This is a genomic window from Micromonospora sp. DT231 (assembly GCF_049847025.1).
Classification (GTDB): domain Bacteria; phylum Actinomycetota; class Actinomycetes; order Mycobacteriales; family Micromonosporaceae; genus Micromonospora.
The window spans coordinates 638,026-727,741 of record NZ_JBNCNO010000002.1 but is presented as its reverse complement, the minus strand read 5'-3'; the positions used below and the strand labels follow the sequence as shown (position 1 = coordinate 727,741).

Annotated in this window: 86 protein-coding genes, 1 tRNA gene and 1 pseudogene; 34 read left to right on the top strand and 54 right to left on the bottom strand. The window is 71.5% G+C overall.

The genetic code is table 11. The features are described from left to right. Positions 1-333: 333 nt before the first annotated feature. The 5 genes and pseudogenes from ACPXBU_RS08255 to ACPXBU_RS08235 all read right to left on the bottom strand — a co-directional run. Positions 334-411: pseudogene (locus tag ACPXBU_RS08255) on the bottom strand (RNA 2',3'-cyclic phosphodiesterase); the annotation flags it as partial. A 7-nt stretch (positions 412-418) separates the two neighbouring features. After that, positions 419-928, bottom strand: coding sequence for a hypothetical protein (locus tag ACPXBU_RS08250; RefSeq protein ID WP_393365829.1), 510 nt, complete (start codon positions 926-928; stop codon positions 419-421). Positions 929-1,023: 95 nt separating this feature from the next. Next, on the bottom strand, positions 1,024-2,307 hold the full coding sequence (locus ACPXBU_RS08245) for an MFS transporter (protein WP_393365827.1): 1,284 nt from the start codon (positions 2,305-2,307) through the stop codon (positions 1,024-1,026). A gap of 71 nt (positions 2,308-2,378) precedes the next feature. After that, positions 2,379-2,828 carry a MarR family winged helix-turn-helix transcriptional regulator gene (locus tag ACPXBU_RS08240; RefSeq protein ID WP_357251878.1) on the bottom strand — a complete coding sequence of 150 codons (450 nt, stop codon included), beginning with the start codon at positions 2,826-2,828 and terminating at the stop codon, positions 2,379-2,381. A 115-nt stretch (positions 2,829-2,943) separates the two neighbouring features. Then, positions 2,944-4,422 carry an NCS2 family permease gene (locus ACPXBU_RS08235; protein ID WP_393367061.1) on the bottom strand — a complete coding sequence of 493 codons (1,479 nt, stop codon included), beginning with the start codon at positions 4,420-4,422 and terminating at the stop codon, positions 2,944-2,946. 88 nt (positions 4,423-4,510) lie between these two features. On the opposite strand from ACPXBU_RS08235, the gene ACPXBU_RS08230 reads away from it, so the two are divergent. Next, the gene (locus tag ACPXBU_RS08230) at positions 4,511-4,756 is read left to right on the top strand and encodes a DUF2530 domain-containing protein (RefSeq protein ID WP_425757518.1); all 246 of its coding nucleotides are present in this window, start codon (positions 4,511-4,513) and stop codon (positions 4,754-4,756) included. Between the two features lie 37 nt (positions 4,757-4,793). Here the strand turns inward: ACPXBU_RS08230 and ACPXBU_RS08225 are convergent, their stop codons facing one another. Continuing rightward, the gene (locus ACPXBU_RS08225) at positions 4,794-5,723 is read right to left on the bottom strand and encodes a DUF3027 domain-containing protein (RefSeq protein ID WP_393365824.1); all 930 of its coding nucleotides are present in this window, start codon (positions 5,721-5,723) and stop codon (positions 4,794-4,796) included. On the opposite strand from ACPXBU_RS08225, the gene ACPXBU_RS08220 reads away from it, so the two are divergent. Both ACPXBU_RS08220 and ACPXBU_RS08215 read left to right on the top strand, forming a co-directional pair. Continuing rightward, the gene (locus ACPXBU_RS08220) at positions 5,722-7,338 is read left to right on the top strand and encodes an MFS transporter (protein WP_425757515.1); all 1,617 of its coding nucleotides are present in this window, start codon (positions 5,722-5,724) and stop codon (positions 7,336-7,338) included. The genes ACPXBU_RS08225 and ACPXBU_RS08220 overlap by 2 nt on opposite strands. Continuing rightward, complete coding sequence (locus ACPXBU_RS08215; RefSeq protein ID WP_393365820.1) at positions 7,335-8,000, top strand: futalosine hydrolase; 666 nt, start codon at positions 7,335-7,337, stop codon at positions 7,998-8,000. The genes ACPXBU_RS08220 and ACPXBU_RS08215 overlap by 4 nt, the downstream gene beginning before the upstream one ends. Here ACPXBU_RS08215 and ACPXBU_RS08210 read toward each other — a convergent pair. Beyond that, on the bottom strand, positions 7,987-8,853 hold the full coding sequence (locus tag ACPXBU_RS08210; RefSeq protein ID WP_425757513.1) for a helix-turn-helix domain-containing protein: 867 nt from the start codon (positions 8,851-8,853) through the stop codon (positions 7,987-7,989). The genes ACPXBU_RS08215 and ACPXBU_RS08210 overlap by 14 nt on opposite strands. Positions 8,854-9,297: 444 nt before the next feature. Between ACPXBU_RS08210 and ACPXBU_RS08205 the strand changes: the two genes are divergently transcribed. After that, positions 9,298-10,146 carry a 1,4-dihydroxy-6-naphthoate synthase gene (locus ACPXBU_RS08205; protein WP_393365816.1) on the top strand — a complete coding sequence of 283 codons (849 nt, stop codon included), beginning with the start codon at positions 9,298-9,300 and terminating at the stop codon, positions 10,144-10,146. On the opposite strand, the gene ACPXBU_RS08200 is transcribed toward ACPXBU_RS08205, so the two are convergent. Then, positions 10,107-10,493 (bottom strand): cold-shock protein, encoded by a 387-nt coding sequence (locus ACPXBU_RS08200; protein ID WP_074316242.1) that lies wholly within the window; start codon positions 10,491-10,493, stop codon positions 10,107-10,109. The two genes, ACPXBU_RS08205 and ACPXBU_RS08200, sit on opposite strands and share 40 nt — an antisense overlap. 27 nt (positions 10,494-10,520) lie before the next feature. Beyond that, positions 10,521-11,144, bottom strand: coding sequence for an HAD family hydrolase (locus ACPXBU_RS08195; RefSeq protein WP_393365815.1), 624 nt, complete (start codon positions 11,142-11,144; stop codon positions 10,521-10,523). 84 nt (positions 11,145-11,228) lie between these two features. Here ACPXBU_RS08195 and ACPXBU_RS08190 point away from each other — a divergent pair, with 84 nt between their 5' ends. After that, positions 11,229-13,715, top strand: a complete 2,487-nt coding sequence (locus ACPXBU_RS08190) for a helicase-associated domain-containing protein (protein WP_425757510.1) — start codon at positions 11,229-11,231, stop codon at positions 13,713-13,715. A gap of 27 nt (positions 13,716-13,742) precedes the next feature. On the opposite strand, the gene ACPXBU_RS08185 is transcribed toward ACPXBU_RS08190, so the two are convergent. After that, positions 13,743-13,979 (bottom strand): hypothetical protein, encoded by a 237-nt coding sequence (locus ACPXBU_RS08185; RefSeq protein WP_393365811.1) that lies wholly within the window; start codon positions 13,977-13,979, stop codon positions 13,743-13,745. Positions 13,980-14,076: 97 nt separating this feature from the next. After that, on the bottom strand, positions 14,077-14,964 hold the full coding sequence (locus ACPXBU_RS08180; RefSeq protein WP_425757508.1) for a L,D-transpeptidase family protein: 888 nt from the start codon (positions 14,962-14,964) through the stop codon (positions 14,077-14,079). 172 nt (positions 14,965-15,136) lie between these two features. Here ACPXBU_RS08180 and ACPXBU_RS08175 point away from each other — a divergent pair, with 172 nt between their 5' ends. Further along, the gene (locus tag ACPXBU_RS08175; RefSeq protein WP_393365807.1) at positions 15,137-16,816 is read left to right on the top strand and encodes a DNA repair helicase XPB; all 1,680 of its coding nucleotides are present in this window, start codon (positions 15,137-15,139) and stop codon (positions 16,814-16,816) included. Positions 16,817-17,086: 270 nt separating this feature from the next. On the opposite strand, the gene ACPXBU_RS08170 is transcribed toward ACPXBU_RS08175, so the two are convergent. After that, positions 17,087-17,314: a winged helix-turn-helix domain-containing protein gene (locus tag ACPXBU_RS08170; RefSeq protein WP_425757505.1), complete on the bottom strand. Its 228-nt coding sequence runs from the start codon at positions 17,312-17,314 to the stop codon at positions 17,087-17,089. Between the two features lie 455 nt (positions 17,315-17,769). On the opposite strand from ACPXBU_RS08170, the gene ACPXBU_RS08165 reads away from it, so the two are divergent. Beyond that, positions 17,770-18,021: a hypothetical protein gene (locus ACPXBU_RS08165; RefSeq protein ID WP_425757504.1), complete on the top strand. Its 252-nt coding sequence runs from the start codon at positions 17,770-17,772 to the stop codon at positions 18,019-18,021. An 85-nt stretch (positions 18,022-18,106) separates the two neighbouring features. Here ACPXBU_RS08165 and ACPXBU_RS08160 read toward each other — a convergent pair whose 3' ends face one another. Next, positions 18,107-18,679, bottom strand: coding sequence for a TetR/AcrR family transcriptional regulator (locus tag ACPXBU_RS08160; protein WP_425757502.1), 573 nt, complete (start codon positions 18,677-18,679; stop codon positions 18,107-18,109). A gap of 88 nt (positions 18,680-18,767) precedes the next feature. Here ACPXBU_RS08160 and ACPXBU_RS08155 point away from each other — a divergent pair, with 88 nt between their 5' ends. Then, entirely contained in the window at positions 18,768-19,139 is a 372-nt protein-coding gene (locus ACPXBU_RS08155) for a DUF4267 domain-containing protein (RefSeq protein WP_425757500.1), read from the top strand. Positions 19,140-19,329: 190 nt separating this feature from the next. On the opposite strand, the gene ACPXBU_RS08150 is transcribed toward ACPXBU_RS08155, so the two are convergent. Both ACPXBU_RS08150 and ACPXBU_RS08145 read right to left on the bottom strand, forming a co-directional pair. Then, on the bottom strand, positions 19,330-20,052 hold the full coding sequence (locus ACPXBU_RS08150; RefSeq protein WP_425757498.1) for a hypothetical protein: 723 nt from the start codon (positions 20,050-20,052) through the stop codon (positions 19,330-19,332). A 199-nt stretch (positions 20,053-20,251) separates the two neighbouring features. Then, positions 20,252-21,004: a TIGR03089 family protein gene (locus tag ACPXBU_RS08145; RefSeq protein WP_425757496.1), complete on the bottom strand. Its 753-nt coding sequence runs from the start codon at positions 21,002-21,004 to the stop codon at positions 20,252-20,254. 138 nt (positions 21,005-21,142) lie between these two features. On the opposite strand from ACPXBU_RS08145, the gene ACPXBU_RS08140 reads away from it, so the two are divergent. The 3 genes from ACPXBU_RS08140 (at position 21,143) to ACPXBU_RS08130 (ending at position 25,391) form a co-directional block, all read left to right on the top strand. Further along, positions 21,143-22,297, top strand: coding sequence for a hypothetical protein (locus ACPXBU_RS08140; RefSeq protein WP_425757494.1), 1,155 nt, complete (start codon positions 21,143-21,145; stop codon positions 22,295-22,297). Between the two features lie 54 nt (positions 22,298-22,351). Next, the gene (locus ACPXBU_RS08135; RefSeq protein ID WP_425757492.1) at positions 22,352-24,658 is read left to right on the top strand and encodes an esterase-like activity of phytase family protein; all 2,307 of its coding nucleotides are present in this window, start codon (positions 22,352-22,354) and stop codon (positions 24,656-24,658) included. Positions 24,659-24,743: 85 nt separating this feature from the next. Continuing rightward, the gene (locus ACPXBU_RS08130) at positions 24,744-25,391 is read left to right on the top strand and encodes a TMEM175 family protein (protein WP_393365788.1); all 648 of its coding nucleotides are present in this window, start codon (positions 24,744-24,746) and stop codon (positions 25,389-25,391) included. Positions 25,392-25,469: 78 nt separating this feature from the next. Here ACPXBU_RS08130 and ACPXBU_RS08125 read toward each other — a convergent pair whose 3' ends face one another. The 3 genes from ACPXBU_RS08125 to ligD (ACPXBU_RS08115) all read right to left on the bottom strand — a co-directional run bounded on the left by ACPXBU_RS08125 (position 25,470) and on the right by ligD (ACPXBU_RS08115) (position 28,477). Beyond that, a complete protein-coding gene (locus tag ACPXBU_RS08125) occupies positions 25,470-26,519 on the bottom strand; it encodes a hypothetical protein (protein ID WP_425757490.1) in 1,050 nt (349 codons plus the stop codon). 100 nt (positions 26,520-26,619) lie between these two features. Further along, on the bottom strand, positions 26,620-27,546 hold the full coding sequence (gene ligD, locus ACPXBU_RS08120; protein WP_425757488.1) for a non-homologous end-joining DNA ligase: 927 nt from the start codon (positions 27,544-27,546) through the stop codon (positions 26,620-26,622). Continuing rightward, positions 27,536-28,477, bottom strand: a complete 942-nt coding sequence (ligD, locus tag ACPXBU_RS08115; RefSeq protein WP_393365783.1) for a non-homologous end-joining DNA ligase — start codon at positions 28,475-28,477, stop codon at positions 27,536-27,538. Before ligD (ACPXBU_RS08115) ends, ligD (ACPXBU_RS08120) begins: the two co-directional genes overlap by 11 nt. A gap of 85 nt (positions 28,478-28,562) precedes the next feature. On the opposite strand from ligD (ACPXBU_RS08115), the gene ACPXBU_RS08110 reads away from it, so the two are divergent. The 6 genes from ACPXBU_RS08110 to ACPXBU_RS08085 all read left to right on the top strand — a co-directional run bounded on the left by ACPXBU_RS08110 (position 28,563) and on the right by ACPXBU_RS08085 (position 33,867). Continuing rightward, on the top strand, positions 28,563-29,585 hold the full coding sequence (locus ACPXBU_RS08110; protein WP_425757486.1) for a Ku protein: 1,023 nt from the start codon (positions 28,563-28,565) through the stop codon (positions 29,583-29,585). 74 nt (positions 29,586-29,659) lie between these two features. Next, on the top strand, positions 29,660-30,298 hold the full coding sequence (locus ACPXBU_RS08105) for a DUF4241 domain-containing protein (protein WP_393365779.1): 639 nt from the start codon (positions 29,660-29,662) through the stop codon (positions 30,296-30,298). Positions 30,299-30,444: 146 nt separating this feature from the next. Continuing rightward, a complete protein-coding gene (locus tag ACPXBU_RS08100; protein WP_393365778.1) occupies positions 30,445-31,125 on the top strand; it encodes an FKBP-type peptidyl-prolyl cis-trans isomerase in 681 nt (226 codons plus the stop codon). Between the two features lie 150 nt (positions 31,126-31,275). Continuing rightward, the gene (locus tag ACPXBU_RS08095; protein ID WP_425757483.1) at positions 31,276-32,142 is read left to right on the top strand and encodes an SCO6745 family protein; all 867 of its coding nucleotides are present in this window, start codon (positions 31,276-31,278) and stop codon (positions 32,140-32,142) included. Positions 32,143-32,174: 32 nt separating this feature from the next. Further along, positions 32,175-32,828 carry an HAD family hydrolase gene (locus tag ACPXBU_RS08090; protein WP_393365776.1) on the top strand — a complete coding sequence of 218 codons (654 nt, stop codon included), beginning with the start codon at positions 32,175-32,177 and terminating at the stop codon, positions 32,826-32,828. A gap of 28 nt (positions 32,829-32,856) precedes the next feature. Continuing rightward, complete coding sequence (locus tag ACPXBU_RS08085) at positions 32,857-33,867, top strand: NADPH:quinone reductase (protein WP_393365775.1); 1,011 nt, start codon at positions 32,857-32,859, stop codon at positions 33,865-33,867. Positions 33,868-34,052: 185 nt separating this feature from the next. Here the strand turns inward: ACPXBU_RS08085 and ACPXBU_RS08080 are convergent, their stop codons facing one another. Beyond that, a complete protein-coding gene (locus tag ACPXBU_RS08080) occupies positions 34,053-35,702 on the bottom strand; it encodes a fatty acid--CoA ligase (RefSeq protein ID WP_425757481.1) in 1,650 nt (549 codons plus the stop codon). A gap of 56 nt (positions 35,703-35,758) precedes the next feature. Here ACPXBU_RS08080 and ACPXBU_RS08075 point away from each other — a divergent pair, with 56 nt between their 5' ends. Further along, positions 35,759-36,250, top strand: a complete 492-nt coding sequence (locus ACPXBU_RS08075; RefSeq protein WP_357812105.1) for an NUDIX domain-containing protein — start codon at positions 35,759-35,761, stop codon at positions 36,248-36,250. 21 nt (positions 36,251-36,271) lie between these two features. Here the strand turns inward: ACPXBU_RS08075 and ACPXBU_RS08070 are convergent, their stop codons facing one another. Beyond that, on the bottom strand, positions 36,272-37,306 hold the full coding sequence (locus tag ACPXBU_RS08070; RefSeq protein WP_425757480.1) for an aldo/keto reductase: 1,035 nt from the start codon (positions 37,304-37,306) through the stop codon (positions 36,272-36,274). 163 nt (positions 37,307-37,469) lie between these two features. Here ACPXBU_RS08070 and ACPXBU_RS08065 point away from each other — a divergent pair, with 163 nt between their 5' ends. Beyond that, positions 37,470-38,102: a TetR/AcrR family transcriptional regulator gene (locus tag ACPXBU_RS08065; protein WP_425757478.1), complete on the top strand. Its 633-nt coding sequence runs from the start codon at positions 37,470-37,472 to the stop codon at positions 38,100-38,102. 112 nt (positions 38,103-38,214) lie between these two features. Here ACPXBU_RS08065 and ACPXBU_RS08060 read toward each other — a convergent pair whose 3' ends face one another. Continuing rightward, a complete protein-coding gene (locus tag ACPXBU_RS08060) occupies positions 38,215-39,324 on the bottom strand; it encodes an NAD(P)/FAD-dependent oxidoreductase (protein WP_425757476.1) in 1,110 nt (369 codons plus the stop codon). 147 nt (positions 39,325-39,471) lie between these two features. On the opposite strand from ACPXBU_RS08060, the gene ACPXBU_RS08055 reads away from it, so the two are divergent. Further along, positions 39,472-40,329, top strand: a complete 858-nt coding sequence (locus ACPXBU_RS08055; RefSeq protein WP_425757474.1) for a helix-turn-helix transcriptional regulator — start codon at positions 39,472-39,474, stop codon at positions 40,327-40,329. A 45-nt stretch (positions 40,330-40,374) separates the two neighbouring features. Here ACPXBU_RS08055 and ACPXBU_RS08050 read toward each other — a convergent pair whose 3' ends face one another. Further along, complete coding sequence (locus tag ACPXBU_RS08050; protein ID WP_357251784.1) at positions 40,375-42,051, bottom strand: MDR family MFS transporter; 1,677 nt, start codon at positions 42,049-42,051, stop codon at positions 40,375-40,377. Between the two features lie 207 nt (positions 42,052-42,258). Then, positions 42,259-42,798, bottom strand: coding sequence for a type 1 glutamine amidotransferase domain-containing protein (locus ACPXBU_RS08045; RefSeq protein ID WP_425757472.1), 540 nt, complete (start codon positions 42,796-42,798; stop codon positions 42,259-42,261). Between the two features lie 155 nt (positions 42,799-42,953). Here ACPXBU_RS08045 and rfaE2 point away from each other — a divergent pair, with 155 nt between their 5' ends. Together rfaE2 and ACPXBU_RS08035 are read left to right on the top strand one after the other, a co-directional pair. Further along, a complete protein-coding gene (gene rfaE2 / locus ACPXBU_RS08040; protein ID WP_425757470.1) occupies positions 42,954-44,816 on the top strand; it encodes a D-glycero-beta-D-manno-heptose 1-phosphate adenylyltransferase in 1,863 nt (620 codons plus the stop codon). Beyond that, positions 44,813-45,691 carry a glycosyltransferase family 2 protein gene (locus tag ACPXBU_RS08035; RefSeq protein ID WP_425757468.1) on the top strand — a complete coding sequence of 293 codons (879 nt, stop codon included), beginning with the start codon at positions 44,813-44,815 and terminating at the stop codon, positions 45,689-45,691. Before rfaE2 ends, ACPXBU_RS08035 begins: the two co-directional genes overlap by 4 nt. Positions 45,692-45,693: 2 nt before the next feature. Here the strand turns inward: ACPXBU_RS08035 and ACPXBU_RS08030 are convergent, their stop codons facing one another. The 3 genes from ACPXBU_RS08030 to ACPXBU_RS08020 are packed head-to-tail and all read right to left on the bottom strand — an operon-like array spanning position 45,694 to position 47,857. Continuing rightward, the gene (locus tag ACPXBU_RS08030; protein WP_425757467.1) at positions 45,694-46,794 is read right to left on the bottom strand and encodes a glycosyltransferase family 9 protein; all 1,101 of its coding nucleotides are present in this window, start codon (positions 46,792-46,794) and stop codon (positions 45,694-45,696) included. An 8-nt stretch (positions 46,795-46,802) separates the two neighbouring features. Continuing rightward, a complete protein-coding gene (locus ACPXBU_RS08025; protein ID WP_425757465.1) occupies positions 46,803-47,354 on the bottom strand; it encodes an Hsp20/alpha crystallin family protein in 552 nt (183 codons plus the stop codon). Beyond that, entirely contained in the window at positions 47,351-47,857 is a 507-nt protein-coding gene (locus ACPXBU_RS08020; RefSeq protein ID WP_425757463.1) for a DUF2231 domain-containing protein, read from the bottom strand. The genes ACPXBU_RS08025 and ACPXBU_RS08020 overlap by 4 nt, the downstream gene beginning before the upstream one ends. A gap of 167 nt (positions 47,858-48,024) precedes the next feature. Here ACPXBU_RS08020 and ACPXBU_RS08015 point away from each other — a divergent pair, with 167 nt between their 5' ends. Beyond that, positions 48,025-48,642 carry a pyridoxamine 5'-phosphate oxidase family protein gene (locus ACPXBU_RS08015; RefSeq protein ID WP_425757461.1) on the top strand — a complete coding sequence of 206 codons (618 nt, stop codon included), beginning with the start codon at positions 48,025-48,027 and terminating at the stop codon, positions 48,640-48,642. Between the two features lie 63 nt (positions 48,643-48,705). Here the strand turns inward: ACPXBU_RS08015 and rarD are convergent, their stop codons facing one another. Continuing rightward, entirely contained in the window at positions 48,706-49,596 is an 891-nt protein-coding gene (gene rarD, locus ACPXBU_RS08010) for an EamA family transporter RarD (RefSeq protein ID WP_425757459.1), read from the bottom strand. Beyond that, entirely contained in the window at positions 49,596-50,786 is a 1,191-nt protein-coding gene (locus ACPXBU_RS08005) for an MFS transporter (protein WP_425757457.1), read from the bottom strand. The genes rarD and ACPXBU_RS08005 overlap by 1 nt, the downstream gene beginning before the upstream one ends. A 78-nt stretch (positions 50,787-50,864) precedes the next feature. On the opposite strand from ACPXBU_RS08005, the gene ACPXBU_RS08000 reads away from it, so the two are divergent. The 3 genes from ACPXBU_RS08000 (at position 50,865) to ACPXBU_RS07990 (ending at position 53,501) form a co-directional block, all read left to right on the top strand. Next, complete coding sequence (locus ACPXBU_RS08000) at positions 50,865-51,608, top strand: AraC family transcriptional regulator (RefSeq protein WP_425757455.1); 744 nt, start codon at positions 50,865-50,867, stop codon at positions 51,606-51,608. A 137-nt stretch (positions 51,609-51,745) separates the two neighbouring features. Continuing rightward, entirely contained in the window at positions 51,746-52,636 is an 891-nt protein-coding gene (locus ACPXBU_RS07995; protein ID WP_425757454.1) for an aminopeptidase, read from the top strand. A 136-nt stretch (positions 52,637-52,772) separates the two neighbouring features. Continuing rightward, a complete protein-coding gene (locus ACPXBU_RS07990; protein WP_425757452.1) occupies positions 52,773-53,501 on the top strand; it encodes an LPXTG cell wall anchor domain-containing protein in 729 nt (242 codons plus the stop codon). A gap of 151 nt (positions 53,502-53,652) precedes the next feature. On the opposite strand, the gene aroA is transcribed toward ACPXBU_RS07990, so the two are convergent. Continuing rightward, a complete protein-coding gene (aroA, locus tag ACPXBU_RS07985; protein ID WP_425757450.1) occupies positions 53,653-54,906 on the bottom strand; it encodes a 3-phosphoshikimate 1-carboxyvinyltransferase in 1,254 nt (417 codons plus the stop codon). A gap of 638 nt (positions 54,907-55,544) precedes the next feature. Between aroA and ACPXBU_RS07980 the strand changes: the two genes are divergently transcribed. Beyond that, the gene (locus ACPXBU_RS07980) at positions 55,545-55,730 is read left to right on the top strand and encodes a hypothetical protein (protein ID WP_425757449.1); all 186 of its coding nucleotides are present in this window, start codon (positions 55,545-55,547) and stop codon (positions 55,728-55,730) included. A gap of 17 nt (positions 55,731-55,747) precedes the next feature. On the opposite strand, the gene ACPXBU_RS07975 is transcribed toward ACPXBU_RS07980, so the two are convergent. Next, positions 55,748-55,821 (bottom strand) — tRNA-Thr (locus ACPXBU_RS07975). Positions 55,822-55,965: 144 nt separating this feature from the next. On the opposite strand from ACPXBU_RS07975, the gene ACPXBU_RS07970 reads away from it, so the two are divergent. Further along, entirely contained in the window at positions 55,966-57,705 is a 1,740-nt protein-coding gene (locus ACPXBU_RS07970; protein WP_425757448.1) for a metallophosphoesterase family protein, read from the top strand. A gap of 17 nt (positions 57,706-57,722) precedes the next feature. Here ACPXBU_RS07970 and ACPXBU_RS07965 read toward each other — a convergent pair whose 3' ends face one another. The 6 genes from ACPXBU_RS07965 to tmk all read right to left on the bottom strand — a co-directional run bounded on the left by ACPXBU_RS07965 (position 57,723) and on the right by tmk (position 63,641). Then, entirely contained in the window at positions 57,723-58,562 is an 840-nt protein-coding gene (locus ACPXBU_RS07965) for a PSP1 domain-containing protein (protein WP_393365714.1), read from the bottom strand. Between the two features lie 275 nt (positions 58,563-58,837). After that, positions 58,838-59,518 (bottom strand): hypothetical protein, encoded by a 681-nt coding sequence (locus tag ACPXBU_RS07960; protein WP_393365712.1) that lies wholly within the window; start codon positions 59,516-59,518, stop codon positions 58,838-58,840. Then, entirely contained in the window at positions 59,518-59,823 is a 306-nt protein-coding gene (locus ACPXBU_RS07955; RefSeq protein ID WP_393365711.1) for a hypothetical protein, read from the bottom strand. Before ACPXBU_RS07955 ends, ACPXBU_RS07960 begins: the two co-directional genes overlap by 1 nt. 1 nt (position 59,824) lies before the next feature. After that, positions 59,825-60,154, bottom strand: coding sequence for a YbaB/EbfC family nucleoid-associated protein (locus ACPXBU_RS07950; protein ID WP_355027350.1), 330 nt, complete (start codon positions 60,152-60,154; stop codon positions 59,825-59,827). A 122-nt stretch (positions 60,155-60,276) separates the two neighbouring features. Further along, the gene (locus ACPXBU_RS07945; protein WP_425757445.1) at positions 60,277-61,551 is read right to left on the bottom strand and encodes a DNA polymerase III subunit delta'; all 1,275 of its coding nucleotides are present in this window, start codon (positions 61,549-61,551) and stop codon (positions 60,277-60,279) included. Then, on the bottom strand, positions 61,551-63,641 hold the full coding sequence (gene tmk, locus ACPXBU_RS07940) for a dTMP kinase (protein ID WP_393367056.1): 2,091 nt from the start codon (positions 63,639-63,641) through the stop codon (positions 61,551-61,553). The genes ACPXBU_RS07945 and tmk overlap by 1 nt, the downstream gene beginning before the upstream one ends. A gap of 316 nt (positions 63,642-63,957) precedes the next feature. Between tmk and ACPXBU_RS07935 the strand changes: the two genes are divergently transcribed. Beyond that, a complete protein-coding gene (locus ACPXBU_RS07935) occupies positions 63,958-65,163 on the top strand; it encodes an amino acid deaminase/aldolase (RefSeq protein ID WP_393365707.1) in 1,206 nt (401 codons plus the stop codon). A gap of 13 nt (positions 65,164-65,176) precedes the next feature. Here the strand turns inward: ACPXBU_RS07935 and ACPXBU_RS07930 are convergent, their stop codons facing one another. After that, the gene (locus ACPXBU_RS07930) at positions 65,177-65,779 is read right to left on the bottom strand and encodes a TetR/AcrR family transcriptional regulator (RefSeq protein WP_357812038.1); all 603 of its coding nucleotides are present in this window, start codon (positions 65,777-65,779) and stop codon (positions 65,177-65,179) included. Positions 65,780-66,005: 226 nt separating this feature from the next. Here ACPXBU_RS07930 and ACPXBU_RS07925 point away from each other — a divergent pair, with 226 nt between their 5' ends. Continuing rightward, complete coding sequence (locus tag ACPXBU_RS07925) at positions 66,006-67,322, top strand: D-arabinono-1,4-lactone oxidase (RefSeq protein ID WP_425757442.1); 1,317 nt, start codon at positions 66,006-66,008, stop codon at positions 67,320-67,322. 67 nt (positions 67,323-67,389) lie between these two features. Here the strand turns inward: ACPXBU_RS07925 and ACPXBU_RS07920 are convergent, their stop codons facing one another. The 7 genes from ACPXBU_RS07920 to ACPXBU_RS07890 form a co-directional block, all read right to left on the bottom strand. Then, complete coding sequence (locus tag ACPXBU_RS07920; protein ID WP_425757441.1) at positions 67,390-68,355, bottom strand: DUF559 domain-containing protein; 966 nt, start codon at positions 68,353-68,355, stop codon at positions 67,390-67,392. Positions 68,356-68,472: 117 nt separating this feature from the next. Continuing rightward, positions 68,473-71,310 carry a type I DNA topoisomerase gene (gene topA / locus ACPXBU_RS07915; protein WP_425757439.1) on the bottom strand — a complete coding sequence of 946 codons (2,838 nt, stop codon included), beginning with the start codon at positions 71,308-71,310 and terminating at the stop codon, positions 68,473-68,475. Between the two features lie 333 nt (positions 71,311-71,643). Further along, a complete protein-coding gene (locus ACPXBU_RS07910; RefSeq protein ID WP_425757437.1) occupies positions 71,644-72,375 on the bottom strand; it encodes a hypothetical protein in 732 nt (243 codons plus the stop codon). Continuing rightward, on the bottom strand, positions 72,366-72,908 hold the full coding sequence (locus ACPXBU_RS07905; protein ID WP_393365698.1) for a hypothetical protein: 543 nt from the start codon (positions 72,906-72,908) through the stop codon (positions 72,366-72,368). Before ACPXBU_RS07905 ends, ACPXBU_RS07910 begins: the two co-directional genes overlap by 10 nt. 102 nt (positions 72,909-73,010) lie before the next feature. Continuing rightward, entirely contained in the window at positions 73,011-75,371 is a 2,361-nt protein-coding gene (locus tag ACPXBU_RS07900) for a sodium-translocating pyrophosphatase (protein ID WP_425757435.1), read from the bottom strand. Between the two features lie 317 nt (positions 75,372-75,688). Further along, positions 75,689-76,126, bottom strand: a complete 438-nt coding sequence (locus ACPXBU_RS07895) for an ATP-binding protein (protein WP_030334228.1) — start codon at positions 76,124-76,126, stop codon at positions 75,689-75,691. Next, a complete protein-coding gene (locus ACPXBU_RS07890) occupies positions 76,123-76,479 on the bottom strand; it encodes an STAS domain-containing protein (RefSeq protein ID WP_357404550.1) in 357 nt (118 codons plus the stop codon). The genes ACPXBU_RS07895 and ACPXBU_RS07890 overlap by 4 nt, the downstream gene beginning before the upstream one ends. Positions 76,480-76,610: 131 nt before the next feature. On the opposite strand from ACPXBU_RS07890, the gene ACPXBU_RS07885 reads away from it, so the two are divergent. The 3 genes from ACPXBU_RS07885 to ACPXBU_RS07875 all read left to right on the top strand — a co-directional run bounded on the left by ACPXBU_RS07885 (position 76,611) and on the right by ACPXBU_RS07875 (position 80,082). Then, positions 76,611-79,040 (top strand): DEAD/DEAH box helicase, encoded by a 2,430-nt coding sequence (locus ACPXBU_RS07885; RefSeq protein ID WP_425757433.1) that lies wholly within the window; start codon positions 76,611-76,613, stop codon positions 79,038-79,040. 98 nt (positions 79,041-79,138) lie between these two features. Beyond that, a complete protein-coding gene (locus ACPXBU_RS07880) occupies positions 79,139-79,348 on the top strand; it encodes a hypothetical protein (RefSeq protein WP_393365692.1) in 210 nt (69 codons plus the stop codon). 155 nt (positions 79,349-79,503) lie between these two features. Continuing rightward, positions 79,504-80,082 carry a hypothetical protein gene (locus ACPXBU_RS07875; protein WP_425757430.1) on the top strand — a complete coding sequence of 193 codons (579 nt, stop codon included), beginning with the start codon at positions 79,504-79,506 and terminating at the stop codon, positions 80,080-80,082. A 160-nt stretch (positions 80,083-80,242) separates the two neighbouring features. Here ACPXBU_RS07875 and ACPXBU_RS07870 read toward each other — a convergent pair whose 3' ends face one another. From ACPXBU_RS07870 to ACPXBU_RS07825, 10 genes are all read right to left on the bottom strand, one after another. Further along, a complete protein-coding gene (locus ACPXBU_RS07870) occupies positions 80,243-80,638 on the bottom strand; it encodes an Rv3654c family TadE-like protein (protein WP_393365689.1) in 396 nt (131 codons plus the stop codon). Positions 80,639-80,640: 2 nt separating this feature from the next. Beyond that, positions 80,641-81,024, bottom strand: coding sequence for a TadE family type IV pilus minor pilin (locus tag ACPXBU_RS07865; protein WP_425757564.1), 384 nt, complete (start codon positions 81,022-81,024; stop codon positions 80,641-80,643). Positions 81,025-81,077: 53 nt separating this feature from the next. Further along, positions 81,078-81,245 (bottom strand): DUF4244 domain-containing protein, encoded by a 168-nt coding sequence (locus tag ACPXBU_RS07860; protein WP_081883916.1) that lies wholly within the window; start codon positions 81,243-81,245, stop codon positions 81,078-81,080. Positions 81,246-81,267: 22 nt separating this feature from the next. After that, positions 81,268-81,909 (bottom strand): type II secretion system F family protein, encoded by a 642-nt coding sequence (locus tag ACPXBU_RS07855; RefSeq protein WP_425757428.1) that lies wholly within the window; start codon positions 81,907-81,909, stop codon positions 81,268-81,270. Further along, positions 81,906-83,189, bottom strand: coding sequence for a hypothetical protein (locus ACPXBU_RS07850; RefSeq protein ID WP_393365686.1), 1,284 nt, complete (start codon positions 83,187-83,189; stop codon positions 81,906-81,908). Before ACPXBU_RS07850 ends, ACPXBU_RS07855 begins: the two co-directional genes overlap by 4 nt. Next, the gene (locus ACPXBU_RS07845; RefSeq protein ID WP_425757426.1) at positions 83,186-84,397 is read right to left on the bottom strand and encodes a TadA family conjugal transfer-associated ATPase; all 1,212 of its coding nucleotides are present in this window, start codon (positions 84,395-84,397) and stop codon (positions 83,186-83,188) included. Before ACPXBU_RS07845 ends, ACPXBU_RS07850 begins: the two co-directional genes overlap by 4 nt. Next, positions 84,394-85,497, bottom strand: coding sequence for a septum site-determining protein Ssd (ssd, locus tag ACPXBU_RS07840; RefSeq protein WP_425757424.1), 1,104 nt, complete (start codon positions 85,495-85,497; stop codon positions 84,394-84,396). The genes ACPXBU_RS07845 and ssd overlap by 4 nt, the downstream gene beginning before the upstream one ends. A gap of 341 nt (positions 85,498-85,838) precedes the next feature. Continuing rightward, complete coding sequence (locus ACPXBU_RS07835) at positions 85,839-87,089, bottom strand: glycosyltransferase (protein WP_425757422.1); 1,251 nt, start codon at positions 87,087-87,089, stop codon at positions 85,839-85,841. Positions 87,090-87,112: 23 nt separating this feature from the next. Then, positions 87,113-87,739: a tetratricopeptide repeat protein gene (locus tag ACPXBU_RS07830; RefSeq protein WP_393365679.1), complete on the bottom strand. Its 627-nt coding sequence runs from the start codon at positions 87,737-87,739 to the stop codon at positions 87,113-87,115. After that, positions 87,736-88,038, bottom strand: coding sequence for a hypothetical protein (locus ACPXBU_RS07825; RefSeq protein WP_425757420.1), 303 nt, complete (start codon positions 88,036-88,038; stop codon positions 87,736-87,738). The genes ACPXBU_RS07830 and ACPXBU_RS07825 overlap by 4 nt, the downstream gene beginning before the upstream one ends. A 177-nt stretch (positions 88,039-88,215) precedes the next feature. On the opposite strand from ACPXBU_RS07825, the gene ACPXBU_RS07820 reads away from it, so the two are divergent. Beyond that, a partial coding sequence (locus ACPXBU_RS07820; RefSeq protein ID WP_425757418.1) for a hypothetical protein occupies positions 88,216-89,716 on the top strand: 1,501 nt, incomplete at its 3' end.

Genomic DNA, 89,716 nt, shown 5'->3' with positions numbered 1-89,716 from the left:
CCCGAGGCCAACCCGCCACCCGCCAACAACGCCTCACCTTCAACACACCCGACTGACAGCAAAGTGAAACGCGCTCTAAGGCCTTTTTCATAAGGGCGGTCGAGCCGAGGCGGAGTCCGGGCGGCGATACGGCAAGGCGCGGTTTCGTTCGGATACCGATGTTGTATCCGGGCGAAACCGCAACGCCGCCGGTCGTCGTCCGGGCCCGCCGCAGGCCGGCCAGTTCTTATGAAACAGGCCTTGGGCGCAGGTGCCGGCGCGGCTCGTTCCGCCGACGGCGCCGGGTCAGAGCGGCGAGCCGGTCGTAGCGCGAGCCCCGGGAGTCACCGCGCGCACGCGTAGCCGCGCGACCTGCGCGCCGAGGTGGTCGACCGACTCGGAGGGCGGGTGGACCGCGACGAAGAGCCGCAACCGACGCTCAGCGGTGCCGTTGCCAGTGCCCGGCTCGGGCCGCGGGCAGGGCCAGCCCGGCCGCGTGCAGCACACCCTCCACCCGGACCCGCTCGATTTCCTGGTCGACGCCGGACAACTCGGCGAGGTGTTCGGTGATGCCGAGGGCGCGGCAGGCCAGTCGGAGCCGGTCGTCGTACGCCTGTAGGAGCGCGCCGTGCCAGACCATCGACCGACCGCTGCCGCCGAGGCGCTGGCCGCCGAGGCGGCGCAGGTCGGCGGCGAGCTGCTCCAGGGGCCGACGGTCGACCCTGTCGAAATCGCTGAGGTCGATGTCCCGGGTCAGCGCGTCGGCCTCGACGGCCCGGTCCAGGCGGGCGATGGTGCGCTTCTCCCGGCTGCGCTCCCGCCACTCGGACCAGCCGCAGACGACCCGGTCGAGGATCTCGTCATAGCAGAAGAGCAGGGCGAATGCCGCCGGCAGGCTGGCGACGGCAAGGAACGCCAAGGCCAGCATCAGCGCGCGTCCGACTCCCACGCATCGACGCTAAGCCCAGTCGTGCCGACTCGCCAGCGATTTGGCCGCATCCGCACGATCCGCTCAACGAGACGCGGTCCGGGCGGCGGTAAACCTCAGCAGTCGGCCGAGGTCACGTAGAAGCGGGGCATCGGGAGCACCCGGAAGCGCAGCCGGGCCCCGGAGCGGCGCAGCTGCCAGGTGAGGGCGATCAGCGCGGCGGCCAGTGAGATCAACGCACCCATCCAGATGCTGGCACCGGCGCCGAAGTGCTCCGCGACCCAGCCGATGAGCGGCGCGCCGACCGGATTGGTGCCCAGGAAGACAAGCACCCACAGGGACATCACCCGACCCCGGAAGGCCGCGTCCACGCCCAGCTGAACCCGCTGGTTGGCGGCCTGCGCGAAGAAGACCATGAAGAAGCCGGTCGGCACCAGCAGCACCACGACCAGCCAGTACACCGACGCGAGGCCGACCAGGGTGCCGAAGCTGGCACAGGCGATCGCGGCGCCGAGCACCAGCCAGACGGACGGACGACTGCGTCGGCCGGTGCCGCTGAGGGCGCCGCCGAGCGCGCCGACGGCCAGCGCCGTGCTGAACAGGCCGAAGGAGGCGGCACCGGTGTGGAAGACCGTCTTCGCCAGCGCGGCCAGGGTGAGCTGGAAGTTGAAGAGCGACATGCCGATCACCGACATGACCGCCATCGGCAACAGCAGGTCGGGTCGACGCCACACGTACCGCAGTCCGTCGATGACCCGTGCGGACGCCCGCTCGTCGCGCGGCAGCAGGGCGTCGCGGTGCAGGTCGGCCGTTCGCATCCGGACGACGTTGACCAGGGGGGCGATGGAGCTGACGGCGGTGAAGAGGAAGACCGGGCCGACGTTGAACGCGGCGATGGCCAGGCCGGCGACGGCCGGGCCGACGATCCGGGCCGAGTTGAACACGGCGGCGTTGAGCGACAGCGCGTTGGGCAGCAGGGGTGTGCCGACGAGTTCGGAGACGAAGGCCTGGCGGACCGGGGTCTCCACGGCGTTGGCCGTGCCGAGCAGCGCAGCGAAGGCGAAGACGTGCCAGAGCTGCACCAGGTCGGTGAGGACCAGCAGGGACATGCCGAGCGCCAGCAGGCTCCAGAACGCGTTGGCGGCGAAGAGCAGCACCCGCTTGTCGTACCGGTCGGCCAGCCGGCCGGAGAGCAGGGTGAGCAGCAGCACCGGGGTGAACTGGCAGGCGGTGACCACGCCGAGCGCGGTGGCCGAATTGTTGGAGAGGTCGAGGACGAGCCAGTCCTGGGCGATGAACATCATCCAGACGCCGATCAACTTGATCAGCTGCCCGGATGCGAAGAGCCGGTAGTTGCGAACCTGTAGGGACTGGAACATCGTGCTCAGCTTGGCCTGCACTCTTGGTGCGCCTCCTTGGACGTACGCGTCATCGACAGGTGACGGCACGGCCCGGTGGGGCAGTGTGCGGCTCAGGCGCGAGCGAGCTGCTGGAGAATCTCGGCGGCCCTCTGCAGGGTCTCCCGTTCGTCCTCGTCGAGCGCGGCCAGCCGGTGGGCCAGCCACTCGTCGCGGGCCCGCTCGAACTGGTCGAGCACGGCGTGCCCTCCCTCGGTCGCCGCGAGGATGACCTGCCGACCGTCGGTCGGATGGGGTGTCCGCCGCACGAGGCCGCGGTCCTCCAACTTTCCGACGATCTTGGTCATCGTCGGTGGCTGCACCCGCTCGACGTCGGCCAGTTCCCGAGGGGTCATCGCACCCGCCAGCCGCAGGCTGGTGAGCGCGGAGACCTGGGTGACCGTGAGGTCGCCGACCGGTCGGGCCTGGCGGACCCGCCGGTTGAGTCGAGTGATCGCATCACGCAACTGGGGAGCCAGTTGCGCCGGTGGCACGCGTTTCGCCGTCACCGTCCGCTCCGTCACAGTAGTTAGCTTAACTAATGAGCATGGCTAACGACATCGGTTATGACCAGGCTCACGAGGAGGTTCGTGCTGTTCCGGGCGGGGAATCCTGTTCGACTCCCCGCCCGGACGCGGGTCAGAGCACGAGCGTCTCGATCGGCCCACGCAGGAAGTACAGCACGAACAGCGCGGCCACCCCGTACAGCAACGGGTGGACCTCCCGGGCCTTACCCCGTGCCAGTTTGAGCACCACGAAGGTGATCAGGCCGGCACCGATCCCGTTGGAGATGGAGTAGGTGAACGGCATCAGCACGATCGTGAGGAACGCCGGGATGGCGATCTCGTAGTCCGACCAGTCGATCGTCCGGACCGCCGTCATCATCAGGAAACCGACCACCACCAGGGCCGTCGAGGCCGCCTCGAACGGCACGACCACCACGAGCGGCGCGACGAACATCGCCAGCAGGAAGAGCGTCCCGGTGACCAGGTTGGCCACGCCGGTCCGCGCGCCCTCCGCGACACCTGCGGCACTCTCGATGTACGACGTGTTGCTGGACGTGCTGGCCGCACCGCCGGCCGCCGCGGCGATCGAGTCGACGAGCAGGATCTCCTTGGCCCGCGGCGGGGTGCCCTGCTCGTCGAGCATGCCGCCCTCCTGGCCCACCGCCACCATCGTGCCCATGGTGTCGAAGAAGTCGGTGATCAGCAGCGTGAAGACGAACATCAGCACGACCAGCCAGCCGGCCCGCCCCCACGAGTCGAGCACGTTGAACTTGCCGAGCAGCGACAGGTCCGGCAGGTCGACGACCGTCTTCGGCAACTCCGGCACGTTCAGCGCCCAGCCCTTCGGGTTGGGCTTTCCGTCCACGAACGACGGGCCGATGTTGCCGATCGCCTCCACGATCACCGCAAGCACGGTGGAGGCGAGGATGCCGATCAGGATCGCGCCCCGCACCCGGCGCACCACGAGCACCAGGGTGATCAGCAGACCCACCACGAAGACCAGCAGCGGCCAGCTCAGCAGCTTGCCGCCGATGCCCAGGCCGACCGGGACCGTGGTGTTCGCGGCGTCCGGAAGCCGCCGGACGAAGCCGGCGTCCACCAGACCGATGATGGTCAGGAACAGACCGATACCGACCCCGATCGCGGTCTTCATCTGCGTCGGCACCGAACGGAACACCGCGGTCCGCAGACCGGTCAGCACCAACACCGCGATGATCACACCTTCGATCACCACCAGGCCCATCGCATCGGCCCAGGTCATCTCGGGGGCGATCTCGTACGCGATGAGCGCGTTCACACCCAGGCCGGCGGCGAGCGCCAGCGGGAACCGGCCGACCACACCCATCAGGATGGTCATCAGGCCGGCGACCAACGCGGTCCCGGCAGCCAGTGCGGCAATCGGCAGGGTCTTGCCGTCACCGTCGACGGCACCGCCCAGAATCAGCGGGTTGAGCACCACGATGTACGCCATCGTGAAGAAGGTCGCCAGGCCGCCGCGTACCTCACGGCCCACCGTCGAGCCACGGGCGGAGATCTCGAAGAACCGGTCGAAGCTGTTACGCGGGTGAGCGGGGTTGGGAGGTGTGCCGGTCTCGGGCGGCGCTACTGCCATCAGGTCCTCGCAGGTGATCTTCCGGTTGTCGCGCGCATCGTCCCAGATCACCGGCGGGCAGGGGAAGTGGATCGCGTACGCTTGCCGAATGCCGAACGAGCAGCCGCCGCGGCCGGCACCACTGGACCCGCCGATGGTGCCGTTCGCTCTCGCCGGGTTGGTCGCCTGGGCGGTGGTCGGGCTGGTCCTGCTGGTCTTCTTCCGGGGCTGGCTGACCGACCACGGTCATCAGAACTGGCTCTGGACCTGCCTCGCCGGTTTCCTGTGGGGCTTCCCGGGCCTCGCCGTGATGCTGCGGCACGACGCCAACCGCCGCCGCCGCCGCGCGAGCTGACCTGGCCATCGCGCCGGGACCACCCCGGCGCGCACGGTCAGGAGTGCCCGTACGGCTCCGCCGGCTCGGCCGCCTCCACCGAGCCCGGTGCGCGACTGACCGACATGGCCTCGACCGCGCTGTCGTCGTACACCGTCGGTAGCTCTTCGACAGCGGTCTCGGCCGCCTCGATGAGGGTCTCGGAGTGGGCGCCGCAACCGTGGTCGGCACTCACCACCCGGCCGTCGTCCGGCGCGTAGAAGTTGCCACAGGCCCCGAACGCCTGCCGCATCGCGCCAGCCAGCGGCAGGTAGAACCCGCAGGTGCCGCAGCGGGCGGCGGCCGGGGCGGCGGTGGAGATGGGCGCGGCGGGGCCGTGGTCGCCGTCATACCAGCGCTGCGCCGCCTCGATGCGACCCTCCCGGGAGAGCACGCGTGCCCGCCCGAGGCCCAACTCCCACGCGGTCTCCTCGACCGCCGGGTCGTCGGAGAGCAGGTAACCGGGCACCAGTCGATCGTCGTCCGGCGCGGTGGGCAGCAGATCACCCGGGCCCAGATCGCCGGGCTTGAGCCGCTCCTGCCAGGGCAGCCAACCGGGCGCGAGCAGCGCGTCCGGGCCCGGCAGCAACACCGTCTCGCAGATGGTCACCATCTTGCTGCGCGACACCCGGGTGACGGTGACCGCCCACCGCCAGCCGCGATAGCCGGCGAGGAGGCACTCGAAGTAGTGGGTGACCAGGCGTTCGCCCTCGGCCACGACCTGCAGGTGGTCGCCGACGTCGTCGGCGTCCACCTCGGTGATGCCAGCGCGGGCCACCTCGACGGCAGCGGCACAGACCTGGTCGAGACGGGCGGCACGGGTGGTGGCGGGCCTTGTCACCTCTCCATTGTTCCCCATGCGCCCCGCAGGGGTGACAGTGACTCCCGGGGAACCTTTCCCCGCGGTGGTGCGGCGTACCCGGATCGGATGGGCGAGGATGGTGCACATGCCGTCGTACTCCCGCTCCGGGCGATCCGTCCTCGGGCGCACCGTCGGCACCGGCATTCGCGCCATTCGCCTGCTGTTTCGGGGTTCGGTGGGCAGCGGCCGCTGGGTGACCCGGCGGGCCGGTCGGGCCCGGGCCCGGGGTGCGGGCGGCGAGGTCGGCATGGTTCGCCTGTTCGACCTGCACGCGGTCTCCTGTGCCGGTGACACGCTGATCGCCATCGGCCTGGCCGGGACGATCTTCTTCAACGTCCCACTGGGCGAGGCCCGCAGCAAGGTCGCGCTCTACCTGCTGGTGACGATGGTGCCGTTCGCCATGCTCGCCCCCGTGGTGGGCCCGCTGCTGGACCATTTCCGGCACGGCCGGCGCTACGCCCTGGCGGCCACGATGCTCGGCCGCGCCTTCCTGGCCTGGTTGATCTCCGACTACATCCACGGCTTCGGGCTCTATCCGGCCGCGTTCGGGGTGCTCGCCCTGTCCCGGGCGTACGGTGTGGCCCGGTCGGCGGCGGTGCCCCGGCTGTTGCCGGAGGGGCTCGGCCTCTCCCAGGTGGGTGCCCGCGCCAGCGTCTACGGCACCGTCGCGGGCGCGCTGGTGGCGCCGATCGGGTTGGCCGCGTTCTGGTTCGGCCCGCAGTGGCCGCTGCGCGTCGCGTCGGTGATCTTCCTGATCGGCATGGTGATCTCGCTGCGATTGCCACCGAAGGCCGACTCGGAGCCACCGGAGCGGGTCCCCCGGCCGCTGCGCGCGCTGGGCCGACGCCGTGGCGACCGGCCGCTGGGTCGGGGGCGGCCCGCCGGCCGACTGGTGATCGCCACCCTGATCGGCGCCGCGACGCTACGCGCGGTGTACGGCTTCCTGCTGCTCTTCCTCGCCTTCGCGATCAAGAAGGGCGACCTGACCACCGTGGCGTTCGGCCGGGAATTGGGCGCCGAGTGGGCGTTGGGGCTGGTCGGCGGGGCGCTCGCGGTCGGCACCTTCCTGGCCACCGCCGTCGGCACCCGGCTGCGCATCCACCGACCGACAGCCATCCAGTCCAGCAGCATGATCATCGTGGCGGGCGTGGGGGTGCTCACCGTCATCCAGTTCTCGCTGGTGATGGTCGCCCTGCTCTGCCTGGTCGCGGCGCTGGTCAGCGGAATTTCGAAGCTGGCCGTGGACGCCTCGATCCAGGAGCGCATCCCGGAACGGCTGCGAGCGAGTTCCTTCGCCCACTCCGAGACGGCGCTGATGCTCGCCTTCGTCGCCGGCGGCGGGCTCGGGCTGGTGCCGTTCGACGGTCGGATGGGCATCGCGGTGGCCGCCGGGGTGGGCATCCTGGCCGCCGTCCGGGGTGTGCTCGTCGCGGCCCGGCTGCGCGGCGAGAGGCTTGCCGGCCGGCCGCTCGGCGACGACGAGCTGACCGAGGACGAGCTGTCCGTGGACGAGCCGGCGGACGCGCCCGCGGCCTCCGCGCCCACCTCGCCGGCACCGGCGCAGAGCAGCTCCCCGCCGTACGAGGCTCCGGACCCGACCCCGCCGGGCTACCACATCTACCGGCCGTCCTCCGCTGTCGGCGGCCCGGGTGGCGGCGCCGACGAGGAGACCCGCCGCGAATCCCCCGGCTCACTCTCGTGACCGGCCTGCTTGTCGTGACGGCGGTGCCAGCCGAGGCGGACGCGGTCCGTTCCGGGCTGACCGACCCGACCGTGACCGTCGCCCCGGTCGGTGTGGGTCCCGCCGTCGCCGCTGCCGCCACCGCACGCCTGCTGGTGCTTGCCGAGGCCGCCGGACGGCCGTACGGCGCGGTGGTCAGCGCCGGCGTGGCCGGCGGCTTCACCGGCCGGGCCGAGGTCGGCGACACGGTGCTCGGCACCGCCAGCATCGCCGCCGACCTGGGCGCCGAGTCACCGGACGGGTTCATCCCCGTCGACGACCTGGGCATGCCACTCGCGCTGCTCGGTGCCGGCAGCGTGGTGCGAGCGGATCCGGTCCTGCTGGCGGCACTGCGGGCCGCCCTCCCGGCGGCCACGGCCGGCCCGGTGCTCACGGTCAGCACGGTCACCGGCACCGCCGCCAGCACGGCAGAGCTGCGCCGCAGGCATCCGGAGGCAGTAGCCGAGGCCATGGAGGGGTACGGCGTGGCGGTCGCCGCGGCGCAGGCCGGCGTGCCCTTCGCCGAGCTGCGGACCATCTCCAACCCGATCGGCCCCCGTGATCGCGACGCCTGGCGGCTGCGCGAAGCCCTCACCGCCCTCACGGCGGCGGCCCCGGCGCTGCGCTCAACTACGGCCGCGTAGGACGGACTTCGAGGGTGAGCGCCGACGGCCGACCCGCCTGTACTTCGAATCCGCAGGCGAGCAGAAAGAGCACGTTGCCACCGTCGGCTATCGCGTGGACGGTCCGGATGTCAGCGACTGCCATCTCGCTGGCCAGCAGCTCGATCAGCTGACGCGCGATGCCCAGGGTCCGCAGGCCGGGAACAACGACAACGCCTTCCAGCACCAACTCACGCCGGTCGCCCCAATCCTCACCGAGGAGGAGATCCACGCTCCGCTCATGGGCCCTCAGCTCACCGACCGGCCCGGCCCCGGGCAGCTCGGCGAGAAAGTGCCACGACGTTGCCGGCAGCCCTTCGAACGCGCGCCGAACCCGCACCTGGGCCCGCGCCTGCTCCCGCAACCGCCGCGTGTCACGTCGCGCCCGATCGAGGTCGTAGGTCAGCTCCGGGACGCGGACCGGCCACAAGCGCTGCGGGAGGGTGTAGGAGTGCACCCACCAGGCACCGGGCCAGTCCTTCAGGGTCAGGACTCGACGGACGTCGAGGTGTGCTGGGTAGCGGCGGCCGGCCTCGTCCCGCAACTCGTCCCGCAACTCGTCCCGCAGCTCGCGGTCGGGCGCCTGCGGTGACTCGTCAACCGCCGCGGCGGAGGGGGCGTCGGGGAGTTTGAGCACGAGCTCACCGCCGGCCGCGCGGACCAGCCGCTCCACCGTGCGGAATGCCGGGCCGGCACCCTGCCCAGCCTCGATGCGCGCCAACGTGCTCTTCGGGATCCCAGACTGCTCGGCCAACTCGCGCTGGCTCAAGTCGGCACGTCGACGAAGATCCCGCAGGGTTGCCCCCACGTCGATCGCACCCTTGTCGGCAGCCACCCGTCCATGGTTTTCCGCTCAGCTCGCGCCGTCAACAGCATCAGCCCGCCTGTGGATAACCCTGTGGACAGCGTCTCTGCCGCTGTGTACATCCCTTTGTCAGCGCCTGTAGAGCTGCCCCGCCAGTGGGGCAAGCGTGGTGAACCTCGCCGGCACGTCACGGCACGGCACGGCCACCGCCACGGCACGCCACGCACGGCACGCCACGCCAGGGCACGGCCACAGCACGGCACCTTGCGGACGCCGGCGCGCCCCACAGACGGGGCAGCTCTACAGGGAGCAGAGGTGACCACCGAGCCCCGACGACCCGCAGACAATCGGCCGCCGGGACAGACGGCGAGTGCCCGGCAGATCACAAGCGCCGGACCGCGGCGAGTGCCCGGCAGATCACAGGCGCCGGACCGCGGCGACCGAGTGGCGAGGGGCGGGGCTACCGTGAGGGGCGTGGCGCTCTCTCTGGCGATCTCGCCCTGTCCCAACGACACGTTCGTCTTCGACGCTCTGGTACACGGGCGGGTGCCCGGCGCTCCGCCGGTCGAGGTGACGTACGCCGACGTGGACGTCACCAACACGGCGGCCGAGCGGGGCGCGTTCGACCTGGTGAAGGTGAGCTTCGCGGCGCTGCCCTGGCTGCTCGACGACTACCACCTGCTGCCCTGCGGCGGCGCGCTCGGTCGCGGCTGCGGCCCGCTGGTGCTCACCCGCAGCGATCGCGACGGCGGGCCGGACCGCACCGACCTGACCGGTGCCACGGTGGCGGTGCCGGGCGATCGGACCACCGCCTACCTGCTGTTCCGCCTCTGGTCGGCCGGACGGCCACCGGCCCGGATCGAAGTGGTCCCGTTCCACGAGATCATGCCGGGCGTCGCGGCCGGCCGCTACGACGCGGGGCTGGTCATCCACGAGGCCCGGTTCACCTACCACCGGCACGGCCTGACCGCCCTTGTCGACCTCGGCGAGTGGTGGGAGGCCGACACCGGGCTGCCCATCCCCCTCGGCGCGATCCTGGCCCGACGCGGCGCGGTGGACCCGGAGGCCGCGGCCGGCTGGATCCGCGAGTCGGTCCGGCAGGCCTGGGCGGACCCGGCGGCCAGCCGGGAGTACGTGCTGGCGCACGCCCAGGAGATGGAACTCGACGTGGTGGACCGGCACATCGGCCTCTACGTCAACGAGTTCACGGCGGACCTGGGCGAGGCCGGTTTCGCCGCGGTGGCGGCACTGCTCGATCGAGCCGCCACCGCCGGCCTGGTGCCTCAGACCTCCAGCTCGCGCGCGACCGCGTGGACGAGCTGAGCGATCTTCTGCGCCGCCTTCTTGTCCGGGTACCGACCGCGGCGCAGGTCCGGCTGGACCTTCGCCTCCAGCACCTTGATCATGTCCTCGACGAGGCCGTGCAGCTCCTCGGCCGGCCGACGACGCAACTCCGCCATCGACGGCGGCGCGTCCAACAGCTTGACTCCCATGGCCTGCGCGCCCCGGCGACTGTCCACCACGCTGAAGTCGACCCGCTGGCCCCCCTTGAGGTCGGTGACACCCGCCGGCAGCGCACCCTTGGGCAGGAACACGTCGCCGCCCTCGTCACTGGTGACGAAGCCATATCCCTTGGCCGTGTCGTACCACTTCACTCGACCCGTAGGCACCTGAAAACCCCTGCTTCACTTGAGCCGCTACTGCTCCAAGGCTAGCTGGATCATGCCGTCGAGCGCCGCCGGGAATTCGGTGAGATCGCCCAACACCGCCTCCGCCCCGGCGGCGCGCAGCTCATCGCGGGAGCACGGGCCGGTCGCGACACCGATGCCGGGCACCCCGGCGGTCGCCGCCGCGACCATGTCCGCCACGTGGTCACCGACATAGTGGGTCGCGTCGTGCTCCCGTAGGGCCGTCGCCTTCTGCTCGGCGAACAGGTCACCGGCCAACTCGTCCACCCTGAGGCCGAGGTGGTCCAGGTGCAGTCGGGCCAACCGGCCGATCTTCGACGTGACGACAAGCACACGGCCACCCCGGGCCCGGATCGCGTCGATGGCCTCCCGCGCGCCCGGCAACAGGACAGACGGGGTGATGGCGTACGCCGGGTACAGCTCGCGGTACACCCGCACGGCCGACTCGATCTGCTCCGGCGGGAACCAGTGCGCGATCTCGGTACGCAGCGGCGGCCCGAGTCGCGACACCGCCAGCTCGGCGTCCACCGGCACGCCGGTCCTCGCCGTCAGCGCCCGATAGGCCGCGGCGATGCCGGGGCGGGAATCCACCAGGGTCATGTCGAGGTCGAATCCGACGGTCAGTGCGGGCATGTCGAGAAACCTACCCGGCGACCCCCGGTCGGCCGGACGTCCGAGGGGCGCGAGAGCCCACTGCCGGGCTAGCGTGGAAAGACGATGACCACCTCACTCGCCGACCACCTACGGTCGCTGCCCGACGAGTCACTGGCCGCGCTCCTCCAGCTGCGGCCCGACCTCGTCGTGCCCGTGCCGGCCGACATCTCCGCCCTGTCCATCCGGGCCCAGTCCCGGGTGTCGGTGGCCCGCGCGCTGGACGGGCTGGACCAGTTCACCCAACAGATCCTCGACGCTGCCCGCCTCACCCGGAACCCGGACGACGACACCACGGCCACCGACGCCGTCCTCGCCCTGGCGACCGCCGGGCCGCACCCACCCGCTCCGACGGCCGTCCGAGCCGCCGTGGGCCGGCTGCGCGCGCTCTTCCTGCTGTACGGCCCGGAGCACGCGCTGCACGTGGTGCCCGCCGTCGACGAGGTCTCCCCGTACCCCGCCGGGCTCGGCCGGCCGGCGGCGGAGCTGGACCCGCGCACGGCCGCGCTCTGCGCGGACCCGGCGAAACTACGACGGACGCTGCTCGCCGCCCCGCCCTCGGCCCGGGCGATCCTCGACCGGCTGGCGGCCGGCCCGCCGGTGGGCAGCGTGCCGCCGGGCGCTCTGCAGGCGCCGCCGCTCGGCGCGGAGGACCCGGTGCTCGCCGACCCGACGAACGGTGGCGCGCCGACCGGTTCCCCGGTGCGCTGGCTCGTCGACAACCGGCTCCTGGTCCCCGTGACGACCGGCTCGTCGACGGCCAGCGGCACGGTGGAGCTGCCCCGCGAGGTCGGGCTGCTGCTGCGCCGCGACAGCGGACCGCTCGGGCCGCTGCGCACCAGCCCGCCGCCGGTGGCCGCCGCGCCGCGGGAGCCCAAGGCCGTCGACTCGGCCGGCGCCGGGCAGACGATGGAGGTGGTCCGACACACCGAGGGGCTGCTGGAGCAACTCGCCGAGGAGCCCGCGCCGGTGCTGCGCTCGGGCGGCATCGGTGTCCGGGACCTGCGTCGGTTGGCGCGTACCGCCGGGTTGGACGAGTCGACGACCGCGCTGCTGCTCGAGGTGGCGTACGCGGCGGGGCTCGCGGGCGAGCTGGAGATGCCCGGCGCGACCACCAGCCGGTACGGGGCGGACCAGCAGGTGCTGCCGACCGGAGGGTACGAGGTGTGGCGGGCCGCCTCGCTGGCCCAACGGTGGGAGCAGCTCGCCCGCGCCTGGCTGACCATGAGCCGGCAGGTGGGGCTTGTCGGCCGCCGCGACGACCGAGACCGGCCCATCACCGCGCTCTCCGCCGAGGCGGAACGGGCCAGCGCGCCGGCCACCCGGCGGGCGGTGCTCGCTGTGCTCGCCGACCTGGAACCGGCGACCGCGCCCACCCCGGAAGAGGTGCAGAACCTGTTGGACTGGCGGGCGCCACGGCGCAGCCGGGGCCGGGACGCCGCCCACCGGGAGGTGCTGGCCGAGGCGGCGCAGCTCGGCGTGACCGGGCTGGGGGCGCTCACCTCGTACGGGCGGATGCTGCTGGGTGACCTGACGTCGGCCGACGAGCGGGGCGGCGACGACCCGCTGGGCGTGCACGCCGACGTGGAGAGCGGTGACCCGTCGAGTGCCGCCCGAGCCCTGGACGCGTTGCTGCCCGCTCCGGTCGACCACTTCCTGGTGCAGGCCGACCTGACAGTCGTGGTGCCCGGCCCACCCGAGCCTGCGCTCGCCGCCGAGTTGGAGGCGATGACCGAACTCGAATCGGCTGGCGGGGCCAGCGTGCACCGGGTCACCACGGCGAGCGTGCGGCGTGCGCTGGATTCGGGCTACACGGCCGACGACCTGCACGACGTGTTCCGGCGACGGTCGCGTACCCCGGTGCCGCAGGGGCTCACCTACCTGGTGGACGACGTGGCGCGTAAGCACGGCGGGCTGCGGGTGGGGCTGGCCGGGGCGTACCTGCGCAGCGACGACGAGACTCTGATCAGTGAGGTGCTGGCCGACCGCCGGTTGGAGTCGCTGGCACTGCGCCGGCTCGCGCCGACGGTGCTGTGTACGCCGTACCAGGTCGGTCGGTTGCTGGGCGCGCTGCGCGACGCCGGGTTCGCCCCGGTGCAGGAGGACGGCACCGGTGGCACCGTGCTGACCCGCCCACGGATCCGGCGGGCCCCGGCCCGGGTGTCGGTGACCACCCGGACACTCGATCCGCTGGCCACCCCGAAGCTGCCCATGCCCCGGCTGCTCGGGGTGGTGGAGCACATCCGGCGGGGTGACGCGGCGGCGCGGGCGGCCCGGCGGGCGCCGGCGGTGGTGCGGGGCGGGGCGGCGGGGCTGGGCGGCGGCCCGGTGCCGGCGCACACCCACAGCGAGGCCCTGGCGGTGCTCCAGCAGGCGGTCCGCGACAAGGCGCTGGTCTGGGTCGGTTACGTCGACGCACACGGGGCGACCGCGTCCCGGTTGGTCAAACCGGTCTCGATCGGTGCCGGCTACCTACGCGCCGAGGACGAACGGACCGAGATGCTGCACACGTTCGCGCTGCACCGGATCACCGCGGCGGTGCTGGCGGACTGAGCCGGGCGACGTCGTGTGGCTGGCCGGTCAGCGGCGGCTGCGGCGGAAGGTGCCGACCACCGAGATGATCAGCAGCAGCGCGAAGCCGGCGCCGGCGGACTCCCCGACCGAGTCGACGAAGCCCTGGCGCAGCACCAGCCAGCCGAAGAGGAACCACCCGACCAGGAGCGTCGCGGCGACGGCGTAGGCGATCACTGTCGCGCGGGACACCTCGTCGGGTGGTGGGTGGTCGTGCTCCGGGATCACCTCACGGTCGACCGTCATGCCCAGCCTCCCCGCCCGGTCCGGCCCTGGCCTCCCAGCGTGACACTCGAAGGACCTGTCGGACAGGGGGTTAACCCCGTGATTCGCCGGGTGTCGGTCAGGTGCCGGGGCGGCGGCCGATCAGCACCACCCGGGTGCCGACCCTGCCCAGCTCCCACATCCGGACCGCGTCGGCGTGCAGCAGGTTGACGCAGCCGTGCGAGCCGATCGACGTGTCGTGCAGGTAGGTGGTGGTTTCGTGAAAGCCCATGCCCTGGGTGAAGTGTTGCCAGTACGGCAGCCACACCTCGTACGGGTCGGACCACTCCTTGGGGTTGCGGAAGTTGACGGTGAACGTGCCGGCCGGGGTGCGGTAGCCGGCCATGCCGGTGCGGGTCACCGTCGGCGGCATGATCACCTTGCCGCCACGGACCGCCCAGACGGTCTGCCGGGTCAGGTCGACGCAGAACGTGGTGCCCGTGCCGGCCCTGCACCGGGCCGGGTCGGTGGTGGCGAGGCGCTGGGCCACGTCGAGGGTGGTTGGTCCGGCGCGACCCTCGACGGGGCGAATGCCGTACCTCTTCTGGAACTTCTTGATCGCGGCGCAGTCGGCGGCGGACTGCCGCCCGTCCACGGTCACGGCCCCGAACCCACCCAGTCGGGCCAGGTAGGTCTCCACCTCACGCTGGTGCTGCCCCTGGGGGCAGCCGGCGACCGTCGGCGCACGGGCGGTGGTGGTCGGCTTCGGCGTCGCGCTCCGGGTGGGTTTCGGCGCCGGGGGCCGGGTCGCCTTCGGCGTGGGGGTGGGTGCGGCCGGTGTCGGCCGGCCGCGCTGGTCCGGGCCGGGCGTGGCGCTCGCCCCCGTTGCCTGTTCCGCCGCACCGGCTGGGGCGGCTCCCCCGCCACCACTCCCACCGGACTGCGGATCGAACGCGCACGCACCGGCGCCGACCAGCACAACCACCACCAGGGCGACCAGTCGGGAAGTGATTCGGACACGTCGCACTCGAACCTCCCCAACCATCGTCCCATTACTAGACGTTCGTGAGTGCCGTCACGGTTGCGGCCGGTGAGCATCTTTCTTCGGAGATCCCACATCGTGCAACACTGGATGGTCGGCCAGCGGCGGGTATGCGACCCGTTCCAGCCGGACGGCCAACCGAGGAGAGGACGCTGGCGTGAGCGGTGGACCACTGATCGTGCAGTCGGACAAGACGCTGCTGCTGGAGATCGACCACCCCGACGCGCAGGCCTGCCGGATGGCGATCGCGCCGTTCGCGGAGCTGGAGCGCTCACCGGAGCACGTGCACACCTACCGGCTGACCCCGCTGGGCCTGTGGAACGCCCGGGCGGCGGGGCACGACGCGGAGGGCGTGGTCGACTCGCTGCTCAAGTACTCCCGCTACCCGGTGCCGCACGCGCTGCTCGTGGACGTGGCCGACACGATGGACCGGTACGGGCGGCTCCAACTCGCCAACGACCCCGCGTACGGGCTGGTGCTGCGCGCGCTGGACCGGCTGGTGCTGATCGAGGTGGCCAAGAGCAAGAAGCTCGCCGGGATGCTCGGCGACAAGATCGACGACGACACGATCCGGGTGCACCCGTCCGAGCGTGGCCGGCTCAAGCAGGCGCTGCTCAAGCTGGGCTGGCCGGCGGAGGACCTGGCCGGCTACGTGGACGGTGAGGCGCACCCGATCGAGCTGGCCGAGGCCGGCAAGGACGGGCGCAAGCCGTGGACGCTGCGGTCGTACCAGCGGGAGGCCGTCGAGGCGTTCTGGGCCGGCGGGTCGGGTGTGGTGGTGCTGCCGTGCGGCGCCGGCAAGACCCTGGTCGGCGCGGCGGCGATGGCCGAGGCGAAGGCGACCACGCTGATCCTGGTCACCAACACGGTCGCCGGCCGGCAGTGGAAGCGGGAGCTGATCGCCCGCACGTCGCTGACCGAGGAGGAGATCGGGGAGTACTCGGGCGAGCGCAAGGAGATCCGCCCGGTCACCATCGCGACGTACCAGGTGCTCACCTCGCGGCGCGGCGGCGCGTTCACCCACCTGGACCTGTTCGGGGCCCGCGACTGGGGTCTGGTCGTCTACGACGAGGTGCACCTGCTGCCCGCGCCGATCTTCCGGTTCACCGCGGACCTCCAGGCCCGCCGCCGGCTGGGCCTGACGGCGACGTTGGTACGCGAGGACGGCCGCGAGGGTGACGTGTTCAGCCTGATCGGCCCGAAGCGGTACGACGCGCCGTGGAAGGACATCGAGTCGCAGGGCTGGATCGCCCCGGCCGAGTGCACCGAGGTCCGGGTGACCCTGACCGACGCGGAGCGGATGTCGTACGCGACGGCGGAGGCCGAGGAGCGCTACCGGATGGCGGCGACCGCCCGCACGAAGCTGCCGGTGGTAAAGGCGCTCGTGGACCGGCACCCGGACGACCAGGTGCTGGTGATCGGGGCGTACATCGACCAACTGCACCAGCTCGGCGAATACCTCGACGCGCCGATCATCCAGGGTTCGACGACGAACAAGGAGCGCGAGCGGCTGTTCGACGCGTTCCGCACCGGTGAGATCCGCACCCTGGTGATCTCCAAGGTGGGCAACTTCTCCATCGACCTGCCCGAGGCGGCGGTGGCGATCCAGGTGTCGGGGACGTTCGGGTCGCGGCAGGAGGAGGCGCAGCGGTTGGGGCGGGTGCTCCGGCCGAAGGCCGACGGGCGGCAGGCGCACTTCTATACGGTGGTGTCCCGGGACACGATCGACACGGAGTACGCGGCGCACCGGCAGCGCTTCCTCGCCGAGCAGGGCTACGCGTACACGATCGTCGACGCCGACGACGTCCTCGGCCCGTCGCTGCCGTCCATCGACTGACCCGCCACCCGGCGGCCCGCGGCCGGCTCCCGGCGGCCGTGATCGACTCGGTTTGCAGGAAGTCGGGGCGTCCAGGGCAGGTTGATGCCCCGACTTCACGAAAGCCGAGTCGATCGATGCCCAGCCGAGCCAGCCGAGCCAGCCGAGCCAGCCGACTGGACGATGCTCGCCGATGCCCTGGTCACGGCACGCGGTGGCACGTAGACACCCGCCGGGCGGAAGCTCCCGCGTCGCGAACTCACGCGCCGCGAGTCCTGCCGGTATAGCTGATCAACGCCGGCGGGACTCGGCGACGAAGACGCCGCGACCTGGACGACCCACCAGCACACCGTCGCCACGCAGCCTCGCCACCGCCCGGTGAATGGTCGACACCGAGACGTCGTAGTGGTCGGACAACTCCTGGGTGGATGGTATCTGCGACCCGGGCTGGAACTCGCCCGCCTTGATCCGGCTCAGCAGATCGTTGATCAACTCGTCCATCGTCGGCGGAATCGGCACCTGGTGGCCCCTTGCAGTCGGTTGGCCCGCCCAGTATCGAGCACCAGATGAAAGAGCGGCAACAACTGAGTGCGATGCGGCAGCCAGTGCCTTAGCGAGGTTTGACAGGTAGGAGAGCGTTGACAGAGGTGAGAGGTATCGGTAGCGTCGCTCTCGGTGATGCGGTGCTGCTGCGGTCGGTTGGCGCCTCTCGTACCGGTCTCGCATCGCCACCGGGACCCTCACCCGCCGCGCTCCCCCAGCGCGGCCTGCTGCCGCACCTCCGGAGCGGCCGCGGGGCGGGGCGGTCTCCGCCGAACGCAACCGGCGGAGGCCGCCCCCGTACGTCGATCCATCCGACGAAGGGCAGTCACCGTGCGCAACCTGATCCGTCAGCCGGGCCCCCGCGACGAAGAACGTCCGATGCGAGAGCGCACGGCGGCGCGGACGGTCCGGTCGGCGAACCGCCGCCTCCGATGAGCGACCGCTGGGTGATCCACCTGCCGATCACCGCGCCGGACCTGCTGCGCGCGCGGATCTTCGCGCGTACCGCGGCTCGGGTGTTGGTCCGACTCACCGCGCGTGTCGAACCGGGCGGGGTGACCGTCTCGGCGGAGGACCAGCAGGGCGTACATCATTGGGTGTTCTGTGACCGACCGCTGCCCGGCGGCGGGCGGTGTGGGCTGCCCACCGACCACACCGCGCGCTGCGCGCGACGCCCGCGCTGACACGCAGCCGGCGGCCAGCGGCGCGCGGCCAGCGGCATCGGCGCGCGGCCAGCGGTGCCGACTCGACCGATCCTGGCGGTGACGCTCAACGGGAGAAGCCGCGCACGAGCACGGCCAGCCGCTGCTCGTGGCCGGCACGGCGGAGCCGGCCGCTGCGCATCAGCGTGACCAGACCGTGCAGACCGCTCCAGAACGTCTCGGTGAACGTCTCCAGGTCGTCGTCCCCGGCGGCGGGGCGCACCGTCTCGGCCAGCTCGGCGAAGCCTCGGGCCAGGTCGGTCGGGACGCTCTGACTGGCGAACGGCAGGTCCACGGCGAGGGTGAACATCGCGTCGTAGAGCGCGGGACGCCGCTCGGCGAACGCGACGTACGCCGCCGCGACGTCGGCGACCGCCTGCCGGGGATCGGCGGCCGAGGCGCGGGCCGAGGCGAGCGTGGTGGCCAGCTCGGCGAAGCCCTCGACGGCGACGGCCGCCATGATGGCGTCCTTGCCCTTGAAGTGGCTGTAGAGGACGGGCTGGCTGTACTCGATCTCGGCGGCGAGCCGCCGGGTGGTGACCGCGTCCCAGCCCTCCGTCAGGGCCAGGTCCCGGGCCGCGGCGACGATGGCCCGTTCCCGTTCCGCCCGTTCCCGCTCCCGGCGTGCCTGCGTCGACATGACAGCGACTCTAGCACCGCTAGCGATCCTGTCGATGCTCTGCTAGCGTCGCTCTTACATCTAGCAGCGCTAGCAATTGGAGCGGACCATGTTGACCCCCCTCGCCTACGGGCTCGCCGTCGTGCTCAACCTCTTCGTCGTCTTCATCGGTGCGCGGTTCCTGCTGGTGCCCACCGCGTCGGCGGCCGGGTACGGCGTACCGGCCCGGCCGGACGGAGATCGGGCCTACCTCACCGTCAAGGGAGTACGCGATCTCAGCTACGGGCTGCTCGGCCTCGCCCTGATCGCCTTCACCAGCGCCGACGCGGTCGCCTGGTTCATGCTGGTCGTCGCGCTCGTCCCGCTGGGCGACACCGTCATCGTGCTCCGCATCGGCGGAACAAAGGCCGTAGCCTTCGGCATCCACTTCGCCACCGCCCTCGTCGTCCTCCTCGACGCCGCCCTACTGTTCGCCCTGTAGCCACCGGCCGGACCAGGCCGGACCAGGCCGGACCAGGCCGGACCGCGCCTTGATCGACTCGGCCTCCTGAAAGTCGGGGCAACCGGGGCAGGTTGATGCCGCGGTTTCACGGAAGCCGAGTCGATCAAGGCGCGGGAGCACCCGCCGCCGGACGCGGGCGACGCCGCCGGACGCGGGCGACGCGGGCGCGTTACGACGTGGGGGGTGGGCAGCGGTCGGGGAGGGTGACCTCGCCGGGGTGGTGGTCGAAGGTGTCCATCGTGAACCACTCGTCCAACTCCGGGTCGAAGAGGTTCTGTAGGCCGAACTGCAACACCTGCCACCACCGGGTCGGGTCCCGCTGGTCGACGTAGATGTCGCCGAGCGCGAGCGGAAACCGGAAGAACTCCCCTGGCACTGTGGAACCGCCGACGACGCCGACCCGCCAGTGGTCGACGTGCCGGTCCTGGGCACCCTGCAGGACCTCCGGTCCCACGTACCGCGCGGTCTTCAGTTTGTCGTTGAAGATCTGCCGGTTGAAGAACCCCGGCACCTTGCTGCACGCGCGGGGCGGGAAGAGCGGGATGTTCGGCCACTTGTAGGTGAGCGTGTAGAGCGTGTTCTCGTAGATCAGGTTGGTGAACCAGATCGGGTGTTCCGGGCCGCCGGCGGTCATCTGGCTGTTGCCGTCCCGGCCCTGCCAGCTGAACGGCACGTCGATGCCGAGGTCCCGCACGATGTACCGGCCGGTGCCCTGGAAGTCGGCGGGAAGCAGCGGTGGGCGCGGGTCGCGTGGGTCGGGGGCGGTGGGGCCGTCGGCCTGGGCCGCGCGGGGCAGCGGCGCCGCCGCCGGACCGGGCGCGACCACGCCGAGGGCGAACAGGCCGGCGGCTACCGCCGAAACCAGAGCCCGCCGGGTACGCCTCGACGCCATGTCCCCTCCGCCAACGTGCACAGTGGCCGGCGCACTGACCGTGCGTGCCTTCGGCGAAGCGTAGGAGCGGGAGAAACGTGAGAGCGGGCGGAACGGACGGCCTCCACCGGACGGGTGACGCACCCCGATCAACTCGGCTTCCAGAAAGTCGCGGCATCCCGGACAGGTTGATGCCCCGGTTTCACCAAAGCCGAGTTGATCAGAGGACCCGGGTCACCCGCTCGGCGGCGACGACCGCGTCCCGCCGTGTCGGGTCGAGGTTCGCGCTGATCACCACTGACGCGCCGGCCGAGAGGGGCGCGAGAAGCCACTTCAACGGCTCCTCGTGCTCGGCGGCGTCGACCAGCAGACGGTCACCGGCGCGCAGGTCCAGCATCTTCGCGTACTCCTTGGCGATCGCGCCCCACTGCCCGTAGGTGGTGCCGTCGGCGGTGGCCGGGTCCGACGGCCGGATCGCGGTGTGGTCGGGCGGTGCCTCGCCGTGGCGAAGCACCTCGGCGGACCAGTCCAACCAACCCAGCGGCACGTCGGCCAACCGCCCCGGGCCGGTGCCGACGAGATAGCGGTGTGGCGCGTCCGGCACGTCCTCCAGCCAGTCGTCCTGCCGCTCCGGAGTCACCAGGACCGCGTCGAACGGCCGGTCGCCGCCGGGTTCGAGCACCGCCAGGCCCGCGGTGGCGCGCGGTCGGAACGACACCGCCAGGCCCGAGGCCCACGCGCCCAACAACACCGCGGCGGTACGCCAGTGCGGCGGCAGTAGCACCGCTACGCGGCTGCCGGGGCCGAGACCGCAGCCGTCCCGCAGCAGGCTCGCGCTGCGCGCCGCCCAGGAACCGACCTGCTGTGCGGTCAGGTCGACACGCTCGCCGGTCGCCTCGTCGCGGTAACTGAGCAGGGGCTGCTCGGCATCGACGGGCTGGGCCGCCAGCTCGTCCGTGACGGTTGGCTGCATCTCCACGCTCCCCGGGTCGACGTCGACCCCACCCTACGCAACGACTTTGGTCGCGCCGATCGTCGCCCGATGGCCGTATCGAGTGGCCGGCTGGCCGGCGCACGGTGCAGGTGAGCCCCGAAACGCCGAGGAGCGCCCGTGCCCGCCGGACCCGATCCCGCCGAAGGCCCCGCCACCCACCGCCCTGCCACCACCGACCGACAGGCCGGCGCTGACCGCCCCGCCGGCGCTGACCACCCGGCCAGGACTGACCGCCCCGCCACCACCGACCGCCCGGCCACCACCGGCCGGTTGCCGCTGCGGCGGCGGCTCCTGCCCGTGATCGCGTTGCTGCTGCTCGCGCCGTGGGCGGCGGAGTGCTCGTGGGGCGGCTTCGCCATCGACGACTTCCTCCCGGTGCTGATCTTCCTGGGTCCGATGTACGGCGGCGCGGCGATCCTCATCCGAGAGACCGCCCGGCACCTCGGCGCGGGCTGGCCGACGATCGTGCTGCTCGCCGCCGCGTTCGGCGTACTCCAGGCCGGGCTTGTCGACCAGTCGCTGTTCAACCCCGACTTCCTGGACGACACCCAGTACGCCGACACCCGGGCCGCCGCCGAGGCGACGCTGGTGCCGGGGCTCGACTTCAGCCTCCGGCAGGCATTCGACTACGTGGGTAACCACATCGTGCTGACGATCTGCGCGCCGATCGTCCTCATCGAGTCGTTCCTCGGGGCGGACCGCCGCCTTCGGCCCTGGCTGGGCCGAACCGGTCTCCTCGTCGTCGGTCTGGTCTACCTGCTCGGCAGCCTGTTCATCTTCTCGAACATCAGCGGGGACAAGGTCTTCCTGGCCAGCCCACTCCAACTGACCTTCGCGGCGTCGCTGGTCCTTGCCCTCGTCGCGACGGCCCTGCTCCCGCGCTGGCGCCGCCCCCGCCCGCGCCGGACCCGCCGGGCGCCGCACCCGCTGTGGGTCGGCCTGCCCGTCGTCCTCGTCCGCCTCGGCTCCGACGTGACGCCCGGCTGGCCGGGGATGATCGTCGCGCTTGCGCTCGCCGCCGTCGCCGGAGGGCTCATCGCGTACCTGTCGACGCGCGGCGGTTGGGGGCAGCGGCACGTACTTGTCGCCGGCAGCGCGGGCCTGGTCATGGCCGCCGCGTTCGCGTACGTGGTGCCGCCGTACTCCCCGGCGAGCCCGGCGGCGGCCCTGGCCGGCGACATCGCGGTCACCGTCGTCACGGTCACCCTGGTCGTGGGTGCCTGGTGGCGGCTGGGACGTGCTTCGCCGACTGTTCATGTCGGCGCAAGCTGACGCTCCCCCACGACTGTCAGCCTCCGTGCGGGTACGACCTAACGGAGGAAGTCCTTGACTCTCAGAAGAGCATTCACCGCGCTCACCGCAGCCGGTGTCGCCGCCGCCAGCCTGACCGGGGCCACCCCCGCGTCGGCAGGCGGGCACCACCACCACCACCCGCCGCTCGCCTTCGACCGGGTCGCCACGTATCCGGTGTTCCAGAACCGTCCCGCCGGGGAGGACCCGACCACCGCGACGGTCGCCGAGATCTCGGCGGTCAGCGAGGACGGCCGCACCCTCATCCACACCGACGCGCTGGCCCGGCGCATCGGCTTCCTGGACATCTCCCGTGCCGACCGACCGCGCGGCCTCGGCACACTCTCCCTGGCACAGCTCGGCGACGCCGAGGACGAGCCCACCTCGGTCGCCGTGGTGGGTCGGTACGTGCTGGTGGTGGTGAACACCAGCGGCAGCTACACCGCGCCGTCGGGTCGGCTCGACGTGATCGAGCTGGCCAGCCGCAAGCGGGTCGCCAGCTTCGACCTCGGTGGCCAGCCCGACTCGATCGCGATCAGCAAGGACAAGCGGTACGCCGCGATCGCCATCGAGAACGAGCGCGACGAGGAGGCCACCCCGCCCGGCGGCGCGGAGGGCGACCTGCCCCAGGCCCCCGCCGGCTTCGTGCAGATCGTCGACCTGAACGGGACGTCCCCGACCGGTTGGCGGCTGCGTCCGGTCGCGCTGACCCGCGCCGACGGGAGCGCGCTGCCCGCCCTGGCCCAGGCCGGTCTCGCCGCGCCGACCGACCCGGAACCGGAGTACGTCTCGATCAACAACCGCAACCAGTTGGCCGTGACGCTCCAGGAGAACAACGGCGTTGCCCTCGTCGACCTGCCCACCGGCCGGCTCACCTCGGTGTTCAGCGCCGGCACCGCAACGATCAATGGGATCGACACCAAGAAGGACGGTGTCATCGACCTGACCGGCAGCATCACCGACGTGCCCCGCGAGCCGGACGCGGTGGCCTGGGTCGACGACCGTTACCTGGCCACGGCCAACGAGGGTGACTGGCACGGCGGGACCCGTGGCTGGTCGATCTTCGACAGCCGCACCGGACACGTCGCCTGGGACGCCGGCAACACCTTCGAGCGGCTCGCCGTCACCTACGGGCTGCACAACGAGGACCGGGCCGGCAAGAAGGGCACCGAGCCGGAGGGCGTGGCCGTCGCCGAGTACGGCGGGGTGCGCTACGCGTTCGTCGGCTCGGAGCGCAGCAACTTCGTCGCCGTCTACGACCTGGGCAACCCCACGAAGCCCGTGTTCCGGCAGGTGCTGCCGACCACCAATGGGCCGGAGGGGCTGCTGCCCATCCCGTCGCGCGGGCTGCTCGCGGTCTCCAGCGAGGAGGACGACGCCTCGGTGAACGTCCGCGCCTCGGTGTCGCTCTTCCAGCTCGGCACGGGCACCCCGGAGTTTCCCAGCATCGTCTCCGGCGCGGACCGCACCGGCACCCCCATCGGTTGGGGCGCGCTCGGCGCGCTGAGCGCGGTGCCGGGCAAGCGGGACCAGCTCTACAGCGTCACCGACGCGGCGTACAGCCAGACCCGCATCCTCACCATCGACGCGAAGCGGTCACCGGCCCTGATCACCGGCGCACTACCGGTGCGGGACACGGCCGGCACCCCTGTCGGGTACGACGCGGAGGGCATCGTCGCCCGTCCGCAGGGCGGCTTCTGGCTCGCCGTCGAGGGCGCCAAGGGCGCGGAGAACAAGCTGGTCCGGCTCGACGCCGCCGGGGTGACCCGGCAGACCGTCACGCTGCCCGCCGAGGTCGCCGCCGGCCTGGGCAAGCAGGGCCTGGAGGGCGTCACGGCGACCACCGACCGGCAGGGCCGGGAGATCGTCTGGGTGGCCGTGCAGCGGGAGCTGAGCACCGACCCGGCCGGGATCGTCCGGCTGGGCCGCTACGACGTCACGGCGGGCACCTGGAGCTGGTACGGCTACCGGTTGGGTGCTACCAGCACGCCCGGTGACTGGATGGGCCTCTCCGAGATCACCGTGGTCGGCGACCGGCTCGCGGTCATCGAGCGGGACAAGCTGAACGGTCCGGCCGCCGCGGTCAAGCGGATCTACACGGTGCCGTTGCCGGGCGCGGCGGCGACCGGCCCGCTGACCGTGCTGCCGAAGACGCTCGCCGTCGACGTGCTGCCCGCGCTGCGCGCCACGAACGGCTGGACCCAGGAGAAGCTGGAGGGCCTGACCGTTGCCGGCAACGGCGAGGTGTACGCGATCACCGACAACGACGGGGTGCAGGACGCCACCGGCGAGACGGTGCTGCTGCGGCTCGGCTCCAGCCGGAAGGTCTTCGGGCACCGCTGATCGGCAGCGCTCGGATGGGTCACCTCGGCCCGGCGTCCACAGGCGTGGACGCCGGGCCAGCGAGCCGGGTGGCACACTGAGCGCCGTGACGGCAGCGACCCGCGACAGTGCCCCGACGAGCGAGACCGAGGGCGCGGACCGAGGTCTGGAACGCCTGGTCTTCTTCTCCGACGCGGTCATCGCGATCGCGATGACGTTGCTCGCGATCGAGCTGCCGCTGCCGGAGGGCGACGGCGACGCGGCCCGCTGGCGTTCGCTCGGCGAGCTGCTCACCGGGGAGTACCTGTCGTTCCTGCTCAGCTTCGTGGTGATCGGCGCCTTCTGGTGGGTGCACCACCGGCTCTTTCAGCGGGTGGCCCGGCTGGGCCCGTGGATCGCCTGGCTGAACCTGCTCTTCCTGTTCACCATCGTCGTCCTGCCACTCGCCACCCGGCTGCACCGCGAGGAGGGCGCCGAGCAGGTGGGCGTCGTCGCGTACGCCACTGTGGTCGTTGCCGTCGGTGCCAGCCTGCTCCTGCTGCTCTGGCAGTTGCACCGCGCCGGACTGCTCCGACCGGACGCCGCGCCGGGAACGGCGATGGGGACCGCTCGGGCCATCGCGGTACCGGTGTTCGCCTTCGCGATCTCGATCCCGATCGCGTTCGTCAGTACGGCCGCCGCGCAGTACACCTGGCTGCTGCCCGTCGTGGTGCTCGTCGTCGTCCGCGGCTACCACCGGTGGCGGCGGGTCTAGTCCGGCAACGGCAGTAGGCGAATTTCGTTCGGTTCGCCTACTGCCGTCGCAGAACCAGGTGGCGGGCAACCCTGAAGGTTAGGCAAGCCGCCGGGCGCGGGTGGCGGTGACCGTCGCGGTGCCAGTGCTGGACAAGCCGGAGATCAGGTACGCCCGGTAGGTGCCGTTCGGCAGCACCGTCCACAGGTCCGGGGTGCCGTCGGCGTTGATGTCGGCAGCCTGCAGCGTGCTGATCGCGACGCCGGTGTTCCAGTTCGTCGCCACCCGGTACTGGGTGTGCGTCAACGTGCCGGTGCCGTCACCGTTGTCGACCATGGTGACCCCGGTCCACAGGTACAGGTGCCCGGTGCCGGCGTTACGCAGGAAGAGAGCCACCCCCGACGCGGTCTCGGTGCTGGCGATCGTCCAGTTCTGCCAGTCCGCCGCGCCGGTCGGCGTGGGGTTGGTCAGGTCGGTGACACCGAAGTAGAGGCCCGCCGCGTGGAAGTTGGGGTGGTAGCCGAGCCGGTAGCCGTTTGTGGCGTCGCCGGCGATGCCGAACAGATCCGGGATGCTGGTGTCGACGCCGTCAGCCTGGAACGCGTTCGCGAGTTGCAGGGGGCTGTTGCCGTTGGCGTCGGCCAGAAACTCGTACGGGATGGAGACCTGGTTGTTGTAGGGGCTGGGCATCGTGCCGTCTCCGGCACCGCGGAGGACTCCGCCGGTACCGGCGGAGTTGCCGGTCGGATAGTAATAGAGGAAGTCCTGGCGTTCGGTGCCGGTGAAGCGGCCGGTGATGACCTGGGCGCCGTCGAAGTCCGCTCCGGACTCGTCTCCGGTGGCACCGTTGCCGAGTAGGCCGATGTTGGTGGCCGGAGTCTGCACCTTGCCGGTGCCGACGCCGGTCTTTCGAGACTTCAGGCCGAGCGCCGACCAGACGCCGGAGGCGAGGCGGGTGCCCGGGCCGCCGACAGTGACCAGGTCGGCGACGCCGTCACCGTTGAGATCCTTGTCGACCGGACCGGTGGTGACGGTGGGCGTGGGCTTCGCTGCAGCCTGGGCCGGCAGGGCCGGGGCGAGCGCGGTCAGCGCCAGCGCCACGGGCGCGGTCCAGGCCAGCAGGCTGCGGGATGTGAAGGACTTGGTCAAGGGTTCCCCCCGTGTCGTTGGGCGTTGCGGCTCGGACGGTAGCTGACAAGAGCAACTGTCACGACCCGTGCAAACCCGTCCTCCGGGGCCTTGGTCCGCGCTAGCTCGACCGGCTGATGGCCGGCAGTTCCGGGCCGCCGTCGAGCAGTGGGGCGAGCAGGTCGTCGTACTCCTCGACCCGGGCCAGGACCTCGGCGGCGGTGAACTGGCGGACGGCCGGCTTCCGCCCGCGAGCGCCGGCCTCGACCTCGTCCCAGGTCAGCGGCGTCGACACCGACGGCACCGACTGGGCCCGCAGGGAGTACGGGGCGACAGTGGTCTTCGCCGCGTTGTTCTGACTCCAGTCGATGAAGACCTTGCCGGGGCGCAGGTTCTTCGCCATCTTCGACACGATCAGCTTCGGATGCTCCCTCTCCAATTCCTGGGCGATCCGCCGGGCGTAGGCGGAGACGTCGTCGGCGGGCTGGGTGCCCGCGATCGGGCAGCAGAGCTGCATGCCCTTCTTGCCGGACGTCTTCGGGTACGACTCGACGCCGTCGGCGGCGAGCCGGTCACGCATCAGCACCGCCACCGGACAACACTCGGCCAGCCCAGCCGGCGGCCCCGGGTCCAGGTCGACGACCATCATGTCCGGGTGCTCGCCGACCTTCCACTGCGGCGTGTGCAGCTCCAGCGCTGCCAGGTTGGCCAGCCAGACCAGGGTGGGCAGGTCGTCGGCGACCACGTAGTCGATGGTCTCCCGACCCTTCGTCGACCCCGGGGCGGGCAGATTTTCCACACGTACCCAGTCCGGGGTCGCGGCCGGCGTGTTCTTCTCGAAGAACGACTTGTCGTCGACCCCGTTGGGAAAGCGGATCCGGGTCAGTGGCCGGTCCCGCAGGTGCGGCAGCAGCACCGGCGAGATGCGGGTGTAGTAGTCGATCACCTCACCCTTCGTGAACCCGGCCGCCGGATAGAGCACCTTGTCCAGGTTGGAAAGCTCCAGCGGGCGGCCCTCGACGTCCACCCGTAGCCGCTCAGCCGGCATCCTCGACCTCCTCCGGCGGCTTGTCCGGGCGCAACCGCAGCACCCGGGGGAAGCGCAGTCGGCCGTCCGGGGTGCGCTGGCCGTACTTCACCTCCACCACCACCCGGGGTTCTACCCAGATGGCGCCCCGGGCATCCTCGCGCGGCACACCCGGCGCGAACGGTGACACGCCGGAGCGCAGCGGCTCCAGCTCGGCGAGGAGCTGCCGTTCGATGGCCGCCCCGATCCCGCCGCCCACCCGACCCCGGTAGACCAGCCGGCCGTCCGGGCCGGGCACCCCGACCAGCAGCCCGCCGATCCGGCGCGCGCCCGGCCGCCAGCCGCCGATGACGAAGTCGCCGGTCACCTCCAACTTGACCTTCACCCAGTCCGGCGAGCGCACCCCCGGGCGGTAGACGGCACCGACCCGCTTGGCCATCACGCCCTCCAGGCCGTGCTCACCGGCCGCCTCGTAGGTGGCCGGGCCGTCGGCGAAGACCGGCGGCACCGCCCACCGGGTGCTGCCGAGGGTGAGCGCGTCCAGGGCCTCCCGGCGGCGCTCGTACGGCCAGCCGGTCAGGTCGTCCCCGTTCAGCCGCAGCAGGTCGAAGATCATGTACGTCACCGGCATGACCGCCGCCAGGCGGGCCGCCTTGTTGTGGTCCCGCACGTGCATCCGCTCGGCCAAGGCGGTGAACGACGGTTGTCCGCCCGCGCCGAGCAGCACCACCTCGCCGTCGAGCAGGGCGTCGTCGACCTGCTCGGGCAGGGTGGCCAGCTCGGGGTACGCGGCGGTGATCTCCACGCCGGAGCGGGCGTACAGGTGCTGGTCGCCGCCGGAGATGTCGGCGAGCGCGCGGACCCCGTCCCACTTGAACTCGTACGCCCAGCCGGCACCCGCCGGGAGCGGCCCGGTCATCGCGAGCATCGGCTTGAGCGGCGCGCCAGGCACGACCCGACTGTAGTAGCAGGCCGAACACCTCGCGTCCGGTTCTTCGGGATGCGAGCATGGTCGATACCGGGGAAGGGAGCGCAGGATGCGTGCCATCTGGAAGGGAGCCGTGTCGTTCGGGCTCGTCTCGATCGGGGTGAAGCTCTACTCCGCGACCGAGGAGAAGGACATCCGGTTCCACCAGGTGCACCGCGAGGACGGTGGCCGGATCCGCTACAAGCGCACCTGCTCGGTCTGCGGCGAGGAGGTCACCTACGACGACATCGCCAAGGGCTACGACATCGGCGGCGGCGAGATGGTGATCCTCACCGACGAGGACTTCGCAGACCTGCCGTTGACCAGCTCGCGCGCGATCGACGTGTTGGAGTTCGTGCCGGCCGAGCAGGTCGACCCGATCCTCTACAACAAGGCGTACTTCCTCGAGCCGGAGGGCACGGCCACCAAGCCGTACGTGCTGCTGCGCGACGCGCTCATCGACTCGGAGCGGGTGGCCATCGTCAAGGTGGCGCTGCGCCAGCGGGAGCAGCTCGCCACCCTGCGGGTCCGGGAGGGAGTGCTGCTGCTCAACACCATGCTCTGGCCGGACGAGATCCGTACCCCGGATTTCGGTTTCCTCGACGAGGACCTCAAGGTGCGCCCGCCGGAGCTGGCGATGGCCAGTTCGCTTATCGACTCGATGACCGGCGAGTTCGAGCCGGACGTCTTCACCGACGACTACCGGGCCGCGTTGCAGGAGGTCATCGACGCCAAGGTGGAGGGTCGGGAGGTCGTCCAGCCGGAGGAGGCCGAGGAGGCCCCGGCCGCGGCGGTGGACCTGATGGCCGCGTTGAAGGCGTCGGTGGAGCGGGCCAAGGCGGCCCGCGGCGAGCAACCCGCCCGTGGCGGTGGCGGTGAGCCGACGCCCATCTCGTCGGCCCGGTCGGCGCAGAAGGCGGCGGAGAAGAAGGCCGCCAAGGCCCCCGGGAAGAAGACCACGGCGAAGAAGACGGCCGAGAAGAAGGCGGCCGAGCCGGCGAAGAAGACCGCCGCCAAGAAGACACCCGCGAAGAAGGCGGAGCCGGCGAAGAAGACGGCCGCCCGCAAGAGCGCACCCCGCAAGAGCGCCTGACCGGTACGGCAGCGACGACGGTGTCCGGCGGGCCGGGTACGCTCCGCCGGCCGCTGGCCACCGGAGGAGCCCTCATGCCGTACACCCCTGACCTGGACCGGTTGTTGACGCCCGGCGCCCGCTTCACCGACCAGCACGGCGCGTACCTGATCGAGGTCCACCCGGTGGGCGACGTCGTGCTTCCCACCGGCCAGGTGGTGGGGTGTGACCCGCTGGTGTGCCCGGAGGCCGAGCCGTTCACGGTCACCGTGGCCCCGGGGCGTTATCCCGCCCGCGCCTGGGTGGCGGTGGTGCTCCGGGAGGACGCCGAGGTGGACCGGCGGGTGGCCGCGCTGGAGCTGGTCGTCTCCGCCGAGCCCACCGTCAGGTGGGAGCCGGCCGTCGCGGGCGACCAGGACGTCGCCACGCTCGGCGCGGACGACTACTTCGGGTACGGGGTGGACGCCGGCGCCGGCACCCTCGCCGACCCGACCGCGCTCGCCGCCCTGGAAGCGTGGGACGAGGACCGGATCGAGGAGGTCTTCGTCCCCGCCGAGCTGCCCATGTCGCCGGTGCGCGGGCTGATCACCGCCGTCCTGGACGAGGCCAGCGGCGCGAACGTCGTCACCGTGGCCACCGGTTGGGGCGACGGCTGCTACGGCACCTGGATCGGGCGTACCGCCGACGGCCGGGTCACCTCGTTCGTGACCGACTTCATGGTCGTCCCGGGATAACCGCCCGGGAAGATCCCGGAACTGCCGCGCTGGGCGATCCGAGGCGTCCGCGGCGGGCACGGTGGGCCGTGGTGCGGGTACCGTGTGCGTCGGCTTTCCCCCCGGCACCGGGTGCCGGCCACACTTCGCAGCAGGGAGTCGACGACGTGAGCGAGCGGACGCAGGAGAACCGGCCGGCGGACCAGGATCAGAGCCCGGCGACCAAGTCGGGGCGCCGGCTGGCCGCCCAGTTGGCGGCGAAGAAGGCCGCCGACCGGAAGCGTAAGCGCAACGCGGTGATCAGCGGCCTCGCCGCCGTCGTCGTGGCCGGAGGGTTGATCGCCGTCTTCGTGACGATCGGCGGCGGGGGCGACGACAAGCCCAAGAACCAGGCCGACGCGACCCCGTCCGCGACCGTCCCGGCCCCCGACGAGCCCGCCGCGCCGCCCGCCCCGCAGCTGCCCGCGGACGCCGATCCGGCGCTGAAGACCAAGCCCGCGGTGAAGCCGGGCACTGGCGAGCTCAAGAAGCTCGCGGTCATCCCGCTGATCAAGGGGACCGGCCCGGCCGTCAAGAAGGGCCAGAACATCACCACCAACTACGTGGGGGTGTTCTACAAGGACGGCAAGGAGTTCGACTCGTCCTGGAAGGGCGGACAGCCGGCCAGCTTCCCGATCGGCGTCGGCCAGGTCATCCCCGGCTGGGACCAGGGCCTGGTCGGCGTGACCGTGGGCAGCCGGGTGCAGCTCGACATCCCCACGGACCTGGCGTTCGGCAAGGACGCCGCGTCCAAGGGCGCGCCGGAGGGCCCGCTGCGCTTCGTGGTGGACGTGCTCGCCGCCCAGTGACCCCGTCCTGATCGTCCCGGTTGTCGCCGGGCTGCGATGGAGTTGTTCACATGGGGCTTCCGGCCCGTCACCCAGCGGCAGTAGGTTCGGCGTCACCCCGGGCGGTTCGCCGTCCGGGGTGAGATCCGGGACTCCGACGCGGAGGTGCAGATGACGGCGCTGGATGAGCCTGGGCGGACCGCCCGGTCGATGTGGGCCTACTTCGAGTCGGTGCACGCGGTCACCTACCTGCACCCCCGGGCCCGCGCCGCGTACGAGGCGGTCGGGCTGCGCGGTTACTGGCGCGGTTACTTCGCCGGCCGGGCCGCGCCGCTGGGCGCCACCGAGGCGGCCCCGGTGATCGCCGTCTTCTTCACCTTCGCGCCGCCGATGGTGGCCCGCGCGCTGCCGGCGGTGTGGCGGCTGGCCACCCCGCCGGAGGCGCTGCGCGCCCGCCTGACAGGTGCCGTGCAGGCGCTCGCCGAGCTGACCTACGAGCTGCCGGAGTCGCACCTGGCGGAGGCCGCCGACCTGCTGGAACGGGCCGCCGCGGCGGCGCAGACCGCCGGCCGGGTGCTCGGCGCGGCGAACGCGGCGCTGCCGGTCGGCGAATACCCGCTGGCGCGGCTCTGGCAGGCCGCCACGACGCTGCGCGAGCACCGGGGCGACGGGCACGTGGCGGCGCTGGTGGCCGCCGGGCTGGACCCGGTGGAGACACTCACCTGGCGGGTAGCGCGGGACGGTTCGCCGCCGCAGTACCTGCTGGGCCGGGGCTGGTCCGAGGAGCAGTGGCACGCCGCCCGCGAGCGGCTGACGCGGCGGGGTTGGTTGACCGAAGACGGCACGACCACCGAGCAGTCCCGGGCCGATTTCCAGGCCATCGAGGACGCCACCGACCGGGCCGCCGCGCACCCGTGGCAGGCGCTCGGCGACCAGGACACGGACCGGCTCCGGGAGCTGTTGGAGCCGATCGCCCGGTCCGGACACACCCTGCTCCCCGAGAGCAGCCCGCTCGGCCTGCCCGCGCTGCCCGGCTGACCGGGCACCCGCCGATCGGGCAGGATGGGCCCGTGGCAGATGCGGTGGTCTTCGACCTGGACGGCGTGATCGTGGATTCCGAGCCGGTGTGGGAGGAGGTCCGCCGGGCGTACGTGGCGACGCACGGCGGGACGTGGCAGCCGGACACGCAACGGCGGCTGATGGGGATGAGCACCGGCGAGTGGGCCCACTATCTCAGCGGCGAGCTGGGTGTCGGCCGCACCGCCGAGCAGGTCGCCGTCGAGGTGGTCGAGGAGATGACCCGACGCTACCGGGACCACGTACCGCTCATCGCCGGCGCCGATGAGGTCGTCCGCCGGCTGGCCGCACGGTGGCCGCTGGGGTTGGCCAGTTCGTCGCCGACCCGGCTGATCGAGGCGGCGCTGGCCGCCACCGGACTGACCGACGAGTTCGGCGCGACCCTCTCCACCGAGCAGACCGAGCGGGGCAAGCCGGCACCGGATGTCTACCTGCGCGTCGCCGAGCGCCTCGGCGTCGACCCGGCCCGCTGCGTGGCGGTGGAGGACTCGTCGAACGGGGTGCGGTCGGCCGCGGCGGCGGGGATGCGGGTGGTGGCCGTACCGCACGGTTCGTACCCCCTCGACCCGGACGCCGCCGGGCTCGCCGTGGTGTCGCTCGGTGCGATCGGGGAGCTGACCCCGGAGCTGGTGGAGAGCCTGGGTTGACGCCAACCCAGAGGGGTAGAGACCACAGATGAAAGCGATCGTGTACGAGCGGACCGGCGACCCTTCGGTGCTGGAGCTGGTCGATCGGCCGGTGCCCGAGCCGGGGGCTGGCGAGGTCCTGGTCCGGATGGCGGTGTCGGGGGTCAACCCGACCGACTGGAAGTCCCGGCGCTCCTTCGCGCCGAAGGGCTGGCAGATTCCCGGGCAGGACGGCGCGGGAGTGGTGGAGGCGGTCGGTGAGGGGGTCGACCCTGACCTGATCGGTGAGCGCGTCTGGATCTGGGAGGCCGCCTGGCAGCGGCCGTGGGGCACGGCAGCGGAATACACGCTGGTGCCGGTCCGGCAGGCGGTGCGCCTCGGCGACGCCCCGTTCGAGCTGGGGGCCGCCCTGGGCATTCCGTTCCTCACCGCGCACCGCTGCCTGACCGCCGGGGAGTTCATGCCGGACACGCTGCGCGCCGGTGCGCTGGCCGACCACACGGTGCTGGTGCAGGGCGGGGCGGGCGCGGTCGGCAACGCCGCGATCCAGCTCGCCCGTTGGGCCGACGCCACGGTGGTCGCCACGGTGAGCAGTGCCGAGAAGGCACAGCTCGCGGCGGCGGCCGGCGCGTCGTTCGTCATCAACTACCGGGAGCAGGACGTGGTCGAGGAGGTCCACAAGATCGCTCCCGACGGGGTGCACACGATCGTGGAGGTCTCCCCGGCCCGCAACGCCGCGATCGACGCGCAGGTGCTGCGGCACGGCGGCGCGGTCTGCATGTACGCCGACGACGGTGGCGACGAGGTGGCCATCCCGATCCGGGCGATGATGGCGCCGAACGCGCGCTGGCAGTTCGTGCTCGTCTACACCGAGCCGAAGGCGGCCAAGGCGCTGGGCGTCAAGGACGTGGCGGCGGCCGCCAGCCAGGGCGGTCTGCGGGTCGGCGCCGATGCCGGTCTGCCGCTGCACCGATACTCGCTGGCCGAGACGGCCGCGGCGCACCAGGCGGTGGAGGACTCGACGGTGGGCAAGGTGCTCATCACGACAAGTGATGCCTGATCGGGTCGCTGACCACCTGATTTCCCCGTCATCAGGACAGAGGCGAACAAGTTTCGCAACAATGACTCTGCGGGTCGCCCCGCGTGGAACGGGCGGCCCCGGCGCGGTGCGAACGCCGGGGCCGCCCCCTGCGGAGGAATGTCGAATGGCACTCCACCCGCCCGGCGACAGTGCCGGGGGAAACGTTACGGCGCTGTCAGCTCCCGGACAGTCAGCTCGCCCTCGGCGTACCGCGAACGGACGACCTTCTTGTCGAACTTGCCCACGCTCGTCTTCGGCACCGAGTCGATGAACGCCCAGCGCTCCGGCAACTGCCAGCGCGCCACCGAGCCGGCCAGGAAGTCCCGCAGCTCCTCGACGGTGATCGAGGCGCCCTCCCGGACCACCACGGTGGCCAACGGTCGTTCGTCCCACCGCTCGTCCGGCACACCCACCACGCACGCCTCCAGCACCGCCGGGTGGCCCATCAGCGCGTTCTCCAGCTCGACCGAGGAAATCCACTCACCGCCGGACTTGATCACGTCCTTGGCGCGGTCGGTGAGCGTGATGAAGCCGTCCGGCGAGAGGGTGCCCACGTCGCCGGTACGCAGCCAGCCGTCGCGGAACTTCTCCTCGTCCGGGGCGTCCTCACCGACGTACCGGGCGGTCACCCACGGCCCACGGACCTCCAGCTCGCCCACGGCCTTGTCGTCGGCGGGCAGCGGCTCACCGGACGGGCCGACGATCCGCGCCCGCACACCCGCCGGCACCCGCCCCTGCGTGTAGCGGTATCGCCACGCCTGCTCGCCCGTCGCGCCGGCGGGCGGACGCGAGACCGACCCCAGCGGGGACATCTCGGTCATCCCCCAGGCGTGGATGACGTCGATCCCGTGCCGCTCGTCGAACGCGTGCATCAGCGCCGGCGGGCAGGCCGAACCGCCGACGATCACCTCGGTGAGCGAGGACGTGTCCACGTCGTGGGTGTCCAGATAGGCCAGCAGATCCGTCCAGATGGTCGGGACCGCGCCGGCCAGGGTAGGCCGCTCGGCGGCGACCATCTCGGCGATCGGCGCGGCCTGGAGAAACCGGTCCGGCATGATCAGCGACGCGCCGGAGAGGAAGGCCGCGTACGGCAGACCCCACGACATGGCGTGGAACATCGGCACGATGGCCAGCTCCCGGTCGGTCGGCGCGAGACCGAAGCCCTCCGGCATGCAGACCTGCAACGAGTGCAGGTAGATCGACCGGTGCGAGTAGGCCACGCCCTTCGGGTTGCCGGTGGTGCCGGAGGTGTAGCAGAGCGCCGCGGCGTCACGCTCGTCCACCTCGGGCCAGTCGTACACCTCGGGCCGGTCGGCGAGCAGCGCGTCCCAGTGGTGCACGGTGATCCGGTCGCCGGCCGCCGCCACCAGCGGCGCCGGGTCACCGCCGCCGACCACCACCACGTGCCGCACCGTGGTCAGCTCACCGATCACCCGGGCCAGCAGCGGGATGAGCGTGCTGTCGACGAGCACCACCCGGTCCTGCGCGTGGTTGGCGATGTAGGTGACCTGGTCGGGAAAGAGCCGGATGTTGAGGGTGTGCAGCACCGCGCCCATGCTCGGCACCGCGAAGTAGGCGACCAGGTGCTCGTTGTTGTTCCACATGAAGGTGGCGACCCGCTCGTCACCGGTCACCCCGCACTCGTCGCGCAGCGCGTGCGCCAGCCGGGCGGCGGTGCGGCCCACCTCGGCGTACGTCATCCGGCGGGGCTCGGCGCCCGTCCAGGTAACCACCTCAGCAGAGCCGTGGACTCCTGCGCCGTGCTCGAGGATCCGGGAGACCTGCAGAGGGGCGTCCATCATCGTGCTACGCATGGGTAACAAGCTAGTGTCGGCGGTCACACGTTGGGAACCCCCGTAAGTTGTCGCAGGTGAGCATTTCCTGGGCCGACTCGTACGTGGGGCAGTTGCGCGCGCTCGCCGGGGATCGGACGCTGATGTTCGTCGGCGCCCGCGCCGTGGTCAGCGACAACGCCGGACGCATCCTGCTGATCCAACGCTCGGACAACGGCCAGTGGGCCATGCCGGCCGGGGCGATGGAGTTGGGCGAGTCGATCGCCGACTGCGCGGTCCGCGAGGTCCGCGAGGAGACCGGGTTGCGGGCGCTGCGGGTCTGCGCGTTCGCCCTCTACACCGGCCCGGACCGCACGAGCACGAACATGTACGGGCACACGTACCAGGTCTTCACCACGGCGTTCCGGGTGGAGGAGTGGGACGGGCAGCTCGCCCGGGTCACCGACGAGACCACCGACGCGGGCTTCTTCCCCCGCGACCGGTTCCCCGCCCCGCTCTCCACCTCGGTCACCGAGACCCTTGCCGACCTGGACGTCTTCGAGCAGACGAACCGGCTCATCCTCAAGTAGGCCGACCCCGGGGGCCCTGCCTCACTGCGGGTGGCGGAGTCCGGCGAAGAAACCCTCCTGGATCCAGTTCGGGTACGCGACCGGAAGCTTCGTGACCTCGTCCAGTTCGGCGAGGTCCTGCTCGGTGAGCGTGACATCCGAGGCGGCGATGTTGTCCACCAGCTGCTCGTGCTTGCGGGCCCCGACGATCACGCTCGTCACGGCCGGCCGGGACAGCAGCCAGGCGACCGCCACCCGGGCCGGGCTGACCTCGTGCCGCGCGGCGACGCCCTTGAGCACGTCGACCACGCCGAAGGCGAGGTCGGGGTCGAACGGCGTGAAGCTGGCGTAGCCGGGCTGGGCGCTGCGGGCGCCACTGTCGGCGACGGCGCCGTCCCGGCCGACCTTGCCGGAGAGGAAACCACCGGCGAGCGGGCTCCACACGGTCAGCCCGATGCCCGCGTCGAGCGCCATCGGCACCACGTCGCGCTCGACGTCGCGACCCAGCAGCGAGTAGTACTCCTGCACCGAGACGAAGCCGGCCAGCTTCTCGCGGGCGGAGATGCCAAGCGCCTTGGACAGTTGCCAGGCGGCGAAGTTGGCGGCGCCGATGTAGCGGACCTTGCCCTGCCGGACCGCGTCGTCGAGCGCCCGCAGCATCTCCTCCATCGGCGTGACCTGGTCGAAGTTGTGGATCTGGTACAGGTCGATGTGATCGGTGCCGAGCCGGCGCAGGCTGTCCTCCAGGTTCTGCATGATGTGCAGCCGGGAGGTGCCGACGTCGTTCGGCCCGGGGCCGGTACGCGAGTGCACCTTTGTGGCCAGCACCACGTCCCGACGGCGCTTGCCGAGCGCCTTGCCGAGCAGTTCCTCGCTCTCGCCGTCGCTGTAGCCGTCGGCGGTGTCGACGAAGTTGACCCCGGCGTCCAGCGCGGTGTCCACCAACCGCTGCACGTCGGGCAGCGCCAGCCCACCGAGGGTGCCCCAGAGGGGGTGCCCGCTGCCGCCGAAGGTCATCGCGCCGAGCGAGATCTCCGAGACGTACACCCCGGTGGTGCCCAGCAGTCGGTACTTCACGTGTCGCTCCTCGTGATGAGGGGTTCGGAGGCCGAGGTCGGGCACTCCCTGGTCATAGTGTCGGACAGTGTGTCCGGCAACGAGCGTACGTCGCCGCTCCGCCCCCGGCCACCCAAGGTCCGGTTCATGAGGGCGGCCATGAACCAGGCCTTAGGATCCGGCTATGCCCTCGATCACCCGCCGCCGCCCGAGCAACCCCGACGGACGAGCCGCCGTCGAGGCGCGGGTGCTGGCGGCCACCGAGCGGCTGCTCCAGCAGGGGGTTCGCTTCACCGACCTCGGCGTCCAGCGGATCGCCGCCGAAGCCGGGGTGGCGAGGTCGACCTTCTACACCCACTTCCGGGACAAGAGCGAGTTGCTCATGCGCCTCGCCGGCACGATGCGGGAGAGTTCCTTCGGCCGCACCGGCGAGTGGAACCCCAGCGGACCGGGAGATCCGCTCGCGCTGCTGACCGAGATCTTCGCCGACGTGATCCGGGTATACCGGACATACGCCCCGGTGTTGGCGGCGATCAGTGAGGTCGCCGCGTACGACGAGGCGGTCCGGGAGTACTGGGCGGCGGGGCTGGAGCAGTTCGTCACCCGCACCGTCGACGTGCTCCGGATCGAGCAGCAGGCCGGGCGTACCCCCGCCGACCTGGACGTGACGACGGCCAGCCGGCTGATCGTGGTCGGCGGCGACCGCTTCCTGGCCGACCATGTCAGCACGACCTCGGCCGACCCCCAGACGGACGCGGCGGCCGCCCGGGAGTTGGCCGCGACCTGGTGGTACGGCGTCTACCGCCGCCCCGCCTGACCCTCTCGCCCCTTCGGATCGACCTGATCCACTCCGGGAGTCGGGGCATCCCGGCGCGCGGACACCCCGACTTCACCGACCCCGAGTCGATCATTCCTACTAGCCGATGACTTCAGGCCGCGGTGGGGCCGAACTGTTCGGTGAAGCGCCCGGTGAACAGGTCCACGCCCTTGTACTCGGCGACCGTCGCGGCGGGGACGACGGCCGGGCCGTCGGGCGTGGGCATCTGGCCGACACCGTGTCGCGACCCGAGCGGGATCAGGATCATGGGATGGGGCATCGGTTGGTAGGTGGTCGTCTGCTGCCCGCCACTGAGCTGCGCGGTGATGTTCCGCGCCACGACCTCGGCGTGCCGCAACGCGTACGCGGCCATCTTGTCCTCTGCGACATCGGTGAGGTCGCCGATCGCGTAGACGTGTTCGAGGATGCCGTCGGGCCCGCGCACGTTGAGGGTTTCCGTGACAGCCACCTGCCCCTGCGGGGTGAGCGTCGTCAGTCGCCCGTCACCGAGGTAGTCACTGTTGGTCCGCAGACCGAAGGCACGGAACCAGATGTCGGCGGTGATCTCGTCGCCGTCGGTGGTGGTGGCCGTGACGGTCGCGGCCCGACTGGCGTCGGTCGTCAACGGTGCGGCCAGGCTGGTGCCCAGCCGCACCTGGATGCCCAGTTCGTCGAGCTGCCGGTGCAGGTCGTCGCGCAACTCAGGCTCGAAGCCGGGCAGCAGTTGCTCGGCGGGATCGACGAGGGTGACGTGTTTGTCCGGCCAGACGTCCTTGATCTCACCGGCCAGTTCCAGTCCGACCGGCCCGGCGCCGAGGATCAGGACCCGTTCGGCGCTGGCCAACTCCTTGTGGGTCTGACGCAGGTCGTCGAGCGCCGCGTCGATGGAGTCGGCGTTGAGCCTGGCCGGGTAGGCGTAACTGGAACCGGTGGCCAGCACCAGATAATCCGCCGCGACACGCTGACCCGAGGCCAGCGTGACACCACCGGAATCCACCGAGACCACTCGATCCCGGAGCACCGTGCCCCGCGTGAGCACCGTGTCGAAGGGAAAGAAGATGTTGCCTGCCCACTCCGGCCGGACCAGCGCCCGCAGCGCCCCGGCGACGTTGACGAACGCGTCCCGAGGATCGATGAGGACGACATCGGCAACCGACTCCAGCGCCTTGGCGACCGCCGTACCCCCGTACCCGCCGCCGACTACCGCAACCGTACGACTCATGACCCAACTCCAACCGACCGGAACTCCCGCTCGACAGCTGTCGAGCGCCTCCCTTCACGGTCGTCAGTTGGCCGGAGCCCAGGGAGACCGGACCGAGGCTGGTAGTGGCAGGGACACCATCCGATCAGCCGGCATTGTTACCTTCGGATGGTGAGCAACAACGAGCTTGGGTTGTTCCTGCGCCTCCACCGGGAAGCGGTGAAACCGGCCGAGGTGGGGCTTCCCGCTGGGCCGCGCCGTCGCGCAGCGGGGCTACGCCGATCCGAGGTGGCGGCCCTCGCCGACGTGAGCGTCGAGTACGTCACGAGACTCGAACAGGGCCGCGACCGTCGACCGTCCCCGCAGGTGCTCGCTGCGCTCGCGAACGCACTCCGGATGAACGGGCACGAACGCGCCCACCTGCACCACCTCACCAAGGCGGCCGATCCCAGTTACAACTGCCGGGGCCGCAGCACCCCGAGCGGCGAGGTACGTCCGACCGTGCGGGCGCTGCTCGACCGTCTCGAACCTGCACCGGCGGTGCTGCTCAACCAGCTCAGCGACGTCCTCGCCCACACCGCCGGGTACGTGCGGCTGGTCGGTCCGATCGGTCTGCTGGACGCGACGCCGGCCAACCTCGCCCGGTTCATCCTCGGCGACGCCCGGGCTCGCCGCGCGTACCCCGACTGGGACCACCTGGCCGACGAGCAGGTCGCCGCCCTCAAACAAGGCCCGTTCCGGGCCTACCCGCCGATGGCCGCCCTGGCCGACGAACTGACCATCACGGCGGGTGACGCCTTCACCCGGCGCGTCGACACCGTGCCCAGCCTGCCGAAGGCCAGCGGCATCTTCCGGCTGGCCCATCCCGAGGCGGGTCTGCTCCGGCTCACGTACGAGACCCTCGATCTCCCGGCGGACGACGACCAGCGTCTGATCGTGTACCTGCCCGCCGATGCGGCGACCTCCGACGCGCTCGATCGCCTCAACAGTCAACACCCGCAGCCGCTCCGCCTCGTGGCCAGCTGACGCCGACCGCCCCGGAGCAGTCCGGGGCGGTCGGTGTCGAGACGCTCAGATCATCGTCTGGGACTTGGCCTCCATGTCGGCGGCGGCCTCCTCCTTGGACTCGCGGGTCAGCGGCTTGCCGCCCGGGGCCGGGGCCTCACCGCCGAGCGGGTCGGCGCCGCCGGTGGCACCCTGCGGGCCGGCACCCCGTAGCTGCGTGTTGGGCAGCGTCAGGGTGACCACCACCGCCACGATCGCGATCAGGCCGGCGGTCAGGAAGACCATGTCCAACGCGTCGACGAAGGCGCCCTGGATGGCCGCGCGGACCGGCCCCGGCAGGGCCAGGATGGTGGCCGGGTCGTTGATCGAGATGTTGGTGCCGCCACTCGCCGCCACCGCGGCCTGCTCCTGCGGCGGAAGTTGTGCGATCGCGCCGGGCAGCCGGTCGCCGAGCCCGCTGGCCAGCCGGGACGAGAGCACCGTGCCGAGGATCGCCACCCCGAACGAACCACCGAGTGACCGGAAGAAGGTCGCCGAGGACGTGCCGGCGCCCAGGTCGCGGACGGAGACCGCGTTCTGCACCGCCAGGATCAGCGACTGCATGCACAGACCCAGACCGATGCCGATCACCACCATGAAACCGAACGCCACCCACAGGGAGGTGCTCACCTCCAGCCGGGTGAACAGGAACATGCCGACCAGCAGGGTCACCGAGCCGGCCACCGGGAACCACTTGTACCGGCCGATCCGGGTCATCGCTCGACCGGTCAGGATCGAGGTGATGATGATGCCGGCCATCATCGGCAGCATCAGCAGACCGCTGCGGGTCGGCGAGGCGCCCTTGACGATCTGCAGGTACAGCGGGATGAAGATGATCGAACCGAACATCACCAGGCCGATGACGAGAAGTGCCGAGTTGGCCAGGGCGAAGGTGGCGCTGCGGAACAGCCGCAGCGGCAGGATCGGCTCGGCCACCCGGGCCTCCTGGAGGACGAAGAGCACCCCCAGCACCGCACCGACGACGAAGAGCGTGATGATCACACCCGATCCCCAGGCGTACTCGTTGCCGCCCCAGCTCAGCGCGAGCAGCAGCGAACTCACCCCGGCGACCAGCAGGCCAGCCCCGAGCCAGTCGATCGAGTGGTCCCGGCGTTCGAACGGGATCAACCGCATCACGTGGTAGCAGACCACGATGGCCAGGATCGCCAGCGGCACGTTGATGTAGAAGATCCACCGCCAGTCGGTCTCGGCGAAGTAACCCCCGACAAGCGGTCCGGCCACCGACGAGATCCCGAAGACCGCGCCGAACAGGCCCTGGTAACGCCCGCGCTCACGGGGCGACACCACGTCCGAGATGATGGTGAACGCGAGCGTCAGCAGACCACCGGCGCCGAGACCCTGGATGCCCCGGGTGATGATCAACTGGGTCATGTTCTGCGACAGCCCGGCCAGCAGCGACCCGACCAGGAACGTGCCGATCGAGAAGAGGAAGACCGGGCGGCGCCCGTACAGGTCGGCCATCTTGCCGTATAGCGGCGTCGACGCCGTCGAGGCGAGCAGGTACGCGGTGACCACCCACGAGTAGTGGTTGATCCCGCCCAACTCCCCGACGATCGTCGGCAGGGCCGTACCGACGATCGTCTGGTCGAGTGCGGCCAACAGCATGCCGGTCATCAGGCCGAACATGAGCAGCCGGATCTGCTGACGATTCAGCACCGGCGCGGCGGAGGCTTCGGTGGTCATGTGGCCTTCTATCCCGCACACCGAAGAACATGCGCCCAACCCCCAAAAAACCCCCTGCCCAACCCCACCCCACCCCCGCCCCCACCGCCCGACCGTGGGCGTTGATCATGAGGTTATCGCCACGACACGCCGAGCTGGAGGGCTATAACCTCATGATCAACGGGGGTCTCCGGGGTGGGGGGCGGGGGCAGGGCAGCGGGGCGGGGGTTAGGGGGCGAAGGTTTTGGTGATTTCTGCGCAGAAGGCGGGGAGGTCGTCTGGTTTGCGGCTGCTGGTCAGGTTGCCGTCGGTTACGCACTCCTCGTCGACCCAGGTGGCGCCGGCGTTCGTCAGGTCCGTACGCAGGCTGGGCCACGACGTGATCCGTCGGCCGCGCACGACGTCCGCCTCGATCAGCGTCCACGGACCGTGACAGATCACCCCGACCGGCTTGCCCGCGTCGAAGAACGCCCTCACGAACCGCACCGCGTCCGGGTCGCTCCGCAGGAAGTCCGGGTTCGCGACACCTCCGGGGAGCACGAGCGCGTCGTAGCCGTCGGCGTCCGCCTTGTCCGCCGTCACATCCACGTCGTACGTCTTCGACTGGTCGAGGTGGTTGAAGGACTGGATGGTCCCGGGCTTGAGCGAGACCAGCTCGACGGTCGCGCCGGCGTTCTCGACCGCCTCGCGCGGCTGGACGTACTCGACCTCCTCGACGCCGTCGGCGGCCAGGAAGGCGATCCGCTTGCCCTGTAGTTGCGCTGCCATCTCGGTACCTCTCCTTTCCGGGGTTACCTCAATTCCCTTCCCGCCTCCGGACGCCCGAAACGGCCCAGCCGGGCGCTAAGGGCACGGCGGGGACGTAGCCGCAGGTCAGGTGCCGGCCAGGTTTGTCCCGGAGGGCGCTGGGGACCCGGGGAGGCATGGCAGGAGCAGCAGCGGAACAGCGCCGGCTCGCCACCGTCGTGGAGAGCTGGCTCGAACGCCCGGTCCTGATCGTCGGTGACGCCATGTTGGACGAGTGGCGGTTCGCCGACTCCGACCGCCTCTGTCGAGAGGCGCCCGCACCGGTCCTCACCCTGCGCCGACGGATCTCCGCCGCCGGTGGGGCCGCGAACACCGCGGTAAACGTCGCCGCCCTCGGCGGTCGGGCGGTGCTCGTGGCACCTGTCGGCGCCGACGTGGCCGGCGACGAGTTGCACGACTGCCTGGACCGCGCGGGCGTCTGGGACCGCACTGTCAACCAGCCCGGACGGCCCACGCCGGTGAAGCGGCGGATGCTGGCCGGCAACCAGATCCTGCTCCGCGAGGATTCCGGCGACCCGGACGACGCGCTCGACCCGGAGGGCGTGACCCGGCTGCTCACCGCGCTGAGCTGCGCCACCGAGGAGTTGCGCGCCGCCGCCGGTGGGGAGGCGCCGACCCTGGTGGTCTGCGACTACGGCCTGGGGGCGCTGCCCGCGCCGGTCCGCGCGTGGCTCGTCGAGCAACGCGAGCGGTACGCCACTGTCGCGTTGGACGCCCACGACCTGGCCGACTGGCGGGGCCTCGCGCCGACAGTGGTCACGCCCAGCTTCGCCGAGGCGACCCGGCTGCTCGCCCGCGCCGCCGGCGCGACCCGACCGACCGCCGGCACCGAACTGCACCTGGAGCACCCGCACGGTGACCCGGCCGACGGCCCGTCCGAGCTGACCGTGGGCGCGGCCCCCGGCGGGGTACGCGCCGACAACGGCACCGAGAGCACCGCCGGCCGCCCGGGACCTGTCGGTGAGCCCACCCCGGGTGAGGACCGGGTGGCCCTCACCGGCGACGGGCTCAGCGTCACCGGCACCGGCGTCACCGTGAACACCCGGGCCGGGGAGGGCGTGGACCGGGCCGTCCTGGCGGAGTCACGCCTGGCGGAGCTGCGCGCGCACACGGGCGCCGACGTGGTCGCGGTGACCCTGGACACCGAGGGGGCGGTGGTGGGTGGCGCCGACGGGGAGCCGCGGCGCAGTCACAGCACGCCGGTCCCGGCGAGCCACGCCGTGGGCGCCGGCGACGCGTACCTGGCGGCGATGACGTTGGCCCTGGCCGCCGATGCGCCGCTGCCCACCGCCGCCCAGCTCGCCCAGTTGGCGGCCACCATCACCGTCTCCGACACCGGCACCTGCGTGTGCCGGCGGGAGGACCTGCTCACCGCGCTCGGCCAGCCGATCGAGACCAGGAACCATCCCGCCCTCGTCGGCAGCGACGAGTTGGACGCGATCGTCGCCGAGTACCGCGAGGCGGGACGGTCGGTGGTCTTCACCAACGGTTGCTTCGACGTGCTGCACCGGGGGCACGTGCGCTACCTGGAACAGGCCCGCGCGTTGGGTGACCTGCTGATCGTGGCGGTCAATTCGGACGGCAGCGTACGCCGGCTGAAGGGCCCGGACCGGCCGGTCAACCCGGTCGAGGACCGGGGCGCACTGCTCGCCGCGCTCGCCTGTGTGGATCATGTGGTGGTGTTCGAGGAGGACTCACCCGCCGCGCTGATCGAGGCGGTCCGGCCGGACATCTACGTCAAGGGCGGGGACTACCCGCCGGAGCTGGTCCCGGAGGCGCCGCTGGTGCGCCGGCTGGGTGGCCAGGTGCACACCCTGGGGTACGTGCCGGACCGGTCCACCTCGGCGATCATCGAGCGGATCCGGTCACACAGCCAGGACCCGTCGCCGACCACGGGTGAGCGGAAACCCGACCCGTCGCCGACCACGGGAGAGCGGGAGCCCGACCCGTCGCTCAGCTCCCGTACCCAGGCGTCGTGAACCGCCCCCTGGACCTCGGCACCCCGGCGGAGTTCCGCACCGACCGGCTTGTCGACGTGCTGATCCCGACCCGGAACCGGCCCGCCGAGCTGGCTGTCACCCTGGCCGGTCTCGCCGCCCAGGACGGGGTGCCCGGCTTCGGGGTGGTGGTCAGCGACCAGTCCGACGGGGATCCGGCGTACGCGCATCCCGCCGCGGCCACAATGGTCCGGGCGCTGCGCCAGCGGGGTCACCCGGTGCTGCTGACCCGCCGGTTGCCCCGCCGGGGGTTGGCCGAACACCGGGCGTACCTGCTCGCCGCCTCGACCGCCCGGTACGTCCTCAACCTCGACGACGATGTCTGGCTGGAACCGGGGGCCCTGCACCGGCTGGTGACGGCGATCGGCGAGCTGGGCTGCGGCTTCGTCGGCAACGGTGTGCACGGGCTGTCGTACGCCGACGAGAGGCGTCCGGACTCGCACGGGCACTACGAGGAGTGGGCGGGACCGCCGACGCCGGAGCGGATCCGACCCGACACCCCGGAGTGGAACCGCGCCCGCATCCACTCGGCGGCCAACCTGCTGCACATCACCGAGCAGTTGGCGTTGCCGCCGGGTGCGTGGCGGGCGTACAAGGTGTCCTGGATCGGCGGGTGTGTGCTCTACGACCGGGCCAAGCTCGTCGACGCCGGCGGCTTCGACTTCTGGCGTCGGGTGCAGGAGAAGCACCAGGGTGAGGACGTGGCCGCGCAGCTCGCGGTGCTGGCCCGCGACGGCGGTGCGGGCATCCTGCCCAGCGGCGCGTACCACCTGGAGTCCCCGACCACGGTCACCGACCGGGACGTGGAGGCGTGGGAGGTCGTCCTCGCCGACGAGGACACCCCGCAGCCGGCCTGAGACTACGGAGTGAGCAGCTCCCGGGCCGCTTCCAGCACCTCGATCACCGGAACGTCGGCGACGAAGGAATCCCGGTGCGGGCACTCACCGTCGCCGGGCCGGTGCGGGTAGATGCCCGGTGTGCAGTCGACCCCGCAGACCGGGCAGTGCACAGTCCACGAGCTGATCGGCCGGTGCCGGCCGCGCAGCGGGCTGGCCCCGTTGATCAGGTTGCCCACCCAGAAGATGCCCACCGTGGGCGCGCCCACCGCGGCGGCCACGTGCAACGGGCCGGTGTCGTTGGAAATCACCAACGCACAGTCGGCGTAGCAACCGACCAGCCCACCCAGGCTGAGCGTGCCCACCTGTGGGCGCACCGGCACCTGAGCCGCGGCGACGACCCGGTCCACCACCTCCCGCTCCGCGGGCGTGCCGGTGACCAGCACCTCGTAGCCGTCCTCGTGCAGCGCACGCGCCACCTCGGCGAAGTGCGCGGCGGGCCAGCGACGGCGGTTGTCGGTGGCGCCCGGGTGCAGCGCCACCCGGGGCCGGTCCGCCGGGCCGAGCACCTGGGCGGCCTCGGCCCGATCGGCGTCGGTCACCGCGAGCGTCGGCGTGATGGTGGTCGCCGGCGCGCCCACCAGCCCCACCACCTCCAGGTAGCGGATGACCTCGTGCTGGTAGTAGACGTAGCGGAGCCACCGGTCCAGCGGCGGCGCGTCGTCGGCGCGCAGGCCGACGGTCACCCGGGCGCCGAGACGACTGATCAGCGGGTTGGAGTTGGCGCCGCCGCCGTGGATCTGCACGGCCAGGTCGCACCCGGTCGCGGCGGCCAGGAAGTCGTCGATCGACGACTCCGGCTCGCCCGGCTCGGGAGCACGGATGCCGGGCGCGGGCGGCACCACGAGCACCCGGTCCACCGGGCCGGGCCGGTCGCGCCAGAGCTTCGCGTGCCACGGCGCTCCGAGCAGCACGATCTCCGCCGCGGGGTACGCGGCACGCAACGCGTCCAACGCCGGCAGGGCGAAGATGAAGTCGCCAAGGGCGTTGGCGCGCAGCACCGCGATGCGCCGCACGTCGTCGACGCGCCCGGCCGTCGGGCCGAGCAGGGACGGAGTGACCACGCAGCCCGCTACGTCCGGTCGACCTCGCCGGCGGTGTCCGGGCGGTGCAGCTCCCGGTCCGCGGCGGGGTCGGCCGCTATCGGCGTACCCGTGGACAGGTCGCCGGAGCGCGGCCCGGTGCGGCCGACGGTGATGGTGCGCGGCGCGGGTCGGGTCGCCCGGGGCAGGCGGACCCGGAGCAGGCCGTGGTCCATGACCGCGTCGATGGCGTCCGGGTCGGCGCGCGACGGCAGGTTGATGCGGTATTCGAAGCCGCGGGTCTCGAAGCCGCCCGGGATGCCCTGGTCGGCGTTGACCTCCGCCTCGGAGCGGGCCCGTACGCACAACTCGAGGTCGTCCAGCTCGACCGCCACCTCCTCCGGCGCCACCCCGGGCAGCCGGACGACGACCTCCCAGCCGTCGGCGGTCTCGGTCAGCTCGACGTCGGACGCATTGGCCCGGCCACCGACGAGTCGGCTCAGCTCGGCGCGCAGCGACTGCAACTCGCCCATCGGGTCCCAGCCCTGCTGCCGGCCGCCGCGCCAGCCCCGACCGAATCCGCCGGCCTGCTGCTCGCTCATCGCGCCTCTCCGATCCGCTGGGTGGCCGTCGACGGCCGTAGTGAGCTGGGCGCGTCCAGGCCGGCGTCGGCGTCGACGCCCACGCCGAGCCGGTCGACCAGCTCGCCACCCAGCCAGGCGCTGATGCCGAGGATCCCGACCGCGACCACCTCGATGGCGACGAGGGCACCGCCCGCGGCCCGGGAGTCGGCATTGAGCCGCACGGCCCACACGGCGGCGAAGAGCAGGATCACCGCGACGTTGGCGGCGGCGTGCAGCAGACCCACCCGCTTGGCCCGGGTGCCGGTCGGGATGGCCAGCAGGTCGAACGAGCCGGCCGCCGCCGCGAGGAGACCGCCGATCAGGCCGACGGTGATGTTCCAGTACGCGACCTCGCCGAGGAGGTCGGGGCCGCCGACGGTATCGACCACGTCGAACAGCACCGCCGTGGCCAGCAACGCGACCGGGAACATGACGAGCATCGGATGGACTGGATGACCCAGTACCTTGAGTCGGCTCTCCATCTCCCGGCCTCCACTTGTCGGCGTCCTGCGGAACGGTCTCGTGCGGCGGGCGCGTCGGGTGAGGCCCTACCCCCCGGCGACCGGGCACAAACCTCACCCTGGTCACGGCGGCCTAGGCTGACACGTGGCGGTGCCCGCCAACGGGTCAACGCCTGAGGGAGGATCACGTGACGGTGGAGATCACTTCGCACGAGGAACTGCGCGAGTTGCTGGGGGCACCAACCGCGCGGGCCGTCAACAAGGAACGCCGACGCCTACACGAGCGGGACCGTGAGTGGCTTGCCGCGTCGCCGTTCTGCCTGCTGGCCACCGCCGGTGCGGACGGTAGCTGCGACGTCTCCCCCAAGGGGGACCCGGCCGGGTTCGCCATGGTGCTGGACGACACGACAATCGCGCTGCCCGAGCGGCCGGGCAACCGGCGGGCCGACGGTTACCGCAACATCCTGGACAACCCACACGTCGGGTTGCTCTTCCTGATCCCGGGGCGCACCGACACGCTGCGGATCAACGGGCGGGCGCGCCTGCTCAGCGACGCGCCCTGGTTCGACGACATGGTGGTCAAGGGACACCGACCGGTGCTCGCCGTGGTGGTGGAGATCGAGCAGATCTTCTACCACTGCGCGAAGGCGTTCCTGCGGTCCGCGCTGTGGCAGCCGGACACCTGGCAGCCGGACCTGCTGCCGTCGCGCCCCCGCCTGATCAAGGAGGTCGAGGCACCGGCGGTGAGCCTGGAGGATCTGGAGCGGCACTACGGCCCGGAGTACGCAAAGAACATCTACACCTGATCCCGCCGCACGACAGGAAGATCGTGCCCGACCTCAGTAGCCGATTCTCAGCGCCAGTTGGTTTCACGCGCGCCCGTCCTCGGCGCGGGTCTGCCGCCGCGCGTAGGGGGCGAGGAAGAACGCCGCACCGGCCCAGACCAGGCAGTAGGCGCCCAGGCCGACAGCGCTGATCGACTCGTGCAGCCCGAAGTACCCGATGACGAACTGTGTCGTCGGCAGCAGGAACTGGAGCATCCCGAGGACCGTCAGCGGCGTCCGGACCGCCGCGAAGCCGAACAGCACCAACGGCAGCGCGGTGACCAGGCCGGTGCTGACGAGCAACACGGACCGGACCGGACCGTCCCCAAGGTGGCTCTGGCCCGTCGCCGACAGGAAGGCGAGGTACGCGGCGGCGGGCACGGCCAGCGTGGCGGTCTCCACCGCCAACGCCCGCCAGCTCGGCATGGCCGCCCACTTGCGAAGCAGTCCGTAGATTCCGAAGGTGGCGGCGAGGCCGATCGCCACCCACGGCGGCCGTCCGGCGTCGATCCCCAGCCACACCACGCCCCCCGTGGCCAGGGCCACGCCGACCCACTGGACGATCGCCATCCGCTCCCGCAGCACCGCCAGGCCGAGAAGCGCGGTGAAGAGCGGATTGATGTAGTAGCCGAGGGCCGCCTCGATCACCCGCCCGTTGTTGACCGCCCAGATGTAGAGGCCCCAGTTGGCGCCCACGAAACAGCCGGCGCCGGCCAGCAGCGCCAGTACCCGTGGCTGCCGCCGGATCGCCCGTACCCAGCGGAGGTCGCGCTGGATCGCCAGCACGACGGCGACGAAGACCAGTGACCAGACGATGCGGTGGGCGAGGATCTCCACCGCGGAGGCCGGCTCCAGCAGCGGCCAGTAGAGGGTCAGCAAACCCCAGAGGAGGTACGCCGCCGTTCCGGCCAGCACGCCGGCTCGGGCCTGACGCATCACTTCCGCGGCTCGGTGAGGAACACCCCGAGTGCCAGCGCCACGAGGGGAATCAGGCAGATGATGGTGAACACGCCCTCGGGACCCCACTTTTCCGCGGCCACGCCCAGGACGGGCGCGATGAGGCCCCCGATGCTCACGGCGAGTCCGAGTGTCACACCGGCCGCGGTGCCGGGCCGCGTCGGCAGGTAGTCCTGGCCCAGCTTGACCAGCACCGCGAACGGGATGTTCAGGGCGGCGCCGGCGAGCACGGCGAGGAGCAGCGGCGGGTACTCCCCGGGCGTGAATCGCAGGCCGACGAGCGCGGGTATGGCGATGATCGCGCCGAGCTGCACGGTGCGGACCATCCCGACCCGGTCGGCGATCCGGCCGCCCAGCAGTGTTCCGAGAACCCCGCCGACCAGGAAGCAGGCCAGCGCGGCCCCGGCGAGGCTCTTGCCCGCGCCCAGATGGCGTATCCAGAACAACTCGATGAAGGTGATCGCGCCGAAGAAGGCCACCGATCTGACGGTCTCGATGCCCGTCAACACCAGGAAGGGAATCCAGCGGTCCGAGCCGTTGTCGGAAACGGAGCGGGCGGCCGGCCGCGGTAGCCGATTGCGGTACAACAGGAAGCCCATCAGTACGGCCGGCGGGATGAAGAGCGCCGTCGCTCCGACACCCATCGCGATGAGTGCGGGAGTGGCAAGTACCGGTGCCAGGAAGAACCCGACACTGCCGCCGGCGGCGAAGATACTCATCGCGGTGGCGCTCTCACCGGCCGCCACCCGGGCCGACTTTCCCGCGGCCGGGTGGAACATCGCCACGCCGAACCCCGAGGCACAGAGCAGCAACCAGACCGCCACGTAACTGTGCACGAGACCGGAGAGGCCGAGCCCGATTCCAGCCAGCGTCACGCCCGCCCCGGCGAGCCAGTCGAGCCGGTAACGGTCGACGGCGACGCCGATGAACGGCTGCGGGACGGAGCTACCCAGGGTCGCGGCGAGCGTGAGACCGCCGGCGGCTACGTAGCTGTAGTGGCGGTCCAGCACGAAGTACGGGACGCAGGCCGGCACCAGACCTTGGTAGAGGTCGTCGACCGCGTGGGCGGCACTCCACAGTCGCATTCGCCGCCACGCCGACGGTTGCTCGTCCAGCGGCACCATCGTCCCAGGGTTGGCCGAGTTCACCCGGCTGCCCATCTCCGTCATGATCAGCTCTCTCGTCCGGTGTCCTCAGGAAGGATGCCCGGTCGCCTCAGGTGCGGACTATCGATATCCTGCCGATTTATGTCGACAAGCAGCCAAGATGTCGATGGCCCCGCCCGGGTGCCCCTGGCCGACCGCGACCGGATCGACTGGCACACCCACGCCCGCCATCAACTGGTCTGTCCCCGCAACGGTGTGCTCGGGGTGTCGACGCCGACCGGGCTGTGGACCGTGCCGCCGGATCGGGCGGTGTGGATCCCGGCAGGTGCCGCCCACGCCCATCGGGCGTACGGGCCCACCGACATGCGCGCGATCATGTTCGACCGCCCGCTGAACCCGCTGGGTGTGGATCAGCCGACCGCCCTGGCCGTCTCACCGTTGCTGCGCGAGGTGATCGTCAAACTCACCGACGGCGAGGAGCTGACCGACGACGAACAGCACAATCTCGAACGGGTGGCTCTTGACCAGCTACGACGGACCGCCACGTTGCGCCTGCGCCTGCCGTACCCGGACGACCCCCGGTTGCGGGATCTTGCCGAGATCCTGCTCGAGGACCCCACCGACCGCCGCACCCTCGGCGAACTGGGCATGGCCGTGGGCGCCGGCGCGCGTACCCTCAGCCGACTGTTTCGGCAGCAGACCGGGATGTCGTTCCCGCACTGGCGGACCCAACTGCGGCTGCACCACTCGCTCACGTTGATCGCCCAGGGCAAGTCGGTGACCACCACCGCCACAGCCAGCGGTTACAGCGGTCCCAGTGCGTTCATCCAGGCCTTCAGGGGCTACTTCGGGATGACGCCGGGCGACTATTGCCGAAGCCGGTGAGGCGAAGGATCCTCCCGCGAAAGGGAACCGGCCGGCGGCTGCCCGGATCGCCATTCTGATGTCCACCGCATCGGCGCCCATCCCGCCCTGGCCCAACGGGGCTACGCGACTCCGGCTCGCGTGCCACGATCTCGGCCATGCGTCTTCCGTTCGGCCTGCTCGTCGCGTCCGTCGCGGCCGGTCTGCTCTCGGCCGGGGCGGCGCTGGTCGCCAGTCCAGCCGCGTCGATGCAGTTCGGCCTGGTCATGCTGCTCGCCCTGCTCGGCTACGTCCTGCTGAGTCGCGGTGAGCACCGGGTGCGGTGGGCCGTCGCCGCCGGCATCGGGCTCCTTGCCGTGGTGGCTGCCGTGCGACTGCACTGGCATCAGGAGCAGTCCGTCGACGTGGGCTGGGTGGCATACGGGCCGGCGGCTGCGGAGACGTCCATATTGGGCCCGTGGCGGGACTCGATCGACAGGCAACGGCTCGCCGCGCTGGGCCTGGCGCTCGGCGCTGCCTGTCTCGCGGCCGGCGTGTTGGCACTGCCGTCCCGCGGCAGGCGCCGGGGTGTGGCGACGGCAGTCCTCGCACTGCTGCTGCTCGCCTGGTTCGGGCTGGACTCCACCCCCGAGTTCGTCGACCATCCACTGCCGGACCTGCTCGGGACGGTGTGGCCGGCGCTGCTCGCTGCCCTCGTGACCATGGGGGCGCTCGCGCTGTCCGGGTGGCGCGCGGACCGCCGTTGGCTGCTCCCGGTGGGGTTTTTCCTGCTGTCCCTCGCAGCGGCCGACGCGTACTCGAATCTCGCCGGGTTGTGGTCGGGCTGGTGGGAGATGGCCAACCCGGACCGGGACGCCTTCCTGCAACTGGGGATGGCGGTGAGTAGGTCAACGGAAGACACCCTCCAGGTGTCGTCGGCCGTGGAGACGGCGATCCCGCTCGCCGGGGCGGGATTGGCGGCCGTCGGCGCGCTGCGCAGCTCCCGCGAGGTCACGGACCGGACGGGCTTCCTGCTGGTGGACGACGACGGCAACAAGCGCGAGGAGTAACTGGGTGGCCTGCCTCCGTGCGGGTAACCGCTGTCGCCTTTTCCGTGCGCAGTCCACGACATCCACCCTTCTTGCCTTCCCGCTCCCCGCCGGTAATATCTCCATGTTTTGATCTACAACGGGGAGGAAGATCTACATGCGATGGAAGTTCCCGGCCGGCGCCCTGATAGCGCTGGCGTTTCTGGTTCCGGCGGCACCGGCGGTGGCTCAGGCTGGCTCACCCGGGCTGAACGCGACCTGCCAGACGGTCGAACGCAACACGTACACGGATATTCGTAAGGCTGTCACCATCGATCTGGATACCGCCGACCTCGGGCAGTTGCGGCTGCTGGCCTATCGGGTCCTGGACACGGCGAACAAGGAGGAGCTGCCCGGGCTGCCGGAGGCGATCGAGAAGGCGCTGGGCGGCACCTCGGAGGAGCTCCGGGCCTTCCTCAAGTCGCGCATGCAGGATCTGTGGTGGGCAGCTCTGCGAATCTCGGTGGGCCGGACGATGACGGGTGCTGGCGCCAACGTGAAGGACGCCGCGCAGAAGACGCTCAACGCCGACTCCATCGACGCCCTCCTGGCTTACCTGAACGACGGCCTGTACGCCGCACGTGTGAGTGACTGCGCGGCGCAGCCCACGTCGACGCCGAGCGCCACGCCCAGTGCGACGCCCAGCGCGACGGCCAGCGCTACGACGTCCGTTGCGCCGACCCCCACATCCTCCGCCAGCCTGGGCGCCTCCGGCGGTGACGGTGGCGGACTGCCCGTCACCGGCACCAACACCATGACGGTGGCCAGCATCGGCGGCGCGCTTCTGCTCCTCGGCGGCGTGGGTTACCTGATCGGACGCCGACGCCGTTCCCGCTTCGTGGCATAGCTCGCTCGACGCGCCCGGCTCGACGCCTCGTCGGGCCGGGCGCGATCAGCGCCGGCGGGTTGATCTGCCGGATCGTCGGAAGCGCCGATTGATAGAGGCGGCGACCATCCGGTGAGCGATGACCCACGGCGCAGCCCGCGGGCCGCTCCGATCAGTCGCGGCCGACGGCGGCGCGACTCCACTGCTCGCGCATTTCACCGAAGACCTGGTGGAATTCGGGGAACGTCTTCTTCACACATTCGGGATCGTCGAGTGCGATGCCATCGGCGCGGAGCCCGGTGACGCTGAAAGCCATGGCGATCCGGTGATCCGCATGACAATCGATCAGCGCGGGCCTGGGACGGCCGGGCTGAATTTCGATCCAGTCGCGGCCCGTCGCCACCTCGATGCCCATCGCACTCAAATTCTTGGCGCAGGCTTCGAGACGGTCGCACTCTTTCACGCGAGTGTTGTAGACGTCCTCGATTCGCACCGGGCCGTCGGCGAAGGGTGCGATTGCCGCCAGGGTCGGCATGGTGTCGGAGATGTCACGCATGTTCACTGTCGTCCCGGTGATCCGGCCGGTGCCGGTGACGGTTGTCCGGTCGCTGCCGATGGTCACGTCGGCGCCCATCCGGCGAAGAATGTCGACGAATCCGATGTCGCCCTGCATGACCTCGGTGCCGAGGCCTGCAACGGTGACGGAATTGCCGGTCAGGGCTGCGGCCGCGAAGAAGTAACTGGCCGTCGAGGCGTCCGGCTCGACGCGGTAGTCGCGCGCCACGTAACGCTGCGGGGGCACCGTGAAGGTGTCGTCGTCCCACTCGACCGACACGCCGAAGTCGCGCATCATCCGGACCGTCATCTCCACGTACGGCCGCGACACCATGCCGGTGACCTGCACTGTCAGACCTTCGGTCATGGCCGGCGCGGCCATCAGGAGTGCGGTCAGAAACTGCGAGGAGATCGACGAGTCGAGGCGGAGCCGGCCACCGCGCAGCCGGCGGGCGTCGATGACGACGGGCAGGTGATCGTCACGGTCCTCGAATCGGAGATCGGCGCCGAGCTCCCGCAGCGCGGTGGTCATCGGCCCGACCGGACGCCGACGCATCTGCGGCGAGGCGTTGAACCGGAACTCGCCGTTTCCGAGAGCGCCGAGGGCAGGGAGGAAGCGGGCCGCGGTGCCGGCGTCGCGACAGTAGACATGTGCGGAACGGGAGGGCGGACCGTCGGGGTCGCCGTCGATGCTCCAGACCTCGTCGGTGTCGGAGACCCGGTAACCGAGCGCACGCAATCCGGAGCGGAACGCCTGCGTGTCGTCGGAATCCAACGCCCCGGTCAGTCGCGAGGTGCCCTCCGCCACGGCCGCGAGGAAAAGCGCCCGAGCCGTGACGGACTTCGATCCGGGAATCGGTACGTTCGTCAAAATTCCTACCTCTGCCCTCTCCCACCGCCGGGAGAACGGCCACAGTCTACTTGCCCGTCGTCGTTCCCGGGGGCAGCGGGAGGGCGGAGAAGGCCGCAGCAAGAGTGATTGCGGCATTGTTGGCATGAATACGAAACGGCGTGAGAGTTGGTGGAAATCGCGCTTGATTCAGGAGCCGGCGGCTCGCTGGTGCGCGACAGGAGGTGCCATCGTTCAGCGTTATCTCCCCTCTAGCCCCGCCCTGTCCTGAGTCTCGCGCTGCCTTCGCCGCAGCAGAACGGCTGACACCAGGTAGCCCACACCGACGACCGCCCACAGTGCGGCAAATGCCCAACGCCACGGCGTGGGGTCTCCGACGGCCACGACCACCCACCCGACGGCCAGGAGAAGCCAGACGCCTCCCCTTATGAAACCCTGCTTCGGCGTCTTTGCTGTCTGCCACCACAGGTTCTTGGCTGGCTTCATACAGGAGATTTTCGCACTTATCACGGGACCAAGCCGCTCTGACCGGCCTCGGGATCAGAAGAAGATCGTAGATGGCTGATCGGTTGGTTGCGGCCCTGGCCAGCTCGTGAGTTCCGCCGGCCAGTCCTTCCCTCGGCTGACCCATTGAGTGGCAAGCCCTGGGGGTGCAGCGGATGCTCGGGCACGCGTCGGCGTCGATGACGTTGGACGTGCACGCCGGCCTCTTCGGTGACGACCTGGACGCGGTCGCCAACCGGCTGGACGAGGCGGTCGCAGCACGGGATGCGGACTGTCTGCGGACTGGCACGTCCGGCGGCGCTGTCGTGGACCTTGGGAAACGGCGAAGCCCAGGTCGATGACCTGGGCTTCCGTGCCGAGCCGCCTGACGGAATCGAACCGTCGACCTACGCATTACGAGTGCGTCGCTCTAGCCGACTGAGCTAAGGCGGCAACGATCAGCAAGTGTACGGCACCCCGTTGCCCGGCACCGAACGGGATACCCTCGCGCTCCCAGCAGCCATCAACCGGACAACGGGGACCAACCGGCCTGTTACCGGACAGCGTTTCGCCGAATCCGGTACTACGCTGCGGCGGGTGAGCGACGAACGCGACGACCACCGGGCTCCGGCGGCCGACGATCACCCCGACGGCGAGCGTGCCCGACCCCGGCCACGCTCCACCGATCCGCTGGAGTTGGGCTTCACCCCACGCAAGCCGGTGCCGTGGCTGGCGCCGTTCCTGCTGATCAGCACCGGCATCCGGACGCTGCTGGCGGTCCTCTTCGGCGCCTACCTGGACAAGCGCGAGTTGCAGAACGCCTTCGGCGACGACATCTTCCGTCAGGCCGGACCGGACGGCGGGCTCTGGCTCGACTACGTGGCCGACCTCGGTGACGGCTTCAACGCCACCTACTCGGTCGCGTACCTGCTGGCGCAGCCGGAGCTGACCGTGGACGGGCACCGGCTGCCCCGGGCGCAGACCCTGGTGATGGGCGGCGACCAGGTGTATCCGTCGGCGGCCTACGAGGAGTACGAGAACCGGTGCAAGGGGCCGTACCAGGCCGCGCTGCCGATGACTCCGCCCGACCGTCCCACGCTGTTCGCGGTGCCGGGCAACCACGACTGGTACGACGGACTCACCGCTTTCCTGCGGCTGTTCGTCCGCTCAAGGGACCGCAACTTCGCCGGCTGGCGTACCGGTCAGTCGCGGTCGTACTTCGCCGTGGAGTTGCCGGCCGGCTGGTGGCTGCTCGGCGTGGACGACCAGTCCGGCTCGTACCTGGACGACCCGCAGTTGGCCTACTTCGACGAGGTGGCCCGACGGCTCGGCCCGGAGTCGAAGGTGATCCTGGCCGCGCCGTCGCCGACCTGGGTCAAGGCCGCCGACAGCCCGGCGGCGTACGACTCGATCGACTACTTCATCCGGACGATCATCGACCCGACCGGGGCGCGGGTGCGGCTGCTGCTCTCCGGCGACCTGCACCACTACGCCCGCTATGCCAGCCCGGACCGGCAGTTGATCACCTGTGGCGGCGGTGGGGCCTACCTGTACCCCACCCACAAGCTGCCGGAGCGCATCGAGGTGCCGCCCCGCGACACGTTGGCCCGCCGGGCCAGCCGCACCCAGCCGTACGACCTGGTGGCCCGCTATCCGGACGCGGCCCGCTCCCGCCGCTACGGCTGGGGCATCTTCGCCCGGCTGCCGTTCCGCAACCCTGGCTTCACCACGCTGCTCGGCATCCTGCACACCCTGCTGATGTTGGCGATGGCGGGCGCGACGGCGAACTGGGGCGACAGCACCGACCAGCGACTGTTCAGCGTCCCGCTGGTGTTGATGGTGCTCGTGACGGTGGCGGCGGCGGTGCTGTTCGCCAGGCCGCCCAACGCCAGCGGCAAGCGGCACGCCCGGCACTGGCTACTCGGCGTCGGCCACGGGGTGGCCCAGGTGGCGCTGGCCGCCAGCGGCACCTGGGTCTGGTTGGCGCTGCCGTTCTACGAATGGCCGTGGCCGCTGCCGGCAGCCGCCGCGGCGGTTGTCTACGGGCCGGTGATCGGCCTGGTCGCCAGCCAGTTGGTGGCGGTGTACCTGCTGGTGGCGGGCTGGTTCGGGGTGAACGTCAACGAACTGTTCGCCGGGCAGGGCATCGAGGACTCCAAGTCGTTCCTGCGGTTGCGCATCGACGCGGACGGCACGCTGACCATCTACCCGATCGCGGTGGACCGGGTTTCCCGCGACTGGCGGGTGAACCCCGACCAGTCCCCCACGGCAAGCTGGCTGACGCCGGAGACCGCCCTGACCGCCCGCCTGTCCGAACCCCCGATAGTCCTGCCCTGATCGACGCCCGACCGGGGTCAGGGGGTGTAGTGCTGGTCGTGGGCTTGGCGGGGGGCGCAGACGGAGGCGCGGGAGCAGGAGCAGCGGGAGCCGTCCGCGTCCAGGCGGACCGTCACCGCGTCGCGGGGGACGCTGTGGCCGACGACCCGGCCGTCGCCCTCCGGCGTGGAGACCCGGCTGCCGACCGCCGGGGCGGTCTCCTGGAACCTGGCGTACAACGGGTGCTCGTATTTGAGGCAGCACATCAACCGGCCACACGCACCGGAGATGCGCAGCGGGTTCAGTGGCAGGTCCTGGTCCTTGGCCATCCGGATGGTCACCGGCTCGAAGTCGGTGAGGAACGTCGCGCAGCACAGGTCGCGACCGCAGGAGCCGATGCCGCCCTGCACCCGCGCCGAGTCGCGCGCGGAGAGCTGGCGTAGCTCGACCCGGCAGTGCAGGGTGGCGCCCAGGTCACGGACCAGGGAGCGGAAGTCCACCCGGTGTGGGGCGGTGAAGTAGACGGTGCTGCGCTCGCCGCCGCCCTCGACGGAGCCGAGCACGTGGTCGACCGCCACCACTTTCATCGGCAGGCCGTGTGAGCGGATCAGCCGTTTCGCGGCCACCTTCGCCTCGGCCTTACGACGCCGCAGCGCCTCGTCCCGGAGCAGGTCGTCGTCGCCGGCGAGCCCCACCAGCCGGGGAAAACCATCGGTCTCCTCGGTGACCCACTGCGCGGCCCACACGCACTCCGCCACCTCGGGCCCGTCGTCGGTGGGCACCAGCACCTTGTCGCCCACCTGCGGACGCAACTCGCCGGGGTCGAGGTAGTAGAGGCGCCCGTACCTGTTGAAGCTGACTGCGCAGAGCATCCCCATCCCCCCACCCTACGACGGATCACCGCGAAGAACGCGCCAGCCGATCCGTCGACTGCCATCCATGACCGTCGACTCGACCGATGGCGGGGCGGCCCGTCGTGCCGTTGCGCCTCGCCCGGACGGTTGAATCCGGACCCGGACAGCAGACAAGCACGCCCCCGGCGGCGTTGAGTGAAGGCAGACCTGCGGGGGGTGCAGGGGGAAGACCACGGCGTCGCCGTGGGCGCCGGCTCCGGTCCGACGCCCGTGCGCGACGCCGTGGCCTGTCCGAGCGGCTACCAGCCGACGCGGGTGGGTTGGTCGTAGTGCGGCCGGCCGTCCGCCGGCGGTCGCCACGCGGTCTCGGCCAGGCTCGGCGCCCACTGACGCAGCAACGTCTCCGCGCCGTCGTACGCGACGCAGAGCACCGCCAGCACCCGGGCGGCGATCTCCGCCGCATCGGCCACACCCGGCCCGAGCGGCCCGGGGCCTGTCGACGGGCCCGTGGCGGTGGCGGCGACCACGGCCACCGCCTCGGCCGAGCGCAGCACGTCGGCCAGCGTCCGGGCCAGCGCGAGACGGCTGCCCTCCACCCAGTCGGCGAGCGCGTCGGCGTAACCGGCTGTGGATTCGAGTCGCCCGACCAGGCTGTCCGGCCCCTCGTCGAGGTGGCGCAACAGCGCGGCCCGTTGTTGCCCGTACGCGGTGGCGGCCGGGCCGGACCAGAGCACCGGGTCGGTGAGCGCGGCGGAGACGTCGTCGTACCCCCGGACCAGCCGGCGCACCGCGTGCCCGGCGCCGGCGAGCGGCGCGGGGTGCAGGTCGAGGAAGCCGCGGACCGCGTCGCCCGGCAGCACCTGCATCCGGCGCAGCAGCGGCCAGACGCGATGCCCCTCTCCGACGCCGGCGGCGATCAGCCGGTCCACCCGGCGCAGCAGGTCGAGGCCGGGTTCGGCGAGCCGGTCCAGCGCGTCCATCAGGGCTCCCCGGCGAGGCGGCGGCGGGCTGCCCGGTCGACCTCGGCATAGCGGTCGGCGGCTTCCCGCACCGCCGAGGCGGCGGTGGCGAGCCGACCGGCGGCGGTGCGGGCCTCCCGGGCCCGTTCGTCGGTGGCGATGACCCACTGCCGGTGCAGCGCGCGACCGATCTCGCCGGGGCGGCCCGGAGCGTCGGCGCCGAACGCGGCCTGAGCCGGGTCGCTGGCCGTGACGGTGTGCGCGATTGTGGTGAGCGTGGCGCTCGCCTCGTCCAGTCGGGCGGAGAGCGCGCGCAGTGTGTCCATCTCAGGCCCCCGCGAGCGGTCGGTAGGCGGCGAACGTCTCGTTGTGCAGCTTCTCCCGCGCCCACTCGGCGGCGTCGGCGGCCGCGGTGACCGCGGCCTGCACGGAGCCGGCGACGTCGCGTGGGTTGCGGGTGTGCAGTGGGCCGAGGAACCGGACGTGGGTGATCCGCCCCCCGGCGGTGACGACGACCTCGACCAGACCGTCCGGCGACCGGACGGTCACCTCGACGGTGGACACCGCCTGGTCGAACTCGGCCTGGAGCTGCTCGATCCGGCGGTATCGCCGCACCGCCTCCTCGATCCAGGCTTCGTCGATCTCCCCCCGTGGCATCGGCCGACTCCTCCCGGATGAGCCATCACTGAGCGTGCCGCCGCCGTCACCACGGCACACCGGACCGTACCGCACCACAATCGGGCCTGTCGATGCCTGTGGACAACGCCGGTAGCTGCGGGTCAGCCCTTCCAGAGGGCGAGCATCATCGCCTCGACCGCGATCCGCGGCTTGACGTTCGCCTCGATCGCCGCCCGGCAGGCGAGCACGGCCTCCAGCCGGCGCAGCGACCCCTCGGCGTCCCATTTCTGCGCGCCCGCGCCGGCCAGTGCGGCGGTGTCGGTGTGCACCGGGGCGACGGGTGCGCGCAACGCCATGGTGAGCGCGTCCCGGTAGAAGCCGGCAAGATCGACAAGCGCTCGGTCGAGCGCGTCCCGCTGGGCGCGGGTGGCCCGCGACTTCTGCCGTTTCTCCAGCTCCTTGAGCTGGCCGGCGGCCCCCCGGATCGCGCCGGACGCGCCCCGGCCGGTGCCGCCCGCGCCCAGCGCGGTCTCCAGTGCCGCCCGTTCGGTCGTGTCGGCGTCGGTGACCGACGCCTCGGCTTCCGCTTCGGCCGCCTCGATCAACGCCGACGCCGCGTCGAACGCCGCGCCGACGCCTGTCAACCGGCGCGGCACCGCGAGCACCGCCTCACGCCGTTTGCGGGCCTCCGGGTCGCGGGCCAGCCGGCGGGCCCGACCCACGTGCCCCTGCGCGGCCGCCGCCGCCCACTGCGCCACGTCGGGCGCGATCCCGTCCCGACGGGCCAGCACCTCGGCCACCGCGTCGGCCGGCGGCTGCCGCAGGGGTACGACCCGACAGCGGGACCGGATGGTCACCGAGATGTCGTCCGGGTGGGTGGACGGGGCGCAGAGCAGGAAGACCGTACGCGGTGGTGGCTCCTCGATCGCCTTGAGCAGCGCGTTGCCGGCGGCCTCGGTGAGCCGGTCGGCGTCCTCGATGACCACCACCTGCCAGCGCCCGCCGGACGGGGTACTGGCCGCCCGGAGCACAAGCGCGCGCATCTCACCGACGCCGATGGACAGCCCCTCCGGCACCACGAGTCGGACGTCGGCGTGGGTGCCGCCCATCGTGGTGCGGCAGCCGGGGCACTCGCCGCAGCCGGTGCCGTGCACGCACTGCAGGGCGGCGGCGAACGCCCGCGCGGCGACCGAGCGGCCGGAGCCGGGCGGGCCGGTGAAGATCCAGGCGTGCGTCATCCCGGCGGACGGGTCCACCCCGCTGGAGGCGTCCGCGTCCGCGTCCGCGTCGGCGGACTCGGCCGGGTCGGCGGTGCGTGGCGCGGGTGCACGGTCGGCCGCGCCGGCGCGCAGCACGGCAGCCGCGGCGGCCGCGGCCCGGCGCAGCTCGACGACCGCCTCGTCCTGACCGACCAGGTCGGCGAAGACGTCCGGCATCAGGTCTTGTGCTCCATCGTCACCAACTCCGCGTCGGATAACTCAGGCTGCACCGAGGTGTCCGGGCCCTGCGCCGGCCGCGGGTGCACGATGCCCCCCGGCTTGCCGAGCATCTCCTCGACCCGGCGGACGACCTGCCGGTTGATCTCCTCGACCGACCGGGACGCGTCGAGCACCAGGTAGCGCTTCGGATCGGCGGCGGCGAGGTCCAGGAACGCGTACCGGACCCGCTCGTGGAAGGCGACCGACTCGGCCTCCAGCCGGTCGGTGCCGGTGTTGCGCGAGGCCACCCGGGACAGGCCGGTCTTCGGCTCGACGTCCAGCAGCACCACCAGGTCGGGCTTGAGCCCACCGGTGGCCCAGGAGGAGAGCCAGGAGACCTCGTCGACGGGCAGCGTCCGGCCGGCGCCCTGGTACGCCAGGGACGAGTCGACGTACCGGTCACTGATCACCACGCCACCGCGGACCAGCGCGGGCCGGACGACGGTGGCCACGTGGTGTGCCCGGTCGGCGGCGTAGAGCAGCGCCTCGGCGCGTGGTGACGGCGCGTCGTCGCCGGAGGTGTCCAGCACGAGCGACCGGATCCGTCGACCGACCCCTGTCGCCCCCGGCTCGCGGGTGACCACGACCTCGCGGCCGTGACCGCGCAGCCGCTCGGCGAGCGCCGTGAGTTGGGTGGACTTGCCCGCGCCCTCGCCACCCTCGAAGACCACGAAGAGGCCCGCGGAGACGAACGGCTCGGCCGGCATCAGCGGCCGGCCCCGGATGGACCCCCACAGGTCGGCGAGGACCGGCACGCCCTTCTTGTCGTCCATCTGGCCGAAGGCGCTGATCCCGGCGAAGATGCCGGCGGCACCCGCGGCGAGCAGCAGCAGACGGGTGGAGGAGACGGAGATGCCGAGGTCGGCGATCGTCAGCTTGCGGGAGCCACCGACGCCGACCAGCAGGCTGCTCAGCCCGATGGCCAGGATCAGCACCAGCCGGGTGCCGATCTGCACCACGGCGAAGACCCGGCCACGCACCTCGTCCTTGATCTCGCCGCCGAGCAGTGTGGTGCCGGCCAGGAAGGCCATGCCGGCACCGGTACCGACAAGTACCGCGCCGACGATCGCCATGGACAGGTGGATGGCGAAGGCGAGGGTCATCACGGCGGCGCTGGCCAGCACGATGCTCATGCCGAACCACCGCCGCCGGGACATCTCCTTGACGACCATCGGGCCGAGGCCGATGCCGAGAGCCAGGCCGATGAAGATGGCGCCGAAGAGCAGGAAGAAGGCGGCGTCGCCGGCACCGAGCGAGGCGGCGAAGAACTTGGCCGTGCCGACCACGATGCCGCCGCCGGCGAACGCGCCGAAGATGCCGAGCACCAGGCCGCGGACGAGCCGGGTCTGGCCGATGTACTTCCAGCCCTCGGCGAACTGGCGGAACATGCTCTTTTCGGCACGCTCGGCCTCACCGCGTTGCGCCTGGCTGATCTCCTTGATCCCGAACGCCACCACGAGGGCGGTGGCCAGTCGGGAGAAGGAGTTGACCCAGAGTGCGAGTTGGGCGGGCTCCGCCCAGCCGAGGTCACCGCCGGGGACGAGGGCCCGGACGCTGCGGTCGAGCGCCGCGGCCACCAGCGCCGCGAGGATCGGGGTGAGGCCGTACGTGGTGATAAGCGTGAGCTGGTTGGCCGCCTCCAGCCGGGCGCGCGGGATCAGGTTGGGAACCGCGGCCTCCTTGGCCGGGATCCAGATCAGGGTGATCGACTCGATCAGGAAGGTGGCGACTGTCGCCCACAGGACCACGAGGCCGCCATTGGCGCCGGCCAGCGCCACGATCGGGATCGAGGCGAAGAGCACGAAGCGGAGCAGGTCGCAGATGACCATCGTCCAGCGCCTGTCGAACCGGTCGGCCAGCACACCGGCGATCGGCCCGAGCACCAGCGCGGGGAGCAGGCGGATCGCGATGACGACACCGAAGGCGGCACCCTTGGCGGTGCTGCCCTGCACCTGGGACGCGGCGAAGACCGACGTGGCCAGCAGGCCGAGCCAGTCGCCGAAGGAGGCGGCGCCGAGCACGATCCAGAGCCGCCGGAACGGCCTGATCCGCAGAACCGAGCGAATCGCCGCGTAACCGGACGGATCGACCTGGCCCGAGCTGGACTGGTTGGCGGCGCTCTCCGACTGCTCTCCCGAGCGCGACACGCCGTGCGACTCGCCGTCGTTCTGGCTTTCGATGGCCGTACCTCCACGTGCCGGCCCATCGCTGGGCGCCTCCGGTGGAACACTCTAGACCGGGTGGGAGCGGCCCCACCGACGACATTCTCCTGCTCGCTGAGCCTAGGCCGCCGGAGGCACCGGCCGCAGCCCGGACGTACGCGAGGGTATTTCGCATTTACCGCCGGACAGTTAGCGTGCACACGTGGCCATCGAAAGCGACAAACTTCGCGAGCGCCTGGATCGGGCGACCGCCCACCTCGACCCGCCCTACGCCGTGGTCGACCTCACCGCCTTCGACGCCAATTCGGCCGCGCTGGCCGATCGCGCCGCCGGTAAACCGGTCCGCCTGGCCAGCAAGTCGGTCCGCAGCCGGGAGTTGATCAGTCGCGCCCTCGCCCGGCCCGGCTGGCGGGGCGTGATGGCGTTCACCCTCCCCGAGGCGATCTGGCTGGTCCGCTCCGGCATCAGCGACGACGTGCTGCTCGCGTACCCGAGCGTGGACCGGGCGGCACTCGCCGAACTCGGCGCCGACCCGGCGCTCGCCGCCGCGATCACTCTGATGATCGACGGCACCGGCCAACTCGACCTGATCGACGACGTCCGCGCCCCCGGGCAACGTGCCGAACTGCGCCTCTGCCTGGACCTGGACGCCTCCTGGCGACCGCTGCGCGGGGTGCACGTCGGCGTCCGCCGCTCGCCCGTGCACAGCGCGCGGGCGGCCGGCGCGCTCGCCGCCACCGTCGCCGACCGAGCGGGCTTCCGGCTGGTCGGGCTCATGTCGTACGAGGCGCAGATCGCCGGCCTGGGCGACGCGCCGCCGGGGCAGACGCTGCTGGCGGGCGCGATCAGGCTGGCCCAGCGCGGGTCGTACCGCGAGTTGCTGGCCCGCCGTGGCGCGGCGGTGGCCGCGGTACGCGAGCACGCCGACCTGGAGTTCGTCAACGGCGGCGGCACCGGCAGCGTGGCCGCGACCAGCGCCGATCCCGCGGTCACCGAGGTCACCGCGGGATCGGGCCTGTACGGGCCGACGCTGTTCGACGCGTACCGCGCCTGGCGGCCCACCCCCGCGGCGTTCTTCGCCTGCGCGGTGGTCCGCCGGCCGACGCCGGAGCTGGCCACGGTGCTCGGCGGCGGCTGGATCGCCTCCGGCCCGGCGGCCGACAGCCGGCTGCCCCGGCCGTGGCTGCCGGCCGGGCTCAAGCTGGTCGGCACCGAGGGCGCCGGTGAGGTGCAGACTCCGCTGTCCGGCGCGGCGGCGGCCACCCTGCGGGTCGGCGACCGGGTGTGGTTCCGCCACGCCAAGGCTGGTGAGCTGTGCGAACGGGTCAACGAGCTGCACCTGGTCGAGGGCGACGTGATCGCGGCGACCGTCCCCACCTACCGGGGTGAGGGGCAAGCCTTCCTCTGAGGCCCACGCCGGCTCAGGCCGGCTGGGCCGCCTCGGCCTGCCCGAGCGCGGACCGGTCGCTGTCCGGGCCGTCGACCTGGCGGTGCAGGTATTCCCGGATCAGTGCCTTCGCCTCCAGCAGCACCCGCTCGTCACCGTCGGACTTCCGCCGGAACGCGAGCTTGATCAGCGCGTCCGCCGCCTCGACCGCGATCTCCAGGACGAAACGGAGCTTCGGTACGTCGGTGAGCCCGAAACGCTCGGTGAGCACCTGGGCCAACTGGTCGGCGATCACGCCGTTGTTGTCCCGCTGCTCGTCGAGCAGGTGCAGGTCGACCACGTCGCCGAAGTGCAGGGTACGGAAGCCGGGGACGGTGCGGTGCATCGTGATGTATTCGTCGATCCCCGCGTCGACGCCATCCCACCAGTGGGTCATCTTGTCGGAGGCGAACCGCTCGTCGAGGCGTTGGAGGTAGGACTCCATCGTCCGCAGCGTCAGCGCCTGCACGATCGCCCGCTTGTCCGGGAAGAACTGGTAGACCGACCCGATCGCCACTTCGGCGCGCTCGGCGAGCAGGGTCGTGGTCAGCCCCTCGTACCCCACCTCGTCGACGAGCTCGGCGCAGGCATCCAACATGCGCTGGACCCGCGCGACACTTCGACCCTGCACCGGAACGCGGCGCAGCGGCCCGGTCGTGGCGGCTGGTGTGGACACTCGGCGCCACCCCCCTTCGACGGATGAACATATCTCCACGTCACGAGTCCGTGACTACCGGTACAACGAGCGGATCGCAATTGCGGTATTTACCAGGCACAACGTTCCTGATATGAAGTCACTTCATATTCATGAATGAGGAGTGCGCATGGTCGTCACCGCACCGCTCGCCGCTGGATGGTCCAACTGGGCCGGCAACCAGCGTGGCAGCGCCACCGCGATCCTGCGCCCCGGCTCGCCGACAGATGTCGTAGAAGCCGTCCGGTCGGCCGCAGCCGACGGCGCCCGGATCCGCGTGACCGGCAGCGGCCACTCGTTCACCGCCGTCGCGCTCGCCGACGACCGCCGGATGGACCTGTCCGAGTTGGACACCATGGTCAGCGTCGACGTCGCGAACCGGCTGGTCACCGTGCCGGCGGGAATGACCCTGCACGCGCTCAACGGCCTGCTCGCCCGCCATGGCCTCGCGCTGCCCAATCTCGGCGACATCGACGCGCAGACGGTGGCCGGGGCGATCTCCACGGGCACCCACGGTACCGGAGCCGGCTACGGGTGTCTGTCCACCTTCGTCGAGGCGATCACCCTGGTCACCGGCACCGGCGAGGTGCTGCGCTGCTCCGCCGACGACAATCCCGACGTGCTCGCCGCCGCCCGGGTGTCACTCGGCGCGCTCGGCGTCCTGGTCGAGGTCACCCTGCGCTGCGTGGACGCCTTCGTGCTGCACGCACACGAACGTCCCGCCGAACTGGCCGACGTCCTCGGCGACCTGCCCGCGCTGATCGGCTCACACGACCACGTCGAGTTCTACTGGTTCCCCTACACCTCGCGGGTGCAGGTCAAGACCAATGACCGGGTACCCGCGAACGACCGGCCACTGCCCCGCTGGCGCGGCTGGCTGGACGACGACTTCCTGGCCAACAGGGTCTTCGCCGGCGCCTGCCGACTCGGCCGGGCCGTGCCCGCGCTCGCCCCGGGCATCAGCGCGGTCTCCGCCCGCGCCCTCACCGAACGCCAGTACACGGGCCGCTCCGACCGGGTCTTCTGCACCCCGCGCCGGGTCCGCTTCGTGGAGATGGAGTACGGCCTGCCCCGCGAGGCGCTACCCGAGGCGCTCGCCGCGCTCCAGCGGATCGTGGACGGCCTGCCGTTCAAGGTGCTCTTCCCGGTGGAGGTGCGCTTCACCGCCGCCGACGACATCTGGCTCTCGCACGGCTACGGGCGGGACAACGCCTACATCGCCGTGCACCAGTACGTCGGGATGCCCTACGAGCCGTACTTCCGGGCCTTCGAGAAGGTGGCCGCCGGGCTGGGTGGCCGCCCGCACTGGGGCAAGCTGCACTATCGCGACGCCGCCTCGCTGGCCACGGCCTATCCCCGCTTCACCGACTTCCAGGCCATCCGCGACCGCCTCGACCCCGACCGCATCTTCACCAACCCCCACCTAACCCACGTCCTCGGCGCCTGACGGAGGGCCTGTTCCGTAGATCTTGGAAGGTAAGCGCCCTTCCAGGGGCGCGTTCCTTCCAAGATCTTCATCCTTCCCATCCCGCCGCCCGCAGTGCCGCAAGGATTTGACGGAGGACCTCGTCCGAGTTGGCGCGGATCGCCCAGGCCGGGAAGCGCAGGACTCGGTCACCGTCGACCCAGAGATCGTTCTGCCGGCGCATGTCCGCCCACCAGGCGCGGGGATCGAGGTGCTGCCCGCCGTCGATCTCGATGTGCACCCGCCACTGCTCGAAGTAGGCGTCCAGGTAACGGCGTCGCCCGGCCGAGTCACAACGGACCTTCTGGCGCGTCGGTTCGGGTAGTCCCGCGCGGCGGATCAGGCTCAGGAAGTCCAGCTCCGGCAACGAGTGAGACCCACCCGCCGCGTCCGCCGCCGTGCCCAGAATCAGTTGGCGACGGCGGACCCGGGGCAGCCGGTCGACGATCCGGTGCAGGTCGTCGGCGGCCACGAGCCGTTGTTGGAATGCGGCGACGACGATCGCCCGCGCCTCCTGGTCAGCGCCGGCCCACTGGGCTGCGTCAACGATCGAACGGGCCGGCATGGTCCTGCGGGGTTGCCCGACGGCCAGGACATCCCGGTCGGTCAACGTGACCGTCCGGTGCGCCAGCACGCCCGGAGGCAGCGATCCGCGCCGGCGGGCGGCGGGAAGTAGCACGTGAACCGGTCGACCCGGGAACCCTCGAAGCCCTCCGGCCTGTGCGGCGGTCAGACCACCGAGGATCGCCTGCGGTCCCGCGGCGAGGACGGCCACCCAGCGGAGTTGGCCGGCGCTGACCGGCCCGTTGTGCGCGAGCAGCACGGCTCGGTGGACCTGTCGCCACCTGCCGGTGGCCAACCGATGCCGGATGGCCTTGGGCGACAGGTGCCGCCTCGCCTGGGCGAGGCTCAACACGTCCTCCTGATGGAAGAGCAGCCAGCTCAGCTCGTCCGCGTCGTCATGCGGCAGCCGCCGAGCCCAGGCAGCGGGCGACGAAGTCCTCCGAAGACTCATGACCACCAAGTCTCCCGATCGCCAACCCCGCTGGCAGCCCCTGTGGACAACGACGAGATCTTGGAGGGAAACGGCCCTTGGAGGGGCACCTTCCTTCCAAGATCTCGGGGACCACTGTCACTCCGTGCTGGACGCGGCCTTGCGGGGGGTTGCCTTCTTGGCCGGGGTCTTCTTCGCCGCGGTGCTGGCCTTGGCCGTCGTGGTCTTCTTCGCGGCCGTGGACTTGCTGGCCGCTGCCGTCTTCTTCGCCGCCGTGGCCTTCTTCGCAGGGGCCTTCTTCGCCGCCGCCTTCTTCCGCGGCGCCGGACCCTTCGCCCGCTTCTCCGCAAGCATCTCGGACGCTTCCTCGATGGTCAGCGCCTCCGGGGTCTGCGCGCGCCGCAGCGACACGTTGACCTCGCCGTCGGTGACGTACGGGCCGAACCGACCGTCCTTGATCACCAGCGGCTTCTCGGTGGCCGGGTCCACGCCCATCTCGCGCAGCGGCGGCGCCGCCGCCCGCCGTCCACGGGCCTTCGGGGCGGCCAGCAGCGCCAGCGCCTCGTCCAGGCCCACCGTGAACATCTGGTCCTCGGACTCCAGCGAGCGGAACTCCTCGCCCCGCTTCACGTACGGGCCGTAGCGGCCGTTGTTGGCGAAGACCTCGACGCCGTCCGGCGCGACACCGACCAGCCGGGGCAGGCTGAGCAGCTTGAGCGCCTCCTCCAGGGTGAGGGAGTCCGGGGTCTGCGTCCGCAGCAGCGAGGACTTCCGCTCACCGCTGGACACGTACGGGCCGAACCGGCCGGACTTGAGCACGATCGGCTCGCCGGTCGCCGGGTCGTCGCCGAGCTTGCGCTCGCCGCTGCCGCCGAGGTACAGCTCGTGCACCTTCTCCGGGGTCAACTCGTCCGGGGCCAGGCCCTCCGGGATCGGCGCCCGGTCACCCTGGGTGCCACCCTCCTCGCCCTCACCCGAGGCGGCCGCCGACTGTTCGCCGCCGGGCAGCTCCCGTTGCAGGTACGGCCCGTACCGGCCGACCCGGACGACGACCTCGCGGCCCTCGTCGTCGGTGAAGAGCGGGATGGAGTTGACGCTGCGGGCGTCGATGTCGCTCAGGTTCTCGGTGACCAGCTTCTTCAGCCCACCGGAACGGGCGATGTCCTGGTCACCGGCGCCGTTGGAGCTGCCGAAGTAGAACGCGGTGAGGAAGTCGACGGCGGCGTGGTCACCGCCGGCGATCTCGTCCAGCTCGTTTTCCATCGTGGCGGTGAAGTCGTAGTCGATCAGGCGCGGGTAGTGCCGCTCCATCAGCCCGATCACCGCGAACGCCAGGAAGGTCGGGATCATCGCCTGCCCGCGCTTGGTGACGTACCCCCGGTCCTGGATCGTCTGCATGATCGACGCGTAGGTGGACGGACGGCCGATGCCCAGCTCTTCCAGGGCCTTCACCAGCGACGCTTCGGTGTAGCGCGACGGCGGCTGGGTGTGGTGGCCCTGCGCGGCCAGCTCGTCGGCGGTCAGCGGCTGGTCCTTGACCAGGGTGGGCAGCCGGCGCTCGGCGTCCTCGGCCTCGGCGTTCTCGTCGTCGCTGGACTCCACGTACGCCCGCAGGAAGCCCGGGTCGGTGATGGTCTTGCCGGTCGCGCCGAAGTCGGCCTCCTCGGAGGAGGTGGAGATCGCCCGGATGCGCACCGACACGCTGGAGCCGACCGCGTCGGTCATCTGCGAGGCGATGGTCCGCCGCCAGATCAGCTCGTAGAGCTTGAACTCCTCGGCGGACAACTCCTTGGCCACCTCGCCCGGGGTGCGGAAGTTGTCCCCCGCCGGGCGGATCGCCTCGTGCGCCTCCTGGGCGTTCTTCACCTTGCCGGTGTAGCGGCGCGGCTCCGGCGGAACGCTGCGCTCGCCGTACAACTCGACGATCTGCCGACGGGCCGCCGAGATGGCGGTCTCCGACAGGTTGACCGAGTCGGTACGCATATAGGTGATGTAGCCGTTCTCGTAGAGCCGCTGCGCGGTGCGCATCGTCTGCTGCGAGGACAGGCGCAGCTTGCGGGCCGCCTCCTGCTGGAGGGTCGACGTGATGAACGGCGCGTACGGGCGGCGACGGTAGGGCTTCTCCTCGACCCGGGTGACGGTGAACGGCCGCCCGTCGAGTCGGGCCGCGAGACCCCGGGCACCACTCTCGTCGAGGTGGACGACCCCGGCGCCGGGCTTCACCCGACCGGTGGTCGGCTCGAAGTCCTTACCGGTGGCGATCCGGTCGCCGTTCAGGGCGATCAGGGTGGCGTTGAACGCGCGTGGGCCCTCGCCGGCGTTCGTCACGGCGAGGGTGGCCAGAATGTCCCAGTATTCGGCGGTGCGGAAGGCCATCCGCTGCCGCTCCCGCTCGACCACGATGCGGGTCGCCACGGACTGCACCCGGCCGGCCGAGAGCCTCGGCATGACCTTCTTCCACAGCACCGGGGAGACCTCGTAGCCGTAGAGCCGGTCGAGGATCCGCCGCGCCTCCTGGGCGTCGACCAGGTCGCGGTCGATCTCCCGGGGGTTGGCCACGGCCGCCTGGATCGCCGGCTTGGTGATCTCGTGGAAGACCATCCGCTTGACCGGGACCTTGGGCTTGAGCGTCTCGACCAGGTGCCAGGCGATCGCCTCGCCCTCGCGGTCCTCATCCGTCGCCAGGAAGATCTCGTCGACCTCCTTGGCCAGCTTGATCAGCTTGCTGATCTGCTGCTTGCGGTCGGCGGAGACGACGTAGAGCGCGTGGAAGCCGTTGTCCACGTCCACCCCGAGCCGGGCCCAGGGCTCCTTCTTGTATTTGGCCGGCACGTCGGCGGCGTTGCGCGGCAGGTCGCGGACGTGACCGAAGCTGGCCTCCACGACGTACCCCGGGCCGAGGTAGCCCGAGATCGTCTTGGCCTTCGCCGGTGACTCGACGATGACCAGACGGGTGGTTCCAGCTTCGCTTGGCACGTCTCTCCCCGACCTCACTCCTGCTCGTGGCCTGCCGGCGCCCGGACAGCGACCGCCTTCGACCCCGCCGTCACACCGGCGGTCCGGATGTCCAACGTAACGCGCCGCAAGCGTTTCGGGTTTCGCGGGCGGCAAACCGCCACCGCGCGACGGTCACCTCTCGCCCCGCCGCGCTCGGCACTGCCGGACGGCGCCACCGTACACCGTGGGTAGGGCTCGAAGAGGGTCACTGTGACGATGGCGGGCCCACGACCAGGGGCCAACCCGCCCGTTTTCCGCCCTGATGTCCTCGCCAGCTGTCCACCACCGGACAGACGCCCGCCCCGCCGCGGATCAGGTCGGCCAGGCACCGGCCGGCGCCGCCCGGGGCGGGCGGCCGACCAGCTCGGCGAGCCGGGCCAGCCGGCGGCGGCCGGTGATCTGGTACGCCGGATCGCCCTCAGCCGGACTGAGCAGCGTGCCGGCCAGCCCGGCCGCGGCGAGCGCGACCCCGATCGGCTCCCAGCACTCCCGGTCGTCCGCGCCGACCCGCAAGAGGAAGCCGTCGGGTGGCTCCGGCGTCCCGGCGGCGGCGAGCCACAGCCGCAGCCGCCGGCCGGTCAGGTGGAAGGTGGCCGGCGGGCGTTTCGCCGTACCGTGCAGCCAGGCCGCCGCGAGCGGCTTCAAGACCCGGGTGTACGACGTACGCACGGCGTGTCGCTCGCCCTCGGTCGGCTCCCAGCTCGCCGCCAGCCCCCGCGACGCCAGTTCGGCGACGAGCACGTGCACCCGCCACGCGGCGTCCACCTGCACCGAGAGCCGGGCGGTGCCGCCCATGCGGACCACCTCGCCCGGCCCGGCGAGCAGCCCGGCCAGGTCGGCGACCGTCGGCTCGGCCGCCTCCGCGCCGAAGAAGACAAGTTGCCGACCCGCCTCGGCGCCCTGGCTCGGCTCCCGCCTCGGCGGGGAGGGCTGAGCTGGGCCGCCGCGCCGTCGCGCCGGTGCGGGTACGGGCGCGTCGGACTCGGGGGCGGGGAACAGCGCCGATGGCTCCGCCGGGGTGTCGTCGAGCCCGCTCAGCGACACTCCGGCACCTCGTCGAAGGCTTTTTTCAGCTCCTCGGAGTTGAGCTTGCTGGTGTCCAGTGCGCTGGCGTCGTACTCCGTGTTGAGGGTCGCCACGGCGGCCCGCACGCCGTCGTAGAAGGCCGTCGGCTCGCCGGTGCCCAACCCGTCGATGGTGTCCCGGGCGCGGCCGTAGGCGTCCCGCATCTTCCCCAGTGAGCTGCGGAAACCGGCGGAGATGGCCTCGCCGTTGTCGGTCTCCGGGATGCCCGCCCGCTCCACCTTGCGGCGCGCGGCCTCACTTGCCTGCTCCGCCCCGCCGAAGAGCCGCACCAGGTTCTCCTTGGCCTGCGCCGGCGTGGTCTGCGCGGTCATCTGCTCGTCCGTACTACTGGTCAGCTTGCTGATCTCGGAGCGCCACGGGGCGAGCGCGCCGCAGACCGACGCCGCCCAGGCCCTGGGGCTGGGGCCGCCGCCGCAGCCGGCGAGGACGACGACGATCGTGGCCAGGACCACCGTGAGCTTTCCGGCGGCAGACGCCTGGCACGTACGCATGCGTTGCAGCGTACGGCCTTCGGGTAGGTGTGGCACCGGGCCGGACGGCCGGGGTCCCCGGTCGACGCGGACGTCGACCGGGGACCCCGTGCCGGTACCGGATCAGGCGTTGATCGTCTCCGGCCGGTGGTCGGCGCTGCCCGCGCCGGTGCTGCCATCGGCGTCGGAGCTGTCCATCGCGATGCCCTTGCGCTTGCTGAACACCACCGACGCCACGATGATCAGCGTCGCGACCAGCGCGATGCCGACCCGCAGGCCGACGTTGCGGTCGTCGCCGACGCTGTACGCCACCACGGCGGGCGCGATCAGCAGCGAGACCAGGTTCATCACCTTGATCAGCGGGTTGATCGCCGGGCCTGCGGTGTCCTTGAACGGGTCGCCGACGGTGTCACCGATGACGGTCGCGGCGTGCGACTCGGAGCCCTTGCCGCCGTACGCGCCGTCCTCGACCAGCTTCTTGGCGTTGTCCCACGCGCCACCGGAGTTGGCCAGGAAGACCGCCATCAGGGTGCCCGCCCCGATCGCCCCGGCCAGGTACGCGGCGAGCGCGCCGGGCCCGAGGCCGAAGCCGACCGCGATCGGCGCCAGGATGGCCAGCAGACCGGGGGTCATCAGCTCGCGCTGCGCGTCCCGGGTGCAGATGTCGACGACCTTGCCGTACTCCGGGCGCTGGGTGCGGTCCATGATGCCGGGCAGCTCACGGAACTGCCGGCGGACCTCCATCACGACGGCGCCCGCCGAGCGGGACACCGCGTTGATGGCCAGCCCGGAGAAGAGGAAGACGACCGCCGCACCGATGATCAGGCCGACCAGGTTGCGCGGGTTGGCCACGTTCAGCGAGTTGAGGATCTCCAACCCGACGTCGCCCACGCCCGCGTCCGCGTACGCGGCCTTCAGCGAGTCGGTGTACGAGCCGAACAGCGCGGTCGCGGCGAGCACCGCCGTGGCGATCGCGATGCCCTTGGTGATCGCCTTCGTGGTGTTGCCGACCGCGTCCAGCTCGGTGAGCGTCCGGGCACCGTGCTCGTCGATGTCGCCGGACATCTCCGCGATGCCCTGGGCGTTGTCGGAGATCGGCCCGAAGGTGTCCATCGCGACGATGACGCCGACAGTGGTGAGCAGGCCGGTGCCGGCCAGCGCCACCGCGAACAGCGACAGCGTGATGGAGCTGCCGCCGAGCAGGAACGCGCCGAAGACGCCGGCGCCGATGAGCAGCGCCGAGTAGACCGCCGACTCCAGACCGATGCTGATGCCGGCCAGGATGACTGTCGCCGCACCGGTCTGCGAGCTCTTGCCGATGTCCTGCACCGGACGCCTGTTGGTCTCGGTGAAGTAGCCGGTCAGGGCCTGGATCGCGGCGGCCAGCACGATGCCGATCACCACCGCGCCGATGGCCACGAACCGCGGGTTGCCGCCGGCGTCGGTGAGGCCGGCGTCGAACTCGCCGAACGTCGCCGGCAGGTAGGCGTAGGCGGCGATCGCCACCAGCACGGCCGACAGCACCGCCGAGATGTAGAAGGCCCGGTTGATCGCGGTCAGCGCGTTGCGGTCGGAGGCGCGCAGCCGGGTGATGAAGACTCCGATGATCGCGACCAGGACGCCGATGGTGGAGATGATCAGCGGGAAGACCAGGCCCTCCTCGCCGAACGCGGCGCGGCCGAGGATCAGCGCGGCGACGAGCGTCACCGCGTACGACTCGAACAGGTCCGCGGCCATGCCGGCGCAGTCGCCGACGTTGTCGCCCACGTTGTCGGCGATGGTGGCGGCGTTTCGCGGGTCGTCCTCGGGGATGCCCTGCTCGACCTTGCCGACCAGGTCGGCGCCGACGTCGGCGGCCTTGGTGAAGATGCCGCCGCCGACCCGCATGAACATCGCGAGCAGCGCGGCGCCGAAGCCGAAGCCCTCCAGCACGGTCGGCGCGTCACCCCGGTAGACCAGGACGACGAGCGCGGCGCCGAAGAGGCCGAGGCCGACGGTGAGGAAGCCGACCACACCACCGGTGCGGAAGGCGATCTTCATGGCCGCCTCGCGGCCACCTTCCCGCTCCCTCGCGGCGGCGGCGACGCGCAGGTTGGCGCGGGTGGCCAACCACATGCCCGCCCCGCCGATGAACGCGCTGAACAGGGCGCCCACCACGAAGAAGGCCGAGCGGCCGATCTTCACCGCGACCTCGCTGCCGTCGGTGTCGTGCACCGGCAGCAGGAAGAGCAGCACCACGGCGATGACGACGAAGATCGCCAGGGTACGGAACTGGCGGAGCAGGTAGGCCGAGGCGCCCTCCTGGACCGCCGCCGAGATCTCCTGCATGTTCGTGGTGCCCTTGCCGGCGGCGAGCACCGTCTTGGTAAGGGCGGCGGCGAAGGCGAGCGCCACGAGCGCGATCACCGCGGCGATGACGACGTATGTGACATTGCTTCCGGTAAGGGAAAGCCCGCCGCCGTCGGCGGCCAAGGTCTCGGACATCTGTGTCCTCCTGTTACCGAACAATCGCGCCGGTGAGTGGAGACGCACCGACCGACGCCTGGATGCGGACTTCGCAAGCGAGCGCCAACCCCGGCGGACCAGCGATGACCACCCATACCCGCTGGCTGCGGGATGGATCACTTGCTGACAACCCGGGTACTGTAGCCCTCCGCAGTGTCGGAGGTCACACGCAGGTGCCACCGTGTCGCGATGATCTCCGTCGCTGTGTTATGAATCGAAATCTGATATAGGGCACGGTCCATGAAACAAAAAGGGCCGCACCCCCATCGGGATGCGGCCCACGAAACGGTTTTGGGTCAGCGGCCGACCGGCCACACCATCCGCACCTCGGTGCCGATGCCCTCGTCGACCGGGCGCACCTGCAGGTCCTCGACGAAACCGGCGAGCAGCGCGAACCCGACGCCGGTGGTCAACGCCTCGTCGGTAAGCGACTCGTTCGCCAACTCGTCCGGGGGCAGCGCGGTCAGGCCGATGCCCGCCTCGATCGGCGCCCGGTCCACCACCCGCACCGCGTACGAACCGCCGTCGGACATCTCCACGAGCACCGGGTCGGCCAGGCCGTACTGCCGGTGCAGGGCCACCGCGCGGGTGCACGCCTCACCGATGGCCAGGCGTACCTCGTCCAGCAGGTCCTCCCGGACCCCGGCGCGCCGTGCGACGGCGACGCCGACCAGCCGGGCGGTGCGCACGTGCACCGGGGCGGGGGAGAACGAGAGCTTGACGGTCGCCATCACGCGCCGGCGCCCGCCGGGTCGGCGCTGATCGCCGCGTCGACCGTCGGGTGCAACGGGAACACCTGGTCCAGTGCGGTGATCCGGAAGATCTTGAGTAGCGGCTCCTTGTCGCAGACCAGGGCGAACGAACCGCCGGCCGACCGGAGCCGCTTGAGCGCGCCGACGAGCACACCCAGCCCGGTGGAGTCGAGGAAGTCCACCCGGTCGAGGTCGACGACCACGTGCCGGGCGCCACCATCGATCAACTCGAGGAGTCGTTCGCGGAGCCGGGGCGCGGTGTAGACGTCCACCTCACCACCGACCTCGAGCACCGTGTGCTCACCCTCGGTGCGGGTAGCCAGCGACAGCTCCATCGGTCCTCCTCGCCAGAGCCGTAAACTCTCGTGGGCATCTAACCACTACCGCCGGTGCGGCCTGCGGACGCCGGCGGAGGCTTCCCCTTACCCCCGGGCCCGACTTTTCATCTCCGAACACCAGTGCGAGAGTGCAGGGCGTGACCTCCAACGACTTCAGCTCGGCGCGGGACACGCCGCGCCATGACCTGGAGTCGTCGCCCGCGGCCACCGTATCCGCTGGTCCCGGCCCCGGGCCAACGCCGGCCGACCTGCTGCGCCGACTCCGCGCCCGGGGCGCCGGTGACCCGGTCACCCACGTCGAGCGGGTGCCGGCCCGCGCCGGGGTGCCCGCTCCGTGGCCGTCGTGGGCGCCGGCGGAGCTGCGCGCGGCGTTCGCCAAGCGCGGCGTGGTCGCGCCCTGGCAGCACCAGGCCGAGGCCGCCAACCTGGCGTACGAGGGTCAGCACGTGATCGTCGCCACCGGCACCGCGTCCGGCAAGTCACTCGCGTACCAGATGCCGGCCCTGGCCACCCTGCGCGCCGACCCCCGGGCCACGGTGCTCTACCTGGCGCCGACAAAGGCCCTCGCCGCCGACCAGTTGCGCGCCGTCGCCGCGCTGGAGCTGGAGGGGGTACGCCCCGCCTGCTACGACGGGGACACTCCGCGCGCCGAGCGGGAGTGGATCCGCCGGCACTCCCGCTTCGTGCTGACCAACCCCGACATGCTGCACCACGGCATCCTGCCCGGTCACGCCCAGTGGTCCGGTTTCCTGCGCCGACTCGCGTACGTGGTGATCGACGAGTGCCACACCTACCGGGGCGTGTTCGGCTCGCACGTGGCGCACGTGCTGCGGCGGTTGCGTCGGCAGTGCGCCCGGTTCGGGGCCACCCCGGTCTTCGTCCTCGCCTCGGCGACCTCCGGCGACCCGGCGACCGCGGCCGGGCGGCTGACCGGCCTGCCGGTGACGGCGGTCACCGAGGACGCGTCGCCGCGCGGCGGGGTGACCTTCGCGCTCTGGGAGCCGCCGCTGCTGCCACCCGACACCGGCTCCGGTTCCCCGGTGCCCCCGCAGGCGACAGGTGAGCACGACGACCTCCACCAGGTCCGCCGGTCGGCGCTGCGCGAGACCGCGGACCTGCTCGCCGACACGGTCGCCGAGGGGGTACGCACCCTCGCGTTCGTCCGTTCCCGCAAGGGCGCCGAGGTGGTGGCGGCCAACGCACGCCGGTCACTCGACGACGCGGTGCCGGGGCTCGGCGACCGGGTGGCCGCCTACCGGGGCGGCTACCTGCGTGAGGAGCGGCGCGAGCTGGAACGGGCACTGCTGCACGGCGACCTGCTCGGCCTGGCCTCCACGAACGCGCTGGAACTGGGCGTGGACCTGATCGGGCTGGACGCGGTGCTGATCTGCGGCTACCCCGGCACCCGGGCGTCGCTGTGGCAGCAGGCGGGCCGCGCCGGCCGTTCCGGACAGGAAGCCCTCGCCGTGCTGGTGGCCCGGGACGACCCACTGGACACCTATCTGGTGCACCACCCGGAGGCGATCTTCGGCGCCCCCGTGGAGGCGACGGTGCTCGACCCCGCCAACCCGTACGTGCTGGCACCGCAACTCGCCTGCGCCGCCGCGGAGGCACCACTCACCCCGGCCGACCTGGTGCTCTTCGGCGACGGGGCGAAGGAGGCCGTCGACCAACTCGTCGCCGCCGGGGCGCTGCGGCAGCGGCCAACCGGCTGGTACTGGCGGCACCGGGAGCGGCCCGAGGTGGACCTGCGCGGCGAGGGCGGCGCCCCGGTCTGCGTGGTGGAGTCGTCGACCGGCCGGCTGCTCGGCACTGTCGACGGCGGCTCCTCGCACTTCCTGCTCCACCCCGGCGCGGTCTATCTGCACCAGGGCGTCTCGTACGTGGTCGACGACCTCGACCTCGCCGACGGGTGCGCGCTCGTGCACGTCGAGGAGCCGGACTGGTCCACCCACGCCCGCGACGTCACCGACCTGTCCGTGGTGTCGGTCCGTTCCTACGTGGACGCCGGGCCGGTCGGCATGTTCCTCGGCGAGGTGGACGTGACAAGTCAGGTCGTGTCGTACCAGCGGCGACGGATCGCCACCGGCGAGGTGATCGACACCCGGCCACTCGACCTGCCCGCCCGGGAGCTGCGCACGGTGGCGGTCTGGTTCACCCTGTCGCCGCGGTCGTTGACTCTCGCCGGGGTCCAGCCCGCCGACGTGCCGGGTGCGCTGCACGCCGCCGAACACGCCGCGATCGGCCTGCTGCCGCTGATGGCCACCTGCGACAGGTGGGACATCGGCGGGCTCTCCACCGCCGTGCATCCGGACACCGAGGCGCCGACCGTCTTCGTCTACGACGGGCATCCGGGTGGCGCGGGGTTCGCCGAGCGGGCGTACGGGACGGCGTCGGCGTGGCTGCGGGCCACCCGGGACGCGATCGCGGAGTGTGGTTGCGAGACCGGTTGTCCATCCTGCGTGCAGTCGCCGAAGTGCGGCAACGGCAACAATCCGCTCTCCAAGCCGGATGCGATCCGGGTGCTCGACGTGGTGTTGGCGAACCTGCCCGGCTGAGCGGGTTGCATGAATCGGCATGGCACTGGGCACAATGTGTGGGAGCGCTTCCATCGATCTCTTTGTTGCTGATCGCCCCCCGTGCCCGAGGAGGAGCCGTGGCCGACACCATCGCCGAGACCGTCGATCTGCTCTATACCATCGACCAGGATCAACTCACCCTCGACCAGCAGATCGCGCTCGGGGCCGCGCTGGCCACCCTGGCTCAGGCCGAACGCCTGGAGCAGATCAACGAACGGCTGCGCGTCATCCACCAGGTCCTCAACACCTGGGCGCTGCGCGCCGCGACCACCACCGACGGGCGCTGACCACCCCTTTCACCAGCACGGGCAACGGGATGCTGGCGTAGTCGTCCGACGGCCCCCGGCGGCTACCCAGCATCGTGCGATCGTCGATGGCAAGGAGCGCGACAGTTGTCGGGCTGTGCGAGACTCCGGCGGACCCAACCCCCTGAGGAGCTCAGATGCAGTTCGACACCTTGCAGAGCCAGCACCAGTTCCACGTCCGTCAACGACTGCGCATGATGGTCAACCAGTACGAGGTCCGGGCGGTCGCTCCGGACGGCACCGAGGGTGAGCTGATCGCGTTCGCGCAGCAGAAGCGGCTCGCCTTCAAGGAGCAGGTGACGATCTACACGGACGACTCGAAGCAGCAGCCCCTGCTCGGTTTCAAGGCCCGCCAGCGCATCGACCTCGGCGCCACGTACGACGTCACCGACGCCGCCGGCAACGCGATCGGCCTGTTCCGCAAGGACTTCGCCCAGTCCCTGCTCCGGTCCACGTGGCACGTCGAGCAGGCCGGCCTGCCGCAGGTGACGGGCCAGGAGCGCAGCCTGCCGGTGGCTCTGCTGCGCCGGTTCGTCGACTCGCTGTCGTGGCTGCCGTACCACTTCGACTTCACCGCCGGCGGCCAGCCGGTCTTCACCGTGGTCAAGAAGTGGGGCCTGCGCGACAAGTACCTCGTCGAGGTGCAGCAGCCGCAGATCGACCGCCGCCTGGTCATCGCCATGGCCGTCGCCCTCGACGCGCTCCAGGCTCGCTGACCCGTCCGGCCCACCCGCTGCTCGGCCGCTGACCGGGACAAGGCCCTGCGCCCTGGTCCCGGCCAGCAGGCCGTCCGGCAGCCACCGCGACGTCCGCCGGTGCGCCGAGCCGCCGGCCCGCGGCCCCGTCCGCAGGCGCGGCCCCCAGCCGCAATCGCCATCAACCGCGCACGGGGCCGGCGCGGGCCGTCGATGTGGCGACCCAGGTCAGCCCGGGCAGTGGTGTGAACGCCACCTCGACGGTCACCAGCACGTCCAGTCCGTCCAGGCGGCAGTCGACCGTCCGGCCAGCGTTGCGGCTGGCGATGTCGGCCGCGAGCGCGCAGGCCATCGCCGCACCGTCGAGCGGGTGGGCTGCTGCCGCCAGCGCGCCGAGATCGGCTGCCACCGCCGCCCGCTGATCCGCTAGCTGAGCTGCGGCGATGGCGGCGCCGAACGTGCCGAACAGCAGAAAGACCAGGCCGATCGCCAGCACCAGGACCGTCGCACCACCGCGCTGCGCGTCCGGCGGGCCGTCGTCGGGGCGCGCGGAGTCGGGGTTGTGAGTCCGTCGCACCGTCAACTCCTCTCGGCGGCGCCGGGTTCCACGGCTGCGACCGCGGTGGCCACGACGGTGATCCGGGGGAGCCGGCCGCCCAACGCCCGGACGGGCGCACGTACCGTCGTCCGCACCTGGTTGCCGTCGACGGACACCGACACCTCCGCTCCCGGCGGTGCCGCACGCTCGCCTTCGGCACTGCCGTCCGCGCCGCGAGCGGCGGCCAGCGCGGCTTCCCGGGCCGCGTGCAGGCAGCCCGCCTGGGCGCTGACGGCATTGACGGCGGTGAGGCCGGTCAGCAGGAGCAGGAGCAGCGCCGGCAGGCCGGCCGCCAGTTCGGCGGTGAACGACCCTCGGTCCCCGTCGGCGGCCCGCTCGACGGCGCGGACTCTCCACCCGCCCAGCGCTCGCTCGGGAATGCCTGGCCTCCGACCGCGGCCAGCCTGCCGGCGCCCGATCACTTCAGCGCCCGGTCGATGACGGCGGTCAACGCCGACTGGACGTTGCCGGAGGTCAGCACCTTCAACAGGATCCCGGCGAAGGCGACCGCGGCGAGTGTCCCGACGGCGTACTCGGCCGTGTTCATACCGGCGTCGCCGCGCAGGCGGGCGATGAGTTTGCGCATGGCTGTTTCCCTTCTCGATGGGTCAGAGCACGTCGCCGAGGACGGCGACGATCACCGGCACCAGGCCGGCGAGAATGAACGCCGGCAGGAAGCAGAGCCCCAGCGGCAGGACGATGAGCACACCCGCCCGACGGGCGGACGCCTCGGCAGCGGTGGCCCGGTCGGCACGTAGGTCGTCGGCGAGCCGGGTCAGCGCACCGGCCAGGGCCGCGCCGCTGTTCGACGAGCGCAACGCCGCTGCGGCCAACCGCTCGGCGCCGGGCACCCCGTCCAGCGCCGACCACGCCTCCGACGGGCTACCGCCGAGCAGCAACGTGCGGCCGGCGCGGGCCAGCCGCGCGCTGAGTGGTCCGTCCAGAGCCTCGGCGACGGCCAGCACCGAGCGATCCACCGGAGCGCCCGCCCGCATCGCGGCGGCCAGCAGGTCGACGGCGAGCGGTAGGTCGACGGCCTCCTGCAGCCGCCGCCGGCGCACGCCCGGTGACTCGATCCGTCGCAGCAGAAAATCCAACAGGAACGCGGTGGGGACCGCACCGAGCAACCCCAGCCAGCCCTCGGCGACCACGGCGACGGCGAGCCCGCCCAGCGCCGCGGCGAGGCGGACCGCGTCCGGCCGCCGCCCAGCGGCTGGGCTGCGTCGGCTCGCCGGACTTCGCGACATCATCCGACCCGCCCCGGCGTCGCGCCCAGCCGTTCCGTCCAGAGGAGGCCCACGACCTGCAGGGCGACCGCGACGACCGCACAGACCCCGCCGACGCCGCTGTGCAGCAGCACCGCCACCGGGTCGACGCCAATCCCGTACCCGAGCAGGATCCCGCCCACCGGCAACGCGGCCAACAACCAGGCCGTAGCCCGGGCACCTGCCGCCTGGGCCGCCGCGGCAGCCAGGCCCCGGTCGGTCGCCCGAGCGTCGGCCTCGATCCGCTCGACGAGTTCCGCCAGCGGCGCGCCCGTCCGGTCGGCCAGTCGCACCGCTGCTGCCGTCAGCTGACGCAGCCGGTCGGACCCGTCCCACCGATCGGTGGCGGCCTCGAGCGCGTGCTGCACGGGCAGGCCGGCCCGGAGGTCCGCCGCGAGGCCACACAGTTGGTCCAGTCCGCGTCGCCGCCTTCGCTCGGCACCCCGGTTCACTCGCCAGCGCAACACGGCTCGCCCGGCCAGTGCGGCGTACCCGCCCAACGCGACCGCCGCGACCGGACCGCCGACCACCGCACCCACGCCACCGGCCAGCAGGCCGACCAGCGGCAGCGCCCGCCTCGACGACCGTGGAATCCCTGTCCGCCCAGCCACGGTCGGGGCATCGGTCGACTCGACGAGCCGGTCGGCCCGGCGAACGGCACCCCCGCCTCCCCCGGCCGTCACCGTGCTGCCCGGACTGTCCGCCGTGGCGCCCCACCCAACTGTCGTCACCGCACCGGGGGCGTCGTCCCGGCGGTCCGCCCCCACGTCGCCGTCGATCGTCATCTCGGCCACGGATGTGCCACCCCGTCCTTCGGCATCCGGGAGCCTGGACTCGTACCCGGTGGTGGCGGCCGGGCGGCGGGGATCCCGACGGGTCGGCGGACGTGTGGGGCCCACGGGGCGGGCGGATCCCACCGACCCGCCCGTCGCCCCGGGCCAACCCGTGCCGCCGGTGACGTCCCGGCTGGGCCAGCCGAGCGCGGTCGGCCTGCCGCTGCGACCCGCTGTGGTCCACGGCCGGCACGGAATGCCGATCGCGTCACCCGGAATCGGTGGGTCGTCGGGCCCGTCGATCGGCCCGTCCGGCGTGCGGCCGAGTTCCCGAATCCACTCCAGAAGCGCGTCGTTGGGATCGGCGCCGCCACTCCCCCGTCCCGTCGTCAGCACCCGTCGTCGGCGCGCGCGGATGCTGCGCACGGGCCACGCCACCAGGGCCGCGGCGACCAGCAACAGCGCCGCCACCAGCATCGTCGGCCCGGTCATGCCGGACCTGCCGATCCGGGCCACGGCTCGCTGAGGATCGGCGGCACCGCCACCCCGCGCTGCCGGAGCAGCGCACCCAGTGCGCGGGCGGCCATCCCGAGGCCACTGCCGCGTACCCAGGCGGGCACCACCGTCACCAACCGTTCCGGCCCGTCGGGCAGGAGCAGGCAGATCGACTCCAGGACGCGCCCCCGGTCGCCACGCCGCACCTGGAACAACACCTGCAACGCGGCGGCCACCTGGGCGTGCAGTGCGGCGCGCGGCAGCCCACCCAGCATGCCCAGCGCCTCCAGCCGGGCCGGAACGTCGGACGGGGAGTTGGCGTGCAAGGTGCCCGCGCCCCCGTCGTGGCCGGTGTTGAGCGCCGCGAGCAAATCGACCACCTCACCGCCCCGGCACTCCCCGACCACCAGGCGGTCCGGACGCATCCGCAACGCCTGCCGGACCAGGTCGCCGAGGCTGACCGCGCCCGAACCCTCCACATTGGCGGTACGCGCCTGGAGCCCGACCACGTGCGGGTGCCCCGGACGCAGCTCGGCGGCGTCTTCCACAAGCACGATCCGCTCGGTGGCGGGAACCATCCCCAACAGCGTGTTGAGCAGGGTCGTCTTGCCCGACCCCGTGCCCCCGGTGACCAGGTACGCCAGGCGGGCAGCCACGACGGAGGCGAGCAGCGGTGCCACCGGTCGCGGCACGGTCCCGTGGCGGACCAGCTCGTCGAGAGTGAACGGCCGGTGTCGGAAGGTCCGCAGGGACAGGTAGGGGCCCTCGGTCGCCACCGGCGGCAGCACGGCGTGCAGTCGGGTGCCGTCGGGGAGCCGGGCGTCCGCGTACGGGGAACCGTCGTCGAGCCGCCGGCCGGCGCTGGCGATCAGACGCTGCGCCAACCGACGGACGTCCTCGATCGAGCCGAACGGGACCGCGACCTGCTGCAACCCCGCACCACGGTCGACCCATACGCGGGTCCCGTTGACGAGGACGTCGGTGACCTCCGGGTCGGCGAGCAGAGGGGCCAGCGGCCCGGCGCCGACGAGGTCGTCGTGCACCCGGTCGGCTATCCGCAGCACGGCGTTGTCGCCGAGCACCGCGGCGGTTGGCTCGGCCCGTACGGCGGAGACGATCGCCGCCGCGGTGACCGGGGTGGTGGCGGCGGCGATCCGCTGCCGCACCCGGGCGGCGAGGGTGCCGTCCTGCGGCCGGCCGGTCATGCCGCACCCGTCGCCGGGACACCGGTCAGGTCGGTGACGATCCGCTGGCAGAGTGCGGCCAGCGGGCCTTTCCCCGCAGCAGCAGGCGCCTCGCCGCGTTCCAGCCCACGGCACAGACCCGGCTCGGGGCGCAGCGCGCCAGCCAGCGGCAGGCCAAGGGCCCGTGCCACCTCGGTGGCGCGTAGTCGACCCGGAGCGGGCCCGCGCACCACCACCGAGAGCGCGGCGCAGTGCGGGGCAGCCGCGGCCACCACGCGAGCGGCCGCGGCGGTGGCACGCAACTCGGCGGGGACGACGACGAACGCCTGGTCCGCCGCCTGCAACGCCACCACCGCGGCGTCGTCCAACTGTCGAGGCACGTCGACGACCACGAAGTCGCGACCACGCCGAGCGGCGTCGACGGTCGCCGCCATCGCCGCCGCTGGCAACGCCAGCATCTCGCCGCGATCCCAGGACAGCACCACCAGATCACCCCTGTTGGGCAGGGCCTGCACCAACGCCGGGGCGTCCACCCGCCCGTCGGCGCTGGTGAGCGACGGCCAGCGCAGTCCCTCCAACTGCTCCCAGCCCAACACCAGGTCGAGGCCGCCCCCGAGCGGATCCGCGTCGACGAGCAGCGTGCGCAACCGGGACCGAGCGGCAGTCACGGCGAGGCCACCAGCGAGCACGCTCGCCCCGGCACCGCCCCGACCGCCGAGCACCGCGACGATCCGGGCGCCGGCCTCGTCGGGGCGGTCCGCGCCCTGCTCGGCGAATCGATCCACCAACCACGGCTCGGCGGTGGGCAGCATGGCGACGTGCTCGGCCCCGATCAGCTCGGCAATCTGCCAGCCGGGGTCGAGCTGACCGGCTCGGCCGACGAGCACCAGCCGGGGCCGCTGTGGCAACCGGGCACGCAGACACGACTGGGCCTGGTCGGCGCCGAGCAACACAAGCGGAGCTGGCTGCCAGCGAGTACGGGCGGCGGCGGGGTCGCGGGCGAGCTCCACCTCAGCCCCGCCGGCGGCGGCGAGTCGGAGCAGATCATCGAGCAGATCGTGGTCGCCGGTGACCACCAGCGGAAGCCGGCGGATCGGCGGAACCGAGGTACGGGATGGCATCGCGGCCTCCAGCGGTCGGGCTCTGGTATGCCGCCGACCCTGCTCGGAAACCGCCCCGCAAGCCGCCCCGACCACGTCACCTGTGGACAACCACGCGGGCTGTGGACAACGCCCGCCGCGCCAGTTGATCTGCTACGCGCGCGGCCTGTCCGTCACCGCACGAGCTGCTCGGCAACGCAAACGAGGCCGCTCCCTTTTCGGGAGCGGCCCGTCAACGTGGTCGATGCGGATGGATGATCGTCTGGCACGGACGGACCCGCGCCGGCGGCAGCGAGCCGACCTCCGACGCCGACCCGGCAGATGTCGCGATCCAGGCGACGGCGACGTGGTCAGCCCGACGCTCATATGTTCAGCGGGCCGCCGTTACGCAGGGCGTCATCCTTGATCGCGATGAGATTCGCGGACACGTACGAAATGTTGTGCGTCTTGTGCCATTCGCTCGGAAAATACGTGACCAGACGCGACGTCTGGAAACGGCACTTGATTTCGGGTACGTACCGAGAATAGTTGGCGTCGGTGAAGTACCAGAACGAGTTTTCGTTGTAGAACGCCACATGCGTCGGGTCCTGGTAGGCACCTCGGCCGTCCGAGCTGGGCGTCAGCGACAACAGCATCCCGTTCGGTGCGAGCAACCGGTAGAGCTCATTGAACAGCGCGATCTTGTCCGGGATGTGCTCCAGGAAGTCGACGGCCCGAATGACCCCGACGCTACCGTCCGGCAGATCGACTCCCTTGGTGATGTCGCAGATCATGTCGACGCCCGACCCGTCGTGGTAATCCAGACCGAGATAGCCTTCCGGCTTGTTGTGGGCGGCCCCCAGATCCAGCGCCAGGAGCCCCTGTCGCCGCGACCAGGCCAAGGCGTTCTGCTGAATGTTCCGGTCGTAGATCTCCACCGTACGCTGCTGGATGCGGGCGTTGACATCCGGAATGCGCTGCGTGTTCTTGGCATGCATGCGCTGCAGGTAGAGGCATTTCTGGATGTGATGGAACTCGCTCACCTGATACATCCGAGCCATGAGGTCGGCATCGTCGGCGACATCGAGCGACTCGTCGTATCCGCCGACCTTCTCGTAGATGTCCCGGCGGAAGGCGCGCACGTGGTTCGGTGCGTACCAGATGTAGCTCACGTTGTGGGGTGTCGGCGGCAACGCCCGACAGACCAGCACCTCGCGGCCGTCGACCTTCTCGTCGTAGTGCCGCCAGCCGAACGAACTCGAGAAACGGTCTTCACAGCGGCCGCCGTCCTCCTGGATCTGCGCGGTGTCGCTGTAGACGAACCCCACCTCCGGGTTGGCGTCGAAGGCGTCGACGATCTCTTGCAGACAGTCGCTGCTGAGCAGGTCGTCGTCGTCAAGCTCGACCAGTATGTCCCCGGCGGCCTCAGCGCAGGCGTACCCCTTCACGGCGCCAACGCCGTCCAGATTGTCCTGGACGACGAGCCGAATCCGATCGTCGTGCCTCTCTGGCCGCCAACGAGACCCCTGGTTGAGAATGACCACCCATTCCCAATCGGTGAAAGTTTGCGCAGCCAGCGAGCGGAAGCATTCGTCGATGAAACGGGTACGGTTGCTTCCCGTGAATACCGTCACGCGCGGTGTGTGCATTGAACCACTCACCTACCCGCCGGAGTCGAGGACCGAGCGGTCGGGGCCGCGCGGTACTTTGCCGGAACGGAAGAGGTGAGCCCCTTGTCCAGTCGGACCGCGGCCTTGAAGGCGTCCCGCGCCGCCCGGTCGTCGCCGGTCTGGGACAGCAGAATACCCAACCGAAGGTATGCGGTTGACGACTTGTTGTCGATCGACACCACCTTGCGGTAGATGTCGATCGAACTGGTCGGAGCTTTGCCTTCCAGCGCGATCGCCTTGTTGAAAAGGGCGGGCTTGTAGTTGCCGTCGGCCGCCAATGCCTTGTCGTAGTTGTTGACCGCCTCGTCGGGCTGGTTACGCGACTGGGCGATGAAGCCCAAATTGAACCACGCGAACTTGTTGTCGGCCTCGGTCGCCAACACCTTCTCGAAGGTGGTCTTCGCCGCCTCGAAGTTGCCGGCCTGACCCTGCTCGACCCCGAGCTTCAACAGGTCCGCCGGAGCGGTCCCGGCGGAGGCATCGACCTTCGCCTTGTCGCTGTCGCCCGAGTTGCTCGTCTGCGGCTTCTCGGCAGGTTTCTCACTGCATGCCGCGACTCCGGTCAACAGGACCGCACCACAGGCAAGTGACCCGAAAATCTGACGCGTACTCATTTTTCCTCCGTGACGGTAACGGGGCGGCCCGACTCGCTGTTCGGCCGGTCGGAATTGCTACTGTTGGCCGCCGCCCGGCCCGACGAGCTGCCGGCCTGACCGAACGGCACCGGCGCGCCGAGTTCAATGCAGGACACCCAGATGTCCGCGCCCCCGCCGGTGAACGTGAACTGATAACCGCTTGTCGACAGCGGCTGGATCAGCACTGGGTTTACGCCCGCGCCGGAAAGTTGGTATCCGGTTCCGACGGCGATGTCTCCGGGATCGCAGCCGAAGTTCACCGGAGTGTCCGCGATCACGGTCAGCGGGCCCTGAATGTAGGCGCCCTGGATTCCGTTACCCGCTAGTCCCTGCGCGCCCTGGGCGCCAGTGGCACCCTGCGGTCCTGCTTCGCCCTGGAAACCCTGGGCGCCCTGAGTGCCCGTGTCGCCCTGGGCACCCTGGATCCCCTGGGCACCTGTCGCGCCCTGCGCACCTTGAGTGCCCGCGTCGCCCTGGGCACCCTGGGCTCCCTGAGCGCCTTGGAAACCCTGGGCGCCTATCCCGCCTTGAGCGCCGGTGTCGCCCTGAGGCCCTTGCGCACCCTGCAAGCCCTGGGCACCTGTGATGCCCTGAACTCCCTGCGCGCCTTGAGCACCAGTATCACCCTGCGCACCCTGGAAACCCTGAACTCCCTGCGCACCCGCGTCGCCCTGCGCACCGGTGTCGCCCTGCGCACCTTGAGCGCCCTGAGCGCCGGCGTCGCCCTGCGCACCCTGCAGACCTTGAGCACCCTGGACCCCGGCGTCGCCCTGACCACCCTGAGCGCCCTGAACCCCGGCATCGCCCTGCGCACCCTGCACACCCTGAGCGCCCTGAACCCCGGCATCGCCCTGCGCACCCTGCGCGCCCTGAACGCCAGCATCGCCCTGAGCACCCTGCACACCCTGAGCGCCCTGAACCCCGGCATCGCCCTGCGCACCCTGCGCGCCCTGAACGCCAGCATCGCCCTGAGCACCTTGAACGCCCTGCGCGCCGGTCTCGCCCTGGACACCTTGAGCACCCTGAACGCCAGCAACGCCCTGCGCACCTTGAACGCCGGTCTCGCCCTGCGCGCCCTGAGCGCCCTGGAAACCTTGAGCGCCTTGAACCCCGGCGACTCCCTGAGCACCTTGGGCACCTTGAATTCCAGTATCACCCTGCGCGCCCTGAGTCCCCTGCGCGCCCTGAGTCCCCTGCGCGCCGGTCTCGCCCTGAGCACCTTGAGCGCCCTGAACCCCCGCCTCACCGGGAGCGCCTACGTCACCCTGAGCACCCTGAAAACCTTGAGCACCCTGAACGCCAGCAACGCCCTGCGCACCTTGAACGCCGACCTCGCCCTGCACGCCCTGAGCACCCTGGAAACCTTGAGCACCCTGAACCCCAGCATCACCCTGCGCGCCCTGAGCACCTTGAGCACCCTGAACCCCAGCATCACCCTGCGCACCCTGGAGACCTTCAGCGCCCTGCGCACCCTGAACGCCGACCTCGCCCTGCACACCCTGAGCACCCTGGAAACCTTGAGCGCCTTGAACCCCGGCGCCGCCCTGAGCACCTTGAGCACCCTGAACGCCAGCATCACCCTGCACGCCCTGAGCGCCCTGAACACCGGTGTCGCCCTGTGCACCCTGAGCACCCTGAGCACCCTGAGCACCAGCATCACCCTGCGCACCTTGAACGCCGACCTCGCCCTGCACGCCCTGAGCACCCTGCGCACCTTCAGCACCCTGGGGACCCTGGACGCCGACCTCGCCCTGCGCGCCTTGAACGCCCTGCGCGCCGACCTCGCCCTGAAAACCTTGAGCGCCCTGAACTCCAGCGCCGCCCTGCACGCCCTGAGCACCCTGGAAACCTTGAGCGCCTTGAACCCCGGCGACTCCCTGAGCACCTTGAGCACCCTGAACGCCAGCATCACCCTGCGCACCTTGAACGCCGACCTCGCCCTGCACGCCTTGAACG

Excerpts from the sequence above, each read along its gene's own strand:
- ACPXBU_RS08235 (WP_393367061.1), bottom strand. The coding sequence starts at position 4,422 with ATGGCAGTAGCGCCGCCCGAGACCGGCACACCTCCCAACCCCGCTCAC.
- ACPXBU_RS08230 (WP_425757518.1), top strand. The coding sequence starts at position 4,511 with ATGCCGAACGAGCAGCCGCCGCGGCCGGCACCACTGGACCCGCCGATG.
- ACPXBU_RS08220 (WP_425757515.1), top strand. The coding sequence starts at position 5,722 with ATGCCGTCGTACTCCCGCTCCGGGCGATCCGTCCTCGGGCGCACCGTC.
- ACPXBU_RS08225 (WP_393365824.1), bottom strand. The coding sequence starts at position 5,723 with ATGTGCACCATCCTCGCCCATCCGATCCGGGTACGCCGCACCACCGCG.
- ACPXBU_RS08195 (WP_393365815.1), bottom strand. The coding sequence starts at position 11,144 with ATGCCCGCACTGACCGTCGGATTCGACCTCGACATGACCCTGGTGGAT.
- ACPXBU_RS08190 (WP_425757510.1), top strand. The coding sequence starts at position 11,229 with ATGACCACCTCACTCGCCGACCACCTACGGTCGCTGCCCGACGAGTCA.
- ACPXBU_RS08185 (WP_393365811.1), bottom strand. The coding sequence starts at position 13,979 with ATGACGGTCGACCGTGAGGTGATCCCGGAGCACGACCACCCACCACCC.
- ACPXBU_RS08165 (WP_425757504.1), top strand. The coding sequence starts at position 17,770 with ATGAGCGACCGCTGGGTGATCCACCTGCCGATCACCGCGCCGGACCTG.
- ACPXBU_RS08160 (WP_425757502.1), bottom strand. The coding sequence starts at position 18,679 with ATGTCGACGCAGGCACGCCGGGAGCGGGAACGGGCGGAACGGGAACGG.
- ACPXBU_RS08155 (WP_425757500.1), top strand. The coding sequence starts at position 18,768 with ATGTTGACCCCCCTCGCCTACGGGCTCGCCGTCGTGCTCAACCTCTTC.
- ACPXBU_RS08150 (WP_425757498.1), bottom strand. The coding sequence starts at position 20,052 with ATGGCGTCGAGGCGTACCCGGCGGGCTCTGGTTTCGGCGGTAGCCGCC.
- ACPXBU_RS08145 (WP_425757496.1), bottom strand. The coding sequence starts at position 21,004 with ATGCAGCCAACCGTCACGGACGAGCTGGCGGCCCAGCCCGTCGATGCC.
- ligD (WP_425757488.1), bottom strand. The coding sequence starts at position 27,546 with ATGCCGGCTGAGCGGCTACGGGTGGACGTCGAGGGCCGCCCGCTGGAG.
- ACPXBU_RS08110 (WP_425757486.1), top strand. The coding sequence starts at position 28,563 with ATGCGTGCCATCTGGAAGGGAGCCGTGTCGTTCGGGCTCGTCTCGATC.
- ACPXBU_RS08105 (WP_393365779.1), top strand. The coding sequence starts at position 29,660 with ATGCCGTACACCCCTGACCTGGACCGGTTGTTGACGCCCGGCGCCCGC.
- ACPXBU_RS08095 (WP_425757483.1), top strand. The coding sequence starts at position 31,276 with ATGACGGCGCTGGATGAGCCTGGGCGGACCGCCCGGTCGATGTGGGCC.
- ACPXBU_RS08085 (WP_393365775.1), top strand. The coding sequence starts at position 32,857 with ATGAAAGCGATCGTGTACGAGCGGACCGGCGACCCTTCGGTGCTGGAG.
- ACPXBU_RS08080 (WP_425757481.1), bottom strand. The coding sequence starts at position 35,702 with ATGCGTAGCACGATGATGGACGCCCCTCTGCAGGTCTCCCGGATCCTC.
- ACPXBU_RS08065 (WP_425757478.1), top strand. The coding sequence starts at position 37,470 with ATGCCCTCGATCACCCGCCGCCGCCCGAGCAACCCCGACGGACGAGCC.
- ACPXBU_RS08060 (WP_425757476.1), bottom strand. The coding sequence starts at position 39,324 with ATGAGTCGTACGGTTGCGGTAGTCGGCGGCGGGTACGGGGGTACGGCG.
- ACPXBU_RS08055 (WP_425757474.1), top strand. The coding sequence starts at position 39,472 with ATGGTGAGCAACAACGAGCTTGGGTTGTTCCTGCGCCTCCACCGGGAA.
- ACPXBU_RS08050 (WP_357251784.1), bottom strand. The coding sequence starts at position 42,051 with ATGACCACCGAAGCCTCCGCCGCGCCGGTGCTGAATCGTCAGCAGATC.
- ACPXBU_RS08045 (WP_425757472.1), bottom strand. The coding sequence starts at position 42,798 with ATGGCAGCGCAACTACAGGGCAAGCGGATCGCCTTCCTGGCCGCCGAC.
- rfaE2 (WP_425757470.1), top strand. The coding sequence starts at position 42,954 with ATGGCAGGAGCAGCAGCGGAACAGCGCCGGCTCGCCACCGTCGTGGAG.
- ACPXBU_RS08025 (WP_425757465.1), bottom strand. The coding sequence starts at position 47,354 with ATGAGCGAGCAGCAGGCCGGCGGATTCGGTCGGGGCTGGCGCGGCGGC.
- ACPXBU_RS08020 (WP_425757463.1), bottom strand. The coding sequence starts at position 47,857 with ATGGAGAGCCGACTCAAGGTACTGGGTCATCCAGTCCATCCGATGCTC.
- rarD (WP_425757459.1), bottom strand. The coding sequence starts at position 49,596 with ATGCGTCAGGCCCGAGCCGGCGTGCTGGCCGGAACGGCGGCGTACCTC.
- ACPXBU_RS08005 (WP_425757457.1), bottom strand. The coding sequence starts at position 50,786 with ATGACGGAGATGGGCAGCCGGGTGAACTCGGCCAACCCTGGGACGATG.
- ACPXBU_RS08000 (WP_425757455.1), top strand. The coding sequence starts at position 50,865 with ATGTCGACAAGCAGCCAAGATGTCGATGGCCCCGCCCGGGTGCCCCTG.
- ACPXBU_RS07995 (WP_425757454.1), top strand. The coding sequence starts at position 51,746 with ATGCGTCTTCCGTTCGGCCTGCTCGTCGCGTCCGTCGCGGCCGGTCTG.
- ACPXBU_RS07990 (WP_425757452.1), top strand. The coding sequence starts at position 52,773 with ATGCGATGGAAGTTCCCGGCCGGCGCCCTGATAGCGCTGGCGTTTCTG.
- ACPXBU_RS07980 (WP_425757449.1), top strand. The coding sequence starts at position 55,545 with ATGCTCGGGCACGCGTCGGCGTCGATGACGTTGGACGTGCACGCCGGC.
- ACPXBU_RS07965 (WP_393365714.1), bottom strand. The coding sequence starts at position 58,562 with ATGGGGATGCTCTGCGCAGTCAGCTTCAACAGGTACGGGCGCCTCTAC.
- ACPXBU_RS07960 (WP_393365712.1), bottom strand. The coding sequence starts at position 59,518 with ATGGACGCGCTGGACCGGCTCGCCGAACCCGGCCTCGACCTGCTGCGC.
- ACPXBU_RS07955 (WP_393365711.1), bottom strand. The coding sequence starts at position 59,823 with ATGGACACACTGCGCGCGCTCTCCGCCCGACTGGACGAGGCGAGCGCC.
- ACPXBU_RS07950 (WP_355027350.1), bottom strand. The coding sequence starts at position 60,154 with ATGCCACGGGGGGAGATCGACGAAGCCTGGATCGAGGAGGCGGTGCGG.
- ACPXBU_RS07945 (WP_425757445.1), bottom strand. The coding sequence starts at position 61,551 with ATGCCGGACGTCTTCGCCGACCTGGTCGGTCAGGACGAGGCGGTCGTC.
- ACPXBU_RS07930 (WP_357812038.1), bottom strand. The coding sequence starts at position 65,779 with ATGTTGGATGCCTGCGCCGAGCTCGTCGACGAGGTGGGGTACGAGGGG.
- ACPXBU_RS07925 (WP_425757442.1), top strand. The coding sequence starts at position 66,006 with ATGGTCGTCACCGCACCGCTCGCCGCTGGATGGTCCAACTGGGCCGGC.
- ACPXBU_RS07920 (WP_425757441.1), bottom strand. The coding sequence starts at position 68,355 with ATGAGTCTTCGGAGGACTTCGTCGCCCGCTGCCTGGGCTCGGCGGCTG.
- ACPXBU_RS07905 (WP_393365698.1), bottom strand. The coding sequence starts at position 72,908 with ATGCGTACGTGCCAGGCGTCTGCCGCCGGAAAGCTCACGGTGGTCCTG.
- ACPXBU_RS07900 (WP_425757435.1), bottom strand. The coding sequence starts at position 75,371 with ATGTCCGAGACCTTGGCCGCCGACGGCGGCGGGCTTTCCCTTACCGGA.
- ACPXBU_RS07890 (WP_357404550.1), bottom strand. The coding sequence starts at position 76,479 with ATGGAGCTGTCGCTGGCTACCCGCACCGAGGGTGAGCACACGGTGCTC.
- ACPXBU_RS07875 (WP_425757430.1), top strand. The coding sequence starts at position 79,504 with ATGCAGTTCGACACCTTGCAGAGCCAGCACCAGTTCCACGTCCGTCAA.
- ACPXBU_RS07860 (WP_081883916.1), bottom strand. The coding sequence starts at position 81,245 with ATGCGCAAACTCATCGCCCGCCTGCGCGGCGACGCCGGTATGAACACG.
- ACPXBU_RS07855 (WP_425757428.1), bottom strand. The coding sequence starts at position 81,909 with ATGATGTCGCGAAGTCCGGCGAGCCGACGCAGCCCAGCCGCTGGGCGG.
- ACPXBU_RS07850 (WP_393365686.1), bottom strand. The coding sequence starts at position 83,189 with ATGACCGGGCCGACGATGCTGGTGGCGGCGCTGTTGCTGGTCGCCGCG.
- ACPXBU_RS07845 (WP_425757426.1), bottom strand. The coding sequence starts at position 84,397 with ATGACCGGCCGGCCGCAGGACGGCACCCTCGCCGCCCGGGTGCGGCAG.
- ssd (WP_425757424.1), bottom strand. The coding sequence starts at position 85,497 with ATGCCATCCCGTACCTCGGTTCCGCCGATCCGCCGGCTTCCGCTGGTG.
- ACPXBU_RS07830 (WP_393365679.1), bottom strand. The coding sequence starts at position 87,739 with ATGAGTACGCGTCAGATTTTCGGGTCACTTGCCTGTGGTGCGGTCCTG.